The organism is Pantoea sp. JK (genome assembly GCF_026130245.1).
Classification (GTDB): Bacteria; Pseudomonadota; Gammaproteobacteria; order Enterobacterales; family Enterobacteriaceae; genus Pantoea; species Pantoea trifolii.
In genome coordinates this window covers 286,183-373,360 of the sequence record NZ_JAINFN010000005.1, presented here as the reverse complement: position 1 = coordinate 373,360, position 87,178 = coordinate 286,183, and the positions used below count along the sequence as shown (strand labels likewise).

The following is an 87,178-nucleotide window of genomic DNA, read 5'->3' as shown; positions in this document are numbered from 1 at the left end:
CCCGCTCGGTGATCTGGCGGACTGCTTCTTCTTTAAACTCAGGGGTAAATCGTGGTGTGCCCATAGACTCCTCCTATGCTCAAAATATAGGGCAGATTTGTCTATGGGCTCGGGGTCACTCCAATATGATTTCTCTAATAATCCTAGTTTTACCGAAAGAAGTAGGAGCACTTACTATTAAACGTTTGTTCTTTTGAAATGAATTAAATATTTCTTTTTGAGGTTTCGTTAAGGTTGTTTCTGATTTCGAACTTGTATAAAACCCCCTCAAAAATATATCCTGTGGAGACACTTCTGGATTGTAGTTTATTTCATTTCGTGAAAGCATATCATCATACATAAAGATTCTGGACTTAACGATGCAATCATGAAGTAACTGCTGAATCATTTTATCTTTAATCTTTTTATCCGCTATGAAGCATATTAACTTCACACATAAATTATAATTCTCTGAGTTATCCAATTCTCTATAAATTCTAATGAGTGCATGTTCTATTCTTTCAAAATCAGGTTGACCTTTATCTTTAAATAGTTCACAGAGTTCAATTTCGATATCGTAAATATTTTCCATAATATATCCTTCAGAACCTCATCGCCATTTCTACCATTTCGATTTTTTCTTTTAATTCTGTTACATTTTCGAAAGGGAAAAGAAAAAACACCAACCTAATATTTTTATCTTCAGGCCATGTCTTTTTATAAATGGTATCAAAATGAGTTTGTAATTCTTTTTTGACCTCGGAAATAAACGGTTCACTTTTTATAGATGTATTTTTATTTCCATTGCATGAAGATATATATTTACTATCGTAAGTAAGCAATACCGGAATGGCTATATCGATTGAATCCAGTGATTTACCACCATCCACATAACTTTTTAACTTATAATATGCATTTTCATCTAATAATTTATTGATTTCAATCTCTCCCCCAAGCAACCTTAATTCACTCTTAATTCTATTTTTATCACCTATATGCTCTGTGAGTGATTCCAGTGCTGACGAGATTGCATTACTGAGCGTTTTATGAAACTTAGCTTCTCCTAACCATAAAGTAACTTTTTCTCCATCTAATGAAAAATGAGCGCAGTCAAACCCTTTGATTTGTTCTCTTGTTGTTGATCTTAAACGAGCTTTTGTAACAAATTTAGGGACATCATAAAAGATACTCAGAATCAGATATAAAAGAAGCTCACCATAATCTCCTTTTGACTGCTTTCTTGCATCGGAGATACGAGTGAAACTCCTTCGATGCAACTCTGATATTTCTAGTTCTTCCAGTTCACTTTGTGTTAATGAAAAGTAAGGTACTACATCCCTTATGAGACCAACGAGATCATTTTGCCTATAGACTCCTTCTTCAAAGTCTAAAGTGAATGTACTGTCGTGAATCCCGCAGCCCGCAAGAGGGATTTCATACTTGAAAATCTGATTTTTTGTCCTTAATTTCAACATGTTATCCATGCTTACTTCCCTTGATAAACTATATGCTATATTTGTATATGGATAAGAATTACTTGATTGATTAAGATTTTATCAATATCAGATGTAATGACAAGGCGAAGAAATTCCCTACAACCACATTAAAGCCAAATCTAATTTTACATCCTTTAATTTCAATGAGTTAAAATGTAAACATAACGGTCCTTTTTTTACCAATCTTCCATTAATAAATTCTCTTTATTTTCCTTATGTTAATCGATTACTTCGTGTTGGTTTTATGACCAACTTTTAAAGCATGCTTTTCATATTATCGGCAACAATATTATAAAAAATATTTAGGCATACCATTAGGCATATCAAGTAAGACAATAATTAATTAAATTCATATAAAACAGTCAGTTAAAGATAAAATTCAAATCCTCTCGTGCCGACCAAAATCCCAAAAAAGCAGCCCTAATGGCTGCTTTTTTATTGCCTGAGATCTGGTCTAAACGATTCGATTTCCGTGCTGATCGATCACCTTCTCACCATCTTCTTTGATGAATGCTCCCTGCTGCGCATCGGGAAGAATATCAAGTACCGTTTCTGAAGGCCGACATAAGCGTGTTCCCAGCGGAGATACGACGATCGGGCGGTTAATCAGGATGGGATAGTTCAACATCGCCTCGATGAGTTGCTCATCATTAAATCTCTCCTCAGCCAAACCCAGTTGCTCAAAAGGTTCGACATTTTTGCGCAGCAAGGAGCGCACGCTGATACCCATCGCACTGATCAACGCTTTGAGCTTTTCACGACTGGGCGGCGTTTCAAGATAGAGAATAATGGTCGGCTCAATGCCGCTGTTGCGAATGAACGCCAGCGTGTTGCGCGATGTACCGCAGGCAGGATTGTGGTAAATGGTGATGTCGGTCATGATTGCTCTCATTTTAATGGGACAGTGTCAGGCGCAAGGCCAACGCACTCAGGGTGACCAGCAGCACGGGCAAGGTCATCACGATCCCCACGCGAAAATAATAACCCCAGCTAATTTTGATGTTCTTCTGATCGAGCACATGCAGCCATAACAGGGTGGCGAGACTACCAATTGGCGTGATTTTTGGTCCAAGGTCGCAACCAATCACATTGGCATAAATCATCGCTTCCTTTATCACGCCCTGCGCGGTGCTGGCATCAATCGACAGCGCACCAATCAGTACCGTCGGCATATTGTTCATCACTGAGGAAAGCAGCGCCGTCACCAAACCGGTACCCAAGGTGGCAGCCCATAAACCCTGGCTGGCAAACAGGTTGAGCAAGTCAGTGAGATATTGCGTCAGCCCGGCATTTTTGAGGCCATAAACCACCAGATACATACCCAGCGAGAAAATCACGATCTGCCAGGGTGCGCCGCGTAACACATTAGCGGTGTTAATTGCATGACCTCTTTTGGCAACGATAAACAGAATTAACGCGCCCAATGCGGCGATAGCACCAACCGGAATACCCAGCGGCTCCAGCAGGAAAAAACCCACTAATAGCAGCAACAGCACCAGCCAACCGGCTTTGAAGGTTGCGGGATCTTTGATGGCTTCTGCTGGCAGTTTAAGACGTGAAACCTCATAGCTGGCGGGTATCTCTTTGCGGAAGAAAAGGTGCAGCACCACCAGCGTTGCGATGATGGCGGCAATATCAACCGGAACCATCACCGCCGCATAATCGATGAATCCCAGTTTGAAGAAATCAGCGGAAACGATGTTAACCAGATTGGAGACGATCAGCGGCAAACTTGCGGTATCGGCAATAAATCCGGCTGCCATGACAAAAGCCAGCGTTGCGCCTTTACTGAAGCCTAGCGCCAGCAGCATGGCGATAACGATCGGCGTCAATATCAGAGCCGCACCGTCATTGGCGAAAAGCGCAGCAACACACGCGCCGAGTAACACGATATAGGTGAACAGCCGCCGCCCTCGCCCCCTTCCCCAACGCGCGACATGCAAAGCGCACCACTCAAAAAAACCGGATTCGTCCAGCAACAAGCTGATGATAATGACGGCGATAAAAGCAGCCGTCGCATTCCAGACGATATGCCAGACAGCGGGAATATCGTTTAACTGGATAACGCCGGTCACCAGCGCCAATAAAGCCCCTATCGTTGCCGTCCAGCCAATGCTCAGGCCGCGCGGCTGCCAGATGACAAATACCATGGTCAAAACAAATATTGCGCCTGCCAGAAACATCGCGCCTCCAATGCATTCGAAAAATCAAATGTGTTTAATGATTATTCACAACCCGTAGCGGCGGCGTTCTTCAGCGACTCACGCACGTCCTCACGTTGGCTATTCCAGGCCGTATCGATAATCGATGCGGCCCAGGCCGGCATATGCGGAGAGAGACGATAGTGAATCCACTTACCTTCACGTCGATCCACAATCAGCTCAGCATCGCGCAGCAAGGCAATGTGGCGTGAAATCTTTGGCTGTGATTGTTGGGTAACGGCGCAGAGATCGCAGACACACAACTCTCCGGCCTCTCGCAATAATAAAACGATCGTCGTACGCGTTTCGTCGGCAAGCAGTTTGAAAAGTTGAACAGGAAGCATCGATTTTGGTTCCAGTGAAAATTTAATACATATGATAATTCATATGTGTTCGAAGTAAAGGCTGAATTTACTGTCTGGAGATTTTCACATGACCTCATTTCCTGCCCTTGTGACTGAACATTTTGATCCTTCCATTGCCGAACAGATCGGTGAACCTGGGCGGCCAGCGAAATTTCTCGTTCTTTACGGTTTAGTGCGTGAACGCTGTTTAGCTGATTCTCGGCAGAAGACGCCGCTCGCTTGCTAACCAGGTCCCGATCATTCAATGCCGTCAATCAGATGCGCGTGCTGGGTTGATGGATGCGGATGTTCACCCTTCCCAATCAGTCATCGATTGCGAAAGCGTGGCAGGAATTTGATGAAGAAGGCCGGATGAAACCCTCGGCGTACGATGATCGGATTGTTGATGTGGCCGAAGAGTTATTCAAAATCACGCAGATCCTGAAAGGCCACGCTGACTCTCTTGCGGATCGCTTTAGCGAACGTAAGGAGAATCATCCACAGCTTTCTTCACGCGTGAATCAGGCGAAGATTTAAGGATGGCAGGCTAACCGTGCCTGAACCGCAAACCATTATCAGATTATCGCCAGGATTTGAATGATTATTAGCTTTTAATCAGTAACTTAACGAAAGCAACCTGACCCGAGCAAGATCACATTTTTGGATAAATATGACAGCACTTCATCAAACTGAAACAAAACTGTCACAGAATTCTCTTACTCTTGAGTCTCTTGTTTTTTCGATGGAAACCATTATGGTCATCAAAGCAAAAAACCTGCAGGATGCGGAAGAACTCCTGCACTCGGGCATCAATAAAGTTGAACTGGCTTACGATATCGGCAGCGACGATTTCTTCCGTCTCGCCTCGCGCTGGTGCGATCGCGGTGCGCGCATCACCAAAGGCCATCAGCACTTCGTGGTGCAGATTAAAGGAATGGCGATTCCGCCAAACAACTAAAAGCAGGCGAGCCCCTTTGGCTTGCTCTCCATCCGGCTGGCTGGTAAAACTACGTTTTCCGTCAGCCGTGATTTTTTATGTTCGCCTCTCAAACGCCGCTTGCTCTGCCCTCTTCCCTGTTTATCCGTGCTGCTGGCATGTCGCTGGATGTCTTACCGATCGCCTGGTGTGAATTTGATCAACAACACTGGCATGCCGAACTACATCAGGCGTGGCAATTGCCGCTGCCCGCGTCGTTACAGAGCGCGGTGACCAAACGCAAAGCCGAGCATCTGGCGAGTCGCTGGCTGGTGCAGCAAAACCTTGCGCACTTAGGCTTACCGCATTTTGTATTGTGTAATGCACCCGATCGTTCGCCGCTGTGGCCCGCCGGCATTCAGGCGTCGCTGTCGCACACGCACAGCGTTGCAGTAATGGCTGCAACGCGCGAGCCATTGTGCATTGGCGTGGACGTGGAGCAGATAATGGCGGAGGAAACCGCTGATGAAACTGCTGAAATGTTGATGAACACGGCGGAAAAACAGCGTCTGCTGGCGCAACCTTTGCCCTTTGCCCAAGCCGCTACGCTACTGTTTTCACTGAAAGAGAGTATTTACAAAGCGCTGTGGCCGCAGTTGCATCAGCCGATGGATTTTCATCAGGCGGAAGTGGTGGAACTGAACGTGCAGCAAGGCCGCGCAACGCTACGCTTGTGTCGGGATTTTGATAGGCATTTCACCACGAAAGTATTGCTGCAGGCGCGTTTCTGGCTGGCTGGAAACCGCGTGATTACGCTGCTGACGCATCCGCTACCGACAAAATAAAAAACCGGCTCAGAAATAAACCCGAGCCGGTGACAACACAAGACGACAGAAAAGTGTTCCAGGGACGCAGAAACGAGGATTTCTGCTGGAAGTCACTTTACTCACTCCGCAACCTCTTGCCCAATAAGGGTTTTCGCTAAGCTTTCCCGGCTAGCGCTAATGGCCGGTATCGGTACGTTGCACCGCATCCAGCGTTGCCATCTCGCGTTCGTTGCCGGTCAACTCACTCAGCTGACCTTCGCGCATCTCCAGCAAGCGATCGGCATGAATGAAATAGTGATCATCGTGGCTGATGGCGAACACCGTTTTGCCCGATTCCTGTAACCACGGCAGCAGCTCACGATAGAAGATACGACGGAAATGCGGGTCCTGATCCGCCGCCCATTCATCGAGCAGCAGAATGTCGCGCTCTTCGGCAGCCGCCAAAAGCAGCGCCAGACGTTTGCTCTGCCCTTTCGACAGTTGCAGATTGAGCACTCTGTTGCCTTCCAGCTTGAGCTTGTCTTGCATCTTCAGACGCTCCAGCCACTGCTGCACCAGCGTTGGGTTGGCTGGTTGCCCTTGGTCACCGATCAAGCGATCAAACAGATGCACGTCGGTAAACACCGCTGAGAAATGTTTGCGATAGGCGTCGAGGTTTTGCCAGTCAACCACCTTGCCATCCAACAGTAAACTGCCCGATTGCGGTTGATAAAGGCCAGTGAGCAGCATTGCCAGCGTCGATTTTCCGCTGCCGTTGCCGCCAATCAGGAACACCAGTTCGCCGCGACGCAGCGTCAGATTGATCGGCCCAACCTGGAATCCGTGCTCACCATAATGGAAGCAGACATCGCGCAGCTCCAGCGTTTGCCATTCGCTGACGTTTGGCAGCGCCTTGAAGGTTTCTTCATACGGCGCCAGTTCGAATGTGTTGAGTTTGCGGAAGGCAACCTGCGCGCTGAGCAGCGTCGGCAAAGCACCCACCGCCGCCAGCAACGGCGTGCGCAGGAACAGCAGCGTCAGCGAATAGGTTGCCGCCACCGCCGTGTTGGCCCATCCTAATCCGTTCGCCATAAAGAACACGATGCCAATCGCGCCCAACATCATGATATTCGACCAGTTTACCGCGCTGAGATGGAAGGTATCGGCGCGCACAATATGGTGGCGATAGCTTTTGGCATTTTCCTGATAAACGCTGTCGTAAATCAGCTGCGCACGTTCGCGGTTGAGCTGCAGCTCTTTACGTCCTTCAATAATGGTCTGGAAATCGCGATACAGATCATCTTCGGTTTCACGCAGCTTTGCCATGTGCTGATAAACCCGTGACACCAGCAACCAGCCGCCAACCAGCGTCACCACCAGCCACAGGCAGGTAATCAGCAGCATTTTGGGCGAGAGCCAGGCAAGATAAAGCGCCGAACCGAGCGTAATAATGATGCCCTGAATCAGCTCGGGTAAACGCACGAAGGCGATGGTGATGGCGCGCACATCGCTGGTCAGGCCGGCTAGCAGCTGGGCATTGCCGATCTGCTCGATGCGCTCCACGCGCGTATCGAGAATCCGCTTAATGAATTCGCCGCGCAGCCGCCAGACAAAGTGGTGGCCCAGCATGGTCAACGCCAGCTGGGAGCCGAGCGTCACTGCCATCAACAGGAACAGCTGGCCAAGGAAACTCGGCAGCACTGAAATCGAAGTATTCACCGCGACGATCAGCTCATTATTGATATAGGCAATCAGGCCGATACCGAGCACGGCACTTAACAACGTGAGAAGAATGACGCCAATAAAAGGCCAGCGGTACTGGCGAAAAACGACTTGCAGCAATGCCATCAAAGGGTTCCAGCGGTCAATAAAGCAGCCTGCAGTTTAATGTCGCCTTGGCTGATAGCAAGAATAATTCTCATCTCATAGTTGTCTGAGCACAGCGTTTCTCGCCGCTTGTTTGGTAGCGGCGCGATTTATCGCGCATTAACTTGCGCAATGCTTGTCAGATAAGGAGAAATTTCGATTTAAAGCTGGTGCGGGCGCTGACACAGCAGACGCGCCAGCGCCTCTGCTAATGTGCCCTTTTCAATAACGCGCAATGAAGGTTCGGAGCTGGTCGGGGCCACTTTTGGGCCGGCATTCCGCAGCGCTGAACGAAGCGAGGAAGCCAGGAGAGCCCGCAGGACGCGGGCGAAAGGCGGAGCCGGGACAAGGATGTCCCGTCTCCGCCGGTCCGTCAGGCAGACGAACGAAGTGAAGGAACCGCGCTAGCGGCGCGAGGACCGCCGGCCCAAAAGTGGCACCGGTCAGCGCCCTCATCACTGGCTTAACTAACATGTATTACGCAATAAATTGCGCCGCCACAAAAATGGCTAAAAAGCACGGCGGAAAGTCAGGTTAAAACGGAAAGCGCCTGCCTGCGGATGAATACCGGGTTTGAGCGGCAAAATGCCGTGATAACGCAGGCGCGATGGCCCGCCCCAAACCACAATATCGCCATGTTCCAGCAGCACACGCTGGGTGGCATCGCCGCGTTCGAAACCACCGAACTGGAACACTGCAGGCAATCCTAATGAAACCGACACAATCGGCTGGCGCAGATCCTTCTCATCTTTATCCTGATGCAGCGTCAGTTTTGCGCCGGGTTCGTAGCGGTTAATCAGGCAGGCATCAGGATTGAAACCGGCAAAACCCGCTTCGCGTGCGGTGTGCTGCGCCAGTTCGCGGAACAGCGCGGGCATCGGCGGCCAATGGTGTCCGCTGTTACTGTCCTGCTCGGTATATTGATAGCCGCGTGAATCTGTGGACCAGCCAAAATCGCCGCAGTTGGTCATCGCCACCGACATGCGATGGCCGCCGGGCGTGATGCGATGGGCAAAGGGATTTTTAGCGGCGATGTCGTGAATCGCCCCCAGCAGCGTATCAGCCTGATCGCGGGCGCGACGCCGCAGAATCACCGCGCCATCCGCCAGCGGTTCCTGCCACGGCGCTTCGTCACTAAATAAATCCAGCATGTGCGCCTCCTTTATTGAGATGCCTGATCGATGAGGAAGGTTTTAAACTGCGGCGACATCCAGTGAGTAAAGCCGTCGCCCTGCTTGCTGATCAAAAAAACCGCCAGATGCTCTTTTAACGCCAACGCTTTAGCACGTTCGCTGCCGAGCACCATCAAACCGGTATCCCAGCCATCCGCCTCCAGCGCAGTGGTAGCAATCACCGTCGCCGAAACCAGCTTGTGCTCAATCGGCCTTCCCGTGGTGGGATCGATGACGTGCGAAATGCGTTTGCCGTCCAGTTCATAATAGTTGCGATAGCTGCCGGAAGTGCTGATGCCATGCCCTTGCAGATCAACGCGCGCTTCCACCGCGTTTTCGCGATCGGTGGGTTTCTGGATCGCCACGCGCCACGGCTGCTGATTAGCATTAACGCCACGGCTCAATACCGCGCCGCCCACCGAAACCAGATAATCGGTGATGCCTTGCTGCTCCATCAGGCGCGCCAGATGATCGGTGGCATAACCTTCGCCCATGGTCGAGAGATCAACATACAAGCCGGGCAGATCTTTCTGCAGCCATTGGCCGTCAACTCCCTGAATGACGCGCAGATGCTGCAAGCCGGTCAGCGCTTTAGCGGCAGCAATTTCCGCCTCGCTGGGCGTGTGCGCCGGCTGCTTCGTCGGGCCAAAGCCCCACAGATTAACCAGCGGGCCGACGGTAATATCCATCGCACCCGAGGTTTTGTGCCCAATTCGCAGCGCTTCAGTGACAATATCCGCCATATCAGCACTTACCGGCTGCGGAGTATTACCTTGATACTGATTAAAGCGCGACAGCACCGAATCGCTTTTCCATGTCGAGAGTTCGCCGTCATCACGATCCAGCTGTTGCTGAATCAACTGCTGCAACTGCGCTTTGCGCTGCGGCTCAACGCCGGCAACGCTGACGCGCCACACGGTGCCCATGGTTTTTCCTTCCAGCACCAGCGCGGGTTGGTTGCTGTTTTTTTCGCAACCGCTCAGGCCTAAAGCCAACAGGCTAACTAGCAGAATGTTCTGAAAACGCATCAATTCCTCATCTGTAACGCATTACTACAGCCAATTACAAAGCATAACTCGCTTGTAAAGCAGTCTAAAGCTGCTTGATGTTCGATAAACGCTGACACAGGATAAGCGCTTCCTGCAACGTTATGCCTACAGGAGCATCAGATGGTTTATATGATTGTCGCAATTACCGCCGCGCTATTTATTTATAGCAGCTTCAAATGTTGGCAGACTTACCGCCATCGCCTGATTCAGCACTATCCTGCACGCCGACGTTAAATTATTGCACCAGAAAATCACCCTTCTGCACCGCTTCAGCGCTGGCGCAGTGTAGCAAAGTCGCTGCAAGGCGCGTGGCGCTGAGAGCGGTGCGCTGGCATGAATGCTGCATTGTTGAAGATGAGTTGAACTTCAGCGAGGTGCAGAATGGAAAATACTAAAACACAAAACAGTAAATGGCAGCACTGGCTTAGCTTCTCCGCCTTCACGCTGGCGGGTGTCGCGATGGAAGGCAGCCTGACCGCCATCACCAACAACCCGCCGCCGCAACCGGCGCCAAAAGCCAAAAAATGGCGCGGTATGCAATAACCGCTATAACCCCAACTCACTCAGGCCCGGATGATCGTCCGGGCGCGTGCCAGATGGCCAGTGGAACAGACGCTGGTCGGCGCGGATCGGCAGATCGTTGATGCAGGCGAATCGCTGAATCATCAAACCATCGGCGCTAAAGTGCCAGTTCTCATTGCCATAGCTGCGGAACCAGTTTCCGCTGTCATCATGCCATTCATAGGCAAAGCGTACCGCCAGCTTATCTTCGTGCCATGCCCATAACTCTTTGATCAGTCGATAATCCAACTCTTTGACCCACTTGCGCTGCAGGAAGGTCACGACTTCTGCGCGCCCATTAACGAACTCACTGCGATTGCGCCAGCGCGTGTCTTCGCTGTACACCAGCGAAACACGCTGCGCATCGCAGCTGTTCCAGGCATCTTCCGCTATGCGGACTTTCTGTAACGCGGTTTGTTGATTGAACGGTGGCACCAGCATGTTAATTCTCCTGATTATGTAGACAGATCTGTCTACTTGATTCATCCTGCCGTATGTAGACAATTCTGTCTACATGCACACAAGGAATTTTTTTATGCTTGAACCTCTGATCTTTGATGCCAGCGCATCCGCGCGCGATCGTATCTTGCTGTGCGCGCAGCAGTTGTTTTACCAACAGGGCATTCGTGCCACCGGCGTAGATAAGGTAATTGCAGAGGCCGGCGTGACCAAAGTGACTTTCTATCGTCACTTTCCGGCGAAGAATGCGTTGGTGCTGGCGTTTTTACAGCAGCGCCATCAGCGCTGGATGCTGGCGTTTTGCAGTGCGTTGAATCAGCATGCGGCGTTGATCGATGCCTTGCCCGCGGCGTTACTGAGCTGGTTCAGGGATGACGATTATCGCGGCTGTGCGTTTATCAATACCGCTGCGGAACTGGGCAGCACGTTACCGGAAGCCAGCAACATTATTCGTCAGCACAAATGTGAGATGGCGCAGGCGATAGGCGACAAGTTGATGCCTGAGCAGCAGGTCAAAACGGCGCAGATTGTGTTACTGGTTGAGGGTGCGATTGTGCAGGTACAGATTGGCGAGGAGTCGGAACGGGTGGTCGAGGTGCTGCGTGCCGCGCTGGATGCGCTGCTGAAAACGGGAGCGTGACCGGCAAGTCACGCTCCATCACCCTTAGAACTGGTAAACCAAGCCCAGTGCTACGACGTCATCGGTATTGATACCGGCTGCGTCGGTGAAGTTGTTGTCGTCCAGCAGGTTGATCTGGTAATCAACGTAGGTCGACATGTTTTTGTTGAAGTAGTAAGTTGCGCCTACATCAATGTATTTCTTCAGGTTCTGGCTGCCGTAACCTTCGATGTCAGAGCCGCGAGAAGAGACAAACGCCAGAGATGGACGCAGGCCGAAGTCGAACTGGTACTGTGCCACCAATTCCCAGTTATCCGCTTTGTTGGCGTAACCGTAAACGGTGCCGCTATCGCTGGCGCCGAAACGCGTTGCGTTGTATGAACGGCTGTACATTGCGGCCAGGTAAACGTTGTTAGCGTCATACTTCAGCGCGCCGCTGTAAGCTTCGGCTTTATCACCGCGACCCAGGATGTTGGCGGTACGTGGATTGTTACCGTTCTGGTTATTGGTACGGTCAGACTGGAACATCGCTGCACCAATACCGAAACCTGAACCCAGATCGTAAGTGGTGCTCAGACCGTAGCCGTCACCGTTCTCGCCCAACACATCACGACCAGAGCCAGTAGATTCGGTTGGGTTATCGTTTTTGCCTTGATACTGAACCGCGAAGTTCCAGCCATCCACTAAACCGAAGAAGTTGGTATTACGATAGGTTGCGAGGCCGTTGCTGCGCTGGAACAGGAAGTTGTCCGCGCCGTAGGTATCGCCACCGAACTCTGGCAGAACGTCAGTCCATGCGCCGAGATCGTACATTACGCCGTAGTTACGGCCGTAATCGAATGAACCTGCATCACCAAATTTCAGACCAGCAAAACCAACACGCGTATAGCTGTTCGCGGTGCCTTCGCTCTCTGCGGTGTTCAGTGCAGCCTGGTATTCCCACTGGCCGTAACCGGTCAGCTGATCGGTCACCTGAGTTTCACCTTTGAAGCCAAAACGCAGGTAAGACTGGTCACCGTCTGAGCCAGAGTTGTCAGAAAAATAATGCAGACCGTCCACTTTGCCGTAAAGGTCTAATTTGTTGCCATCTTTATTGTAAATTTCAGCTGCGCTTGCTGATCCTGCCACCAGCAATGCAGGAATCATCAGGGAGAGAACGCGACGTTTCATTTTTATTACCCTCTATAATGTGCCTTTATTTTTGCCACTGCGAACTGAATGATTAAAAATTCAGCCGGCACGCCATTGTTATTTTATGTTGGGCAATAATCTATCACGAAAATGCTACTAAATTTCCAAAACTGTTTCAGTGTATTTAATAGTTATTTCAGAATGTAAATTACGGGGAACTAATAACCAGCACAGATAGGTAAAAAATATAGCACTTTTTGACAACATATATTTTAATTGTTTAAAAACATCAAATTACATGAGTTACATTTCCGCACTGAATGACAAAACTCAAACCCATCCAGAGCATACAATTATCCCCGCTATCATCATTTATTTCATTATTACCTTCATTCACCCCGAATATTTTGATTTACCCTAATTTCCCGCCGGACCAGATGGTCCGGCATTTTTTTGCCCGCAATTCAGACATCGCCTTATATTGCGTAAAGTTAATTACGCGGGTTAAATTAACATCAATAACTGCCGCGCATTATTTGTCTCTTTTCGCACATTTTGTTCAATTCATAGCTTTAAATCGGCAATGTTAATTTCGGGGCGTAACAAAGATCGCTGCAATAATAGCCGGTGCATATTGTTAACGCTCACGCAGTGATTCCTGCGCTTTATTCAGCGGCTTAAGTAAATATTCCATGACGGTTTTCTGACCGGTTTTAATTTCAACATTGGCCACCATGCCGGGCATGATGGCGAATTTGCGTCCGCTTTTATTGCTCAGCTCGGCTTTTTGCGTGCGCACATAGACGCGATAGTAAAATTCGTCGTGCCGCACGTCGTCCTGCAACGTATCGGGCGAGACGGTTTCGACTTCACCGCGCAGATCGCCATAGATGGAAGCGTCGTAAGCGGTGATCTTCACTACCGCAGGCAAACCCGGCCGAATATAGCCGATATCGCGCGGATTGATGCGCGTCTCAATCAGTAGCTGATCCTCCAGCGGCACAATCTCCATCAGCTTGCCACCCGGCTCCAGCACGCCGCCCACGGTGGTGACGCGTACATCTTTCACAATGCCGCGCACCGGCGAAGTCAGCGTGGTGCGCGTCAGCAGATCCTGTTTGCCCGCCGCCACCTGCAATTGCGCATCTAGCTCACCGTTGTTCTTCACCTGCTCTTCGTGAGCGCGCACATAATAATCGTTGCGTGCTTCGTCGATTTTGCCGCGCAGATCGCTCACCTGACGACGCAGACGAATCACGTCCACCTTGCCCGCCGCGCCGCTCAGCATCAGCGGTTCCGTCACGTTGAGTTCTGCCTGCACTAGCGCGAGGGATTGCTGCAAATTACCGATGGTCTCGATAAAGTTTTGCCGCCGCGCGTTATAGAGTTGCGTTTCGCGCGCCACCAGCTCGGGATGTTGCAGGATATCGGTACTGAATATCAGCGGCGTATCGCTGAGCTCGGCCTGTAAACGTTCAGAGGAGGCGCGCAGCGTGCGCACCCGCGCAATCGCTTCACCAAAATTGGTTTGAAAGCGCGTGGGATCGAGCGTTGCCAGCACCTCGCCGCGCTGCACGATAATGCCTTCGTGCACATTGAGCTGTTTGACGATGCCACCATCAAGGCTATCGATGATCTGCGCGCGGCTGGAAGGCGTGACTTTGCCGATGCCGACAGTCACTTCATCCAGCACCGCAAAGTACGCCCACAGCAGAAACAGCAGCAGCGCTACCACGCACAGCCAGATGATGGCCGAGGTGCGACGTTCACGCCGCGCCAACTCTTTATCCAGCAGTACCATGCTCATGCCGCATCTCCTTTTTTACTGGCGGCATGACGCAGAATCTCGTCGCGCGCGCCATCAGCCACAATACGGCCGTTATCCATCACGATAATGCGATCAACCATGCATAGCAGCGCGGGACGATGCGTGACCAGCACCAGCGTGCGCCCGGTTACCCATTGCGCCAGCTGGCGAATCACCTGCGCTTCCAGCTGTTCATCCATCGCCGCCGTCGGTTCATCCAGCAAAACCACCTGCGGCTGGCGCAGAATCAGCCGGCTGAGCAGCACCATTTGCCGCTGGCCGCCGGACAAGCCGCGTCCGCCTTCATGAATAATGCGATCGAGGCTGGCAGCGTCCTGCTGCACCAGCGCAAGCGCGCCGCTGATGCGCAACGCCTGTAGCATCTCCTGCTCGCTGGCGTGCGGATTGCCGAGCAGCAGGTTCTGGCGCAGCGTGCCGAAAAACAGCCGTGCATCCTGCGACAGCCAGCCAAGCTGACGCCGCAGATCGACCGGATCGATGCAGGTGAGATCGACGCCGTCCACCAGCACTTTGCCCTGACTGGCGCGCGCCTGACCGGCCAGCATCTTCAGCAGCGTCGATTTACCCGCGCCGACTTTACCGAGGATCGCCACACGTTCGCCGGGCGTGATCTGCAGCTGCGGAATGTTGAGCACGCTATTTCCGCTCTCCTCTTCGTAGTGGTAATGCACGTTTTGCAGTTGATAGCTGCCGGTCAGCACCGGACAGTGCGCCAGCGTGGCGTGATCGGGTTGGTCGAGCGGCTTTTTCAGCAGCTCATCCAGCCCTTTCATTGCCGATTTAGCATGCTGCCAGCGCGAGAACACCATGGTGAGCTGCATCAGCGGCGCGATGGTGCGTGACGAGAGCAAGCTGCACGCCACCAGCGTGCCGGTGGTGATTTGATTATTGAGTATCAGATAGACACCGACCACCAACATGCCGGCATAGGTGAGCTGCTGCACGCTGGCCGACCAACCGGTGAGGCGCGCGCCCCACAAACGTTGCTGATTGCTGATGGCCGCGCTGACTTCGTGCGTTTGCTCCCATTGCCGCTGAAAATAGGGTTCCGCTTGCAGCGCTTTGATGTCTTCGACACCTTCAAGGGTTTCCACCAGCACCGCCTGGCGCAGCGCGCTTTCACGCAACCCTTCCTGCGCCAGCCGCGCCATTGGGATCTGCACTAGCAAACCGGGAATGACAATCAGCGGAATCGCCAGTAACGGAATCAGCACCAGCCAGCCGCCAATCGACGCCATGATCAGCAGAAACAGCAGCACAAACGGCAGGTCGGCGGCGGCATTCACCGTGGTGGAAGTCAGCAGTTCACGTACCTGATCAATTTCACGCAGTTGGGCAATAAAGGAGCCGGTGGAACGCGGACGCGCCTCGTTGCGGATAGTCATCGCCCGCGCGAACAGCATGGCGGATATTTTCAGGTCGATGCGTTTGCCCATCAGATCGGAAACCTGGGTGCGCATCAGGCGAATCAGATACTCGATCGCCGCCGCCAGCACCACACCGGCAAACAGCACCCACAACGTCGGCTGCGACTGCGCCGGAATCACCCGATCGTACACCTGCATGGAAAACAAAATGCCCGCCAGCGCCAGCACGTTACCGACCAGCGAGGCCAGGCAGATCTCCGCGATGCGCCGCTTCATGCCACGAAAGTTATGCCAGAACCAGTGCGGCTGATACGGCTGCACAAACTCGTCGATGCGCGCATCGCGCGCCCGTGCCGCCACGCCAATCACGCCAACCTGCATGTCAGCCTGTAGTAACAAATCCTGCAGCTGACCTGCGCGCACCACATCGCCACTTTCGCTCAGCCAGTAACGCACGCCACCGTTGCGATCCACCTCTTCTATCAACGCCACGCTGCCGTTTTCCAGCAGCAGCAATACCGGCACAATTTCCTGCCGCCAGCGCAGTTTGCTATGCGGCACCAGCATGAAATGCAGGCCTAACAGCCCGGCTAAACGTTCTAGTTGTTGCGTGGGTGCCAGATGTTGAAACCAGCGCATCTGCTGACGCAGCGTGCTGGCGTCTGCGGGTTTACCGAAGCGTGCCGCCACGCGCAGCATCGCCGCGATGCCGCTGTCGCTGTCGCTGTTGAAGGCTTGTACAGTCATCCCTGTTGTCCCGTGAGAAATGATAGTGGGCTGGCAACCGCTAGCCGAGGTCGCTAGCGGCTGATGTGCGGATTACGCCAGGCTCTGAACCTGATGTTGCTGCAGATGATCGGCTAGGGTGTAGCTGCTATCGCTGGCGTTGTAGTGGTTTTCCGTGGCGCGCGCATCGCTGTGCGGAGCGGGGGCGCTGTCGCCTGACGGCTGATTCAGCGTAACGGTCGGCACCTGATGCGTGGCGACGGTGAACAGGTTCTCGATGATCTGTGTATCGTGATTGCCGTACTCATCCCAGCGCGTGGCCAGCGGCGACACTTCACCATCCGGCAGTGCCTGCAGATCTTCGGCGCTGATGGTCACCATGCCATTGACCGGCGTGTAGTTTTTACCGTTGAGCGTCAACTCCTTTACGCCTTCGAGATAGAAACTGAGATCGTGCTGTGCTTCCTGCTGACTCAGCGTGGTATCGCCGCCAATATCAATTTCGTAATAGATGTCTGGCAGTTTGGTGACCACGTTGAGTTCCAGCAATGCATCGGTGCTGTTGCCGGCGCCATCCTGCGCATAAACCCGGATTTCGCCCAGTGAAATGAAATTCGCTACGTCACTGGACGGAATCGTTACCTGCCAGTGACCATCGCTGCCAATCTGAGCGTGATAGACCGCATCACCGCTGCACAGCAACAGTTGCTGGCCCGGCACCACTACTGAGAGATCGCCGCTAAAGGTGAGATCGTTTTGGCTCTCTTCTTTATTGATCACGTTGTCTGCAGTGACCTGATCGAAACTGATGTGCGGCAAACTGCTGACGTGGGTAATTAAGGTGACATCCTGCTGATAAGCGGTGGTTTTGCCGTTGGGATCGGTGGCGCTGACTTTCAGGCTATAAACGCCATCCTGTAATGCCTGAAGATCTTGTGAGGGAATGGCGGCGGTCCATTCGCCTTTGTCGTTAACGCCGCCGATATATTTTTGACCGGCTAAGATCACCGTAATGTGGCTGTTCGCCGGCATATGCTTGACGCTACCGTGCACCTCCACGCCGTAAATGCCTTCTGCCACGTTAACTGCGTTATCCCCGCTGATTGGATCCACCGTCAGCGTGGGCTTGATGGTTTTATCCATGTAAACCCCGAAGCCCACCTGCGTATCGGTGCTGTTGCCAGCTTTGTCGGTGATGGTTAGCGTCAGCGAATAGGCGCCGTCGGCTAATCCGTTGAGCACCGAAGGCGGCATTGAGGCATTCCAGTAACCCCATTTATTCACCGTGCTGTGCCAGCTTTCACCGTTAAAGCTCAGCGTCACGGTGGCGCCGGGTTCGGATTCGGCGCGACCACGCAGGTGAATGTTCCTGCCGGATTCCCACGCGGCGATCACACCATCCATCGCTATGGGTTCATACGGACGTAGCGGCGCGGGCGGCGTGGTATCCACGCTGCGCGTGTGCAGAGTTGAAACGTCATCTGCCACCGGATAAAGGCTGACCGCGGATTGCAGAATCGCCGCTAATTGTTGTTCTGATTGACGTGAAGACATAGGTAACCTCGTTACAGGGAATCTATTGCAGCGGCCATTAAGCTTATTAATGATTTAAGCGTACCGGTGCGCCATACAGGCCGTTAATAAACGGTCCGCTTCGCCTGATGAAAACGGGTTACCTGCAGGTAACAAGGATTAAAATAAGACACAGCAAAACTCTCCCACTCGGGAGAAATAATCTCGATCTCGCTATATTCCGCATCGGGAGCCGATGGGATGACTAACATATCGGTTTTAGGTGGTCGCTGCCTATTGGCGAAAATCCGGAAATGCATGCTTTGCGACAGCGCCAAAAAATTGACGTGTAAGCCGCGTCTGGCGCGGAATCTTTCATCAGTATACTGCATCATTCAGCAGAAAAAATTTTACTTAAGTCACTCCAGTTATGGTTGGCACATGCCAGGAAAGTTCTGGAAAAGCGCAGCGACGCGTGAAAAATCGGTAATATGCCTGTTTCTGGCGTTTAATCGCTGCCATCCGAATTGTCTGATGCGCGGTGTGACGCCCGCTTTGATGCTAAACTTCGTCGCTTCAACCGCTAATGAAAAATACTCTTTATGACAGCACTGGACGCCGCGCCGCACAATAAATTGCATCACCGTGTCAACCTTGGGACACGCATCGTTTTCCTCATCGCCGGATTGGGCATGTCCGCATGGGCACCGCTGGTGCCGTTCGCCAGCCAGCGTCTGGCGTTGAGCGGCGCGTCATTGGGCGGTTTGTTGCTGTGTTTAGGCATTGGATCGCTGGCGGCGATGCCGATTACCGGCGGGTTAATCGCGCGTTTCGGTGGTCGTAGGGTGATGTTGTGCTCCACGCTGGTGGTGCTGGCGGTGTTACCGCTGCTGGCGACGCTCAATGTGATGTGGCTGATGGCCGCCACCTTGATGGTGTTTGGTGCCGGACTCGGCATGCTGGATGTGGCGATGAACGTGCAGGCGGTGGAAGTGGAAAAAGCCGCGCGCAAGCCGATGATGTCCGGTTTCCACGGTTTCTTTAGCCTCGGCGGCATTATCGGCGCCGGTTCCGTCAGCTTGCTGCTCGGCAGCGGCCTGACGCCGTTGCAAGCGGTTGGCGCGGTGATGGTGCTGATTGTGTTGCTATTGGTGTGGAGCCTGCCAACGCTGATGACCGAGCGCCTGCATCAGCCCGATCAACCGTGGCTGGTGATCCCGCGCGGCTGGGTCGCTTTCCTCGGTTTGCTCTGCTTTATTCTGTTTCTTGCCGAAGGCGCGGTGCTGGATTGGGGCGCGCTGTTGCTGCTGCAAAGCCCGGATATGAGCCCGGCGCACGCCGGTTTGGGTTATGCGGTGTTCTCCGTGGCGATGACCATTGGTCGTCTGACCGGCGATAAAGTGATTCAACGCTTTGGCCGTTATCCGGTGATGTTGACCGGTGCGCTAGCCGCTGCAGCGGGCATGACGCTGGCGGTGTTATTACCCTGGCCGCAAATCGCGCTGCTGGCTTTCCTGCTGGTGGGTTTTGGCCTCGCCAATACGGTGCCGATGTTATTCAATGCTGCCGGGAATCAACACGATATGCCATCGAATCTGGCGATTTCGGCCATGACAACGTTAGGCTATGCAGGTATTCTTTCAGGTCCGGCTTTAATCGGATTAATTTCCCAGTGGATCAGCCTGAGTGGTGCATTTTTGCTTATCGCTCTGCTGCTGCTGGCCGTCGCTGCCAGTGCCCGACGGGTTGCGCGCTAATTCCATGATCCTGAGACACTATGCTGCCTTATAAATTTCCTCTGACATCCGGCAATGTAACGCGCTTTTTCGTGGTGTTTAACCTGGTGCTTTTTCTGGCGCTGGGCGCGATGGTGCACAACAGCGTCAATGCCTGGATGACAGAGAAGCGCTATGCGATGACCGATTTGGCGCGCGCCATGCAGAAACGTATCGATGCGTCGCGCTTCGCTACGTGGCAGATCTATGAAAACCTGGCCACCAGCGCCGCCGGGTCGTCACCGAACAGCAATCTTCAGGAAACCCGCCTGCGTCCGGATGTCTATTATCTGGAAAAAACCCGCCGCAAAACCGAAGCGCTGATTTTTGGTTCGCACGATGGCAGCACGCTGGATATGACCATGCGCATGTCCAACTATCTCGATACGCTGTGGGGCGCGGAAAATCCGACCTGGTCGATGTACTTCCTTAATGGTCAGGATAACAGCCTGATTATGATCTCCACGCTGCCGCTGAAAGACATGGCGACGCGTTATAAAGAGAGCGCGATTAATACGCTGGTTGATAGCCGCCGCGCCGAAATGCTGCAGCAGGCTAATGCGCTGGATGAGCGCGAAAGTTTCTCGCCGCTGCGTCATTTCGCCTGGCAGAACGATCACTACTTTACGCTGCGTACTACCTTCAATCAGCCAGGCCACTTAGCCACCGTGGTGGCGTTCGATTTGCCGGTTAACGATCTGATCCCGCGCAATATGCCGCTGGAGAATTTCCAGCTGCGTCAGGACGCCACGCAAACTTCCACCACCGCCACCACCAGCGACGACACCAGCAGCGAAAGCACCCACGTGGCGCTGGTGAATCCGAATCTGGAGATCGCCGCATCGCTGCCAAGTACGTCGCTGCAGCTGGTGTACCGCGTGCCGCTTACCATTCTGGCGCTGGATACACTGCATAACCTGATGTGGCCGCTGCTGATTAACCTTGTGCTATTTTTGCTGTCCATTGCCGGTATTACGCTGCTGCGTCAGCAGTCGCTGCGCCCGAACGAAAACCAGAGCGCCGAACTGGATTCGCTGCGCATGCTGAATGAAGAGATTGTCGCCAGTTTGCCGGTCGGCTTGCTGGTGTACGACTTCGCCACCAATCGCACGCTGCTCAGCAATAAAATCGCCGAACATCTGCTGCCGCACCTGAATTTGCAGAAGATCATCAATATGTCGGATCAGCATCAGGGCGTATTGCAGGCCACCATCAATAACGAAGTGTATGAGATTCGCCACGCGCGCAGCGTGCTGTCGCCGCATACCCAGCTGTTTATGATGCGCGATCAGGACCGTGAATTGCTGGTGAATAAGAAGCTGCAGAAGGCGCAACAGGTGCTGGATCGCAATCATCAGATGCGTCAGCAATTAATGCATAACCTTGGTCACGCGCTGAATCGTCCGCTGCAAAGTATGGTTAAGCAGTTGGTGCAACTTAGCCAGCGTGACGATGACGAAAGCGTGCTCGATCTGCTCGACGAGAGCCAGGGATTGGCGCGCCTGGTGGATGACATCGTGCTGCTCAATCGCCTTGAAGCGCATGACTGGTCTCCAGATGCCAGCGTATTCAATCTGCAGGATATGCTGGATGAAATCGCGCTGGAAAGCCTGCCGCTGCTGCGCCGTAAAGGTCTGGCTTTAGTGGTGAACAACCATTTAGCCAATGACGAGATGCGCTTTGGCGATCGTCGTGCATTGCGTAAAGTGCTGACCACGTTGATGCACTATTCGCTGACCACCACGCGCTGGGGCAAGATTTCGCTGGAGATTAAAACCACAGAAGACAAGCCTAATCAGGTCTTGCTGCAGTTGGTGGATACCGGCTCCGGCTTAAGCGTCGATGAACTGGCGAATGTCGATTTCCCCTATCTTGGTGAAACCACGCAGGATCGATTTGGCCAGGCATCCGGCATGGCATTTTTCCTCTGTAAGCAGCTGTGCAAACAGATGGGCGGCCAGCTGGAGATCATCGCTAAACCTGATATCGGCACACGCTACAACATCCAATTGCCGCTGGCGTTAGAGCAGCAAGGTGAGCAGGAAGAGAAACTGCTGGAAGGCGTGACCGCGTTGGTGGATATCGCCGTCGAAGATGTACACAAGATCGTTTGCCGCCACCTCGAAAACTGGGGCGCGAAATGCCTGACGTCGGATGAACGCTTAACCGGTCAGGATCATGATGTGCTGGTGACCGACGATCCCGCCCGTCTGAACGGTTGGGCGCTGTTACTGGCCGGCGACGAAATGGGTCATCACGCGTTGAACGATCAACAATTCCGGGTCAACTTCAATCTCAGTAATGCACTGCTTGATGCGCTGCTGGCCCTGATTGAAAAGCAGCTTTCTCATGATTTGTTAGAGGAGAGTCGCGAAGATGAAGAAGCCACGCCGCTGATGAGCGGAGGCTATTTCCAGCTGTTTACCGAGACAGTACCGCCAGATGTGAAGAGACTGTATACTGAAGCGGCGGAAAAGGATTATCCCTCGCTTGCTCAGACAGCACATCGCCTGAAAGGCGTGTTTGCCATGCTCAATCTGGGGTCAGGTAAACTGCTTTGTGAAGCGTTAGAACAACACATTAAAGTATGTGACGATTTAACCATTAAAAATACCACCAGTGAAATTGACGCGTACGTCAGCCAACTGCTGCAGCAAGGTAACCAATAAGATGAATAACTTGAACGTAATTATTGCCGATGACCATCCGATCGTTCTGTTCGGTATCCGTAAGTCACTGGAACAGATTGAATGGGTTAACGTTGTAGGTGAGTTTGAAGACTCAACAGCATTAGTAAACAGCTTGCCTAAACTGGACGCCAATGTCCTGATTACCGACCTCTCCATGCCAGGCGAGAAGTACGGTGACGGTATCACCCTGATCAAATACATCAAACGTCACTATCCGGATCTCTCGATTATCGTTCTTACCATGAACAATAACCCAGCGATCCTGAGCGCGGTGTTGGATCTGGATATCGAAGGGATCGTACTGAAGCAAGGTGCACCAACCGATCTGCCAAAAGCGCTGGCTGCTCTGCAGAAAGGCAAAAAATATACGCCGGAAAGCGTGGCAAAACTGCTGGAGCGCATCAGCGCTGGCGGTTACGGTGACAAACGTCTGTCACCGAAAGAGAGTGAAGTACTGCGTCTGTTCGCAGAAGGTTTCCTGGTGACTGAGATTGCTAAGAAACTGAACCGCAGTATCAAAACCATCAGTAGCCAGAAGAAATCAGCCATGATGAAACTGGGCGTGGAAAACGATATCGCGCTGCTGAACTATCTCTCTTCGGTTAGCGCCACTCAGGTCGACAAAGAGTAATCCTCAATGGGCGGCGTCTTCTGACACCGCCCATTTTTTGCTCGCGTATTACGCCCCTTCCCTGCCCTTTCTGACGCGTTCCGCATACACCGCCAGCGTACTTTTCAGCACATCCAGTGTAACCGGCTTCGACAAACAGTTATCCATGCCCGCATCCATACAGCGCTGCTTCTCTTCCGCTAACGCATTGGCCGTGACGCCAATCACCGGGAAAGTATGTCCTAACTGACGCAGACGTTGTGTCAGACGATAACCATCCATGTTCGGCATGTTCACATCGCTCAGCACGATATCGATATGGTTGCGACTCAGCACGTTCAGCGCATCCACGCCGTCCTGCGCGGTTTTGGTCTGATAACCCACGGTGCCGAGTTGTTCCGACAGCAGCATGCGGTTGATCGGATGGTCATCAACAATCAGCACGATAATATCTTCGAAGGTCGCGGCTGCTTTTGCCGCGGTTAACGGCAGCGGCGTGGCGGTTTCACTATTGATGTTGATGCGGTAGATGCGGCCGAGCAGCTGCGGCAGATCGTGCAGCATCGCGCTGCTCTGGATCCATTGACCCGGCGCGGTTTCGTGCGGCATATCGATGTGCTGACCACAGATACGAATATGCGCGCGTCCGCTTTGCGCAGCGAGCTCATCGTGATCGCTAATGATCACATCATCCGCTGCCGCCTGACCGCGATAATACGCCACCTGAATGCCCTGCTGTTGCAGCAGACGCAGCAGGAAGCTGGCGAGGTATTCATTACGCATATCCAGCCAAATGGCTTTTTCCTGCAAGCCGTCCAGCAGCGGTGGTGCCGCCATCTGACCGGAATAGATCGGAATGCGCACGATAAACTGACTGCCCATGCCCGGTTCGGAATCAACTTCGATATCGCCGTCCATCATGTTGATCAGCTTTTCACAGATCGCCAGCCCTAAGCCGGTTCCCTGGAAGTTACGTTGCACGCCCGAACCTACCTGGAAGAACGGATCGAACAGGCGCGTAACCTCTTTGGCCGGAATACCGACGCCGGTATCACGCACGCGGAACGCCAGATATCCCTCTTTGACGTAAGCATGCAAGATGATACAGCCGGTATGCGTGAATTTGATGGCGTTGTTCAGCAGGTTAGATATCACCTGCTGCAGGCGCATGGCATCGCCATCCAGGGTCAGCGGCACATCGTTTTCGATAAACACGTACAGCGTCAGGCGTTTGCGCACCACCAGCGAGAGATAGTTGCTGGCAATGTGGTTGACCACTTCACGCGGCGAGAAAGGATGGGGCTCAATTTTCAGCTGTTCGGATTCAATCTTCGAGAAGTCGAGGATGTCGCTGATGATCTTCAGCAGCAGGCTCGACGAGTTGTTCATCGCCGTCACCAGTGAATCGACGCCTTTCGGCAGCACTTTGGTTTGCAGCAGATCGAGGTTACCGATAATCCCGTACAGCGGCGTGCGCAACTCATGGCTGACGGTGGCAAGGAACATTGATTTCGACTGGCTGGCCTGCTCGGCTGAGTGCGCCATCTCCTGCAGCGACTGCTCCATACGCACGCGCGCCGAGACATCGACCAGCACGCAAATCGCCACGTTTTCATTGCGATAACGCGAATGCACAAAGCTGATTTGCAGGTTAGTGTTGCTGCCGGTCAGCACATCGACAAAGTTAACCTGCTGACCACCGATGATTTCATTCAGACGCTGGCGATCTTCCTGCGTCAGAAGCGTCAGATAATTGTGTGCCAGCTCGTTACTCAAAATGTTGGTGCCGTCGCTGGTGCGCAGAATACAGATGCCGACCGGCGCCGAGGCGACAATTTTGCGGTTGAACTGTTCGTGCTCCTCCAGTCGATGCGCATTCTCTTCAGCCGGCAGGAACATGCGGCGCTCAAAAACCCACGCCAGCGTGAACAAAATTACCGCCGTAAAGATATTAAGCAGCAGCGCGTTAATCAGCATCAGCTTGAGTTGATCCATCAACACGTCGGTGGAAAGCGACCACACCACATTGAGATTGGACGGTGGCAGCGGCTTCTTCAGCACCAGCTGGCGATAGCTGTCGAGATAGCCGAACCAGGTGCTGTTGTCCGGCAGATCGTCAAGCGAGTAGCCCGGCCCGCCACGACGTGAGCTAAGCAGCGGACGGTAATTTTCATCGGTGATGGTGGCCACCAGCGGCAAACCGCCCGGCTGAATGAACTCATCCAGGCGGATATTCTGCTCCACGCCCAGCAGCGCCTGTAGCTTGTTCGCCACATACACCGGCATCACCATATAGAAGTTGCCGACGCCCGGCTGCGCGCTGCTGGTGATCCAGTACATCGGCTGGCGGCGCTCTTCTTCATTGCCGTTGCGATAGTGCAGCACGCGTTCACGCAGCGCTTTCAGGCTACGTTCACGATCGACTGAATTGTTGCTGCCGATGGTGAAATCGGCCAGACACTGGTTCTCGCCACCGATGAAGAACACGCGGTTCAATTCATACGCAGAGGCAAAATTGCTTTTCCAGTAATTGATGTAGTAGCTGAGCGAATCCAGCGAGTTGCGCCATGTGTTGCTCATTGAGGTGCAGTCGCCATCGGAAAACAGCGGCGTGAACTGCGGCAGCGCACCTTTGCCCGGCGGCAAACCGTTGAGCACATCCAGACCATTAGCGCTGCTGCTCAGGCGATTTTCGGTGATGTATTTCAGCTCGCGCATCACATCCGCCGAGTGGCGTACGTACCACTCAGCCTGACCGTAATTGGTGGCAAACTCCTGACGCACCGCGTTCTCTTTCTCGTGCAGCACGTTGATGATGTAGAAAGTGGTCAGCAGCGCACCCAGCGCCCAGAGCAGCAACGCCAGCGCACGAAATAGATAGCGCGAAATTCGAAGCGTAGTGCGAAAGGAGACAAGATATTTCAAAAGAGGCTCACTGGCGGTAAGAGTTATCAGGATGTTGAAAAGCTTTCATACACTAGCTTTATCGGCCCTAAAAAGCCAGCTAGCCTGCGCCTTTTGGGGAAAACTCAGATAAAAAAACGGCAGGTCAGTTTCCTGACCTGCCGTTTAATAAAGCCGTTACGAATTACTCTTCGTCATCAGCTTCTGGTGCTTCGTCGTCGCTGTCCACTTCCGGCGCGATATCCTCCTCGCCTTCCGCGACGCTACCGTCGATGGCGTCGAGTTCTTCCTCTTCCACCGGCTCAGCAACACGTTGCAGACCCACCACGTTTTCATCTTCCGCAGTACGGATCAGAATCACGCCTTGAGTGTTACGGCCAACCACGCTGACTTCCGATACGCGAGTACGCACCAGCGTACCGGCATCGGTGATCATCATGATCTGATCGCCATCCACCACTTGTACCGCACCGATAACCGGTCCGTTACGATCGGTGACTTTAATCGAGATCACACCCTGGGTCGCACGCGACTTGGTTGGATACTCGATATTGGCGGTACGTTTACCGTAACCATTCTGCGTCACGGTGAGGATCGCGCCCTCTTCGCGTGGAACAATCAGCGACACCACTTTGTCGCGTTCAGCCAGCTTGATACCGCGCACGCCCGAAGCCGAACGGCCCATCGCACGTACTGCAGTTTCAGCGAAGCGCACCACTTTACCGGCGGCAGAGAACAGCATCGCTTCGTCGCTACCGTTGGTCAGCGCCACACCAATCAGCTCATCATCCTCACGCAGGTTGATGGCGATAATGCCCGCGCTACGCGGACGGCTGAACTCTTGCAACGCGGTTTTCTTCACGGTACCGCTCGCGGTGGCCATGAAGATGTTGAAGCCTTCGGTGTATTCACGCACCGGCAGAATGGCGGTGATACGTTCGTTAGCTTCCAGCGGCAACAGGTTGACGATTGGACGACCGCGCGCGCCACGGCTGGCTTCCGGCAGCTGATAGACCTTCATCCAGTAGAGACGGCCACGGCTGGAGAAGCACAGAATGGTGTCATGGGTGTTGGCCACCAGCAGACGGTCGATAAAGTCTTCTTCTTTAATACGTGCGGCGGATTTGCCTTTACCACCGCGACGCTGGGCTTCATAGTCGGTCAGCGGTTGGTATTTGACATAACCCTGATGCGACAGCGTCACCACAACGTCTTCCTGATTAATCAGGTCTTCGATGTTGATGTCTGCACTGTTCGCGGTGATTTCAGTGCGACGTGCATCGCCGAACTGATCGCGCATCAGCTCCAGCTCTTCACGGATCACTTCCATCAGGCGCTCAGCGCTCTGCAGGATGTGCAGCAGTTCAGCGATCTGATCCAGCAGCTCTTTGTATTCGTCGAGCAGTTTTTCATGCTCAAGGCCGGTCAGTTTCTGCAGACGCAGATCCAGAATCGCCTGCGCTTGCTGTTCGGTCAGATAATATTGACCCTCGCGAATACCGAACTCGGCTTCCAGCCACTCCGGACGCGCGGCATCGTTGCCGGCACGTTCCAGCATCGCGGCAACGTTACCCAGATCCCACGACTGTGCCAGCAGGCTCAGTTTCGCTTCGGCTGGCGTGGGTGCACGACGAATCAGTTCGATGATTGGATCGATGTTCGCCAGCGCAATCGCCAGGCCTTCAAGGATGTGAGCACGATCGCGCGCTTTACGCAGTTCGAAAATGGTACGGCGCGTAACCACTTCACGACGGTGACGCACGAAGGCCTCGATGATGCCTTTCAGCGTCATGATCTTCGGCTGGCCCTGATGCAGCGCCACCATGTTGATGCCAAATGAGACCTGCAGCTGGGTCAGCGAGTAGAGGTTGTTGAGAACCACTTCACCGACCGCATCGCGTTTGATCTCAATGACAACACGCATGCCGTCTTTGTCAGATTCATCACGCAGCGCGCTGATGCCTTCCACGCGCTTCTCTTTCACTAGCTCAGCGATCTTCTCGATCAGGCGCGCTTTGTTCACCTGATACGGCAGTTCGTGAACGATGATGGTTTCACGGCCGGTCTTGGCATCAGTTTCCACTTCGCCACGTGCGCGGATGTAAATCTTACCGCGCCCGGTGCGATAGGCTTCTTCGATACCGCGACGACCATTGATGAACGCAGCGGTCGGGAAATCTGGCCCGGTGATGTGCTCCATCAAACCTTCAACGGTGATGTCTTCATCTTCGATGAAGGCCAGACAGCCGTTGATCACTTCCGTGAGGTTGTGCGGTGGAATGTTGGTTGCCATACCTACCGCGATACCGGACGAACCGTTTACCAGCAGGTTAGGAATTTTGGTTGGCAGGACTTCAGGGATCTGCTCGGTGCCGTCATAGTTCGGCACGAAATCGACGGTTTCCTTTTCCAGGTCAGCCAGCAGCTCCGAAGAGATCTTTGCCATGCGCACTTCGGTATAACGCATCGCTGCGGCGGAGTCGCCGTCGACCGAACCAAAGTTACCCTGACCGTCAACCAGCATGTAGCGCAGGGAGAATGGCTGGGCCATACGCACGATACTTTCGTATACCGCGGAATCGCCGTGCGGGTGATATTTACCGATGACGTCACCGACCACACGGGCGGATTTTTTATAGGGTTTATTCCAGTCGTTGCCCAGTTCGCTCATGGCAAAAAGCACACGGCGGTGTACCGGCTTCAGACCATCACGCACATCGGGTAAGGCTCGGCCAACAATGACCGACATGGCGTAATCGAGGTAGGAGTTTTTTAACTCTTCTTCGATATTGACCGGTGTAATTTCTCTCGCAAGGTCGCTCATGGAGCCGCTATCCCTCTACATAATCCCGGATTTAAAGGTGCGAAAGTATATCACATCGCTTCCCTTCGGTGAACGTTAACCAGGCCTTAATCCCGCTTTTCCTTGAGCGTGAGAGATGCGTTCGCGTGACTTAAGCGTTTATACTGAGGGAATATTTTGTCTGGAGTGATGATTCAATGAGTGAACAACCGCAGGAAAGCCGCCAGAACGTTGACCACGCCGAGATTGCCAAGTTTGAGGCCGTGGCATCCCGCTGGTGGGATTTAGAGGGTGAATTTAAGCCGTTGCACCGTATCAATCCCCTGCGACTCGGCTGGATAGCACAGCACAGCAATGGCCTGTTCGGTAAGAAAGTGCTTGATGTCGGCTGCGGTGGCGGCATTCTGGTGGAGAGCATGGCGCGTGAAGGCGCTGAAGTTACAGGCCTGGATATGGGCGCGGAGCCGCTGGAAGTGGCGCGTCTGCACGCGCTGGAGAGCGGCGTTAGCGTTAACTATGTGCAGCAAACCGTGGAAGATCACGCCGCAAGTCATGCCGGGCAATATGATGTGGTGACCTGCATGGAGATGCTCGAGCATGTGCCTGACCCGCGCTCGGTGGTATTGGCCTGCGCGCAGCTGGTGAAGCCTGGCGGCGAAGTGTTCTTCTCCACCATCAACCGCAATCCAAAAGCCTGGCTGCTGGCGGTGTTTGGTGCGGAGTATGTACTGCGCATGGTGCCGCGCGGCACGCACGACGTGAAGAAATTCATCCGTCCTGCCGAACTGCTGAACTGGGTCGATGAAACCCCGCTACGTGAAAGAAACATGATTGGCCTGCATTACAATCCGCTGACCAATCAGTTCCGTTTGGGTCGCGGTGTCGATGTTAACTATATGATTCATACGCATCGTCAGGAGTGATGTCATCCCGGTGCGCATCAATGCTCACCCTACGAAAAATCGCACCATCGTCGTATGTCATCCCGGCGCGCATCAACACGCAGTATCACCGTAGGGTCGCCATTCATGGCGACCTCTTATCCAGATCAATTTCCTTTTAGACGCGTACCCGCCTTTTTTATAGGCTAAGCAAGTCACAAAAAATTCATAAGCAATTTTAGATAAGTTCGCTGCTGACGGCCTTGTCGGGGCTTTTTTCATCTAAGAAAATTCCTGAAGCACAGTGGTTGAGCAAGAAACACGCGTCCGATCATAAAGTGAAAAAAAAGTGCTTAGCGGTTGACACTAAGTGCAGGCCTTGCGGCATGCGGATCCAGGATTTTAGCCAGCCGCTAAGGACGATTTTTTAGTGAAAATCAACTCTTGTTAAGAAGAGATTGCTGACTAGAATACTCACCATATTGTTGTTCAAACTTCCCGCACCCCCTATATATAGTGTTTATCCACAGGCTTACTCACAACGAGCGGCTTGTGCATAAACCTTGTGCATAGATGGGGGATAAATACGTCATTCATGCATGGACAGGTAAAAACGCGACATGAACCAAAGTCTGCTCGTTACTAAACGCGATGGCCGCCAGGAGCGCATTGATCTCGACAAAATTCACCGTGTACTGGATTGGGCAGCTGAAGGGCTGAACAACGTTTCCGTTTCACAGGTTGAACTGCGCTCACACATTCAGTTCTACGATGGCATCAGAACTTCTGATATTCATGAGACCATCATTAAGGCTGCCGCAGACCTGATCTCTCGTGATGCGCCGGATTACCAATACCTGGCCGCGCGTCTGGCTATCTTCCACCTGCGTAAAAAAGCGTACGGCCAGTTTGAGCCGCCGAAGCTGTACGATCAGGTGGTGAAGATGGTGGAGATGGGCAAATACGACCGTCATCTGCTGGAAGATTACAGCACCGAAGAGTTCGAGCAGATGGACGCGTTTATTGACCATTGGCGCGACATGAACTTCTCCTACGCAGCGGTTAAGCAGCTGGAAGGGAAATATCTGGTGCAGAACCGCGTAAGCGGCGAAATCTACGAAAGCGCCCAGTTCCTCTATATCCTGGTAGCAGCGTGCCTGTTCTCTGGCTACCCGCGCGAAACCCGTATGGACTACGTGAAGCGCTTCTACGATGCGATCTCAACCTTTAAGATCTCACTGCCAACGCCTATCATGTCCGGCGTGCGTACCCCAACGCGCCAGTTCAGCTCTTGCGTACTGATCGAGTGCGGCGACAGCCTCGACTCTATCAACGCCACTTCTAGCGCCATTGTGAAATACGTTTCACAGCGCGCCGGTATCGGTATTAATGCTGGACGTATTCGTGCGCTGGGTAGCCCGATTCGCGGTGGCGAAGCGTTCCACACCGGCTGTATTCCGTTCTACAAGCATTTCCAGACTGCCGTGAAGTCCTGCTCACAGGGCGGCGTGCGCGGCGGTGCAGCGACGCTGTTCTACCCAATGTGGCATCTGGAAGTTGAAAGCCTGCTGGTGCTGAAAAACAACCGTGGTGTTGAAGGCAACCGCGTGCGTCACATGGATTACGGCGTGCAGATCAACAAATTGATGTACACCCGCCTGCTGAAAGGTGAAGACATCACGCTGTTCAGCCCGTCTGACGTGCCTGGCCTGTACGACGCGTTCTTCGCCGATCAGGACGAGTTCGAGCGTCTGTACACCAAATATGAGAAAGACGACAGCATCCGTAAGCAGCGTGTGAAAGCCGTTGAGCTGTTCTCACTGATGATGCAGGAACGTGCTTCAACTGGCCGTATCTACATCCAGAACGTCGATCACTGCAACACTCACAGCCCGTTCGATCCAAGCATCGCGCCGGTTCGTCAGTCGAACCTGTGCCTCGAGATCGCCCTGCCGACCAAACCGCTGAACGACGTCAATGACGAAAGCGGCGAAATCGCTCTGTGTACGCTGTCTGCCTTTAACCTTGGCGCGATTAATAGCCTTGACGATCTGGAAGAGCTGGCCACCCTCGCGGTGCGTGCACTGGATGCGCTGCTGGATTATCAGGATTACCCCATCCCGGCAGCACAACGCGGCGCAATGGGCCGTCGTACCTTGGGTATTGGCGTGATCAACTACGCGTACTACCTGGCGAAAAACGGCGTACGCTACTCCGATGGCAGCGCCAACAACCTGACGCACAAAACCTTCGAAGCCATTCAGTACTACCTGCTGAAAGCCTCGAACGAATTGGCGAAAGAGCAAGGTGCCTGCCCGTGGTTCAAAGAGACCACTTACTCGCAGGGCATTCTACCGATCGATACCTATAAAAAGGATCTCGACGCGGTGTGCAACGAGCCGCTGCATCTGGATTGGGAAGGTCTGCGTGAGTCCATCACCACGCACGGTCTGCGCAACTCAACGCTTTCTGCGCTGATGCCGTCTGAAACCTCTTCGCAGATTTCGAACGCCACTAACGGTATTGAGCCACCGCGCGGACATATCAGTATCAAAGCATCGAAAGACGGCATTCTGCGTCAGGTAGTGCCAGAGTATGAGCGTCTGAAAGATCAGTACGAACTGCTGTGGGAAATGCCGTCTAACGACGGTTATCTGCAGCTGGTTGGCGTGATGCAGAAGTTCATCGATCAGGCGATTTCGTCGAACACCAACTACGATCCGAGCCGTTTTGCTAATGGCAAAGTGCCGATGAAACAGTTGCTGAAAGATCTGCTGACCGCGTACAAGTTCGGCGTGAAAACCCTGTACTATCAAAACACCCGCGACGGGGCGGAAGATGCACAGGACGATCTGGCGCCTTCCATTCAGGATGATGGCTGCGAAAGCGGCGCATGTAAGATCTAATCTCATCTTGTCAGGGCCGACATTGGTCGGCCCTCTTCACATTTGGACTCAAAATGGCTTACACCACATTCTCGCAGAACAAAAATGACCAGCTGAAAGAGCCGATGTTCTTTGGCCAGTCTGTCAACGTTGCCCGTTTCGATCAGCAGAAATATGACATCTTTGAAAAGCTGATTGAAAAACAGCTCTCCTTCTTCTGGCGTCCCGAAGAAGTGGACGTCTCGCGCGATCGTATCGATTATCAGGCGCTGCCAGAGCATGAAAAGCACATTTTCATCAGCAACCTGAAGTATCAAACGCTGCTGGACTCGATTCAGGGCCGTAGCCCGAACGTGGCGCTGTTGCCGCTGATTTCCATCCCGGAGCTGGAAACCTGGATTGAAACCTGGGCGTTCTCCGAGACCATTCACTCGCGCTCTTACACCCACATTATCCGTAACATCGTTAACGATCCGGCAGTGGTATTTGACGATATCGTCACCAACGAGCAGATTCTGGCGCGCGCCGAAGACATCTCGAAGTACTACGATGATCTGATAGAGATGACCAGCTACTGGCATCTGCTGGGCGAAGGTACGCATCAGGTCAACGGTAAAACCGTGACCGTGAACCTGCGCGATCTGAAAAAGCAGCTCTATATCTGCCTGATGAGCGTCAACGCGCTGGAAGCGATTCGCTTCTACGTAAGCTTCGCCTGTTCATTTGCTTTCGCCGAGCGCGAGCTGATGGAAGGTAACGCCAAAATCATCAAGCTGATTGCACGTGATGAAGCGCTGCACCTGACTGGCACTCAGCACATGCTGAACCTGCTGCGCACCGGTGAAGACGATCCAGAGATGAAAGCCATCGCCGCAGAGTGCCGTGACGAATGCTACGACCTGTTCAAGAAGGCAGCCGAGCAGGAAAAAGAGTGGGCAGAATATCTGTTCAGCGGCGGTTCGATGATTGGCCTGAACAAAGACATTCTGTGCCAGTACATTGAGTACATCACCAACATCCGTATGCAGGCGGTCGGTCTTGATCTGCCGTTCCAGACGCGTTCGAACCCGATTCCATGGATCAACTCGTGGCTGGTGTCGGACAACGTGCAGGTTGCCCCGCAGGAAGTTGAAGTGAGCTCGTATTTGGTCGGTCAGATTGATTCTGAAGTGGGCGAAGACGATTTCGACGGCTTCCAGCTGTAAGCATGAGCCGCTCTGTTGTTATTCTGCGCAGCTCCGGCTCCCGGCTGGAGTGCGCAGAAGATCATCCCAATCTGCTGACGACGCTGGAAGCTAACAATCTGTGCGTTGAGTTTCAGTGTCGCGAAGGTTACTGCGGCTCTTGCCGTATGCGCTTGCTCAAAGGCGAAGTGGATTATGCGGAAACCCCGTTGGCGTTTGTGCAGCAAGGCGAGATTTTGCCGTGCTGCTGTCGCGCCAAAGGGGAGATTGAGATCGAGTTGTGATTGTGAGTTGGTCGCCATGAATGGCGACCCTACGAATTAACGTTTCACGGTTTCCAACACATCAATCCAGCCGTGCCCGGTGCTGACTTCGCTGCCGTGCAGCCAGCGACGCAGCATGTTCATCGCCATCATCGCCACCACTTTCTGCCGCGTTTCCACGTTATGACGTCCATGAGTGAATTTCACGCGTTGGCCCCAGCTCGCTTCCGGCGTGTGCAGCGCAATCGACACTTCGCCTTCGACTAAATGCCCCACCGACAATGCCAGCGCTGCGCCCTGCTGTTTCGCCCACTCACGCGTGCGCGCAACCTGCGCTTCCAGATCTTCATCCTGCGGCGGCAGAATCTCGGCTTTGCTGAGCGCCACGTCTGCCGCGGCCAGCTGCCAGTTAAGCAAACCGGCGGTGAACTGCTCGCTGAGCGCCAACTGGAAGCCGCGCTGCTGCAACTCGCGCGCCAGTAGCGCCGGTAAACCTTCGGTGCCTTCAAAAATGGTGCACTCCGCCAGCAACAGTTTTACCTGCTGCCACACCTGCTCCATCGCCACGCGCTGGCTGGCGGGTCCGGTAAGTTTGATTTCGATAATCGGCATTGATGAGCGATAGCCCATCACCACGCCTTCCGGCAGCGGTAGCGGCTCCAGCTCAGCGGCAATATCGCTCTCGCCACGGCCAAAGGTGGTGAGGCGTAAACACAACGGTGGTTCCGGCAATTCGAAGCGCGCTTTGAGGCGCGGAATGATCTCCTGCTCGACCATCACTTTAAATTCCGACGGCACACCAGGCGTGAAGAAAATCCAGCAGCGATTGAGCTGCATCGCAAAGCCGCACGCGGTGCCGACCGGGTTATCCAGCATCTCGGCGATGGCGGGAATTTCTGCCTGCTTGCGATTGCTCGGCGCCATCACGCGTCCGCGACTGGCGAACCAGGCTTCCATTTTTTCTAGCCAGGCTTGCTGAATGATTAACTCGCTGCCGCTGGCAATGGCTGCGGCCTGCGCACTGAGATCGTCGCTGGTCGGTCCTAAACCACCGTTAACGATCAGCACGTCTGCAATCTGGCTCCGGCTCTGCAGCGCCTCCACCAGCGAGCTCATCGCATCACCGACGGTGCTGCGGCTGGTCATCGGCAAACCGTGCTGGAACAGCACATCGGCCAGCCAGGCGGCGTTGGTATCGACAATCTGCCCATGTAACACTTCATCGCCCGTTGAGAGCATTTCTACACGTATCACGTTGCGTTCTCCTTTTCCCTGTCGCTTTACTGTAGGAAGCGCGCAGGCGAAACACAATCGCGGATGATGCGAAACAGGGATTTAGCGGGAATAAGCGGCGGGATAATCAGGAAGCGGGCGCGAAGCGTGTCGCGCCCGTTGAAACTTAACGTCGAGCCAGCAGTAAACCGACAAACAGGCCAGCGGCGGCACCGATGCCAATCCCCTGCCACGGTTTTTCATGCACATAATCATCGGCACGGTAAGCCGCATTTTTGGCACGATAGTAGTAGCTGTCTGATGCCTGGCTAACGCGCGATTTCACGTCTTCCAATGCTTGTTCAGCTTTGAGTTTCAGCTCGATGTATTTCTGGTCGGCCGGATCGCCCGATGCGCGTAACACTTCTTCCAGCGTTTCCGTCAGCAGCGTCAGGTCGTCGTCAAGGTGCGTTTCAAATTGGTTTGAAGATGACACTATGTAGTTCCTCCATGTTCCTAACTCGTTGTGGTTTAACTATAGTCTTAAATTCCAGCTTTGCTGGGCGGCAACTGCCAGGATTTAACCGAGTTTCGTCTATCTCAATGCAAAGTTGTGTCATGCCGGGTGGAGCGGCGCGAATTCTGCTTCGCTTATTTGAGTAATCTGATAAATTTTCCGCAGACTGAATTTTTTATTTCCACGACTGTCGTAACTCCCTGTAGTCAGACGTTTCTCGTCTTACGAGAGTCAAAATACACCCGAGCAGCTAAGGATTAGATCTCCGGCATGAATCGTAGAAAATTTATGAAAGCGTCCATGGCCCTCTCCGCTGTTAGCGGCATGACGGGTCTCTCCACGCTGTTTGCACAATCCGCCTGGGCCGATGATGGTATCGCCGACGGTACCGCGGTGCGCTTCGATTTCGATACATTGAAAAAGAAAGCCTCCGCACTGGCAAAACAGCCCTGGGGCGGCGCACCCGGCCCCTTGCCCGACACCCTGGCCAATCTAACGCCTCAGGCCTATAACGAAATTCAGTACGATGCTAATCACTCGCTGTGGAACAACATTGCCGATCGTGAGCTGGACGTGCAATTCTTCCACGTCGGTATGGGCTTCAAGCGCCGCATCCGCATGTTCTCGGTCGATGCCGACAGCCGTGAAGCGCGTGAGATCCACTTCCGCCCGGAGCTGTTCAACTATCACAACGCTAACGTTGATACCAAACAGCTGGTGGGTAAAACCGATCTCGGCTTTGCCGGTTTCCGCGCGTTTAAGAAGCCAGAACTGGCGCGCCGAGATATCGTCTCTTTCCTCGGCGCCAGCTATTTCCGTGCAGTTGATGAGACCTTCCAGTACGGCCTCTCCGCACGCGGCGTGGCGGTCAACACCTTTAGCAACGGCAAGGAAGAGTTTCCGGACTTCACCGCGTTCTGGTTTGAAACGCCAAAAGCCGATGACACCACTTTTGTAGTTTATGCCCTGCTGGATGGCGCGAGCGTTACCGGTGCCTATAAGTTCACCATTCACTGCGAAGAGAAACGCGTGGTGATGGAAGTGGAAAACCACCTGTTTGCGCGTAACGACATTCGCCAGCTCGGCATTGCACCGATGACCAGCATGTTCAGCTGTGGCACCAACGAGCGCCGCATGTGCAACACTTACCATCCGCAAATCCATGACTCCGATCGTCTGGCGATGTGGACCGGTGAAGGCGAGTGGATTGCGCGTCCGCTGAACAACCCGCAGCGTTTGCAGTTCAACGCTTATCAGGATGAAAACCCGCGTGGTTTTGGCCTGCTGCAGCTGGATCATGACTTCAAAAATTATCAGGATGTGATTGGCTGGTACGACAAACGTCCAAGCCTGTGGGTGGAACCGATTGGTAAATGGGGCAAAGGCGCCATTAACGTGATGGAGATTCCAACCACCGGTGAAACCCTGGATAACGTGGTGTGCTTCTGGCAGCCGTCAGAACCGGTGAAAGCCGGCAGCGAGTTCAACTTCCAGTACAAACTCTACTGGAGTCAGTTACCGCCAGTGCGCAGTGGTTTGGCGCGTGTCGATGCCACGCGCACCGGTATCGGTGGCTTCCCGGAAGGTTGGGCGCCAGGCGAACACTTCCCGGAAACCTGGTCACGTCGTTTTGCGATTGATTTTGTTGGCGGCGATCTGAAAGCCGCAGCGCCGAAAGGCATTGAGCCGGTGATTACCGTTTCGGAGGGCACATTCAAGCAGGTTGAGATTCTTTACGTCGAGCCATTAAACGGTTACCGCATTCTGTTTGACTGGTATCCGAACAGCGACTCAACCAAACCGGTTGATATGCGCCTGTTCCTGCGTACTAAGGATGAGACGCTGAGTGAAACCTGGCTTTATCAGTACTTCCCGCCACCGCCGGATCAACGTAAATATGTTGATGACCGGCAGATGACGCCGGGCTGATGATTAACGGCGAGGAGCAATCCTCGCCGTTATGCTTTCTGCATGCCGATGTGGGGAATGTCATCTTCCATATACACTTCGGTTACCGCTTTAAAGCCCAGACGACCGTAGAAACCTTCCAGATGTGCCTGCGCAGAGAGATAGATAGCGCGCTGCGACCAATGCTTCTCGCAGCTCTCAAGCGCCTTCTCCATCAAGCGATACCCCAGCTTCAAACCACGCGCCTCTTCAGAAACGATCACACGACCAATCAGCACGGGTGCAGAGTCTGAAGCTGGCGTTAACACGCGTGCATAGGCCAGCAGCTTACCGTCAAGGAATCCCAAGATGTGGCGGTTATCAGCGGCTAAATCCTGACCATCAATATCCTGATAGGGACAGTTTTGTTCCACGATGAAGACATGATTGCGCAGCGCCAGCAAAGTGTAGAGTTGTTGCGCCGTCAGTTCACTGTGATGGCAATCAAGCCAAAGCATTTCCATGGTGCTTCCTTCTCTGAGCAAAAAAAGTGATCCGTTGAGAATATCACACCGGCTAGGCCAAACGCAGTGAGCAGCAGCGGCAGCTGAAAAGCTCGTGATGACTCTGTGCTCAATCTCTCACTACACAGTAAATTGCAGGCAAAAAAAATCAGGCCCGAAGGCCCGATTTAGTCATGACGCGGGTCTGTATTACATCAGCGGCTGCGCCATCTGCACCAGTGTAATCAGCGGCTGCGGATAAACACCGAGCAGCAATACCAGAATCGCAGAGATCAGCACCACAACACCGCCCGCCGTAAACGCCCAGTTGGCTTGCGTGTCGCGGTTGTGCAGTTCCGGCGGGCTGAGGTACAGACTTACCGTTACGCGCAGATAGTAGTAAAGACCAATCGCACTACCTGCAACCACCGCACCACTCAACCACCATAGGTGTGCATTCACACTCGAGGCGATAACGTAGAACTTACCGATGAAGCCGAGCGTCATTGGAATACCGGCCAGTGACAACATCATCACCGTCATTACCGCAGACAGAATCGGACGATGCCAGAACAGACCGCGATAAGAATAGAGCGTGTCGGCATCCGGACCGCGATACGGGCTCGACATCAGGCTTACTACGCCGAACGCGCCCAGGCTGCTGAACAGGTAACCGGCCAGATAAACGCCCGCGGTTTCCAGCGACAGCTGATGAGTTTTCACCGCAATCAACGCCACTAACAGATAACCAAGGTGCGCGATTGACGAGTAACCAAGCAGACGCTTGATGTTGCTCTGGGAAATCGCCATCAGGTTACCGAACAGAATCGACGCGAAGGCAATGATGCCCAGCACGGTACGAACAGCTTCGCTATCTGTAACTGGCGCGTACATGAACAGGCGCATAATCACGCCAAAGATGGCGATCTTGCTGGCGGTGGCGAGGAAGGTTGAAACCGGCGCAGGCGCACCCTGATAAACGTCTGGCGTCCACAGGTGGAAAGGTACCAGCGACAGTTTGAAGCCCAAACCGATAATCATCATACCCAGACCCAGCAGCAACAGCGGCTCCTGAATCATGCTATCGCTCAGACTTTTGCCGAGCTGCACAAAGCTCAGGCTGCCGGAATCAGCATAAATCAGCGCGATACCGAACAGCAGGAACGATGAGGCCGCCGCTGAAAGAATGGTGTATTTCAGCGACGCTTCCAGCGAACGTTTCTGGCGGAAAGCGTAACCAATCAAACCAAACAGCGGCAGTGACAGCAGTTCGATACCGATGAACAGCGCGGCCAGATGGTTGGCGCTTGCCAGCACAATCCCGCCGAGTGCTGCAATCAGCACCAGCAGATAGAACTCATCTTTGTTGTCCGGGAAACCGGCCAGCCACGGATAAGCGAAAGTGCAGGTGGCTAAACTCGCCAGCACTACCAGCGCGGTATAGAACATCGAATAGCCATCAACGCGCAGCAGCGGCGTGACGTCCATCGCTCCCGCCTGGCCCACAAACCACAGAGAAAACAGCGCAATGTTAAGTCCGATCACCGTCAACGTGGCATTAACAAAGTGATTGCGTCGCCACGCAATGGACAGCATCACCACCACCACCGTCAATCCGACGATCAACAGCGGCAGTAACGCGATCAGATGTTGAGGAGTTATTGTCATGGCGAATTACGGCCTTGTAGTTGAAATTGAAGCGGTAAACCACTGCTGAATATTGCTCATCGCAGCATGGGATGTGTCGAGGATTGGCTGTGGATAAATCCCCAGCAGCACCAGCAACACTACCAATACGCCGATAGTCAGGAACTCACGCGGTGACATGCCTGGCAGCGGATCTTTCGACTTGGCTTCGCCGAAGTAAGCGCGCTGCATCATGATCAGGGAGTAAACCGAAGCAAACACCAGACCAAAGGTTGCGATGACGATAATCACCGGCACCACCTGGAAACTGCCGGTCAGAATCATGAATTCGCCAACAAAGTTACCGGTGCCCGGCATACCGAGGTTTGCAACCGCAAAGAACAGTGACAGACCCGGAATCCATTTGATTCGTGACCACAAACCGCCCATCTGACGAAGGTCGCGGGTATGCAGACGCTCATACAGCTGACCGCACAAGATGAACAGTGCCGCAGCAGAAAGACCGTGCGCAATCATCTGAATGACCGCGCCCTGGAAGGCCAGTTGGCTGCCGGTGTAGATGGCGATCAACACGAAACCCATGTGCGAAATCGAGGTGTAAGCAATCAAACGTTTGATATCGAACTGGGAGAACGCCATCCATGCACCGTAGAAGATGCCGATGATACCGAGCCACATGGCAATCGGTGCGAACTCTGCTGACGCATTTGGGAACAGCGGCAGGCTAAAACGCAGCAAGCCGTAGGCCGCGGTTTTCAGCAAGATACCTGCGAGGTCAACCGAACCGGCGGTTGGTGCCTGGCTATGCGCATCTGGCAGCCAACCGTGCAATGGCACCACCGGCATTTTTACCGCAAAGGCAATGAAGAAGCCGAGCATCAGCAGATACTCAACGGTGTGCGACATCGGCGTTTTCAGCAACTCTTCGTAGCTGAAAGTCCAAACGCCAGTGGCGTTATAGTGCACAAACACCAGCGCCAGAATCGACACCAACATGATCAGACCGGATGCCTGGGTGTAGATGAAGAACTTGGTTGCCGCGCTGATACGCGTTTTACCGTCGGATGCTTTATGGCCCCAAAGTGCGATGAGGAAGTACATCGGCACCAGCATCATTTCCCAGAAGAAGAAGAACAGGAACATGTCGATGGAGAGGAACACGCCAATCACACCACCGAGAATCCACATCAGGTTGAGGTGGAAGAAGCCCTGATATTTCTCAATTTCGTTCCAGGAGCACAGCACCGCCATCAAACCGAGCAGTCCGGTCAGCACCACCATCAGCAGCGACAGACCATCAATCGCCAGATGGAAGTTGATGCCAAAGCGCGGAATCCACGGTACTGAGAAAGTCGATTGCCATTGCGGAATGCCCGCAGCCTGCGTCAGTGAATAGCCTCCCTGCAACCACAGCTGCAGGCCAAGCGCTAGCGTCAGGCCCATGGTGATCATGGCAATCCAGCGCGGTACCTTTGCGCCGAGGCGCTCTGCCAACCAGCAGAGTAAGCCCCCAACGAAGGGGATAATTATTAGCCAAGGTAATAACACGGCGAACTTCCCTTTTTATTGCCTTACTTCAGGCAATTTTTGACATTCTAATTGGGCGAGCGAACCCGCCCCGCTCATCAATCTTTAAATCACCAGCAGCAGCGCCAGCACCACAACGGCACCGACACTCATTGAAGCCACGTACCAGCGCAGATAACCGTTTTCACTCACTACCAAACCTTTGTTACCAATGCGCGACAGCAGCGCAGGCAGGTTCATCAGTGAGTTCAGCGGATCGCTTTTCAGTAACCAGGCAATGCCGAGATAAGGTTTTACAAACACCTTGTCATACAGCCAGTCGAAGCCCCAGGCCGCGAACCACCAGGTGCCGAAGAAACGACCCGGCGCACTGTTAGCAATGCTGGTCACCAGCTGACGTTTACCCAGCCACAGCGCTGCAGCGATCAGGATACCGACGATAGCCACTACGCCTGAGGTGATTTCCAGCATCACTTTGCCGCCTTCACCAAACTCGTTCTGCGGCAGCACGCCAGCCAGAGGAGGCGTAATCAACGCACCAATAAAGGTGGAGAGCACCATCAGAACAATCAGTGGCAGGTGATGTGTAATGCCTTTACCGGCGTGAGCATGAATTTTCTCTTCACCGTGGAACACGATAAAGATCATGCGGAAGGTGTAGATCGAGGTGAGGAATGCACCCACCAGACCCGCCACCATCAGATTGATGTGGCCATTTGCCATCGCACCAAACAGGATTTCATCTTTACTGTAGAAACCTGCGGTGATTAGCGGCAGCGCAGCCAGCGCGGCGCCACCCACCAGGAAGCAGACATACACCAGCGGGATGCTTTTACGCAGGCCGCCCATTTTGAAAATGTTCTGCTCGTGATGGCAGGCCAGAATGACCGAGCCTGAAGAGAGGAACAGCAAGGCTTTGAAGAATGCATGCGTCATCAGGTGGAAAATCGCCGCGTCCCATGCCTGCACGCCCAGCGCGAGGAACATGTAGCCGATCTGACTCATCGTTGAGTAAGCCAGCACGCGTTTGATGTCGGTTTGCACCAGCGCCGCAAAACCTGCCAGCACCAAGGTAATCGCACCAATGATGCCTACCAGATGCAGCACTTCCGGCGTTAACAGGAACAGACCGTGCGTACGTGCAATCAGGTAAACACCGGCGGTCACCATGGTCGCGGCGTGAATCAGTGCCGAAACCGGAGTTGGACCGGCCATCGCATCCGCCAGCCAGGTTTGTAATGGCAGCTGTGCAGATTTACCAACCGCACCACCCAACAGCATCAGAGTTGCCCACTGCAGCATATGGTTGTCGGCAGCGAAGTGCGCTGGCGCCAGTTCAACCAGTTCGCGGAAGTTCAGCGTGCCCAGCTCGTTGTAGAGGATGAACAAAGCGAAAGCGAGGAACACATCACCCACGCGGGTGATGATAAAGGCTTTCATCGCCGCTTTGCCGTTCTCTGGATTGCTGTAGTAGAAGCCAATCAGCAGATATGAGCACAGGCCCACGCCTTCCCAGCCGAGATACATCAGCATCAGGTTATCGGCCAGCACCAACACCACCATGCTCGCAATGAACAGGTTGGTGTAAGCGAAGAAGCGCGAATAACCCTCTTCACCACGCATGTACCATGAAGCGAACATGTGGATGAAGAAGCCAACGCCGGTGACGACGGACAGCATGGTCAGCGAAAGACCGTCCAGCACCAGATTCACTTTAATGTCGAAGTTGCCAACGTGAATCCAGGTCCACAGCGCCTGGGTGAACGGCTGCTGACCCTGGTTGAAGAAATCGAAACCGGCATAAATAGTGGTTAATGCTGCCAGACCAACAGAACCCATACCGATTGCAGCCGACAGGTTCTCCGACCAGCGACCGCGTGAAAACGCCAATAGCAGGAAGCCAATTAGCGGAAATAATACGGTTAAATAGAGAAGATTCATCCGCGCATCTCGCTCACTGTGTCAATGTTCAGCGTCTGACGACGACGATAGAGCTGGAGCAACAGCGCCAGACCAATACTCGCTTCCGCCGCCGCAAGGCTGATCGCCAGAATGTACATCACCTGACCATCAGCTTGTCCCCAATAGCTGCCTGCTACCACCAGCGCTAACGCGGAGGCATTGATCATGATTTCCAGACCAATCAGCATAAACAGGATGTTACGACGCAGCACCACGGAGGTCAGGCCGAGAACAAACAGCACAGCGGCCAGCATCAGGCCGTGTTGTAACGGGATCATGCGTGATCCTCCTTATTCGCTTGCGCATCAGCTTGACGATTGCTCAGCACTTCGCCATGACGCTCTTCACGTCCAATATGGAAGGCCACGACCAGACCGGCGAGCAGCAGCATTGATGCCAGCTCCACCGCCAGAACATAGGGACCAAACAAGCTGATACCGACTGCTTTCGCGTCGATGACGGTGCCATCAATGCCTTGATCGGTTGCCGTACTAATCGCGTAAATCATTACCGCCAGCAGCAGCAAAGAGACGATGCCCGGCCCAATCCACAGCGAAGGCTTCAACCACTCGCGCTCCTGATCCTGCTGGGTTTTGCCGAGGTTCAACATCATGACCACGAAGACGAACAGCACCATTATGGCGCCCGCGTAGACGATGATTTCCAGCGCACCGGCAAAGTAGGCGCCCATCGAGAAGAACACGCCTGCAATCGACAGCAGCGAAACGATCAGGTACAGCAGCGCATGTACCGGATTGGTGTGGGTGATGACGCGCAGCGTCGTCAACACCGCCACCAGTCCGCAAAGATAAAACGCAAATTCCATACCTGGCTCCTTAAGGTAACAACCCTTTGACGTCGATCGGCTTGGCTTCGTTTTCCGCTTCGCCCTTCTCTTTTCCGTCGATCGCCATACCAGCCATACGATAGAAGTTGTACTCCGGATATTTACCCGGACCGGAAATCAGCAGGTCTTCTTTCTCATACACCAGATCCTGACGCTTAAACTCACCCAGTTCGAAATCGGGTGTCAGCTGGATCGCGGTAGTTGGGCAAGCCTCTTCACACAGGCCGCAAAAGATGCAGCGTGAGAAGTTGATGCGGAAGAACTCGGGATACCAGCGTCCATCCTGCGTCTCGGCTTTCTGCAGTGAGATACAGCCGACAGGACACGCTACCGCACATAAGTTACAGGCAACGCAACGCTCTGCGCCGTCCGGATCGCGCGTCAGCACGATACGGCCACGGTAGCGTGGCGGCAGGTAAACCGGCTCTTCCGGATACATTTGGGTTTCGCGCTTGGCGAAGGCATGCATGCCTATCATCCAGATACTGCGCACTGTCGTGCCGAAGCCAACGACAATATCTTTTAAAGTCATCTCAATGTCCCTTACTGCGCGGTGTACAGAATCACTGCGGCGGTCGCCAGCAGGTTCAACAGCGTCAACGGCAGACACACTTTCCAGCCGAACGACAGCACCTGGTCATAGCGTGGACGCGGCAGCGCAGCACGAATCAGGATAAACATCACCATAAAGAACGCTGTTTTCAGAGCGAACCAGATGAATGGCGGCAGGAATGGACCGTGCCAGCCACCGAAGAACAGCGTCACGATCAGCGCTGAAACGGTGGTGATTGCCACGTATTCACCGACGAAGAACAGGCCGAACTTCATACCGGCGTATTCGATATGGTAGCCGTCCGCCAGCTCCTGCTCTGCTTCAGGTTGGTCAAACGGATGACGGTGACATACCGCTACGCCCGCGATGCAGAAGGTGATGAAGCCGAAGAATTGAGGAATGATGTTCCACAGATGCGCCTGGCTTTCGACGATGGCATTCATATTGAACGAGCCGGCTTGCGCCACTACGCCCATCAGTGACAAACCAAGGAACACTTCGTAGCTCAGCGTCTGCGCCGATGCACGCATCGCACCCAACAGCGAGTATTTGTTGTTACTCGACCAGCCCGCAAACAGCACGGCATACACCGCCAGACCCGCCATCATCAGGAAGAATAGCAGACCGATGTTCAGGTCAGTGACCATCCAGGTTGGCGAAACCGGCACAATGGCGAAGGCCAGCAGCAGCGATACGAAGGCGATAACCGGTGCCAGCGTAAAAATGAAGCGGTCGGTAAACGGTGGAACCCAGTCCTCTTTAAAGAACATTTTGATCATGTCGGCAGCCAGTTGCAGCGAGCCGCCCCAGCCAACACGGTTCGGTCCGTAACGGTTCTGCCACAGGCCGAGCAGACGACGCTCGGCAAAACTCATGAAAGCACCGCAACCGACAACCACCAACAAGATGACCAGCGCTTTGCCGATGTTGATCAGGATTTCAATAACGTCCGGTGTCAGCCAACTCATTGCGCGGCCTCCTGCAGTTTGTCAATTTGCGCACCTGAGAGGAACGGCGGCACACCCGGCATACCGAGCGGTAAACCAACCTGCCCTGCTTGCAACGACGCAGAGAAACGTACCGGCAAGCGCAGTGTTTCGCCCGCACAGACCAGCTCAACGGAAGCACCGTTATTGACGCCCAGTTTCTCAGCATCAGCCGGGTTAATCACCAGCGTGGCTGGTGACATGCGTTTCTGGAAGGTGGTTGAACGCTGAGTCATCTCCTCGCTACCAAACAGCTGATAGTAAGGTGCGACGCGCCACTGGCTGCCTTCAACAAAGCTTTCCGGAATCGCGGTAAACCACGGAAGCGAGCGATCGTTGGCTTCGAACAGACGTACGCCTGGATCGCCATGACGCAGTTTGCCGCCCACTTCAGCCTGAAACTTGTTCCATGCTTGCGGTGAGTTCCAGCCTGGCGCCCAGGCAAATGGAATCTGCGAACGCGGTGCGCTTGGTTGGTTGTTACCTTCCATGGAGAAGGCAAACATGGTGTCTTTATCTTGCGGCTGACGCGGTTCATGCACGCTGATGTTGGCGCGCATTGCTGTACGGCCACTGTTACGGTGCGGTGAACGTGCCAGTTTTTGACCGCGGATACGGAAGCTGGCGTCTGGCGCAGCACCCTTAATGCCTTTCAGCTGTGGCAGCGCCGCAACGGTGGCATCAATCACGTGATCCAGCTGAGTCCAGTCGATGTGACGGCTTTCAACCGCGCTGTGCAGCGAACGCAACCAGCGCCAGCTTTCCAGCATCACTACGCTCTCATCGTAATAAGCGGGATCATAAACCTGGAAGAAGCGCTGCGCGCGGCCTTCGTGGTTGATTGAGGTGCCATCGCTTTCCGCGAAGCTGGCGGTGGAGAGCACTAAACCGGCTTTTTCCAGCGTGGCGGTGCGTTGATGATCAACCACAATCACGTTAGCGGTAGTATTCAGCGCCGCATCGACGTTGGCTTTAGGTGCATGACGATAGAGATCGTTTTCCAGCACCACCAGCGCATCAGCTTCGCCTTTGCTCAGTTGTTCCAGCGCGCTATCCAGCGATTGACCGCCCATCAGGCCGAGGCCAAAACTGTTCGCCGCGCCCGCAAGGAAGGTAATACCGACATCGGCACCGCGCGCTTTCAGGGCTTTCGCCACGTTAGCAGCGGCTTCAATCATCGCGATGCTACCGGAATGGGTTCCGGAGATAATCAGCGGTTTTTTCGCACCTGCTAACGCCTGAACCACCACATCAACTTTGCCGTTGAGTTTGCTGTCGAAGTCGCTGACTGCTGGCGCACTTTCATCCAGCGCATTGGCAATCGCGAAGCCGAGACGCGCCTGATCTTCCACCGGAGCGCGATAGCTCCATGCAGCGATATCATCCAGGCGGGTTTCATCGACGTTGGTGACGAACAGCGGATGTTTGGCATGCTGACCGATGTTAAGGATGGCCGCGATCTGCCAGTCAGCCACTTTCTGTGCCGCTGCCATCTCACGTGCTTTGCCTTTAACTGCCTGACGCACAGACAACGCCACACGCGCGCCAACCTGAGTCAAATCTTCACCCAGCACCAGCACCGCGTCGTAGCTTTCAATCTCGCGCAGTGATGGCGTGTAGATGCCGCCGTCCTGCAGGACTTTCAGCATCAGCTCAACGCGAGCCTGTTCACCTGCTGGCATACCGGTTGAGAAGTTGGCTGCACCAACCAGCTCACGTAACGCGAAGTTACTTTCAATGCTGGCGCGTGGCGAACCGATACCGATCACTTTTTTCGCCCGACGCAATACATCCGCCGCCGCATTCACCGCTTGTTCAGCATTCAGGCTGACCCAATCGTTGCCGCGTTGCTGTACCGGATGACGTGGACGATCTTTGCGGTTGACGTAGCCGTAACCGAAACGACCGCGATCGCACAGGAAATAGTGGTTTACGGTGCCGTTGTAACGGTTTTCGATACGACGCAATTCGCCATAGCGCTCGCCTGGGCTGGTGTTACAACCCACGCTGCACTGCTGGCAGATGCTTGGCGCGAACTGCATATCCCATTTACGGTTATAGCGTTCGGAGTGCGTTTTATCGGTAAATACGCCGGTCGGACAGATTTCCACCAGGTTACCGGAGAATTCGCTTTCCAGCGTGCCATCTTCCGGGCGACCAAAGTAGACGTTGTCGTGAGCGCCATAAACGCCGAGATCTTTGCCGTCGGCATAATCTTTGTAGTAACGCACGCAGCGATAGCAGGCGATACAGCGGTTCATTTCATGCGAAATGAACGGGCCGAGATCCTGATTCTGGTGGGTACGTTTAGTGAAGCGATAACGACGGAAACTGTGTCCGGTCATTACCGTCATATCTTGCAGATGGCAGTTACCGCCCTCTTCGCACACCGGACAGTCGTGCGGATGGTTAGTCATCAGCCATTCCACCACACTTTCACGAAACTCTTTGGCTTCGCCATCGTCGATGGAAATAAAGGTGCCGTCTGACGCTGGAGTCATGCAGGACATGACAAGGCGACCGCGGGTATCTTCGGCATTCTGGAATTGCTTCACCGCGCACTGGCGGCAGGCCCCTACGCTTCCCAGCGCCGGATGCCAGCAAAAATAAGGAATATCAAGGCCCAGAGAGAGACACGCCTGCAGCAGGTTGTCCGCCCCGTTCACATCATATTCTTTACCGTCTACATGGATTGTAGCCATAGTGAACATGCTTCCGTAAGGCTCGCCCTAGGACGAGCGTTAAACATCTAATTCTTTCCCCACGCCATTTCTGCGTGAGGTGAGTTCCGTGTACGGCGGCTGATTACCAGCGCGCTTTCAGCAGGTTCGGCTGAATACCGCCGATGGCTCGGGTATTGCCAAACACCTGCGGCGCAATGCCAGCTTCAAACTCTTCACGGAAATATTTAATCGCGCTCTGCAATGGCTCGACGGCGCCCGGTGCGTGGGCACAGAAGGTTTTACCTGGGCCAAGCTGACGGCAGAGTTGCTGCAGGGTTTCGATATCACCCGGCTGACCTTTCTTCTGCTCCAGCGCACGCAGGATCTTCACGCTCCATGGCAAGCCATCGCGGCACGGCGTACACCAGCCGCAGGATTCGCGCGCAAAGAACTCTTCCAGGTTACGCACCAACGAAACCATGTTGATTTCGTGATCAACCGCCATCGCCAGCGCCGTACCTAAACGGCTACCGGCTTTACCAATGCTGGCAAATTCCATCGGCAGATCGAGGTGCTGATCGGTAAGGAAGTCAGTTCCTGCGCCGCCTGGCTGCCAGGCTTTGAATTTCAAGCCATCGCGCATGCCGCCGGCGTAATCCTCGAGGATTTCACGCGCGGTGGTACCGAACGGCAATTCCCAAACGCCAGGATTTTTCACGCGTCCAGAAAAGCCCATCATTTTGGTGCCGGTGTCTTCGCTGGTAGAGATGTTTTTGTACCAGTCAACGCCGTTAAGGAAGATGGCAGGCACGTTCGACAGCGTTTCCACGTTGTTAACGCAGGTCGGCTTGCCCCACACGCCGGCACTGGCCGGGAATGGCGGCTTAGAGCGTGGGTTGGCACGACGTCCTTCCAGCGAGTTGATCAGCGCTGTCTCTTCACCGCAGATATAACGACCTGCGCCGGTGTGGACGATCAGCTCGAAATCAAAACCGGTGCCAAGAATATTCTTGCCGAGGTAGCCCGCCTCAGTGGCTTCGGCAATCGCGCGACGCAGATTGACGGCCGCTTCGATGTACTCACCACGTAAGAAGATGTAGCCACGATAAGCTTTCAGCGCGAACGCACTGATCAGCATGCCTTCCACCAACTGGTGCGGCAATTGCTCCATCAGCAAGCGGTCTTTATACGTGCCCGGTTCCATTTCATCGGCGTTACACAGCAGGTAACGGATGTTCATGGATTCGTCTTTCGGCATCAGGCTCCACTTCAGGCCGGTGTTAAAGCCTGCGCCACCTCGGCCTTTCAGACCCGAGTCTTTGACCGCCGCGACGATTTCGTCCTGGCTAAAATCTTTCAGCGCTTTTTCTGCGCCGACATACCCGTTTTTACTGCGATATTCATCGATCCAGATCGGCTGCTTGTCGTCACGAAGACGCCAGGTCAGCGGATGCGTTTCGGCAGTACGAATGATCTGTTTAATGGTCATTGATACTGCTCCAGCAAGTTGGCGATGCCTTCAGGCGTCAGATGAACGTGGGTATCTTCATCCACCATCATGGTTGGCCCTTTATCGCAGTTACCGAGGCAGCAAGTGGGCAGCAGCGTAAAACGACCATCCGCCGTGGTTTGGCCCGGCTTGATGTTCAGCTTCTGCTCCAGCGCATCCTGAATCCCCTGATAACCCGTGATATGGCACACCACGCTGTCACAGTAGCGAATGACGTGACGGCCAACCGGCGTGCGGTAAATTTGGCTATAGAACGTCGCCACACCTTCAACATCACTGGCAGGAATGCCCAGAACGTCGGCGATGGCGTTAATCGCGCCATCTGGCACCCAACCGCGCTGTTTCTGCACGATCTTCAACGCTTCGATCGAAGCAGCGCGTGCATCTTCGTAATGGTGTTTCTCGTGCTCGATAGCGTGGTGCTCGGCCTCGCTCAGCACGAAGACCTCTGTAGGGTCGATGGTGTGAATAGCAATTTTTTGATCGTGCATAGTTAGCGGTCCACGTCTGACATAACAAAATCGATACTACCGAGGTAAACGATCAAGTCGGATACCAGGCTGCCGCGGATCACCGATGGGATCTGCTGCAGGTGCGGGAAGCTCGGCGTACGCACGCGGGTGCGATAGCTCATGGTGCTGCCATCGCTGGTCAGGTAGTAACTGTTGATCCCTTTAGTCGCTTCAATCATCTGGAAGGATTCGTTAGCCGGCATGATTGGGCCCCACGAAACCTGCAGGAAGTGAGTGATCAGGGTTTCAATGTGCTGCAGCGTGCGCTCTTTCGGCGGCGGCGTTGTCAGCGGATGATCCGCTTTGAACGGGCCTTCAGGCATGTTGTTCAGGCACTGTTCCAGGATGCGCAGTGACTGCCACATCTCTTCCATTTTCAGCTGAACGCGGGTATACGCATCACTGATGCCAGCGCCAACCGGAATCTCGAAATCGAAGTTTTCGTAGCCTGAATACGGACGCCATTTACGCACGTCAAAATCTAAACCGGTGGCACGCAAACCAGCGCCGGTGGTGCCCCACGCTAGAGCTTCATCCATATTATACGCCGCAACGCCTTGCGAACGGCCCATCAACACGGTATTGCGCAGGGCGGCTTTGTCATACTCTTTCAGACGCTTCGGCATCCAGTCGAGGAAGTCACGCAGCAATCGTTCCCAGCCTTTCGGCAGGTCATGCGCTACGCCGCCGATGCGGAACCACGCCGGGTGCATACGGAAACCGGTAATCGCTTCCACCACGTCATAAATTTTCTGACGGTCGGTAAAGGCGAAGAACACCGGCGTCATCGCGCCGACGTCCTGAATAAAGGTGGAGATATAGAGCAGATGGCTGTTGATGCGGAACAGCTCGGACAGCATGACTCGAATCACATTGACGCGATCCGGCACGGTGATGCCAGCCAGTTTTTCCACCGCCAGCACGTAAGGCATTTCATTTACGCAGCCGCCAAGGTACTCGATACGGTCGGTGTACGGAATGTAGCTGTGCCAGGATTGGCGCTCGCCCATCTTCTCAGCACCACGATGGTGGTAGCCGACATCGGGAACGCAATCGACGATCTCTTCACCATCCAACTGCAGAATGATACGGAAAGCACCGTGCGCAGAGGGGTGGTTTGGACCGAGGTTGAGGAACATGAAGTCCTCATTGGTGGTACTGCGCTTCATGCCCCAATCTTCAGGCTTAAAGGTCAGCGCCTCCATTTCCAGATCTTCTTTCTGCTTGGTCAGTTCGAAGGGATCGAACTCGGTGGCACGCGCCGGGTAATCTTTACGCAGCGGATGGCCTTCCCACGTCTGCGGCATCATGATGCGCGTCAGGTGCGGGTGACCATTGAAAGTGATGCCAAACATCTCCCAGGTTTCACGCTCATACCAGTTGGCGTTGGCGAAAATTTTGGTGATGGTTGGCACATTCAAATCGTTTTCAGATAAAGCAACCTTGAGCATGATGTCGCGGTTGCGTTCAATTGAAAGCAGGTGATAGAAAACGGAAAAATCCGCGGCGGGCAAACCGGCGCGGTTAGTGCGTAAGCGCTCATCAAAACCGTGTAGGTCATACAACATGACATATGGCTTTGGCAGCTTGCGCAGGAATTCAACAATTTCTAATAGCTGTTCACGCTTTACCCAGACAACCGGAATCCCGGTGCGGGTAGCCTGAACGGTAAAGGCATCCGGCCCAAAACGGTTACGCAGCTCGCCGACCACTGGGTCATCCAGGTGATCGCGGGTTTGCCATGAAGGCTGTGCGAGGTCTTGCGTGGTTAAATCAGTCATACGTTACTCACCATTCCGGCCTGTAATCAGGCGCTCAAAAGAAGGCGTCAGGATGGCGGCGCACATTAAATTGTGATGTTCTGCTGTGGCCGTGGCTCCATCCGTGTACGGGAAGCTTAAACTTCGTCTGGCGATCTCAGGTTGGTGACGGCAATACGCTCGCCACGCTTTCTTTCACGCTCTGGCTGCATATTGGCGCGATAAACCCCCTGATCACCGACCACCCACGACAGTGGACGACGCTCTTTACCAATCGACTCGCGCAGCAGCAACAACGCCTGCATATACGCTTCTGGACGCGGCGGGCAGCCGGGAATGTACACGTCAACCGGCAGAAATTTATCCACGCCCTGCACCACCGAGTAGATGTCGTACATGCCACCCGAGTTAGCGCAAGCGCCCATGGAAATCACCCATTTCGGCTCCAGCATCTGGTCATATAAACGCTGAATAACCGGCGCCATTTTGGTAAATGGCGTACCGGCGATCACCATGAAGTCAGCCTGACGTGGCGAGGCGCGCATTACTTCGGCACCAAAACGTGCCACGTCGTGCACCGCGGTGAAGGAGGTGGTCATTTCCACGTAGCAACAGGAAAGGCCGAAGTTATACGGCCAGAGAGAATTTTTACGACCCCAGTTCACCATGTCATGCAGGGCGTGCTCGAGCTTGCCCATGTAGACGCTGCGGTGAACATGTTGTTCCAGCGGATCGGTAACCGTTTCCTGTTTCTGCAGAGGATAACGATCGTTATCGCCGCCCCCGTTCGGGTCTACGCGTGTCAGCGTGTAGTCCATCTTATTGCCTCGCTTTTACTGCTTATGAGGGTTGGTGTGGCTGTGACTGACCGGGACAGATTTGACCACTACGCGACGACGCGCAGGAGCCCAATCCAGCGCACCAATGCGCACCAGATAAACCAGGCCTGCCAAGAGCACCAAAATGAAAATTGCGGCTTCGACAAAGCCGACCCAACCGCTTTCGCGAATGGACGTCGACCATGCGTATAAATAGAGGGCTTCGACGTCGAATATGACGAAGAACATCGCAACCAGATAGAATTTTGCAGAGAGGCGAATATGAGTGTCACCGACCGACTCAATACCCGATTCGAACGGAGTGTCCTTGTGTCGCGCACGCGCACGACCGCCTAATAACCAGCCACCGGTCAACATAAAGGCACACAGGCCGAATGCGATAACGATAAAAACAATAAATGCCCAGTGATGAGCGATCACTTCTGTAGTTGTCGACATACTCTTTGCTTACTCATCAAAAGTGGTGATGGCATCCTGCTCTGTTGCAGCAAACACACCACATCGATTCAAGGGAAGGATAAAAAACCTTATAAATTTTGCTCTCATTAGCAATAAAGCAGCAATTTTATAGGGGTTTTTACTCCTTTCTATAACCTTTTGTCAACTTTGACAAAAGTATCCAAACATTATTTTACAGCTGCATCATATTATTAACATTCAACCCTCTGAGCGCCAGCTAAATCGCTTCAGTTTGTGAGGTTAATTTTAGTGTAGCGGGTATTCACATGCGTGGATCGTGCATTTAACAATCATATTTTGACAGGTCTCGCCCGAGATTCCCCCCCCTTATCAGGGGTATTTTTTTGATCTAAAGCACATAACTGGGTTTTATGCTGCAAAAAACAGCGAAGAGGACGGGCAAGTGCCCCGGAAAAGTTGGCACGAATTGATAAAACCATTCCAAGTTGGATAAAAATGGAACGTGTTTCATATTTAAGAATGAGGTCGAAATTAAGTCGAGGGAATTACATCTAAAATGAAAAGTTTAATGGCATAAAAAAAGCCTTAGCGGGTAATTATCTCGCTAAGACTCGTTTTTATACGTTTTAACAATTAACCGGTATTCCATATGCGAGGAATTACCAGCAACTGTAGCCCTTACTCTTCGTCATCCAGCAGCAAAGTACCGTCTGGATTAGCGCTCAGATTGTAAGGATCATTGGTAGACTGCATGGCATTGAAGATGGCCAGAGCCAGTTCGTTATCGCTGTCTGGATTGCGGCACAGCAGATATTGAGTATCCGGTAGCACTGGCAAACCTTCTGCCGCGCCCATCACTCGCAATTCTGGGCTCATCATCTCGACCGGACGCGCTGTCACACCCAAGCCCGCTTTAACCGCCGCACGAACGGCAGCCAGCGTAGAGGCAACATACGAGATGCGCCACGGAATGCCAGCTTCGTTGAGGTGATCAATCGCCATATCGCGATACGGGCTTGGCTCATCCAGCAGGACCAAAGGAATGGCTTCCCCACGCTGGAAGATATAATCTGCCGCGCAGTACCACAACGTTGGCGAAGTACGCAGTACCTGATGAGTAAAGTTTCCTGGGCTGGACGTCGTCACAACCAGATCGACTTCACCTTGATTAAGCATTTCCATCATGAACGGGTTGCGCTTAACACGCACATCAATGGCCAGCTTCGGATAGACCGACGTTACGCGGTTAAGCAGGAACGGCAGAATGGTATCTGAGGTATCATCTGAAGCGCCAATGGTCAGAACGCCCTGGATGTTGCTGTACATTAAAGAGGTGCAAGCTTCGTCATTAAAACGAAGGATTTTCCTGGCGTAACCCAGCAGTTGAATGCCATGCTCCGTCAGCAATTTATTACGTCCATGTCTGGCAAACAGCTCTTTACCTACCAATTGTTCCAGACGTTGCATCTGCTGACTCACTGCTGACTGCGTTCTGCACACGGCGGCAGCGGCTGCTGCAAAAGTGTTCAGATCGGCAACGGCAACAAATGTACGCAGCAGATCGAGGTCGAGATTCAGTATCGGACGATTTGCATTAGTCATGTTTTTTCTTCACTTATAAGATTTTTTAAAACTACTACCCTGGTGTATTACCCGACTTATCAAAGAGATAAGAGGCAATGGTGCTTAATGACAGCCCTGTGTGGAGCTGCCATGAAAAAATTTTGTCAGGCGGATGCCGACGATCGCACCACTCTGAGAACAGAGCAGCGTCGTCATTATAGACAGCAGAACTTCTGGGCCGAAAACGTATGTCGTACAGGTGCTGGAAGCTGCGTAGTTGTCTATGTATCCCGCGTAAAGTCCCTGCGGGCTAAAAAGAAATAACATCATGTTATGTAGATGCGAAGCGATAAAGTGCATCAAATAATAAATTATACTTAATCATTTTTACGTTATAAATGGAAATGTTTTTGTTCAAAACATCGCAATTTTTGACCAAAAGCCTTTCCGCACAGATCCTGCCATAACGCTGCTCTTTTTTTAAGCCCTCCTGGTTCTGAATCTTGAGCATCAGCGTTAAAGTGACAGTGTAAATGCTATTTTAAGACTGTTTTACACGATATTAGGTCCGTTACTGACGCTTAATCTCGCCCTTGATAAGTGAATAAGAATGCACTTCATTTTAAGACGCCAGCCAGAACTTAATCCTTACCAGACACTTTTTCGCCATCTAACAAGAATCCTTTAACTATTTCGTCTGGTCGCTAATATTTTTTTAAGCCAATTGTGACTGAAAAATTTCTGAATAGTCCCGGATGCGAATGGAAGAAGGCATTTACACGTCAGGCACAGCTTACCAGTGTTTAATCTTATCATTCTTCACATTTGTGGACTAATAAACCAGATTAATTGATTTTCAATGACTTTTACGCCATGCGAAGCGGGAAAGAATGGCAAACGCGCCAAAACCCAGCGGTGCCCTTCTTTTGTTGAGGTGAGAAGAGTAAATTGGGCGAGTTTGATTTTTGGTGGCAGGTTAAAGGACTCTGCCCATAAAGGCGGTAACGATGAATTTTCAAATTGATAAATCCGGCAAGCTGGAAAATGTCTGTTATGACATCCGTGGTCCGGTACTGAAAGAAGCTAAACGTCTTGAAGAAGAAGGCAACAAAGTTCTCAAGCTGAATATCGGCAACCCTGCCCCATTTGGTTTTGAAGCACCTGATGAAATCCTGGTCGATGTCATTCGCAATCTGCCGAGCTCGCAGGGTTATTGCGACTCTAAAGGGCTGTATTCGGCGCGTAAGGCGATCATGCAGCATTACCAGGCGCGTGACATGCGCGATGTCACCGTTGAAGACATCTATATTGGTAACGGCGTATCTGAACTGATTGTGCAAGCGATGCAGGCATTGCTCAACAGCGGCGATGAAATGCTGGTACCTGCACCGGATTATCCGCTGTGGACCGCCGCCGTTTCGCTGTCGAGTGGCAAAGCGGTGCATTATCTGTGTGATGAATCAGCAGGTTGGTTCCCTGATCTGGATGATATCCGTAGCAAGATCACCCCGCGCACCCGTGGCATTGTCATCATTAATCCGAATAACCCGACCGGCGCGGTTTACAGCAAAGAGTTGTTGCTGGAGATTGTTGAAATTGCGCGCCAGCACAATCTGATTATTTTCGCCGATGAAATCTACGACAAGATTCTCTACGACGAAGCACAACATCATTCAATTGCTGCGCTGGCCCCTGATCTGCTGACCGTGACCTTTAACGGCTTATCGAAAACCTATCGCGTGGCGGGCTTCCGTCAGGGCTGGATGGTTTTGAACGGTCCGAAGAAACACGCAAAAGGTTATATTGAAGGGCTGGAAATGCTGGCGTCGATGCGCCTGTGTGCCAACGTTCCGGCACAACATGCGATTCAGACCGCGCTGGGTGGTTATCAAAGTATTAGTGAATTCATCGCCCCCGGCGGCCGTTTGTATGAACAGCGTCAGCGTGCGTGGGAATTAATTAATGATATTCCAGGCGTCAGCTGTGTGAAGCCGCAAGGTGCGCTGTACATGTTCCCGCGAATTGATGCCAGGAAATTCAACATCTTTGACGATCAGAAGATGGTGCTGGATTTCCTGTTGCAAGAGAAAGTGCTGTTGGTTCAGGGCACCGCGTTCAACTGGCCGTGGCCGGATCACGTGCGCATTGTTACGCTGCCGCGCGTGGACGATTTGGAAATGGCCGTCAGCAAGTTTGGTCGTTTCTTACAAGGGTATCGCCAGTAAATTGTGACGCGTATACTGTTCGCATTTCGGAGAAAAGATATCTTCCCCGCCGTGCGAACAGGAACCGTCCATGACTCGTAGCCATTTTTTCGCCCACCTTTCCCGCCTCAAACTAATCAACCGCTGGCCATTGATGCGCAATGTGCGCACTGAAAACGTCTCCGAGCATAGCTTGCAGGTGGCGATGGTTGCTCATGCGCTCGCCATCATCAAAAACAAAAAGTTTAACGGCAATCTCAATGCCGAGCGTATTGCCATGCTGGCGCTCTATCACGATGCCAGCGAAGTGCTGACCGGTGATTTACCGACGCCGGTGAAGTACTACAACGCACAGATTGCCCACGAATACAAAAAGATCGAGAAAATTGCGCAGCAGAAGCTCATTGATATGCTGCCGCCTGAACTGCAGGACGCTTATCGCCCGCTGATTGATGAACATTTGCATACCGAAAGTGAGCAATCCGTGGTGAAGCAGGCGGATGCACTTTGCGCCTACGTGAAGTGTCTGGAAGAATTATCGGCAGGTAATAACGAGTTTCTGCTGGCCAAAGCACGCCTGGAAAAAACCCTCACCCAACGGCGTTCACCGGAAATGGATTATTTTGTTGAGGTCTTTATTCCCAGCTTTAGCCTGTCGCTGGATGAAATATCACAAGATACGCCGCTGTAAAAAAACGGGCCGCATCGGCCCGTTTTTTTATGCGGTGATTGAAAGTGTAAACTCGCCGCTATCTTCTTTGATGACATTAACCGGTTCAAGCGTTGCGACGCGGAAGCTTACTTCATTGAGGCGCGGTGCATCGGCTGGTGCATTCATGGCGATCACCGCACTACCCGCATCCAAACCTGAAATAATGCCCGCCGGCGCATCCTCAACCACTACACACTGCGTCGCTGAAAGCCCCAAACGTTCAGCACCGAGCAAATAAGGCTCGGGATTGGGCTTACCGTGCTTGATGTTCTCAGCGGTAATAAACACTTTTGGCATCGGTAGATTTGCGGCTTTATGGCGCGCGTGGGCGACAGGAATCGAACCCGAGGTCACAATCGCCCACGGAACCTGCAACTCGTTCAACGTTGACAGTAACGCTAATGCACCCGGAATCGCCTGCACGCCTTGCGTGTCTTCCGCTTCAAGACGTTCAAGCCAGAGAAATTCCGCCTGAATAGCCTCTTCAGATTGCCCTGCCATGAAATGGCGCAACGAATTGATGGCGGGCTTCCCGTGTATATAGCTCAGGACCTCTTCCGCCGACAAACCATGGCGCTCACCCCACAGTGACCATGCGCGAATCACTGCAGGCAATGAATCCACCAGCGTACCGTCTAAATCAAACAGAAAACCCCTGTACTTCACGCGTCGCTCCTTATTCAGGCATTGATAATCTGCGCGATCTCATTCGCGCTGAGATGATATTGACGCGGGCAAGTGTGCCACACCGTTAGCATGCGTTGGTATTTTTCCCACATCGGCGTTTGAGCATTGAAGCCGTGGGTGCCGGAATCAAAGTGGGTATAGCGCCCTTCAACATTCACCATAAAGCGCACGTAGCCGAGATAGCGCGCTTCGGTAGCCGCATCAAAACCAAGAAAAGCCAGGCGGCGCTCGTCAATCGCGCTGCCATCTTTGAGATTCGACCAGGAAACATGCAGCGCATGGTGCATTTCCATAATATCGATCAGCAGGCGACAGGTCGCTTCAGTTAGCTCGCCGAACTCTTTATCGAGTTCACGTAACTGCAAGCCATAGCCGCGTTCAATAATGGTCTGATAACGACGATAACGCTCAGCGTTATCAGGCTCCAGCATGGCCATCATTTTGTATTGATTGGAGAGGATCAATCGTTGGGCGTGGGTCATTTCCATGGTTTGCTCCCGGGCCAGACGGCCGCTTAAGATTTAAACAATGAAGAAATGATTACACAAGGAGAGTGATGCGTGTATGTCCGCACCACTTTTCTTTGATTTGAACCGGGATTTGGCTCAAATTCTCTAAAAGATAAAGGCGTCAGCAGATCAAAGATCGTCGAGGAAAGTGCGATCGAGCTGTTTGAAGGCCCGTTTCAACACATCGGCGAGCGACTGATATGTCGGCTTACCATCAACCGGTGCAATTGCCTGCCCCGCTTCTTCCAGCTTGGTGCGCACTTCATGAAACCACTGCAGCAACGTCGGCGGCAACGGCGTCACAGAACGTTTCCCCAACCACCATAATCCTTGCATCGGCAGGCTGCAGGCAAACAGCGCGGTGGCAATTGCTGGACCGAGTTGTCCACCCATCGCGATTTGCCACGTCAGCGTGAAAATCGCCAGCGGCGGCATAAAACGAATGGCAAAGCGGGTTGCATTGACCACGCGATTTTCAGGAAACACCGGCGCCAGGCGCTTGTCTGCAGGCCAGGTCTTCATGTATCGCTGTCCGCGCTGGAACAAGCCGAACCAGCCGGGATTGTCTGTCTCATTCGCCATGATAGACCTCAACTAAATCTGCAATATTTAAAATAAACCGATAACTACACAACTTTACGTGACATCCTTCAAAAGTTTTTGTCTTTGCGGGTGACTGTGAGTATTCTGACGCCGTTTCAGTAACATTACCGGAAGCTTTAGCTCAATAATAGAGCGGCCAGAGCCATGTTTCGCTAAGTGCTTATCAAAAATAAGCGTAAAATCACCAAAATTTTTTGCATGTCAGTGAAATTTTGACTAGCACATGATGTTTATCATTAACCTACCAGCTTTCATGGGCTACGCTGTTAGTCTGATTGCGTTTTTTTTAGCCACTATTTAACAAAATAGGTACTTCCATGTCGACGAAGTTAGTTCTGGTTCTGAACTGCGGCAGTTCTTCACTTAAGTTTGCCATCCTTAACCCTGTTACCGGCGACGAATACCTGTCCGGTCTGGCTGAATGCTTCCACTTACCGGAAGCACGCATTAAGTGGAAACTGGACGGCAGCAAACAAGAAGCTCAGCTTGGCGCGGGTGCGGCACACAGCGAAGCACTGAACTTTATGGTTAAAACTATTCTGGCACAAAAACCAGAGCTTTCGGCACAAATCGCTGCAATCGGCCATCGTATTGTTCACGGCGGCGAGCAGCTGACCAAATCGGTAGTCATCGACGAATCCGTTATTCAAGGCATTAAAGACGCCTCTTCATTTGCGCCACTGCACAATCCTGCGCATCTGATCGGTATAGATGAAGCGCTGAAAAACTTCCCGCATCTTTCCGATAAAAATGTGGCGGTTTTTGACACCGCATTCCATCAGACAATGCCGGAAGAGTCCTATCTCTATGCTCTGCCGTACAAATTGTATAAAGAGCACGGCGTTCGTCGCTACGGCGCACACGGCACCAGCCACTACTATGTGACGCAGGAAGCCGCGAAAATGCTGAACAAACCGGTTAGCGAACTGAACATCATCACTTGCCACCTCGGCAATGGCGGTTCTGTTTCTGCTATTCGCAACGGCCAGTGTGTTGATACCTCAATGGGCCTGACGCCGCTGGAAGGTTTGGTGATGGGCACCCGCAGCGGTGACATTGATCCGGCCATTATCTTCTTCCTGCATGATTCCCTGGGCATGAGCGTTGATTCCATCAACAAGCTGCTGACCAAAGAGTCTGGCCTGTTAGGTTTGACCGAAGTCACCAGCGACTGCCGCTATGTGGAAGACAATTACGCCACCAAAGAAGATGCCAAGCGTGCGATGGATGTGTTCTGCCACCGTCTGGCGAAGTACATCGGCAGCTACACCGCGCTGATGGAAGGCCGTCTGGACGCCGTGGTCTTCACCGGCGGTATCGGTGAAAACGCCGCGATGGTGCGCGAGCTGGCGCTGCAAAAACTGGGTCTGCTCGGCTTCGAAGTTGATCATGAGCGCAACCTGGCGGCACGCTTTGGCAAATCTGGCTTCATCAACAAAGAAGGCACGCGCCCGGCCGTGGTGATCCCAACCAACGAAGAGTTGGTGATTGCTCAAGACGCCGCACGTCTCACCGCTTAAACCCACTTCTCTCCGTCAGCTTAGGCTGACGGAGTTGTTTTAGACAGTCTGCAACACCTGAGAGGTTTCTATCGTGTCACGTACAATTATGCTCATTCCTACCGGCACCAGCGTCGGTCTGACCAGCGTCAGCCTCGGCGTGATCCGTGCCATGGAGCGCAAAGGCGTGCGCCTGAGCGTATTCAAGCCGATTGCCCAGCCACGTGCGGGCGGCGATGCGCCAGACCAAACCACCAGCATTATCCGTAAAAGCTCCGCGATTCCTGCCGCTGAACCGCTGCAGATGTCACGCGTTGAGTCGCTGCTCGGTTCTAACCAGCAAGACGTGCTGATGGAAGAGATCATTGCCAACTACCACGCGAACGCCAAAGACGCGGAAGTGGTGCTGGTTGAAGGTCTGGTACCAACGCGTAAACATCAGTTCGCCTCTGCGCTGAACTATGAGATCGCCAAAACCCTGAACGCAGAAATCGTCTTCGTGATGTCGCTGGGCAACGATTCTCCGGCGCAACTGAAAGAGCGTATCGAACTGACGCAAAGCAGCTTTGGCGGCAGCAAGAACAAAAACATCACTGGCGTGATCATCAACAAACTCAATGCGCCGGTGGATGAGCAAGGCCGTACGCGCCCGGATCTGTCAGAGATTTTCGATGACTCCACTAAAGCCAGCATCGCCAACGTCGATCCTAAGCAGCTGTTTGCGAACAGCCCGCTGCCGGTATTGGGTTGTGTGCCGTGGAGCTTTGATCTGATTGCTACCCGCGCCATCGATATGTGCCGTCACCTGAACGCCGATATCATCAACGAAGGTGAAATCCAGACGCGCCGTGTGAAATCCGTGACCTTCTGTGCGCGTAGCATTCCGCACATGCTGGAGCACTTCCGTCCGGGTTCACTGCTGGTGACTTCCGCCGATCGTCCTGATGTGCTGGTTGCCGCCTGTTTAGCCGCGATGAATGGCGTTGAAATCGGTGCAGTGCTGTTGACCGGTGGATATCAGATTGAAGCGCCAATCGCACGCCTGTGCGAACGTGCGTTCCAGACCGGCCTGCCGGTCTTTATGGTGAAAACCAACACCTGGCAGACGTCGCTCAGCCTGCAGAGCTTCAACCTGGAAGTGCCGACTGACGATACGCAGCGCATCGAAAAAGTGCAGGAGTACGTGGCCAGCTTCATCAACGAAGATTGGGTGGAATCACTGACCGCTACTTCAGAGCGCAGCCGTCGCCTGTCCCCACCGGCATTCCGTTACCAACTCACCGAGCTGGCGCGCAAAGCCGGCAAACGCATCGTGCTGCCAGAAGGCGACGAGCCACGTACCGTCAAAGCCGCAGCGATTTGCGCCGAACGCGGCATCGCCACCTGTGTGCTGCTCGGCAACCCGGAAGAGATTCAGCGTGTTGCGGCGGCGCAAGGTGTTGAACTCGGCAAAGGCATCGTGATTGTCGATCCAGAAGTGGTGCGCGAAAACTATGTGCCGCGTCTGGTTGAGCTGCGTAAGAGCAAAGGCATGACCGAAGTGGTGGCGCAGGAGCAGCTGGAAGACAACGTGGTGCTCGGCACCATGATGCTGGAGAGCGGCGAAGTTGACGGTCTGGTATCCGGCGCGGTTCACACCACGGCGAACACCATTCGTCCACCGCTGCAGCTGATCAAAACCGCGCCAAACAGCTCGCTGGTGTCGTCGGTGTTCTTCATGCTGCTGCCGGAGCAGGTTCTGGTGTATGGCGACTGCGCCATCAACCCGGATCCCAATCCAGAACAGCTGGCAGAAATTGCGATTCAGTCTGCCGATTCAGCCAAAGCCTTCGGTATCGATCCACGCGTCGCAATGATCTCCTACTCCACCGGTAACTCCGGTGCCGGTAGCGACGTTGAGAAAGTGCGTGAAGCCACGCGCATCGCGCAGGAAAAACGCCCGGATCTGGTTATCGATGGTCCGCTGCAGTACGACGCCGCGATTATGGAAGACGTCGCCAAATCCAAAGCGCCAAACTCTGCGGTTGCCGGTCGCGCTACCGTGTTCATCTTCCCGGATCTGAACACCGGTAACACCACTTACAAAGCGGTACAGCGTTCTGCCGACCTGATCTCCATCGGGCCGATGCTGCAAGGCATGCGTAAGCCGGTGAACGACCTGTCACGCGGCGCCCTGGTGGATGACATCGTCTACACCATCGCATTGACGGCGATTCAGTCCCAGCAGGCCGAAGGCTAGTCCCTTCCCGGCCCGGCAAAAAAGCATGCACTTCGGTGCGTGCTTTTTTTTGCCCCGCACTTCACTGGCATAAACCCTGCGCTGCGCTAACACTGATTGAAGTCTGCCGCTAATTGCGAGGTGAATAATGAGCAACAGTGATGTGCACAGCCGTCGTTTACAAGCCACGCCGCGTGGCGTGGGTGTGATGTGTGATTTCTATGCGGTGAAAGCCGAGAACGCCACGGTGTGGGATCAGCATGGCCGCGAATACACCGATTTTGCCGCAGGCATCGCGGTGCTTAACACCGGACATCGTCACCCGAAAGTGATGGCGGCGGTACAGCAGCAGCTTGAATGTTTTACCCACACCGCATTTCAAATCATCCCTTATGAGAACTACATTCACCTGGCTGAGCGGCTTAATGCGTTAGTACCGATTAACGGCGCGGTGAAAACCACCTTTATCTCGACCGGTGCAGAAGCGGTCGAAAACGCGGTGAAAATTGCGCGTGCGGCCACCGGTCGTCCCGGCATCATCGCCTTCACCGGTGCGTTTCACGGTCGTACCAATATGACAATGTCGCTAACCGGTAAAGTGGTGCCGTATAAAACCGGCTTCGGCCCCTTCGCCAGCCCGGTGTTTCACGCGCGCTATCCCAACGCGCTGCACAACGTCACCGTTAGTGATGCGCTCGACAGCCTGGAAGCGATTTTCCGCAGCGATATCAGTCCGCAGCAGGTGGCGGCCATTATCTTTGAACCGGTTCAGGGCGAAGGCGGTTTCTACAGTGCGCCGCCAGAGTTTGTCGTAGCACTGCGTGAGTTATGCGATCGTCACGGCATTCTGCTGATCGCCGATGAGATTCAGAGCGGTTTTGCGCGCACCGGCAAGCTGTTCGCCAGCGACTATTACGCCGTGCAGCCCGATCTTATTACCATGGCAAAAAGTCTCGCTGGCGGCTTTCCGCTCTCAGCGGTATCGGGACGTGCGGAAGTCATGGATGCGCCTGAACCTGGCGGCCTGGGCGGAACCTATGCTGGCAGTCCACCGGCGATTGCGGCGGCGCTGGCGGTGTTAGAGATTATCGAAGAAGAAGCGCTGTGCAACCGTGCCAATCAATTAGGCAGCCGATTAAAACAGGTTTTACAGCGTGCGGAGTGTAAAGCGCTGGCGGAGATACGCGGATACGGCTCAATGATAGCGGCGGAATTCAATGATGGGGCGGGTAAGCCGTCGGCGGAGATTGCTAAAGCTATTCAGCAGCAGGCGCTGCAACAAGGTTTGATTCTTCTAACCTGCGGCGTGTACGGCAACGTGATTCGCTTCCTCTATCCGCTGACCATTCCCGATGCGCAGTTCGAGGATGCTTTGACGCTGTTGACGGGTATTCTGCAGGAACATTAACAATTGTGTATAAGGTCGCCATAAATGGCGACCCTATGGCATGATTATGCTTCACTGCTCTGCTTACGGCGAGCAGCATCGCTGTTACGGCTCAGCCACAATGACAACGCCTTAAGCGAATCATCGGTGAACTCATCACAGCGTGCGGTGATCTCTTCCGGCGTCATCCAGAAGATCTCGTCTACTTCCTCTTCCTGCATAGCAAACGGACCATGGGAAACGCAGCTGAACAGCCCGCCCCATACGCGGCAATGCTGATCTTCAAAGTAGAACTGTCCGTGCTCGGCGAACGGAACGGCCGCAATACCCAACTCCTCTTCCGCTTCACGACGCGCCGATTCCAGCAGGTCTTCTCCGCTCTGCACCACGCCACCGGCAGTGGCATCCAGCATACCCGGCATGAAGTCTTTGATTTCAGTGCGACGCTGCACCAGAATTTTGCCCATGCCATCGTGCACCACAATATAGGTCGCACGATGACGCAGACACTGCGCACGCATTTGCGCACGGCTGGCCTGCGCAATGACTTCGTTCTCTTCGTTAACGATATCAACCCACTCGATACCGTCACCTGCCGTTTGATCCACCATCCGTAACCCTTTTGTGTTTTCGGCGTGCCCAGCACGCGCCTGTTTGCCATGCTTTATTAGAATAGGCGGTAAGGTAAAGCGTTCTTTTCGCCATCGCAAGGCGCATCGTGCTCAGCGTGTTTTACCGGATTCCGCTAACCAGAGTTGCACCGAAGCACGCTGCCACTGGAACTCAGCATAGTGCTGTAACTTCACTGGTAGCGCATCGCCGTGCAGCGCCAGGCGATTAATCATCACGGCTAAATCGGTATCCGCAATCGACCATTCGCCAAACAGATTTTGCTGTCCGTCAGGCAAAAGGCGCTGCACCGCAGCAATGAGTTTATTAGCGGCTTGCTCACCGGCTGGCGTAAGCGGCGCAAAACGTTCGCCAGCAAACAGCACTTCAGTGGGGCGCTCTGAGCGCAGTGCCATCAAGTCGCTGCGCAACCACGCCTGCACTTCGCGCGCATGCGCGCGTTTCTCACGATCGCGCGGATAGAGCCGCTCGAACTCTGGTGCCGGAAAACGCTCTTCCAGATACTCGGCAATCGCTGATGATTCCGTCAGCAGCACATCATCGATTTGCAGCGTCGGCACGCGGCAGGTCAGCGACAGTGCGCGGTACTCATCATCCCACTGCGCATTCTGCGATAAATCGACGCGCTTCAGGGTGAAGGGAATGCCCTTCTCGGTTAGCGCAACATAAACCGACATGGCGTAAGGACTGAAAAAGCAAGAATCTGACCACAAGGTAATGGTTGGATAATTCATTGGCTGCCTCAGGAAAGCGTCAGGTGTGCATCATGTTTACCGATTTTTATTTGTGAAGGCAATGGTGCGCTGGTCGGATCTTTAGCTGCTAAGACCAGCGCTGACTTTTCCTTTTTCTTCATAAGCGTAAGCAGAGTCACGCCGCGCGCACGCTTCTCTTCTATGCTCAATCTGAGCAGATAAAAAATGACAAGGAGGCTCAACATGCATTTACTGATCACCGGCGGCACCGGCCTGATTGGCCGCCACCTGATTCCGCGTTTGTTGCAGCTTGGCCATCAGGTGAGCGTTGTGACGCGCGATGTCGCCGCCGCACGCGAGAAACTCGACGCCAGCGTCGCGCTGTGGTCCGGCATCCATCAGCAAACTGATTTAAATGGCATTGATGGTGTTATCAATCTCGCGGGCGAACCGATCGCCGATAAACGCTGGACCGAACAGCAGAAGCAGCGGCTATGCGAAAGCCGCTGGCAGATTACCGAGCAACTGGTGTCGCTGATTCATGCCAGCAGCAATCCCCCACAATTTTTGATTTCCGGCTCGGCTACCGGCTTTTATGGCGATACCGGCGATTTGGTGCTGACCGAAGAGGATCCGGGGCACGACGAGTTTACCCATGCGCTGTGCGCCCGTTGGGAGCAACTGGCGCTGACTGCACAGAGCGATCGCACCCGCGTCTGCCTAATGCGAACTGGCGTGGTGCTGGCGAAAGAAGGTGGCGCGTTATCGAAGATGAAACTGCCGTTTAAGCTTGGCGTCGGCGGCCCAATTGGCAGCGGCAAACAGTATCTGCCGTGGATTCACATCGACGATTTAGTTAACGCGATGCTGTGGTTGATCGACCATGCTGAACTGCGCGGCCCCTTCAACATGGTTGCGCCCTATGCGGTGCGCAATGAGCAGTTCGCCGCCACGCTCGGCCATGTAATGCATCGTCCGGCCTTTATGCGCACGCCAGCCAGCGCCATCAAGCTGATGATGGGGGAATCGGCGGTGCTGGTGCTCGGCGGACAACATGTGTTGCCGAAGCGCTTAGAAGAGTCAGGCTTTGGTTTTCGCTGGTACGACTTAGAGGAAGCCTTGCGGGATGTCGTGTAGGGGCGCCATTAATGGCGCCCGCCTATCACAGATTAACTCCTTTGCTGCGCCACCCGTGATTTCACTGCAGCCGGTTCATGCGCATGTCCCGGCTGCGGCACACGAATAATAAAGGTCAGTACACCAGCAAACACATACAGCGCGGTATACGCCCACACCACGCCAACGATATCGAAAAACGGCAACATCACCGAAGCGATCGCAGGCGCAACAAAGTTACTTAGTCCAGCCGACAGATTGTAAATGGATACCGCAGCACCTTTATGATGCGGCTCGAGCGTTGGAAACACTGCAGTCATCGGCACAAAGGCCGCAACAAAAATCCCCAACATCACCGCCGGAATCAACGCCACCCAGAAGTTATGTCCGGCATACAGCGGCAGATAGTAAAACGCCAGACTGGAAATCGCCATACCGAGGCAACCAAACCAGCGCACCTGACGGATCCAACCCAGCTTCTCGCCGGTAATGCCCCAGAAAATGTTGGTAAAAATGGTGACGAAGAAGAACACCGCCCAGATTTGCAGCCACTCGGAAATGGTAAAACCAAGGCGATCAACAAACAGTAGCGGCATGATAATGGCAAAACCAAACAACGACAGCGTGTTGATGATGCGAATTAAACAGGCATAAAACACGTGCTGGTTGGTAAACAGAATGGTTACCGCGCGCGACATTTCGGTCATTTTGTCGCGCATCGGCAAATTGACGCGCGAACGGTCAACCGGCACATGACGCAAGCTGAAGTAAGCCAGCACGCCACCGCAGGCAACCCAAATGATCGCCAGCCACAGCGTACCGGTTTCGCCCAGCATCGGGATGGTCAGACTCGGCAAATAGCTGCCAACCACACCGATGCCGACGGAATACATCGCCCAGAACCAACCGGTGGCGGCCGCCAGTTTTTCACGCGGCAGCACCTGTACCAGCATCATCATGAATGAGTAAATGAATAGCGGATACGCCAGACCGCGAATGCCGTAGAACAGCACCATCAGCGGATAGTTGCGCATGCCAAGACCCAACGACATAAACAGCGTGTGCATCACGATCCACAGCACGAAACCAATCATCATGGCACGCTGAGGCGTAATCAGTTCCGCCACCACGCCCGATGCCCAGGCTGCCAATGCCGCCGCCAGTCCGTAGAAGGTAAACACCACCGCTGACTGCGCCGGCGTGAAGCCCATATCGGTGATATGGCGCGATAGAAACGCCATTTCAAAGCCGTCACCCGCCATAAAAATAGCAATGGCGAGGAAGCCCCAGAACATCTTTTTCGGTAAGCCAAACCAGTAATCATTCGATTGCATCTCATTCATCCTCTGTCTGGAATTATTCAGGTAGCAATGCTCGCGCCTGCTGTTGTTGGGCATAGAGCGTGCGGAACAGCTGCAATCGCTGCTGCAGCACCTCGCCACGCGCAGCATCTGGCTGATAACGCGCCTGCACCGGCGGTTTAAGGCAAACTTCGCTCTCCACACCACCCGCGGCCAGCCACGCCAGACGCGCAGCTCCTAAAGCGCCGGACGCGCTGGCGGGATGCGTGACGATCGGCAGTTGCAGCACATCGGCGATCAACTGCGCCCACAGCGTGCTGCGCGCCCCGCCGCCGGTCAGGCTGCACTGCTGAATCTGGCGCTGCGCATCGCCGAGCACCGCGAAACCGTCGGCCAGACCAAATGCCACGCCTTCAATCACCGCGTAGCCGAGCAGCGCGCGTGGCGTTTCATGGCGCAGATTGAAGAAAGAACCGGAGGCGTCAGGATCGTTGTGCGGTGTGCGTTCACCGGAGAGATAGGGCAGGAAAACCGGCGCATGCCGCCGCTGTTCCTCGCTGAGCTGTGCCATCTCTTCCATTAATTGGCTTTCGGTCACTGATAGCAGATTGCACAGCCAGCGCAGGCAGCTGGCGGCACTGAGCATCACGCTCATCTGGTGCCAGCGTTCGGGCAAGGCGTGGCAGAAAGCGTGCACGCCCGATTGCGGATCGGCCAGTAAGCGATCGTTGACCACAAAGATCACGCCGGAGGTTCCCAGCGAGATAAAGGCATCGCCCGGATTGACCGCGCCAACGCCGACTGCCGAAGCAGCATTGTCGCCCGCGCCGCCCGCCACGCAGACTGCGGCCGATAAACCCCATTCACTTGCCAGATCGGCTTTTAATGTGGCGCTGACGACGCTGCCTTCCACAAGCTCCGGCATGTTGGCGCGCGTCAGTCCAGTGATAGCCAGCAATTCGTCAGACCAGTCGCGCTTTGCTACGTCAAGCCACAGCGTGCCCGCCGCATCTGAAGGTTCACTGACAAAGCGTCCAGTCAAACGCCAGCGCAGATAATCTTTCGGCAGCAGCACTTTGTCGATGCGACGGAAAATCTCTGGCTCATGTTCCGCCACCCAACGCAGTTTGGGTGCGGTAAAGCCCGGCATGATCATATTGCCGCTAACTTGCATCATCTCTGGATGTTGCCTGCTCAACGCTTCACACTGCGGCGCGCTGCGCGTGTCATTCCACAGAATGCACGGACGCAGCACCTCGCCCTGCGCATCCAGCAGCACCGCGCCGTGCATTTGTCCCGACAAGCCAATGGCGCGAATCTCGCTCCACGCCTGTGCAGCCTGCTGGCGTAATCCAGCAAGCACTTCACCACACGCTTGCCACCAGCGTTCTGGATCTTGCTCCGCCCAGTGTGCATGCGGGCGCTGCACGTTGAGCGTGGCGTGATTCGAGGCGATGATCTCGCCCTGCGCATTGATGATCAGCGCTTTGAGCTCCGAAGTACCAATATCCATTCCCAGATACATGCTGCGCTCCTTACACTGCGGCCAGCGCGCGTTCTGGCTGTTTCAGCCACAGCTGCAGATCCGCCACGCTGCGCGTCACCAGCGCATGAAACGCCTTCTCCTGTGCCAGCTCGCCAAACAGCGCGCTATCGCTGAGGAAAGCGTTCAGTGCATCAGAGCGGCTAAACTGCTGGCGCAGCGCATCGGCTTGCAGCACGCCATCCTGATAGGTGTAAGGCAAATCATCACTGGCCCAGCGCTGCAGGAACAGGAAGAACAGCGCAGGCAGCACCGCGGTGGCCGCTGGTTCTGCGCCGCGTTGATAGCATTCGCGCAGAGTTGGCGTCACCATGCCGGGGATTTTCGACAAACCATCAGCACCTACACGCTGGTTGGTGTCTTTGATATAGGGATTACTGAAGCGCGCCAGAACCACATCGCGGTACTCAGCCAAATTCAGCGGGCTTGGCGACAGCGATGGCATCACATCCTGCGTCACGTAGTCATATGCCAGTTGATAGATGGTTGGCTGACGCATGCTGTCATCGATGTAATTGAGGCCAATCAGCGTGCCTGCCCAGGCAATCGCCGCATGCGTGGCGTTGAGGATACGGATTTTCGCCTCTTCCCACGGCAATACCGATTCCACCAGTTCAACGCCAACCTTCTCCAGCGCCGGGCGACCGGCAATGAAGTCATCTTCAATCACCCATTGAATAAAAGATTCGGCCATCACCGCCGCGCCATCGTCTTTACCGGTGGCGGCCTTGACGCGCTCAGCCACATCCGGCGTCGGGCGCGGCGTAATGCGATCCACCATGGTATTGGGCGATGTGGTATTTTCGCGCACCCAATTCGCTAAGGCGTTATCGCCTTTGGCCGCAAGAAACGCCAGGAAGCCGTGACGGAAACGTTCGCCGTTGTGGCGCAGGTTATCGCAGTTGAGCAGCGTAACCGGCGCGCCACCGTTCGCCACGCGCTGCGTGAGGATGCGCGCCAGCGCGCCATAAATCGTGCGGATGTCGCCTTTCACATCGGCCTGTACATCCGGTTGCGTCAGGTCCAGTTCGAATTCTGGCGTCAAATAGTAACCGGCTTCAGTGACGGTAAAACCAATCACACGGGTTTCACTTTTCGCACCCTGCTCAACCAGTGCGCTGATATTGCTATCCCACGGCAGGATTTTACGCAGTGAAGTGATGGTTTCGTAGGCCCGTTCGCCCTCTGGCGTCACAGTTTCCAGCACGTACTTGCCATCTTGCGCAGCGAGTTTCTGCAGCAACGGCGCGGCATCCTCGCGGATATTGCCGAGGGCGATGCTCCAGCTGTCATCGCCCTCGGCACGTAATTTATGCAGATACCATGCCTGATGAGCACGGTGAAAAGAGCCTGCGCCGATATGCATCCACACTGATTGATTGGTCATAACTGCCTCAAAATAAACATTTGCCACGATTAAGGGCATTTGCCCGATGACGCGTAGCATAGTGCGAGCCCGCAGCCATGTTCTGCGAGCCAAATCACAATTAATACTTTTGCTCTTTTTTAGGGCTTTTGCTCAGTTAACACTTAACCGGCATCTCGCGTTAACATGGCGCACCGGTTTTGACGGAACAGCGCGATGAGCAGAGAAGAGAAAAAACAAGAACTGGCAGCACGTGCGGCCTGGATGTATTACGTGGCGGGCGTAACGCAGCAGGAGATTGCGCGCGCATTAGGATTGTCGCGTCAGGTGGCGCAGCGTTTGGTCTCCAGCGCGCGTGAAATGGGCATGGTCAGCGTAAAGATCGATCATCCCGTCACCCACTGTTTGCATCTGGCGCGCGAGGTTCAGGAGAAGTTTGGCCTGCAACTGTGTCGCGTGGTGCCTTCCGCCAATCTGGATGATGACGCTATTCAGCAGATGCTGGCAGTTGAAGGCGCGGCCGTGATGGCGCAATACATCAGCGAGGAGCAGCCGCAGGTGTTTGGCATTGGTTCTGGTAAGACGCTGCGCTCGATGATCGATGTGCTTCCCTGGGTTGAGCGACCACAGCATCAATGCGTGTCGATGATTGGCGCGATTGCGCGGGACGATTCGGGTACGCGTTACGACGTGCCGCTGAAGATGGCAGAGAAGATGCAGGGCAAATATTTCTTCATTCCTGCGCCGCTGTATGCGGATACGCCCGAAGATAAAGCGATGTGGATTCAGCATCAGGTTTACCAACGCGTGACACAGCGCGCATTGCAGGCGGATGTCGCCTTCGTCGGCATTGGTGAAGTGCAACCCGGTTGTCCGCTGCATGCCGAAGGCTTTATCACCGATGCGCAAGTAGCAGCGCTCAACGCGCGCGGCGTGGTCGGCGAAATGCTGGGGCATTTTTTCAATCAGCAAGGTGAACGCGTATTGGGTGAAACCGATGAACTGCTCACCAGCGTGTTGCTGGAGAGTAAGACGCAACGCCAGATTATTGGCTTTGCCGGCAGCGAGCGTAAATATCCGGCGATCCGCGCCGCGCTGCAGGGCGGCTGGGTGTCAGGTCTGGTGACCGATGAGGATACAGCGCTGAAGTTGTTGCGGGGGTAGAGGGTGTTGGTTGTCCCCCATCCCGGCCTTCCCCCGCAAGCGGGGGAAGGAGACGCTGCCACATGCAACTTCAACACTGACATATTGCAGGATCTTCCTCCCCCATTTATGGGGGAGGACCGAGGAGGGGGGCAGCCAGCACGGACCAGGATGGGGGACAGCGGGCACAATCTACTTCAACGATCCCTTTAAAAACTGCTGCAAGCGTGGGCTCTTCGGGTTACCGAACAGCTCATCCGGCGAACCTTGTTCCTCAATCTTGCCCTGATGCAGGAAGATCACATGATTAGAGACGTGACGAGCAAACTCCATCTCGTGCGTCACCACCACCATGGTTTTGCCCTCTTCCGCCAGCTTCTGCATGATGCGCAGTACTTCGCCGACCAGCTCTGGATCCAGCGCCGAAGTGGGTTCGTCAAACAGCAACACTTCGGGCTCCATCGCCAACGCACGCGCAATCGACACGCGCTGCTGCTGACCACCAGAGAGATGCACCGGATATTTGGCACGCGCACGCGCATCAATGCCGACTTTATCCAGATACTTAATCGCCCGCTCGCGCGCTTCCGCCTTGCTCAGCCCCAGCACCTGAATCGGTGCTTCGGTGACATTATCCAGCACCGTCATGTGGCTCCACAGGTTGAAGTGCTGAAACACCATCGTCAGGCGCGTACGCAGCATACGCAGCTGCTCTTTGTTAGCGACTTTCAGTTGACCATCGGTGTCGCGCACCAGATTGATCTGCTGGTTGTTGACCGCAATGGTGCCTTCGCTCGGTTTCTCGAGGAAGTTAATGCAGCGTAAGAAGGTACTTTTCCCGGAACCGGACGAGCCAATAATGCTGATCACATCGCCGGCATTCGCCTGCAGCGATACGCCTTTCAGAACTTCATGTTCACCGTAACGTTTGTGCAGTTCGGTAACGCTTAATTTATTGTCAGCCATAGTGATACTCAATGCGATGAAGAAGGTTTTACGTGCGCCAGGAAGCGTTGCTCAGCTTTGCGGAACAAGCTAATCAGCCCGTAAGAGATAATCAGATACAGCACCGCAGCGATGCCAAACGCGGTAAACGGCTGATAGGTGGCCGAGTTGATATCGCGCGCGATTTTTAACAGATCCGGCACCGTCGCGGTAAACGCCAGCGCGGTGGAGTGCAGCATCAGGATCACTTCGTTGCTGTACGCCGGCAGCGCGGTACGCAGCGCCGAAGGCAGAATGATGCAGCGATACAATTTAAACGGCGAGAAGCCATAGGCGCGCGCCGCTTCGATTTCCCCGTGCGGCACCGAACGAATCGCACCGGCAAAGATTTCGGTGGTATAGGCGCAGGTATTCAGCGTGAATGCCAGCAGCGTACAATTAAGTCCACTGCGGAAGAAGGCGTTCAGCAGCTCAGTGCCTTTCACCACTTCCAGCGTGTACATGCCGGAGTAGAACACCAGCAGTTGCACATACAGCGGCGTGCCGCGAAACACATAGGTGAACAGCCAAACCGGCGTAGAGATAAAGCGGTTAGAAGAGACGCGCGCAATCGCCAGCAGCACCGCGAGCGAACCGCCAATCACCACCGAGATGATCAATAACCACAGCGTAATCGCGATGCCGGTAAAACGGTAACCATCGGTCCAGAGCAGCTGTTTCCAATACTCCTGAATAATCTCAATCATAGCTCTGCCCTTTTCACACCCACCGTGTAGCGACGTTCAAGCCACCACAGCACGCCGTTCGACAGCGTGGTAAACACCAGATAAATCACACCCGCCACAATGGCGAAGTAGAACGGCTGCCAGGTACTTTTGCCAGCCAGCTGCGTGGCTTTCACCACATCTTCCAGCCCCAGCAGCGAAACCAGCGCCGTGGCTTTAAGAATAACCTGCCAGTTGTTACCGATGCCCGGCAGCGCAAAACGCATCATCGCCGGGAACAGAATGCGACGGAAGGTTTGCGAGCCGGTGAAACCAAACGCGGTTGCCGCTTCGATCTGCCCTTTTGGCACCGCCAGAAACGCACCACGGAAGGTTTCGGTAAAGTAAGCGCCGTAGATAAAGCCGAGCGTGATAATACCGGCGACCATCGGATCGATATCAAACTGCGCCAGTCCCAGCGCATCGGTGAGGGTATTCAGCGCGATCTGCAGACCGTAGAAGATCAGCAGCATCAACACCAAATCAGGCACACCGCGGATTAAGGTGGTGTAGCCTTCAAACAGCATCGCCAGCGGGCGACTGCGTGAAAGTTTGGCGCCAGCGCCAATTAAGCCGAGCACCACCGCCAGCAACACGGAACTGAGTGCCAGCTCCAGCGTCACAAGGGTGCCCTTGAGGATTACTTCGGAATAGCCATACAACATGGGTTCAATCCTGTCGTGAGGGTAAATGTCAAACGCTGCCCAACTGACGGACAGTCCTAACCAGGAGATTTGAATCGCAGGGTGGATGGCGGCAAGCGTATGAAGCCGGGCAGTTTACATATGTAAGCGCCCGGAGTGAATACTTATGTGCAACCTTCCTGCATTTCACAGACCAGGATTAGGAAACAGGATAATTAATCGCCGTACACGTTGAAATCAAAGTACTTCTTAGCAATCTTGTCGTAAGTGCCGTCTTTGCGCATCTCGTTAAAGGCTTTATCGATCGCCGCTTTCAGGTCTGCGTCATCTTTACGCAATCCCATACCGGTACCCACGCCAAAGACTTTTTCATCTTTCACCGCTGGACCCGCAAAAGCATACTTAGCGCCAACAGGCTGTTTCAGGAAGCCTTCGCTCGCCTGCACTTCATCCTGGAACGCGGCATCAATACGACCTGCATTCAGATCCTGATACACCAGATCCTGGTTAGCGTAAGGCGTAACGGTGACACCTTTTGGCTGCCAGTACTCTTTTGCATAAGTTTCCTGGGTGGTGCCCTGCAGCAGACCGATGTTTTTGCCTTTCAACGATTCAATTGTTGGTTGCAGCGTTGAGCCTTTCGGTGCCACTAAGCGCGCGTTCGCGGCGTACAGTTTTTCAGAGAAGTTGATCTCTTCCTGACGCTTTTCGGTGATTGAGAGAGAAGAGATGATGGCGTCGATCTTCTTCGCTTTCAGCGACGGGATCAGCGCATCGAAATCACTTTCCACATAAGTACATTTAGTCTTGATACGCTTACAAATTTCGTTCGCCAGATCGATATCAAAGCCAACCAGCTGACCTTGCGCGTTCTTGGATTCGAATGGCGGATACGTCGGGTCAGTTCCGATGCGCAGCGACTGCGGTACAGCGGCGAAGACGCTCGCGCTACTTACCATTGTCAGCATCAGAGAAAGAGCCAGAACTCGCTTTTTCATAGGTAACCCTCAAGTGAAGTGCTTATTGTTATGTGGTGCGTGATGTGTTGGTTTTGCGCTGTAAGCTGTGCAGGTTTCATGCCAGTTATGCGAATTGGCGAAACGCTGCGCAAGCGCGCTAAATACTGCGCCGGTTAGCGGCGCAAGCACTTAGTTTGTGAGGGAAATATAACAGCGGTGTGAGGAAGAAAAAGCGACATTGTTAACTTTTGGTGCACAAGATGCACGAAGAGTGATCGCACACGCGAATTTGCACACGAGCAGTGCATTAATGCACCATTATGCGCCACTCCAGCGAGTGAAAAGATCTTCCGGCAGCTCAATATCGAACTGATCGAGCACGCGATTCACCGTTTGATCGACTAAATCGCCGATCGATTGCGGACGATGATAAAACGCCGGCACCGGCGGCATGATCAGCGCGCCCAATTCAGCCGCCGTGGTCATCATGCGCAGATGTCCCAGATGCAGCGGCGTTTCACGCACGCACAGCACCAGTTTACGCTGCTCTTTCAGCACCACGTCAGCGGCGCGGGTCAGCAGGCTGTCGCTGTAGCTGTGCACAATGCCCGACAGCGTTTTCATCGAGCACGGCGCAATCGCCATGCCGAGGGTTTTGTAGGATCCGGATGAGATGCTGGCAGCGATATCGCGTACGTCATGCACCACATCGGCCATCGCTTGCACTTCACGCAGGCTGAAATCGGTCTCCAGCGCCAGCGTTTGCCGCGCGGCGGGGCTGATCACCAAATGGGTTTCCACCTCCGCCAGCGGTTGCAGCACTTGCAACATGCGCACGCCGTAGATCGCGCCGCTGGCGCCGGAAATACCAATGATCAGTCGTTTCATAATTCAGCCTTGCAGGTTCAGATTGCGGCAATGATAGCGGCTCGCTGAACAAAAATACAAAAACAAACAGGGCGGGATTGCGCCCGCCCTGCTTTTACTTTGCCACAACCTCGGGCTTAGCCTTCGTTGTGCAGCTCCAGCCCTTCCACTTCAGTCTGACGCGCAATGGCTTTGGAATCGTCATTACGCAGCGACTGCAGATACTCAAGGTACTGTTGATCGACGTCTTTGGTGACGTAGATGCCGTTAAATACCGAGCACTCGAAGTTGGCGATATCCGGATTCTCTTCACGTACCGCTTCAATCAGATCGTTGAGATCCTGGAAAATCAGCGCATCGGCTTTGATCAGCTGGCAAATCTCATCCACTTCACGGCCGTGCGCAATCAGTTCGGTCGCGCTAGGCATATCGATGCCGTAGACGTTCGGGAAACGAATTTCTGGTGCCGCCGAGGCGAGATACACTTTTTTCGCGCCCGCTTCACGTGCCATTTCAATGATTTGCTCGGACGTGGTGCCGCGTACGATGGAGTCATCCACCAGCAACACGTTCTTATCACGGAACTCAGCACGGTTGGCGTTCAGTTTACGGCGAACCGCGCTGCGACGCTGCTGCTGGCCTGGCATGATAAAGGTGCGGCCAACGTAGCGGTTCTTCACGAAGCCCTGACGATACGGCTTGTCGAGGATGCGTGCGATTTCCAGCGCGATATCAGTGGAGGTTTCCGGAATCGGAATCACTACGTCGATATCCAGATCTTCCCACTCGCGGGCAATTTTGTTGCCCAGCTTGGTGCCCATGCGCACGCGCGCGCTGTACACCGAGATTTTGTCGAGGAACGAATCCGGACGGGCAAAATAGACGTACTCGAACAGGCATGGATTGGTTTTCGGGTTCTCGGCGCACTGACGCGTCGAGAGCTGGCCCTGCTCGGTGATGTACACCGCTTCGCCTGGTGCTACGTCACGAATGAACTCGAAGCCCAGCGTATCCAGCGCCACGCTTTCTGACGCCACCATGTATTCGGTGCGGCCGTCGGCGATAACGCGCTTGCCCAGCACCAGCGGACGAATACCGTTGGGATCGCGGAAGGCGACCATGCCGTGTCCGATAATCATTGAAACCACTGCGTAAGCGCCGCGCACCTGCTGATGCACCGCCGCCACCGCAGCAAAAATGTTGTCAGCTTCCAGCGGATAGTGCTGAAAACGGTCCAGCTCCTGCGCAAAGATATTCAGCAGGATTTCGGAATCTGAGGTGGTATTGACGTGACGGCGACCCGTTTCGAACAGCTGTTTACGCAGTTCATGGGCATTGGTCAGGTTGCCGTTATGCGCCAACGTGATGCCGTAAGGGGAGTTCACGTAGAAAGGCTGCGCTTCAGAGGCGCTGGAGCTGCCTGCGGTTGGGTAGCGCACATGGCCAATGCCGATGTTGCCCTGCAGACGCTGCATGTGGCGGGCTTCGAACACATCGCTGACCAGGCCGTTAGCCTTACGCAAACGGAAGCAGTTAATAGCATCGATGGTACAAATGCCGGCGGCATCCTGCCCGCGGTGCTGAAGCACCGTTAACGCGTCATAGATTGACTGGTTTACTGGCATAAAACCGGTGATACCAACAATACCGCACATATTGTCTTTTCCTCATTAGCCGCACGCCCGATGGTGTCACCGGGGTAAAAAACTCGACGTACTTTTCAGGTAATCGAAAAACCACCTGATGATGTAACTGAATTCGGGGATAAGTTGCGACTGTTGCCAGTCCGGACTTTTCGAAAAGCCGGTGAATGTATCGAGGAAGAACAGCATAGCAGACACGATCAGCACGCCACGCAACGCCCCGAAACAGACACCCAACACCCTGTCGGTTCCCGACAAGCCAGTTTTTTCAACCAGCGAGCCGATGACATAGTTGACGATGGCACCCACAATCAGGGTAGCAACGAATAACACCGCGATGGCGATGCCGTTGCGTACCAGTTCGTCGCTAAAACCGGTAAACCAGACTGCAAGGTAGGCGTAATAATGACTGGCGACAAAAAACGCGCATCCCCAGGTAACGAGAGATAAGGCTTCCCGGACAAACCCACGAATCAGGCTGACCAGAGCCGAAAAACCAACTACCGCAATAATGACGTAATCAATCCAGATCATGAACTCTTCCAGCCCAGTGCTATCGCACCCCTGCATCCAGTTCGGGGCGCATTCTAACAGAAAAAGAAAACGTTTGCGTAGGGTTTTCCGGTTCTGTTTCCGCAAAAAGGGCGATGAAAAAAACTTTCCTCGCCCTGTGTATTATCAGGGATTTAATCCCCTGATATTCAATGATTTTATCACCGCGCTTCGCTACGAAAATTTTGTAAAGCCGCGCCTTTTTCTGTTATCGGCGCGGCTTATCAGCACTTTATCTGGCGCTATAGGGTTTCACCACACCACCGAGGCCGGAGATGCTTTGCAGCTCACTCAGCGAGCCTTGCAGCTTGGCTTTGTTCGCGTCCGGACCGACGTAAATACGGGTGATTTGTCCCTGCACCGGCGTCGACGGCACGGTGAAGGCGCGATAACCGGAAAGCCGCAGCTGCGCCACAATCTCGCTTACTTTCGCCGCATTCTTCAGCGCACCGAGCTGCACCACAAACGCCTGACCGGCTGGCGCTGCAGGTTCACTCTGCTTCGGCGTTTCCACCGGTTTTGGCTGTTCAACCGGCTTCGGCTGCTCAACAGGCTTCGGCTTCGGTTGCTCAACCGGTTTTGGCTTCGGCTGTTCAACCGGCTTCGGTTTCGGCTGCTCGACCGGTTTTGGCTTCGGCTGTTCAACCGGTTTCGGCTGCACTTGCTGATGCACCGGCGGCGGGGTCACTACGCTTGGCTCGCTATTCTGCGTGGGCTGCTCGCTGCCGTTGGTGGCGGTCTTACCGCCGTTCTGATTTTGTGCCGCGCCCGCCCCTTCCGGCGGCTGCGCCGGTAAGGGTTGCGTCACCGGCGGCACCATTTCGCTATCCTGCTGATCGTCCGGTTTTGGCACCAGCGGAATGGCGGCGAACTCTTCTTTATAGTGCTTCTTCTTACCGTCCAGCAGGCCGGGCAATACGATGACACCAATCGCCACCAGAATGACCGTACCGACTAAGCGATTTTGGAACTTACTTGCCACTGCCGTTCTCCGCTGCCATCGATTCCATAACCTGCGCTACGGTGTGGAAAGAGCCACACACCAGAATCACATCTTCGGGACGCGCCTGCTGACGCGCCGCTTGCCAGGCTGCATCAACATTGCTGTAAGCCACGCCGCCATCCAGATGAGCGAGAAGCTCATCGGCGGAGGCACCGCGCGGGCCGTCGAGCGGCGCGCAGTACCAGCGGTCAACCTGAGGCGCCAGCGCCGCCAACGTTCCCGCGATATCTTTGTCGTGCAGCATCCCGACCACCGCATGCACTTCACCGCTATGTGGCTCTTCTTCCAGACGTGAAGCCAGATAATAAGCGGCATGCGGATTGTGCGCCACATCGAGGATCACGCGCGGCGCTTCGCTGACGGTCTGAAAACGCCCCGGCAGAATCGCAAGCGGCAGATGCTGACGAATAATCGCTTCGCTCACCGTTAAACCCGACGCACGCAGCGCAGTCAGCGCGGTGGCGGCATTGGCTAACGGCACCTGCGGCAGCGGTAAATCACGCAGCTCGCCATGCGCATCCTGCAACATCCAGCTGGCACCGGTTTGCAGCCACTGCCAGTCGCGATTGCGCTGCAACAATACTGCGCCCTTCTCCGCCGCAACATCCGCGATGGTGCCCGGCATATCGGCTTCACCGACGATGGCCGGTTTACCTGCGCGGAACACGCCGGCTTTTTCCCGGCCGATACTTTCACGATCCGGACCCAGCCAATCGGTGTGATCCAGCGCGATGCTGGTGATCACCGCCACATCGGCATCGACAATATTGGTGGCATCAAGACGTCCGCCCAGGCCGACTTCAAGGATCACCACGTCGAGATTCGCCGCGCGGAAAAGATTGAAAGCCGACAAGGTGCCGAACTCAAAGTAGGTCAGTGAAATGTCACCGCGCCCAGCTTCAATCGCGGCAAAACTGGCGCTGTGCTGCGCTTCATCCAGTTCAGCGCCCTGCACACGCACGCGTTCGGTGTAACGCACCAGATGGGGCGAGCTGTAAACGCCCACGCGATAGCCCGCGGCCATCAACAGCGTTTCCAGCGTACGGCAGGTGGTGCCTTTGCCGTTTGTACCGGCGACGGTGAAGACAAAAGGAGCGGGTTTGAGCAGGTCGAGGCGTGCGGCGACGCGTTGAATACGATCCAGACCCAGTTCAATGGCCTGCGAGTGCAGATGCTCAAGATAATGAAGCCACGTGGCCAAAGGCGACGTGGCTTGAGGAAGAGAATTATCCATGTGTCCCGTTAAAAATCAATACATTAAATAACTTAAGGTCGCGGGCCATGTCGGATGCAACCTTAAGTATTCAATGTAGACGGTGCATTGGAGGAAAGGACGTAAGTGCCTTTCCGTTGCCTGTCAGGCTTCGTTGCTCTCCGGCTCAGCCACATTAGGCTGATCACCATCCAGCTGCGGCGCTGGCAGGTTCATCATTTTCGCCAGCAGGCTTGCCAGCTTAAAGCGCATTTCCGGACGACGGATGATCATGTCGATCGCGCCTTTCTCAATCAGGAACTCACTGCGCTGGAAGCCCGGCGGCAGTTTTTCACGCACGGTTTGCTCGATAACGCGTGGACCGGCAAAGCCGATCAGCGCTTTCGGTTCCGCCACGTTGAGATCGCCCAACATCGCGAAGCTGGCTGAAACGCCGCCCATGGTTGGATCGGTCAGCACGGAGATGTACGGCAAGCCGCGCTCCTGCATTTTCGCCAGTGCCGCACTGGTTTTCGCCATCTGCATCAGCGACTGTAGCGCTTCCTGCATACGTGCACCGCCTGACGCGGAGAAGCAGATCAGTGGGCAGTTGTCTTCCAACGCCTGCTCAACACCACGCACAAAGCGCGCGCCAACCACTGAACCCATTGAGCCGCCCATAAAGGAGAACTCAAAGGCCACAGCAACAATCGGCATGCCGTGCAGCGTGCCTTTCATCGCCACCAGCGCGTCTTTCTCGCCGGTATCTTTCTGTGCGGCGACCAAACGGTCTTTATACTTCTTCGAGTCGCGGAACTTCAGCAGATCCTTCGGTTCCAGCTCGCTACCTAGCTCAACCAGCGAACCTTCATCCAGCATGCTATGCAGACGCTCACGGGCGTGCATGCGCATGTGATGGTCGCACTTCGGGCAGACCTCGAGGTTACGCTCCAGCTCGGCGCGGTACAGCACCTGTCCACAGCTATCGCACTTGGTCCACACCCCTTCCGGGATGCTGGCTTTGCGCGTTGGCGTGGCAGTGCTTTTATTCAGTATGCGTTCAATCCAGCTCATTGATGACCTTTCTATTTAATGCTGACCTGGTCCAGTCTTCTCATTGCTGCTGAAATCACCTTCAGCAGGCCGTAAATGTCGCTCATTAAACCACAACCCGTTCACGCTGTGGATAAAAATCTGGTTACGAGCTTACTGTGACTTCTGCTGGCGGCGGTGACGCCACACTTCAATTACGCCTGGCAGTATGGAAACCACGATGATGCCAACGATCAGCAGCTTCAGGTTCTCCTGCACAATCGGCAGGTCGCCAAACAGGTAACCGGCGTAAGAGAACAGCAGCACCCACAGCAGTGCGCCCGTAACATTGTAGAGCGCGAAGTGGCGATAAGACATGTGTCCCATCCCTGCCACAAAGGGGGCAAAGGTTCGCACGATTGGTACAAAGCGCGCAAGTATAATGGTTTTGCCACCGTGGCGATCGTAGAACGCGTGGGTTTTATCCAGGTAACTGCGACGGAAAATTTTCGAATTCGGGTTACTGAACAGCTTCTCACCGAACAGACGACCAATGGTGTAGTTCACCGCATCACCGAGGATGGCGGCGATCACCAACAGCGTCACCATCAGATGCACGTTGAGATCGTTACCCGGCAGCGCCGCCAGCGCACCGGCAACAAACAGCAGGGAATCGCCTGGCAGGAACGGCGTGACCACCAAACCGGTTTCACAGAACAGAATCAGGAACAGAATGGCGTAAATCCAGATGCCGTACTGCGCCACCAGTTCGGCCAAATGCACATCAATATGCAGAATAAAATCGACTAAAAAGTGGATGAAATCCATATAACCACAACTCCCCTAACACCCAACAATTAACGGTTAATCCGCGAGGAACAACGGTCCCAACGCAGGCTGAGGTAATGCAAAGTGGGATGGATAATCCACCGCCACCAGATAAAGCCCCTCGGCTTTGGCGGTCGCCGCCGCCAGCTTACGATCTTTGGCCGCCAGCAGCGTCGCCATCCACTCTTCCGGCTGATTACCGGTGCCGATTTCCATCAGGCTGCCAACAATGTTACGCACCATGTGATGCACAAAGGCGTTGGCTTTAATATCCACCACCACATACGGTCCATGACGCGTGACATTGAGATGCATCACGTTGCGCCACGGCGTGCGTGACTGACACTGCACCGCGCGGAACGAGGTGAAGTCATTCTCGCCAATCAGCGCCTGCCCGGCGCGCTGCATCTTCTCCGCATCCAGCGGATGGTAATAATGGGTAATACCATTGCCCAGAATCGCCGGGCGCAGCCGATGGTTGTAAATCACGTAACGATAGCGGCGTGCCGTCGCGCTAAAACGCGCATGGAACTCCTCCGGCACCGCTTTCACCCAACGCACCGCGATGTCATCAGGCAGATTGGCATTCACACCCAACGTCCAGGCCGCATCAGCGCGCGGCGAAGTGGTTTCGAAATGCACCACTTGTCCGGTGCCGTGCACGCCAGCATCGGTACGGCCCGCGCAGAACACCACCACCGGATGATCGGCCACTTTCGACAGCGCCTTTTCCAGCTTTTCCTGTACGCTGCGCACTTCATTTTGCCGCTGCCAGCCGTAATAACGGCTGCCATCGTATTCAATACCCAACGCCAGCTTAAGCGTCTTACCTTCAGGCAACATTAATAGAAATACTCCTGCACCAGTTTCTCAGCCGTTTTCACCGCCATCAGTGCACCGCCGAAACGGATGTTGTCTGCCACCGACCAGAACTGTAGCAGCTCTGGGATGCCGTAATCATTGCGCACGCAGCCAATGCTCAGCACGTCGCTGCCAGATGCATCGCCCACCTGCGTTGGGTAATCGCTCTCTTCGCTCAGGTTGATATCCCCGGAGCGGCCCAGTTCATCGCGCGCTTCTTCAGCGGAAAGCGGGCGCAGATTCTCCACGTGCACGATCTGCGCATTGCCGTAGAACACCGGTGCCTGGACACTGCTTACTACAATTGGCAAACCTTCGTCCTGCAGTACTTTACGCACCTGCTCAACCACGCGACGCTCACTCTCCACGCTGCCATTGCTGTCAGCCAGCAGCGGCAGAATGTTGAACGCCAGCTGGCGGCCAAAGTAATGCTGCTCCGCAGGTACGCCGTTCAGCAAACGCGCACTTTCACCGGCCAGGCCATCAACCGCCGCTTTGCCGTGACTGGAAGCCGCAATCAGGTTGGTGACCTGCAAACGGCTCAGACCGGCGAGATCCACCAGCGGTTTGATTGCACACAGCAGCTGGCTCACCAGGCTGTCGGCAACGGTAATGATGTTGCGATTGCGGTAATCCGCCAGCACTTGTGGATTCACATCTGGCACCACCAGCGGCACGTCCGGTTCGAGCGCGAACAAGTCGCTGCTATCGATGACCAGACACCCCTGGCTAGCGGCTTCTTCGGCATAGCGCGCCGAGGCTTCACGACCCGCAGTGAAGAACGCCAGCTGCACCTGCGTCCAGTCAAATTCGGCCGCGTCCTGAACCAGCACGGTACGTCCCTCAAAACGTTTGTTCTCACCGGCACCGTTTTCACTCGCCAGCAGATACAACTCACCAACCGGGAACTGGCGTTCAGCCAGCAGTTCCAGTACAGCGTTCCCTACTGCGCCTGTTGCGCCCAAAAGCGCGATATTCCAGCCGTCAGACATGTTGGTTACTCCAGAGATTGACACAAAAACAGAAGGCGGTGAAAACACCGCCCGAGATTTAGGAATTATCCCCCGCAATATTGCAGGTGATTGAAATTTCTTTACAAACTGGCGCGGAAGCCAAGTTGATTGAGCATCAACGCCGTCTCCGCATCATCGCAATGCACCTGCAGCGATGACCATTCACGACGCTCTTCATATTGCTTGCGCAGGCGATCAAACTCGCCTGGCTTTGCCGCCACTTTACGCAGTGGCGCATCGTCGCGGCGCACATCATACACCAGATGCACCAAGCGTTTTAGCGTTGGCTGATCGAGCTTGCCGCGCAGGGTGACAGAACCAAATTCCGGTGCGGGCAGCAGGCTTTCCAGCGCCACCTGTTGCGGCTGGCCAATAAAGTCGCACCAGGCTTCAAACACCTGTGTGGTGCCGCGCGCTTTACCTTCCAGCGTGTAGCCGGCGATATGTGCGGTGGCGATATCAACTTTATCCAGCAGCTCGAGCGACAGATCCGGTTCTGGCTCCCACACATCCAGCACCACGCTAAGATCGTGGCGCATCTTAAGCACTTCCAGCAGCGCTGCGTTATCCACCACCGGACCGCGGCAGGCGTTGATCAGAATGGTGTTGGGTTTAAGCGCCATCAGCAGCGCCGCATCGGCCAGATGCCAGCTTTTATACGGGCCATCTTTAAACAGCGGCGTGTGGAAGGTTAGGATGTCGGCCTGCGCCACCAGATCTTCCAGCGAATGGAAGGTTTCCTGATCGCCACGATCGGCACGCGGCGGATCGCACAGCAGCGTTTTCACGCCCCAGGCTTGCAGACGCTTCTGCAGGCGGCCGCCGACATTACCCACGCCAACAATGCCCACTGTGCGATCGCGCAGTTCAAAACCATCGCGCTCCGCCAGCAGCAGCAGCGAGGAGAACACATACTCCACCACCGCAATGGCGTTACAGCCTGGCGCCGCAGAGAAGCTGATGCCGGCCGCCGCCAGCGATGCATCATCAATATGATCGGTGCCCGCCGTCGCGGTGCCGACAAACTTCACCGGCGTACCGGCCAGCAGCGCCGCATTCACTTTGGTGACGGAACGCACCATCAGGCCATCGGCATCTTGCAACTCGGCTTCCGGCAACGGACGTCCCGGCACCGCCACAACATCGCCGGTGCGGCTGAACAGTTCACGGGCATAAGGCATATTTTCATCGACGAGAATTTTCACTGCGGCGGTCCTGTCTGCAAAAATTTAAGGCGCGTATTTTGCCATAAAGCCGGGGATTAACCTAACCGGCTGCGATAGCGATCCGGCGTGGTACCGGCCTGCTGCTGGAACATCACAATCAGCGCCGAGGCCGAGCTGTAACCCAACTCATGCGCGATGCCCTGCACGCTGCAGCCCTGCTCCAGCAGCGCGATAGCACGCAGAAAGCGTAAACGTTGCCGCCACTCGCTGAACGACATATTCAACTGCTGCTGACAGCGTCGCGCTAGCGTACGCTCGGTGGTGAACACGCGCTTCGCCCATTGTGCCAGCGTGGTGTTATCGCCGGGATGCGCTTCGAGCGCGCGCAGAATCGGCGCGAGGAATTTGTCATCCGACATCGGCAAATAGCTGTTGTGCACCGGCGCCAGACGCAGGCGATCAATCAACACTTCACACATGCGCCAGTCGGCTTGCGTTTGCGGCTGCTCCAGTTCACGGCGGGCAAAATCATTCATGATGGCGTGCCCAATGGCATCGACATGCAATAAACAGGCTTTATCCGGCAGGCCCGCGCAGAGATCGGCGGCGAGATTAAAGGTACGAAAACGCGCCTCGTTGTGGTTGTAGCTGCTGTGACGATGGCGGGCCGGGATCCAGATCGGAATATCGGCGGGCGTCAGCAGACGTTCACCCTCCACTTCCATCTCCAGTACGTGGCTGGTGACAAAAATCACCTGGCCCCAATCATGCGCATGCGTGAGGTACTCGGTTTTGGCGTTGACCTCATCGTAACGCATGAAGAAGCGCAGCAAGGGCGCATCAATCGGCGGCTGGTATTCGACTTGTAGATTCATTCTGTCCGGTCACTAACAAATATTGTCCGATTTTAACTATCTGCTATAAACCGGTCAAACGTAAACTATTCGCGATTATCTGAGGAGCTGTATCATGAATTTACTGTTTCCGCTGATCGCGGTGCTGATTTGGTCGATCAACACTATCGTCAGCAAACTCTCGGCGGGAAGTATCGATCCTGCGGCGATCTCCTTCTATCGCTGGCTGCTGGCGTTGGTGGTGTTAGCACCGTTTTGCCTGCCGGGCGTGTGGCGCCATCGTCACACCATTAAAGCCAACGGCTGG

Annotated in this window: 78 protein-coding genes (1 of these 78 cut by a window edge); 22 read left to right on the top strand and 56 right to left on the bottom strand. The window is 54.1% G+C overall.

Annotation, left to right across the window (positions count from 1 at the left end; translation table 11 throughout):
- Positions 1-115 precede the first annotated feature (115 nt).
- The 5 genes from PanJK_RS14100 to PanJK_RS14080 all read right to left on the bottom strand — a co-directional run bounded on the left by PanJK_RS14100 (position 116) and on the right by PanJK_RS14080 (position 4,020).
- The gene (locus tag PanJK_RS14100) at positions 116-571 is read right to left on the bottom strand and encodes a hypothetical protein (protein ID WP_265300536.1); all 456 of its coding nucleotides are present in this window, start codon (positions 569-571) and stop codon (positions 116-118) included.
- A gap of 10 nt (positions 572-581) precedes the next feature.
- Positions 582-1,463, bottom strand: a complete 882-nt coding sequence (locus PanJK_RS14095) for a DUF1837 domain-containing protein (protein WP_256696941.1) — start codon at positions 1,461-1,463, stop codon at positions 582-584.
- A 466-nt stretch (positions 1,464-1,929) separates the two neighbouring features.
- Complete coding sequence (arsC, locus tag PanJK_RS14090) at positions 1,930-2,355, bottom strand: glutaredoxin-dependent arsenate reductase (protein WP_256696943.1); 426 nt, start codon at positions 2,353-2,355, stop codon at positions 1,930-1,932.
- Between the two features lie 13 nt (positions 2,356-2,368).
- Positions 2,369-3,658, bottom strand: coding sequence for an arsenic transporter (locus tag PanJK_RS14085; protein ID WP_265300534.1), 1,290 nt, complete (start codon positions 3,656-3,658; stop codon positions 2,369-2,371).
- A gap of 41 nt (positions 3,659-3,699) precedes the next feature.
- Entirely contained in the window at positions 3,700-4,020 is a 321-nt protein-coding gene (locus PanJK_RS14080; RefSeq protein WP_256696945.1) for a metalloregulator ArsR/SmtB family transcription factor, read from the bottom strand.
- A gap of 306 nt (positions 4,021-4,326) precedes the next feature.
- On the opposite strand from PanJK_RS14080, the gene PanJK_RS23970 reads away from it, so the two are divergent.
- The 3 genes from PanJK_RS23970 to PanJK_RS14065 all read left to right on the top strand — a co-directional run bounded on the left by PanJK_RS23970 (position 4,327) and on the right by PanJK_RS14065 (position 5,781).
- Positions 4,327-4,557: a hypothetical protein gene (locus PanJK_RS23970; RefSeq protein WP_372340027.1), complete on the top strand. Its 231-nt coding sequence runs from the start codon at positions 4,327-4,329 to the stop codon at positions 4,555-4,557.
- Positions 4,558-4,774: 217 nt separating this feature from the next.
- On the top strand, positions 4,775-4,978 hold the full coding sequence (locus PanJK_RS14070) for a hypothetical protein (protein WP_008105079.1): 204 nt from the start codon (positions 4,775-4,777) through the stop codon (positions 4,976-4,978).
- Between the two features lie 77 nt (positions 4,979-5,055).
- Positions 5,056-5,781 carry a 4'-phosphopantetheinyl transferase family protein gene (locus PanJK_RS14065; protein ID WP_265300531.1) on the top strand — a complete coding sequence of 242 codons (726 nt, stop codon included), beginning with the start codon at positions 5,056-5,058 and terminating at the stop codon, positions 5,779-5,781.
- Positions 5,782-5,937: 156 nt separating this feature from the next.
- On the opposite strand, the gene PanJK_RS14060 is transcribed toward PanJK_RS14065, so the two are convergent.
- The 3 genes from PanJK_RS14060 to apbE all read right to left on the bottom strand — a co-directional run bounded on the left by PanJK_RS14060 (position 5,938) and on the right by apbE (position 9,808).
- A complete protein-coding gene (locus tag PanJK_RS14060; RefSeq protein ID WP_256696947.1) occupies positions 5,938-7,590 on the bottom strand; it encodes a multidrug ABC transporter permease/ATP-binding protein in 1,653 nt (550 codons plus the stop codon).
- 527 nt (positions 7,591-8,117) lie between these two features.
- A complete protein-coding gene (alkB, locus tag PanJK_RS14055; RefSeq protein WP_265300529.1) occupies positions 8,118-8,759 on the bottom strand; it encodes a DNA oxidative demethylase AlkB in 642 nt (213 codons plus the stop codon).
- Positions 8,760-8,770: 11 nt separating this feature from the next.
- Positions 8,771-9,808, bottom strand: a complete 1,038-nt coding sequence (gene apbE / locus PanJK_RS14050; protein WP_265300527.1) for an FAD:protein FMN transferase ApbE — start codon at positions 9,806-9,808, stop codon at positions 8,771-8,773.
- Between the two features lie 402 nt (positions 9,809-10,210).
- Here apbE and PanJK_RS14045 point away from each other — a divergent pair, with 402 nt between their 5' ends.
- Positions 10,211-10,372 (top strand): hypothetical protein, encoded by a 162-nt coding sequence (locus PanJK_RS14045; RefSeq protein ID WP_265300525.1) that lies wholly within the window; start codon positions 10,211-10,213, stop codon positions 10,370-10,372.
- A gap of 3 nt (positions 10,373-10,375) precedes the next feature.
- On the opposite strand, the gene PanJK_RS14040 is transcribed toward PanJK_RS14045, so the two are convergent.
- A complete protein-coding gene (locus PanJK_RS14040; protein ID WP_265300523.1) occupies positions 10,376-10,831 on the bottom strand; it encodes a nuclear transport factor 2 family protein in 456 nt (151 codons plus the stop codon).
- 94 nt (positions 10,832-10,925) lie between these two features.
- On the opposite strand from PanJK_RS14040, the gene PanJK_RS14035 reads away from it, so the two are divergent.
- Positions 10,926-11,489 (top strand): TetR/AcrR family transcriptional regulator, encoded by a 564-nt coding sequence (locus tag PanJK_RS14035; RefSeq protein ID WP_265300521.1) that lies wholly within the window; start codon positions 10,926-10,928, stop codon positions 11,487-11,489.
- Positions 11,490-11,513: 24 nt separating this feature from the next.
- Here the strand turns inward: PanJK_RS14035 and ompC are convergent, their stop codons facing one another.
- The 4 genes from ompC to PanJK_RS14015 all read right to left on the bottom strand — a co-directional run bounded on the left by ompC (position 11,514) and on the right by PanJK_RS14015 (position 18,074).
- Positions 11,514-12,638 (bottom strand): porin OmpC, encoded by a 1,125-nt coding sequence (ompC, locus tag PanJK_RS14030; protein ID WP_101763675.1) that lies wholly within the window; start codon positions 12,636-12,638, stop codon positions 11,514-11,516.
- Between the two features lie 598 nt (positions 12,639-13,236).
- Positions 13,237-14,406 (bottom strand): HlyD family efflux transporter periplasmic adaptor subunit, encoded by a 1,170-nt coding sequence (locus PanJK_RS14025; protein WP_265300513.1) that lies wholly within the window; start codon positions 14,404-14,406, stop codon positions 13,237-13,239.
- Positions 14,403-16,541 carry a type I secretion system permease/ATPase gene (locus PanJK_RS14020; protein ID WP_265300511.1) on the bottom strand — a complete coding sequence of 713 codons (2,139 nt, stop codon included), beginning with the start codon at positions 16,539-16,541 and terminating at the stop codon, positions 14,403-14,405. The genes PanJK_RS14025 and PanJK_RS14020 overlap by 4 nt, the downstream gene beginning before the upstream one ends.
- Positions 16,542-16,613: 72 nt before the next feature.
- Entirely contained in the window at positions 16,614-18,074 is a 1,461-nt protein-coding gene (locus PanJK_RS14015) for an Ig-like domain-containing protein (protein WP_265300509.1), read from the bottom strand.
- 219 nt (positions 18,075-18,293) lie between these two features.
- Between PanJK_RS14015 and PanJK_RS14010 the strand changes: the two genes are divergently transcribed.
- From PanJK_RS14010 to rcsB, 4 genes are read left to right on the top strand one after another with little or no spacing between them, the layout of a single operon-like run.
- The gene (locus PanJK_RS14010) at positions 18,294-18,638 is read left to right on the top strand and encodes a hypothetical protein (RefSeq protein ID WP_256696957.1); all 345 of its coding nucleotides are present in this window, start codon (positions 18,294-18,296) and stop codon (positions 18,636-18,638) included.
- A complete protein-coding gene (locus PanJK_RS14005) occupies positions 18,635-19,789 on the top strand; it encodes an MFS transporter (RefSeq protein WP_265300506.1) in 1,155 nt (384 codons plus the stop codon). The genes PanJK_RS14010 and PanJK_RS14005 overlap by 4 nt, the downstream gene beginning before the upstream one ends.
- Before the next feature lie 23 nt (positions 19,790-19,812).
- On the top strand, positions 19,813-22,476 hold the full coding sequence (rcsD, locus tag PanJK_RS14000; protein ID WP_265300549.1) for a phosphotransferase RcsD: 2,664 nt from the start codon (positions 19,813-19,815) through the stop codon (positions 22,474-22,476).
- A gap of 1 nt (position 22,477) precedes the next feature.
- On the top strand, positions 22,478-23,128 hold the full coding sequence (gene rcsB / locus PanJK_RS13995) for a response regulator transcription factor RcsB (RefSeq protein ID WP_007889370.1): 651 nt from the start codon (positions 22,478-22,480) through the stop codon (positions 23,126-23,128).
- A gap of 48 nt (positions 23,129-23,176) precedes the next feature.
- Here the strand turns inward: rcsB and rcsC are convergent, their stop codons facing one another.
- Together rcsC and gyrA are read right to left on the bottom strand one after the other, a co-directional pair.
- On the bottom strand, positions 23,177-26,032 hold the full coding sequence (rcsC, locus tag PanJK_RS13990; protein WP_256696959.1) for a two-component system sensor histidine kinase RcsC: 2,856 nt from the start codon (positions 26,030-26,032) through the stop codon (positions 23,177-23,179).
- A 163-nt stretch (positions 26,033-26,195) separates the two neighbouring features.
- Positions 26,196-28,835, bottom strand: a complete 2,640-nt coding sequence (gene gyrA, locus PanJK_RS13985) for a DNA topoisomerase (ATP-hydrolyzing) subunit A (RefSeq protein ID WP_265300504.1) — start codon at positions 28,833-28,835, stop codon at positions 26,196-26,198.
- A 176-nt stretch (positions 28,836-29,011) separates the two neighbouring features.
- On the opposite strand from gyrA, the gene ubiG reads away from it, so the two are divergent.
- From ubiG to yfaE, 4 genes are all read left to right on the top strand, one after another.
- On the top strand, positions 29,012-29,737 hold the full coding sequence (gene ubiG, locus PanJK_RS13980; protein WP_265300502.1) for a bifunctional 2-polyprenyl-6-hydroxyphenol methylase/3-demethylubiquinol 3-O-methyltransferase UbiG: 726 nt from the start codon (positions 29,012-29,014) through the stop codon (positions 29,735-29,737).
- Between the two features lie 578 nt (positions 29,738-30,315).
- A complete protein-coding gene (gene nrdA / locus PanJK_RS13975; RefSeq protein ID WP_110866577.1) occupies positions 30,316-32,601 on the top strand; it encodes a class 1a ribonucleoside-diphosphate reductase subunit alpha in 2,286 nt (761 codons plus the stop codon).
- Between the two features lie 53 nt (positions 32,602-32,654).
- Positions 32,655-33,785: a class Ia ribonucleoside-diphosphate reductase subunit beta gene (gene nrdB, locus PanJK_RS13970; RefSeq protein ID WP_007889356.1), complete on the top strand. Its 1,131-nt coding sequence runs from the start codon at positions 32,655-32,657 to the stop codon at positions 33,783-33,785.
- A 2-nt stretch (positions 33,786-33,787) separates the two neighbouring features.
- On the top strand, positions 33,788-34,048 hold the full coding sequence (yfaE, locus tag PanJK_RS13965) for a class I ribonucleotide reductase maintenance protein YfaE (protein ID WP_008105122.1): 261 nt from the start codon (positions 33,788-33,790) through the stop codon (positions 34,046-34,048).
- Positions 34,049-34,084: 36 nt separating this feature from the next.
- On the opposite strand, the gene PanJK_RS13960 is transcribed toward yfaE, so the two are convergent.
- Positions 34,085-35,281 carry a nicotinamide mononucleotide deamidase-related protein YfaY gene (locus PanJK_RS13960; protein WP_265300497.1) on the bottom strand — a complete coding sequence of 399 codons (1,197 nt, stop codon included), beginning with the start codon at positions 35,279-35,281 and terminating at the stop codon, positions 34,085-34,087.
- A 145-nt stretch (positions 35,282-35,426) separates the two neighbouring features.
- Positions 35,427-35,735 carry a stress response protein ElaB gene (gene elaB / locus PanJK_RS13955; protein WP_256696963.1) on the bottom strand — a complete coding sequence of 103 codons (309 nt, stop codon included), beginning with the start codon at positions 35,733-35,735 and terminating at the stop codon, positions 35,427-35,429.
- A gap of 291 nt (positions 35,736-36,026) precedes the next feature.
- On the opposite strand from elaB, the gene PanJK_RS13950 reads away from it, so the two are divergent.
- Complete coding sequence (locus PanJK_RS13950) at positions 36,027-37,685, top strand: glucan biosynthesis protein D (RefSeq protein ID WP_265300494.1); 1,659 nt, start codon at positions 36,027-36,029, stop codon at positions 37,683-37,685.
- Between the two features lie 29 nt (positions 37,686-37,714).
- Here the strand turns inward: PanJK_RS13950 and PanJK_RS13945 are convergent, their stop codons facing one another.
- The 15 genes from PanJK_RS13945 to lrhA all read right to left on the bottom strand — a co-directional run bounded on the left by PanJK_RS13945 (position 37,715) and on the right by lrhA (position 54,974).
- A complete protein-coding gene (locus PanJK_RS13945) occupies positions 37,715-38,167 on the bottom strand; it encodes a GNAT family N-acetyltransferase (RefSeq protein WP_265300492.1) in 453 nt (150 codons plus the stop codon).
- A gap of 189 nt (positions 38,168-38,356) precedes the next feature.
- A complete protein-coding gene (gene nuoN, locus PanJK_RS13940; RefSeq protein ID WP_008105131.1) occupies positions 38,357-39,814 on the bottom strand; it encodes an NADH-quinone oxidoreductase subunit NuoN in 1,458 nt (485 codons plus the stop codon).
- A 6-nt stretch (positions 39,815-39,820) separates the two neighbouring features.
- Positions 39,821-41,341, bottom strand: a complete 1,521-nt coding sequence (nuoM, locus tag PanJK_RS13935) for an NADH-quinone oxidoreductase subunit M (protein ID WP_036648497.1) — start codon at positions 41,339-41,341, stop codon at positions 39,821-39,823.
- An 84-nt stretch (positions 41,342-41,425) separates the two neighbouring features.
- Positions 41,426-43,261, bottom strand: a complete 1,836-nt coding sequence (gene nuoL, locus PanJK_RS13930; RefSeq protein WP_179450028.1) for an NADH-quinone oxidoreductase subunit L — start codon at positions 43,259-43,261, stop codon at positions 41,426-41,428.
- Positions 43,258-43,560, bottom strand: a complete 303-nt coding sequence (nuoK, locus tag PanJK_RS13925) for an NADH-quinone oxidoreductase subunit NuoK (protein WP_007889334.1) — start codon at positions 43,558-43,560, stop codon at positions 43,258-43,260. Before nuoK ends, nuoL begins: the two co-directional genes overlap by 4 nt.
- Entirely contained in the window at positions 43,557-44,108 is a 552-nt protein-coding gene (nuoJ, locus tag PanJK_RS13920; RefSeq protein ID WP_008105138.1) for an NADH-quinone oxidoreductase subunit J, read from the bottom strand. The genes nuoK and nuoJ overlap by 4 nt, the downstream gene beginning before the upstream one ends.
- Positions 44,109-44,118: 10 nt before the next feature.
- The gene (nuoI, locus tag PanJK_RS13915; protein WP_007889332.1) at positions 44,119-44,661 is read right to left on the bottom strand and encodes an NADH-quinone oxidoreductase subunit NuoI; all 543 of its coding nucleotides are present in this window, start codon (positions 44,659-44,661) and stop codon (positions 44,119-44,121) included.
- An 11-nt stretch (positions 44,662-44,672) separates the two neighbouring features.
- A complete protein-coding gene (nuoH, locus tag PanJK_RS13910; protein ID WP_256696967.1) occupies positions 44,673-45,650 on the bottom strand; it encodes an NADH-quinone oxidoreductase subunit NuoH in 978 nt (325 codons plus the stop codon).
- Positions 45,647-48,370, bottom strand: a complete 2,724-nt coding sequence (gene nuoG, locus PanJK_RS13905; protein WP_265300486.1) for an NADH-quinone oxidoreductase subunit NuoG — start codon at positions 48,368-48,370, stop codon at positions 45,647-45,649. Before nuoG ends, nuoH begins: the two co-directional genes overlap by 4 nt.
- Positions 48,371-48,473: 103 nt before the next feature.
- Positions 48,474-49,814, bottom strand: coding sequence for an NADH-quinone oxidoreductase subunit NuoF (gene nuoF, locus PanJK_RS13900; protein ID WP_176519213.1), 1,341 nt, complete (start codon positions 49,812-49,814; stop codon positions 48,474-48,476).
- A 2-nt stretch (positions 49,815-49,816) separates the two neighbouring features.
- A complete protein-coding gene (nuoE, locus tag PanJK_RS13895; protein WP_008105146.1) occupies positions 49,817-50,332 on the bottom strand; it encodes an NADH-quinone oxidoreductase subunit NuoE in 516 nt (171 codons plus the stop codon).
- A 2-nt stretch (positions 50,333-50,334) separates the two neighbouring features.
- The gene (nuoC, locus tag PanJK_RS13890; protein WP_008105149.1) at positions 50,335-52,134 is read right to left on the bottom strand and encodes an NADH-quinone oxidoreductase subunit C/D; all 1,800 of its coding nucleotides are present in this window, start codon (positions 52,132-52,134) and stop codon (positions 50,335-50,337) included.
- A 116-nt stretch (positions 52,135-52,250) separates the two neighbouring features.
- Positions 52,251-52,931, bottom strand: coding sequence for a NuoB/complex I 20 kDa subunit family protein (locus PanJK_RS13885; RefSeq protein WP_008105151.1), 681 nt, complete (start codon positions 52,929-52,931; stop codon positions 52,251-52,253).
- Positions 52,932-52,946: 15 nt separating this feature from the next.
- Positions 52,947-53,390 carry an NADH-quinone oxidoreductase subunit A gene (locus tag PanJK_RS13880; protein ID WP_007889316.1) on the bottom strand — a complete coding sequence of 148 codons (444 nt, stop codon included), beginning with the start codon at positions 53,388-53,390 and terminating at the stop codon, positions 52,947-52,949.
- 660 nt (positions 53,391-54,050) lie between these two features.
- Positions 54,051-54,974, bottom strand: coding sequence for a transcriptional regulator LrhA (gene lrhA, locus PanJK_RS13875; protein WP_007889314.1), 924 nt, complete (start codon positions 54,972-54,974; stop codon positions 54,051-54,053).
- Between the two features lie 968 nt (positions 54,975-55,942).
- On the opposite strand from lrhA, the gene PanJK_RS13870 reads away from it, so the two are divergent.
- Positions 55,943-57,160 (top strand): pyridoxal phosphate-dependent aminotransferase, encoded by a 1,218-nt coding sequence (locus PanJK_RS13870; RefSeq protein WP_256696970.1) that lies wholly within the window; start codon positions 55,943-55,945, stop codon positions 57,158-57,160.
- A 70-nt stretch (positions 57,161-57,230) separates the two neighbouring features.
- Complete coding sequence (gene yfbR / locus PanJK_RS13865; RefSeq protein WP_008105157.1) at positions 57,231-57,830, top strand: 5'-deoxynucleotidase; 600 nt, start codon at positions 57,231-57,233, stop codon at positions 57,828-57,830.
- Positions 57,831-57,857: 27 nt separating this feature from the next.
- Here the strand turns inward: yfbR and PanJK_RS13860 are convergent, their stop codons facing one another.
- From PanJK_RS13860 to yfbV, 3 genes are all read right to left on the bottom strand, one after another.
- The gene (locus PanJK_RS13860) at positions 57,858-58,517 is read right to left on the bottom strand and encodes a sugar phosphatase (protein WP_265300477.1); all 660 of its coding nucleotides are present in this window, start codon (positions 58,515-58,517) and stop codon (positions 57,858-57,860) included.
- A 14-nt stretch (positions 58,518-58,531) separates the two neighbouring features.
- Positions 58,532-59,026: a YfbU family protein gene (locus PanJK_RS13855; RefSeq protein ID WP_008105160.1), complete on the bottom strand. Its 495-nt coding sequence runs from the start codon at positions 59,024-59,026 to the stop codon at positions 58,532-58,534.
- Positions 59,027-59,176: 150 nt separating this feature from the next.
- Positions 59,177-59,629, bottom strand: a complete 453-nt coding sequence (gene yfbV / locus PanJK_RS13850; protein WP_256696972.1) for a terminus macrodomain insulation protein YfbV — start codon at positions 59,627-59,629, stop codon at positions 59,177-59,179.
- A 338-nt stretch (positions 59,630-59,967) separates the two neighbouring features.
- Between yfbV and ackA the strand changes: the two genes are divergently transcribed.
- From ackA to PanJK_RS13835, 3 genes are all read left to right on the top strand, one after another.
- Complete coding sequence (gene ackA / locus PanJK_RS13845; RefSeq protein ID WP_256696973.1) at positions 59,968-61,170, top strand: acetate kinase; 1,203 nt, start codon at positions 59,968-59,970, stop codon at positions 61,168-61,170.
- 73 nt (positions 61,171-61,243) lie between these two features.
- On the top strand, positions 61,244-63,388 hold the full coding sequence (gene pta, locus PanJK_RS13840; protein WP_265300472.1) for a phosphate acetyltransferase: 2,145 nt from the start codon (positions 61,244-61,246) through the stop codon (positions 63,386-63,388).
- A 127-nt stretch (positions 63,389-63,515) separates the two neighbouring features.
- The gene (locus tag PanJK_RS13835) at positions 63,516-64,775 is read left to right on the top strand and encodes a 4-aminobutyrate--2-oxoglutarate transaminase (RefSeq protein ID WP_265300469.1); all 1,260 of its coding nucleotides are present in this window, start codon (positions 63,516-63,518) and stop codon (positions 64,773-64,775) included.
- Positions 64,776-64,819: 44 nt separating this feature from the next.
- Here the strand turns inward: PanJK_RS13835 and yfcD are convergent, their stop codons facing one another.
- The 3 genes from yfcD to PanJK_RS13820 all read right to left on the bottom strand — a co-directional run bounded on the left by yfcD (position 64,820) and on the right by PanJK_RS13820 (position 66,324).
- Complete coding sequence (yfcD, locus tag PanJK_RS13830; RefSeq protein ID WP_007889295.1) at positions 64,820-65,365, bottom strand: NUDIX hydrolase YfcD; 546 nt, start codon at positions 65,363-65,365, stop codon at positions 64,820-64,822.
- Positions 65,366-65,476: 111 nt separating this feature from the next.
- Entirely contained in the window at positions 65,477-66,118 is a 642-nt protein-coding gene (gene yfcF / locus PanJK_RS13825; RefSeq protein WP_154155829.1) for a glutathione transferase, read from the bottom strand.
- 8 nt (positions 66,119-66,126) lie between these two features.
- Positions 66,127-66,324 carry a hypothetical protein gene (locus PanJK_RS13820; RefSeq protein ID WP_256696977.1) on the bottom strand — a complete coding sequence of 66 codons (198 nt, stop codon included), beginning with the start codon at positions 66,322-66,324 and terminating at the stop codon, positions 66,127-66,129.
- Here PanJK_RS13820 and PanJK_RS13815 point away from each other — a divergent pair.
- The gene (locus PanJK_RS13815) at positions 66,323-67,216 is read left to right on the top strand and encodes a TIGR01777 family oxidoreductase (RefSeq protein WP_265300463.1); all 894 of its coding nucleotides are present in this window, start codon (positions 66,323-66,325) and stop codon (positions 67,214-67,216) included. The genes PanJK_RS13820 and PanJK_RS13815 overlap by 2 nt on opposite strands.
- A gap of 32 nt (positions 67,217-67,248) precedes the next feature.
- On the opposite strand, the gene PanJK_RS13810 is transcribed toward PanJK_RS13815, so the two are convergent.
- Genes PanJK_RS13810 through dalD form a run of 3 tightly spaced genes read right to left on the bottom strand, consistent with a single transcriptional unit; the run spans position 67,249 to position 71,426 of the window.
- Positions 67,249-68,529: an MFS transporter gene (locus tag PanJK_RS13810; protein WP_265300461.1), complete on the bottom strand. Its 1,281-nt coding sequence runs from the start codon at positions 68,527-68,529 to the stop codon at positions 67,249-67,251.
- 22 nt (positions 68,530-68,551) lie between these two features.
- Positions 68,552-70,021, bottom strand: a complete 1,470-nt coding sequence (gene xylB, locus PanJK_RS13805; protein ID WP_265300459.1) for a xylulokinase — start codon at positions 70,019-70,021, stop codon at positions 68,552-68,554.
- A gap of 10 nt (positions 70,022-70,031) precedes the next feature.
- A complete protein-coding gene (gene dalD, locus PanJK_RS13800; RefSeq protein WP_265300456.1) occupies positions 70,032-71,426 on the bottom strand; it encodes a D-arabinitol 4-dehydrogenase in 1,395 nt (464 codons plus the stop codon).
- Positions 71,427-71,621: 195 nt separating this feature from the next.
- Between dalD and PanJK_RS13795 the strand changes: the two genes are divergently transcribed.
- Positions 71,622-72,569 carry a sugar-binding transcriptional regulator gene (locus PanJK_RS13795; RefSeq protein WP_256696982.1) on the top strand — a complete coding sequence of 316 codons (948 nt, stop codon included), beginning with the start codon at positions 71,622-71,624 and terminating at the stop codon, positions 72,567-72,569.
- A 171-nt stretch (positions 72,570-72,740) separates the two neighbouring features.
- Here the strand turns inward: PanJK_RS13795 and hisP are convergent, their stop codons facing one another.
- The 15 genes from hisP to PanJK_RS13720 all read right to left on the bottom strand — a co-directional run bounded on the left by hisP (position 72,741) and on the right by PanJK_RS13720 (position 86,892).
- A complete protein-coding gene (hisP, locus tag PanJK_RS13790; RefSeq protein ID WP_265300453.1) occupies positions 72,741-73,514 on the bottom strand; it encodes a histidine ABC transporter ATP-binding protein HisP in 774 nt (257 codons plus the stop codon).
- A gap of 8 nt (positions 73,515-73,522) precedes the next feature.
- Positions 73,523-74,239, bottom strand: a complete 717-nt coding sequence (locus tag PanJK_RS13785) for an ABC transporter permease (RefSeq protein WP_008105190.1) — start codon at positions 74,237-74,239, stop codon at positions 73,523-73,525.
- The gene (locus PanJK_RS13780) at positions 74,236-74,922 is read right to left on the bottom strand and encodes a histidine ABC transporter permease HisQ (protein WP_008105192.1); all 687 of its coding nucleotides are present in this window, start codon (positions 74,920-74,922) and stop codon (positions 74,236-74,238) included. Before PanJK_RS13780 ends, PanJK_RS13785 begins: the two co-directional genes overlap by 4 nt.
- Positions 74,923-75,116: 194 nt before the next feature.
- Entirely contained in the window at positions 75,117-75,899 is a 783-nt protein-coding gene (gene argT, locus PanJK_RS13775; protein ID WP_008105195.1) for a lysine/arginine/ornithine ABC transporter substrate-binding protein ArgT, read from the bottom strand.
- A gap of 279 nt (positions 75,900-76,178) precedes the next feature.
- Positions 76,179-76,748 carry a UbiX family flavin prenyltransferase gene (locus PanJK_RS13770; RefSeq protein ID WP_061717852.1) on the bottom strand — a complete coding sequence of 190 codons (570 nt, stop codon included), beginning with the start codon at positions 76,746-76,748 and terminating at the stop codon, positions 76,179-76,181.
- Positions 76,749-76,864: 116 nt separating this feature from the next.
- Entirely contained in the window at positions 76,865-78,382 is a 1,518-nt protein-coding gene (gene purF / locus PanJK_RS13765) for an amidophosphoribosyltransferase (protein WP_008105199.1), read from the bottom strand.
- A 36-nt stretch (positions 78,383-78,418) separates the two neighbouring features.
- Entirely contained in the window at positions 78,419-78,904 is a 486-nt protein-coding gene (gene cvpA / locus PanJK_RS13760) for a colicin V production protein (protein ID WP_008105200.1), read from the bottom strand.
- A gap of 250 nt (positions 78,905-79,154) precedes the next feature.
- The gene (gene dedD, locus PanJK_RS13755) at positions 79,155-79,904 is read right to left on the bottom strand and encodes a cell division protein DedD (protein WP_008105201.1); all 750 of its coding nucleotides are present in this window, start codon (positions 79,902-79,904) and stop codon (positions 79,155-79,157) included.
- Positions 79,894-81,159, bottom strand: coding sequence for a bifunctional tetrahydrofolate synthase/dihydrofolate synthase (gene folC / locus PanJK_RS13750; protein ID WP_265300447.1), 1,266 nt, complete (start codon positions 81,157-81,159; stop codon positions 79,894-79,896). Before folC ends, dedD begins: the two co-directional genes overlap by 11 nt.
- 123 nt (positions 81,160-81,282) lie before the next feature.
- Positions 81,283-82,191 carry an acetyl-CoA carboxylase, carboxyltransferase subunit beta gene (accD, locus tag PanJK_RS13745; protein WP_008105205.1) on the bottom strand — a complete coding sequence of 303 codons (909 nt, stop codon included), beginning with the start codon at positions 82,189-82,191 and terminating at the stop codon, positions 81,283-81,285.
- Between the two features lie 132 nt (positions 82,192-82,323).
- Positions 82,324-82,977 (bottom strand): DedA family protein, encoded by a 654-nt coding sequence (locus PanJK_RS13740; RefSeq protein ID WP_061717855.1) that lies wholly within the window; start codon positions 82,975-82,977, stop codon positions 82,324-82,326.
- A gap of 36 nt (positions 82,978-83,013) precedes the next feature.
- On the bottom strand, positions 83,014-83,820 hold the full coding sequence (gene truA, locus PanJK_RS13735) for a tRNA pseudouridine(38-40) synthase TruA (RefSeq protein WP_091003723.1): 807 nt from the start codon (positions 83,818-83,820) through the stop codon (positions 83,014-83,016).
- Positions 83,820-84,830: an aspartate-semialdehyde dehydrogenase gene (locus PanJK_RS13730; protein WP_265300439.1), complete on the bottom strand. Its 1,011-nt coding sequence runs from the start codon at positions 84,828-84,830 to the stop codon at positions 83,820-83,822. Before PanJK_RS13730 ends, truA begins: the two co-directional genes overlap by 1 nt.
- Positions 84,831-84,931: 101 nt before the next feature.
- Complete coding sequence (gene pdxB / locus PanJK_RS13725) at positions 84,932-86,056, bottom strand: 4-phosphoerythronate dehydrogenase PdxB (protein ID WP_265300437.1); 1,125 nt, start codon at positions 86,054-86,056, stop codon at positions 84,932-84,934.
- A gap of 56 nt (positions 86,057-86,112) precedes the next feature.
- On the bottom strand, positions 86,113-86,892 hold the full coding sequence (locus PanJK_RS13720; protein ID WP_256696986.1) for an AraC family transcriptional regulator: 780 nt from the start codon (positions 86,890-86,892) through the stop codon (positions 86,113-86,115).
- A gap of 94 nt (positions 86,893-86,986) precedes the next feature.
- On the opposite strand from PanJK_RS13720, the gene PanJK_RS13715 reads away from it, so the two are divergent.
- Positions 86,987-87,178, top strand: the beginning of a protein-coding gene (locus tag PanJK_RS13715; protein ID WP_265300434.1) for a DMT family transporter. It continues 714 nt past the right edge of the window; 192 of the gene's 906 nt are visible here — the first part of the coding sequence; its start codon is at positions 86,987-86,989; the stop codon falls past the right edge of the window.

Excerpts from the sequence above, each read along its gene's own strand:
- PanJK_RS14100 (WP_265300536.1), bottom strand. The coding sequence starts at position 571 with ATGGAAAATATTTACGATATCGAAATTGAACTCTGTGAACTATTTAAA.
- PanJK_RS14095 (WP_256696941.1), bottom strand. The coding sequence starts at position 1,463 with ATGGATAACATGTTGAAATTAAGGACAAAAAATCAGATTTTCAAGTAT.
- arsC (WP_256696943.1), bottom strand. The coding sequence starts at position 2,355 with ATGACCGACATCACCATTTACCACAATCCTGCCTGCGGTACATCGCGC.
- PanJK_RS14085 (WP_265300534.1), bottom strand. The coding sequence starts at position 3,658 with ATGTTTCTGGCAGGCGCAATATTTGTTTTGACCATGGTATTTGTCATC.
- PanJK_RS14080 (WP_256696945.1), bottom strand. The coding sequence starts at position 4,020 with ATGCTTCCTGTTCAACTTTTCAAACTGCTTGCCGACGAAACGCGTACG.
- PanJK_RS23970 (WP_372340027.1), top strand. The coding sequence starts at position 4,327 with ATGTTCACCCTTCCCAATCAGTCATCGATTGCGAAAGCGTGGCAGGAA.
- PanJK_RS14070 (WP_008105079.1), top strand. The coding sequence starts at position 4,775 with ATGGTCATCAAAGCAAAAAACCTGCAGGATGCGGAAGAACTCCTGCAC.
- PanJK_RS14065 (WP_265300531.1), top strand. The coding sequence starts at position 5,056 with ATGTTCGCCTCTCAAACGCCGCTTGCTCTGCCCTCTTCCCTGTTTATC.
- PanJK_RS14060 (WP_256696947.1), bottom strand. The coding sequence starts at position 7,590 with ATGGCATTGCTGCAAGTCGTTTTTCGCCAGTACCGCTGGCCTTTTATT.
- alkB (WP_265300529.1), bottom strand. The coding sequence starts at position 8,759 with ATGCTGGATTTATTTAGTGACGAAGCGCCGTGGCAGGAACCGCTGGCG.
- apbE (WP_265300527.1), bottom strand. The coding sequence starts at position 9,808 with ATGCGTTTTCAGAACATTCTGCTAGTTAGCCTGTTGGCTTTAGGCCTG.
- PanJK_RS14045 (WP_265300525.1), top strand. The coding sequence starts at position 10,211 with ATGGAAAATACTAAAACACAAAACAGTAAATGGCAGCACTGGCTTAGC.
- PanJK_RS14040 (WP_265300523.1), bottom strand. The coding sequence starts at position 10,831 with ATGCTGGTGCCACCGTTCAATCAACAAACCGCGTTACAGAAAGTCCGC.
- PanJK_RS14035 (WP_265300521.1), top strand. The coding sequence starts at position 10,926 with ATGCTTGAACCTCTGATCTTTGATGCCAGCGCATCCGCGCGCGATCGT.
- ompC (WP_101763675.1), bottom strand. The coding sequence starts at position 12,638 with ATGAAACGTCGCGTTCTCTCCCTGATGATTCCTGCATTGCTGGTGGCA.
- PanJK_RS14025 (WP_265300513.1), bottom strand. The coding sequence starts at position 14,406 with ATGAGCATGGTACTGCTGGATAAAGAGTTGGCGCGGCGTGAACGTCGC.
- PanJK_RS14020 (WP_265300511.1), bottom strand. The coding sequence starts at position 16,541 with ATGACTGTACAAGCCTTCAACAGCGACAGCGACAGCGGCATCGCGGCG.
- PanJK_RS14015 (WP_265300509.1), bottom strand. The coding sequence starts at position 18,074 with ATGTCTTCACGTCAATCAGAACAACAATTAGCGGCGATTCTGCAATCC.
- PanJK_RS14010 (WP_256696957.1), top strand. The coding sequence starts at position 18,294 with ATGACTAACATATCGGTTTTAGGTGGTCGCTGCCTATTGGCGAAAATC.
- PanJK_RS14005 (WP_265300506.1), top strand. The coding sequence starts at position 18,635 with ATGACAGCACTGGACGCCGCGCCGCACAATAAATTGCATCACCGTGTC.
- rcsB (WP_007889370.1), top strand. The coding sequence starts at position 22,478 with ATGAATAACTTGAACGTAATTATTGCCGATGACCATCCGATCGTTCTG.
- gyrA (WP_265300504.1), bottom strand. The coding sequence starts at position 28,835 with ATGAGCGACCTTGCGAGAGAAATTACACCGGTCAATATCGAAGAAGAG.
- ubiG (WP_265300502.1), top strand. The coding sequence starts at position 29,012 with ATGAGTGAACAACCGCAGGAAAGCCGCCAGAACGTTGACCACGCCGAG.
- nrdA (WP_110866577.1), top strand. The coding sequence starts at position 30,316 with ATGAACCAAAGTCTGCTCGTTACTAAACGCGATGGCCGCCAGGAGCGC.
- nrdB (WP_007889356.1), top strand. The coding sequence starts at position 32,655 with ATGGCTTACACCACATTCTCGCAGAACAAAAATGACCAGCTGAAAGAG.
- yfaE (WP_008105122.1), top strand. The coding sequence starts at position 33,788 with ATGAGCCGCTCTGTTGTTATTCTGCGCAGCTCCGGCTCCCGGCTGGAG.
- PanJK_RS13950 (WP_265300494.1), top strand. The coding sequence starts at position 36,027 with ATGAATCGTAGAAAATTTATGAAAGCGTCCATGGCCCTCTCCGCTGTT.
- PanJK_RS13945 (WP_265300492.1), bottom strand. The coding sequence starts at position 38,167 with ATGGAAATGCTTTGGCTTGATTGCCATCACAGTGAACTGACGGCGCAA.
- nuoN (WP_008105131.1), bottom strand. The coding sequence starts at position 39,814 with ATGACAATAACTCCTCAACATCTGATCGCGTTACTGCCGCTGTTGATC.
- nuoL (WP_179450028.1), bottom strand. The coding sequence starts at position 43,261 with ATGAATCTTCTCTATTTAACCGTATTATTTCCGCTAATTGGCTTCCTG.
- nuoK (WP_007889334.1), bottom strand. The coding sequence starts at position 43,560 with ATGATCCCGTTACAACACGGCCTGATGCTGGCCGCTGTGCTGTTTGTT.
- nuoJ (WP_008105138.1), bottom strand. The coding sequence starts at position 44,108 with ATGGAATTTGCGTTTTATCTTTGCGGACTGGTGGCGGTGTTGACGACG.
- nuoI (WP_007889332.1), bottom strand. The coding sequence starts at position 44,661 with ATGACTTTAAAAGATATTGTCGTTGGCTTCGGCACGACAGTGCGCAGT.
- nuoH (WP_256696967.1), bottom strand. The coding sequence starts at position 45,650 with ATGAGTTGGCTGACACCGGACGTTATTGAAATCCTGATCAACATCGGC.
- nuoG (WP_265300486.1), bottom strand. The coding sequence starts at position 48,370 with ATGGCTACAATCCATGTAGACGGTAAAGAATATGATGTGAACGGGGCG.
- nuoE (WP_008105146.1), bottom strand. The coding sequence starts at position 50,332 with ATGCACGATCAAAAAATTGCTATTCACACCATCGACCCTACAGAGGTC.
- nuoC (WP_008105149.1), bottom strand. The coding sequence starts at position 52,134 with ATGACTGATTTAACCACGCAAGACCTCGCACAGCCTTCATGGCAAACC.
- PanJK_RS13885 (WP_008105151.1), bottom strand. The coding sequence starts at position 52,931 with ATGGACTACACGCTGACACGCGTAGACCCGAACGGGGGCGGCGATAAC.
- PanJK_RS13880 (WP_007889316.1), bottom strand. The coding sequence starts at position 53,390 with ATGTCGACAACTACAGAAGTGATCGCTCATCACTGGGCATTTATTGTT.
- lrhA (WP_007889314.1), bottom strand. The coding sequence starts at position 54,974 with ATGACTAATGCAAATCGTCCGATACTGAATCTCGACCTCGATCTGCTG.
- PanJK_RS13870 (WP_256696970.1), top strand. The coding sequence starts at position 55,943 with ATGAATTTTCAAATTGATAAATCCGGCAAGCTGGAAAATGTCTGTTAT.
- yfbR (WP_008105157.1), top strand. The coding sequence starts at position 57,231 with ATGACTCGTAGCCATTTTTTCGCCCACCTTTCCCGCCTCAAACTAATC.
- PanJK_RS13855 (WP_008105160.1), bottom strand. The coding sequence starts at position 59,026 with ATGGAAATGACCCACGCCCAACGATTGATCCTCTCCAATCAATACAAA.
- yfbV (WP_256696972.1), bottom strand. The coding sequence starts at position 59,629 with ATGGCGAATGAGACAGACAATCCCGGCTGGTTCGGCTTGTTCCAGCGC.
- ackA (WP_256696973.1), top strand. The coding sequence starts at position 59,968 with ATGTCGACGAAGTTAGTTCTGGTTCTGAACTGCGGCAGTTCTTCACTT.
- PanJK_RS13835 (WP_265300469.1), top strand. The coding sequence starts at position 63,516 with ATGAGCAACAGTGATGTGCACAGCCGTCGTTTACAAGCCACGCCGCGT.
- yfcD (WP_007889295.1), bottom strand. The coding sequence starts at position 65,365 with ATGGTGGATCAAACGGCAGGTGACGGTATCGAGTGGGTTGATATCGTT.
- yfcF (WP_154155829.1), bottom strand. The coding sequence starts at position 66,118 with ATGAATTATCCAACCATTACCTTGTGGTCAGATTCTTGCTTTTTCAGT.
- PanJK_RS13815 (WP_265300463.1), top strand. The coding sequence starts at position 66,323 with ATGCATTTACTGATCACCGGCGGCACCGGCCTGATTGGCCGCCACCTG.
- PanJK_RS13820 (WP_256696977.1), bottom strand. The coding sequence starts at position 66,324 with ATGTTGAGCCTCCTTGTCATTTTTTATCTGCTCAGATTGAGCATAGAA.
- PanJK_RS13810 (WP_265300461.1), bottom strand. The coding sequence starts at position 68,529 with ATGCAATCGAATGATTACTGGTTTGGCTTACCGAAAAAGATGTTCTGG.
- xylB (WP_265300459.1), bottom strand. The coding sequence starts at position 70,021 with ATGTATCTGGGAATGGATATTGGTACTTCGGAGCTCAAAGCGCTGATC.
- dalD (WP_265300456.1), bottom strand. The coding sequence starts at position 71,426 with ATGACCAATCAATCAGTGTGGATGCATATCGGCGCAGGCTCTTTTCAC.
- PanJK_RS13795 (WP_256696982.1), top strand. The coding sequence starts at position 71,622 with ATGAGCAGAGAAGAGAAAAAACAAGAACTGGCAGCACGTGCGGCCTGG.
- hisP (WP_265300453.1), bottom strand. The coding sequence starts at position 73,514 with ATGGCTGACAATAAATTAAGCGTTACCGAACTGCACAAACGTTACGGT.
- PanJK_RS13785 (WP_008105190.1), bottom strand. The coding sequence starts at position 74,239 with ATGATTGAGATTATTCAGGAGTATTGGAAACAGCTGCTCTGGACCGAT.
- PanJK_RS13780 (WP_008105192.1), bottom strand. The coding sequence starts at position 74,922 with ATGTTGTATGGCTATTCCGAAGTAATCCTCAAGGGCACCCTTGTGACG.
- argT (WP_008105195.1), bottom strand. The coding sequence starts at position 75,899 with ATGAAAAAGCGAGTTCTGGCTCTTTCTCTGATGCTGACAATGGTAAGT.
- PanJK_RS13770 (WP_061717852.1), bottom strand. The coding sequence starts at position 76,748 with ATGAAACGACTGATCATTGGTATTTCCGGCGCCAGCGGCGCGATCTAC.
- purF (WP_008105199.1), bottom strand. The coding sequence starts at position 78,382 with ATGTGCGGTATTGTTGGTATCACCGGTTTTATGCCAGTAAACCAGTCA.
- cvpA (WP_008105200.1), bottom strand. The coding sequence starts at position 78,904 with ATGATCTGGATTGATTACGTCATTATTGCGGTAGTTGGTTTTTCGGCT.
- folC (WP_265300447.1), bottom strand. The coding sequence starts at position 81,159 with ATGGATAATTCTCTTCCTCAAGCCACGTCGCCTTTGGCCACGTGGCTT.
- accD (WP_008105205.1), bottom strand. The coding sequence starts at position 82,191 with ATGAGCTGGATTGAACGCATACTGAATAAAAGCACTGCCACGCCAACG.
- PanJK_RS13740 (WP_061717855.1), bottom strand. The coding sequence starts at position 82,977 with ATGGATTTCATCCACTTTTTAGTCGATTTTATTCTGCATATTGATGTG.
- truA (WP_091003723.1), bottom strand. The coding sequence starts at position 83,820 with ATGTTGCCTGAAGGTAAGACGCTTAAGCTGGCGTTGGGTATTGAATAC.
- PanJK_RS13730 (WP_265300439.1), bottom strand. The coding sequence starts at position 84,830 with ATGTCTGACGGCTGGAATATCGCGCTTTTGGGCGCAACAGGCGCAGTA.
- PanJK_RS13720 (WP_256696986.1), bottom strand. The coding sequence starts at position 86,892 with ATGAATCTACAAGTCGAATACCAGCCGCCGATTGATGCGCCCTTGCTG.